The 115343-nt window shown below is 67.2% G+C and carries 107 protein-coding genes and 4 tRNA genes (2 of these 111 cut by a window edge); 84 read left to right on the top strand and 27 right to left on the bottom strand.

The features are described from left to right. The 7 genes from G3T36_RS10690 to G3T36_RS10660 all read left to right on the top strand — a co-directional run. On the top strand, positions 1-599 hold the 3' end of the coding sequence (locus G3T36_RS10690) for an FAD-binding oxidoreductase (protein ID WP_163289766.1). The gene continues 814 nt to the left of window position 1, outside the view; 599 of the gene's 1413 nt are visible here — the last part of the coding sequence; its start codon lies off the left edge, out of view; it ends in the stop codon at positions 597-599. A gap of 149 nt (positions 600-748) precedes the next feature. Next, a tRNA-Gly gene (locus G3T36_RS10685) sits at positions 749-820 on the top strand. A gap of 70 nt (positions 821-890) precedes the next feature. After that, positions 891-964 (top strand) — tRNA-Cys (locus G3T36_RS10680). Between the two features lie 26 nt (positions 965-990). Continuing rightward, positions 991-1065: transfer RNA gene (locus G3T36_RS10675), tRNA-Val, on the top strand. Positions 1066-1208: 143 nt separating this feature from the next. Then, positions 1209-1430 carry a hypothetical protein gene (locus G3T36_RS10670; protein ID WP_163289765.1) on the top strand — a complete coding sequence of 74 codons (222 nt, stop codon included), beginning with the start codon at positions 1209-1211 and terminating at the stop codon, positions 1428-1430. A 178-nt stretch (positions 1431-1608) separates the two neighbouring features. After that, complete coding sequence (locus tag G3T36_RS10665) at positions 1609-1995, top strand: DUF2510 domain-containing protein (protein ID WP_163289764.1); 387 nt, start codon at positions 1609-1611, stop codon at positions 1993-1995. A gap of 172 nt (positions 1996-2167) precedes the next feature. Further along, entirely contained in the window at positions 2168-2686 is a 519-nt protein-coding gene (locus tag G3T36_RS10660) for a hypothetical protein (RefSeq protein WP_163289763.1), read from the top strand. 223 nt (positions 2687-2909) lie between these two features. Here the strand turns inward: G3T36_RS10660 and G3T36_RS10655 are convergent, their stop codons facing one another. From G3T36_RS10655 to G3T36_RS10620, 8 genes are all read right to left on the bottom strand, one after another. Further along, positions 2910-3551, bottom strand: a complete 642-nt coding sequence (locus G3T36_RS10655) for a hypothetical protein (RefSeq protein WP_163289762.1) — start codon at positions 3549-3551, stop codon at positions 2910-2912. A gap of 279 nt (positions 3552-3830) precedes the next feature. Next, positions 3831-5294 (bottom strand): phage major capsid protein, encoded by a 1464-nt coding sequence (locus tag G3T36_RS10650; RefSeq protein ID WP_163289761.1) that lies wholly within the window; start codon positions 5292-5294, stop codon positions 3831-3833. A 537-nt stretch (positions 5295-5831) separates the two neighbouring features. Further along, positions 5832-6080, bottom strand: coding sequence for a hypothetical protein (locus G3T36_RS10645; RefSeq protein ID WP_163289760.1), 249 nt, complete (start codon positions 6078-6080; stop codon positions 5832-5834). A 189-nt stretch (positions 6081-6269) separates the two neighbouring features. Next, positions 6270-6809, bottom strand: coding sequence for a hypothetical protein (locus G3T36_RS10640; protein ID WP_163289759.1), 540 nt, complete (start codon positions 6807-6809; stop codon positions 6270-6272). A 1-nt stretch (position 6810) separates the two neighbouring features. Next, positions 6811-7023 (bottom strand): excisionase family DNA-binding protein, encoded by a 213-nt coding sequence (locus G3T36_RS10635; protein WP_205245050.1) that lies wholly within the window; start codon positions 7021-7023, stop codon positions 6811-6813. Positions 7024-7271: 248 nt separating this feature from the next. Next, positions 7272-7424 (bottom strand): helix-turn-helix domain-containing protein, encoded by a 153-nt coding sequence (locus G3T36_RS10630; RefSeq protein WP_163289758.1) that lies wholly within the window; start codon positions 7422-7424, stop codon positions 7272-7274. Positions 7425-7540: 116 nt separating this feature from the next. After that, positions 7541-7831 (bottom strand): hypothetical protein, encoded by a 291-nt coding sequence (locus tag G3T36_RS10625; RefSeq protein WP_163289757.1) that lies wholly within the window; start codon positions 7829-7831, stop codon positions 7541-7543. A gap of 92 nt (positions 7832-7923) precedes the next feature. Continuing rightward, entirely contained in the window at positions 7924-9081 is a 1158-nt protein-coding gene (locus tag G3T36_RS10620) for a tyrosine-type recombinase/integrase (protein ID WP_163289756.1), read from the bottom strand. Between the two features lie 298 nt (positions 9082-9379). Here G3T36_RS10620 and G3T36_RS10615 point away from each other — a divergent pair, with 298 nt between their 5' ends. From G3T36_RS10615 to G3T36_RS10555, 13 genes are all read left to right on the top strand, one after another. Continuing rightward, entirely contained in the window at positions 9380-9913 is a 534-nt protein-coding gene (locus G3T36_RS10615) for a hypothetical protein (RefSeq protein ID WP_163289755.1), read from the top strand. 93 nt (positions 9914-10006) lie between these two features. Next, positions 10007-11989, top strand: coding sequence for a threonine--tRNA ligase (gene thrS / locus G3T36_RS10610; RefSeq protein WP_163289754.1), 1983 nt, complete (start codon positions 10007-10009; stop codon positions 11987-11989). Next, the gene (locus G3T36_RS10605) at positions 11977-12528 is read left to right on the top strand and encodes an HIT family protein (RefSeq protein ID WP_163289753.1); all 552 of its coding nucleotides are present in this window, start codon (positions 11977-11979) and stop codon (positions 12526-12528) included. The genes thrS and G3T36_RS10605 overlap by 13 nt, the downstream gene beginning before the upstream one ends. An 85-nt stretch (positions 12529-12613) precedes the next feature. Further along, a complete protein-coding gene (gene pdxS / locus G3T36_RS10600) occupies positions 12614-13516 on the top strand; it encodes a pyridoxal 5'-phosphate synthase lyase subunit PdxS (protein WP_163289752.1) in 903 nt (300 codons plus the stop codon). After that, entirely contained in the window at positions 13506-14147 is a 642-nt protein-coding gene (gene pdxT / locus G3T36_RS10595) for a pyridoxal 5'-phosphate synthase glutaminase subunit PdxT (protein ID WP_338031548.1), read from the top strand. Before pdxS ends, pdxT begins: the two co-directional genes overlap by 11 nt. Before the next feature lie 12 nt (positions 14148-14159). Then, positions 14160-14918: a YebC/PmpR family DNA-binding transcriptional regulator gene (locus G3T36_RS10590; RefSeq protein WP_163289751.1), complete on the top strand. Its 759-nt coding sequence runs from the start codon at positions 14160-14162 to the stop codon at positions 14916-14918. Positions 14919-14928: 10 nt separating this feature from the next. Next, positions 14929-15525, top strand: coding sequence for a crossover junction endodeoxyribonuclease RuvC (gene ruvC / locus G3T36_RS10585; RefSeq protein ID WP_163289750.1), 597 nt, complete (start codon positions 14929-14931; stop codon positions 15523-15525). After that, the gene (ruvA, locus tag G3T36_RS10580) at positions 15522-16142 is read left to right on the top strand and encodes a Holliday junction branch migration protein RuvA (RefSeq protein ID WP_163289749.1); all 621 of its coding nucleotides are present in this window, start codon (positions 15522-15524) and stop codon (positions 16140-16142) included. The genes ruvC and ruvA overlap by 4 nt, the downstream gene beginning before the upstream one ends. 2 nt (positions 16143-16144) lie before the next feature. Next, positions 16145-17173 (top strand): Holliday junction branch migration DNA helicase RuvB, encoded by a 1029-nt coding sequence (gene ruvB / locus G3T36_RS10575; RefSeq protein WP_163289748.1) that lies wholly within the window; start codon positions 16145-16147, stop codon positions 17171-17173. Between the two features lie 99 nt (positions 17174-17272). Beyond that, entirely contained in the window at positions 17273-17647 is a 375-nt protein-coding gene (locus G3T36_RS10570; protein WP_240148434.1) for a preprotein translocase subunit YajC, read from the top strand. A gap of 65 nt (positions 17648-17712) precedes the next feature. Then, the gene (gene secD / locus G3T36_RS10565) at positions 17713-19449 is read left to right on the top strand and encodes a protein translocase subunit SecD (RefSeq protein ID WP_163289746.1); all 1737 of its coding nucleotides are present in this window, start codon (positions 17713-17715) and stop codon (positions 19447-19449) included. Beyond that, a complete protein-coding gene (secF, locus tag G3T36_RS10560; protein WP_163289745.1) occupies positions 19449-20471 on the top strand; it encodes a protein translocase subunit SecF in 1023 nt (340 codons plus the stop codon). Before secD ends, secF begins: the two co-directional genes overlap by 1 nt. Before the next feature lie 138 nt (positions 20472-20609). Continuing rightward, the gene (locus G3T36_RS10555) at positions 20610-22862 is read left to right on the top strand and encodes a RelA/SpoT family protein (protein ID WP_163289744.1); all 2253 of its coding nucleotides are present in this window, start codon (positions 20610-20612) and stop codon (positions 22860-22862) included. Here G3T36_RS10555 and G3T36_RS10550 read toward each other — a convergent pair. From G3T36_RS10550 to G3T36_RS10540, 3 genes are all read right to left on the bottom strand, one after another. After that, positions 22849-23460: a hypothetical protein gene (locus G3T36_RS10550; protein WP_163289743.1), complete on the bottom strand. Its 612-nt coding sequence runs from the start codon at positions 23458-23460 to the stop codon at positions 22849-22851. The genes G3T36_RS10555 and G3T36_RS10550 overlap by 14 nt on opposite strands. An 89-nt stretch (positions 23461-23549) precedes the next feature. Then, a complete protein-coding gene (locus G3T36_RS10545; protein WP_163289742.1) occupies positions 23550-24779 on the bottom strand; it encodes a DUF349 domain-containing protein in 1230 nt (409 codons plus the stop codon). Positions 24780-24868: 89 nt separating this feature from the next. Further along, positions 24869-25633, bottom strand: coding sequence for a peptidylprolyl isomerase (locus tag G3T36_RS10540; protein ID WP_163289741.1), 765 nt, complete (start codon positions 25631-25633; stop codon positions 24869-24871). A gap of 163 nt (positions 25634-25796) precedes the next feature. Here G3T36_RS10540 and G3T36_RS10535 point away from each other — a divergent pair, with 163 nt between their 5' ends. The 31 genes from G3T36_RS10535 (at position 25797) to rpe (ending at position 57861) form a co-directional block, all read left to right on the top strand. After that, a complete protein-coding gene (locus G3T36_RS10535; RefSeq protein WP_163289740.1) occupies positions 25797-27137 on the top strand; it encodes a replication-associated recombination protein A in 1341 nt (446 codons plus the stop codon). Between the two features lie 178 nt (positions 27138-27315). Beyond that, positions 27316-27945: a 30S ribosomal protein S4 gene (gene rpsD / locus G3T36_RS10530; protein ID WP_163289739.1), complete on the top strand. Its 630-nt coding sequence runs from the start codon at positions 27316-27318 to the stop codon at positions 27943-27945. 116 nt (positions 27946-28061) lie between these two features. Continuing rightward, positions 28062-28481: a DUF948 domain-containing protein gene (locus tag G3T36_RS10525; protein WP_338031581.1), complete on the top strand. Its 420-nt coding sequence runs from the start codon at positions 28062-28064 to the stop codon at positions 28479-28481. 57 nt (positions 28482-28538) lie between these two features. Further along, positions 28539-28736: a hypothetical protein gene (locus tag G3T36_RS10520; protein WP_163289738.1), complete on the top strand. Its 198-nt coding sequence runs from the start codon at positions 28539-28541 to the stop codon at positions 28734-28736. A gap of 45 nt (positions 28737-28781) precedes the next feature. Next, positions 28782-31439: an alanine--tRNA ligase gene (gene alaS, locus G3T36_RS10515; RefSeq protein WP_163289737.1), complete on the top strand. Its 2658-nt coding sequence runs from the start codon at positions 28782-28784 to the stop codon at positions 31437-31439. Positions 31440-31449: 10 nt separating this feature from the next. Further along, a complete protein-coding gene (gene ruvX, locus G3T36_RS10510) occupies positions 31450-31917 on the top strand; it encodes a Holliday junction resolvase RuvX (protein WP_163289736.1) in 468 nt (155 codons plus the stop codon). Positions 31918-31957: 40 nt separating this feature from the next. Beyond that, positions 31958-33283 carry an endolytic transglycosylase MltG gene (gene mltG / locus G3T36_RS10505; RefSeq protein WP_163289735.1) on the top strand — a complete coding sequence of 442 codons (1326 nt, stop codon included), beginning with the start codon at positions 31958-31960 and terminating at the stop codon, positions 33281-33283. After that, positions 33276-34514, top strand: coding sequence for a shikimate dehydrogenase family protein (locus G3T36_RS10500; RefSeq protein ID WP_163289734.1), 1239 nt, complete (start codon positions 33276-33278; stop codon positions 34512-34514). The genes mltG and G3T36_RS10500 overlap by 8 nt, the downstream gene beginning before the upstream one ends. Before the next feature lie 59 nt (positions 34515-34573). After that, complete coding sequence (gene aroC / locus G3T36_RS10495; protein ID WP_163289733.1) at positions 34574-35785, top strand: chorismate synthase; 1212 nt, start codon at positions 34574-34576, stop codon at positions 35783-35785. Continuing rightward, complete coding sequence (locus G3T36_RS10490) at positions 35782-36270, top strand: shikimate kinase (protein ID WP_163289732.1); 489 nt, start codon at positions 35782-35784, stop codon at positions 36268-36270. Before aroC ends, G3T36_RS10490 begins: the two co-directional genes overlap by 4 nt. Then, on the top strand, positions 36267-37355 hold the full coding sequence (aroB, locus tag G3T36_RS10485; RefSeq protein WP_163289731.1) for a 3-dehydroquinate synthase: 1089 nt from the start codon (positions 36267-36269) through the stop codon (positions 37353-37355). Before G3T36_RS10490 ends, aroB begins: the two co-directional genes overlap by 4 nt. A gap of 2 nt (positions 37356-37357) precedes the next feature. Further along, entirely contained in the window at positions 37358-37756 is a 399-nt protein-coding gene (locus tag G3T36_RS10480; protein WP_163289730.1) for a hypothetical protein, read from the top strand. A gap of 6 nt (positions 37757-37762) precedes the next feature. Further along, positions 37763-38200, top strand: coding sequence for a type II 3-dehydroquinate dehydratase (locus G3T36_RS10475; protein ID WP_163289729.1), 438 nt, complete (start codon positions 37763-37765; stop codon positions 38198-38200). Between the two features lie 129 nt (positions 38201-38329). After that, positions 38330-38893, top strand: coding sequence for an elongation factor P (gene efp / locus G3T36_RS10470; protein ID WP_163289728.1), 564 nt, complete (start codon positions 38330-38332; stop codon positions 38891-38893). A 13-nt stretch (positions 38894-38906) separates the two neighbouring features. Further along, positions 38907-39326, top strand: a complete 420-nt coding sequence (gene nusB, locus G3T36_RS10465) for a transcription antitermination factor NusB (RefSeq protein ID WP_163289727.1) — start codon at positions 38907-38909, stop codon at positions 39324-39326. Between the two features lie 29 nt (positions 39327-39355). After that, the gene (locus G3T36_RS10460; RefSeq protein WP_163289726.1) at positions 39356-40066 is read left to right on the top strand and encodes a DsbA family protein; all 711 of its coding nucleotides are present in this window, start codon (positions 39356-39358) and stop codon (positions 40064-40066) included. A gap of 79 nt (positions 40067-40145) precedes the next feature. Next, positions 40146-40721 carry a bifunctional pyr operon transcriptional regulator/uracil phosphoribosyltransferase PyrR gene (gene pyrR, locus G3T36_RS10455; protein ID WP_163289725.1) on the top strand — a complete coding sequence of 192 codons (576 nt, stop codon included), beginning with the start codon at positions 40146-40148 and terminating at the stop codon, positions 40719-40721. After that, entirely contained in the window at positions 40718-41671 is a 954-nt protein-coding gene (locus G3T36_RS10450) for an aspartate carbamoyltransferase catalytic subunit (protein WP_163289724.1), read from the top strand. The genes pyrR and G3T36_RS10450 overlap by 4 nt, the downstream gene beginning before the upstream one ends. Continuing rightward, the gene (locus G3T36_RS10445) at positions 41672-43027 is read left to right on the top strand and encodes a dihydroorotase (protein WP_163289723.1); all 1356 of its coding nucleotides are present in this window, start codon (positions 41672-41674) and stop codon (positions 43025-43027) included. Continuing rightward, positions 43020-43580, top strand: a complete 561-nt coding sequence (locus G3T36_RS10440; RefSeq protein WP_193571064.1) for a PH-like domain-containing protein — start codon at positions 43020-43022, stop codon at positions 43578-43580. Before G3T36_RS10445 ends, G3T36_RS10440 begins: the two co-directional genes overlap by 8 nt. A gap of 1 nt (position 43581) precedes the next feature. Continuing rightward, positions 43582-44724: a glutamine-hydrolyzing carbamoyl-phosphate synthase small subunit gene (gene carA, locus G3T36_RS10435; RefSeq protein WP_163289722.1), complete on the top strand. Its 1143-nt coding sequence runs from the start codon at positions 43582-43584 to the stop codon at positions 44722-44724. Next, on the top strand, positions 44724-48011 hold the full coding sequence (gene carB, locus G3T36_RS10430) for a carbamoyl-phosphate synthase large subunit (RefSeq protein ID WP_163289721.1): 3288 nt from the start codon (positions 44724-44726) through the stop codon (positions 48009-48011). Before carA ends, carB begins: the two co-directional genes overlap by 1 nt. Next, positions 48008-48892, top strand: coding sequence for an orotidine-5'-phosphate decarboxylase (pyrF, locus tag G3T36_RS10425; protein WP_338031544.1), 885 nt, complete (start codon positions 48008-48010; stop codon positions 48890-48892). The genes carB and pyrF overlap by 4 nt, the downstream gene beginning before the upstream one ends. Further along, a complete protein-coding gene (gene gmk, locus G3T36_RS10420; protein WP_163289720.1) occupies positions 48885-49811 on the top strand; it encodes a guanylate kinase in 927 nt (308 codons plus the stop codon). Before pyrF ends, gmk begins: the two co-directional genes overlap by 8 nt. A gap of 104 nt (positions 49812-49915) precedes the next feature. Further along, positions 49916-50173 (top strand): DNA-directed RNA polymerase subunit omega, encoded by a 258-nt coding sequence (gene rpoZ, locus G3T36_RS10415; RefSeq protein ID WP_163289719.1) that lies wholly within the window; start codon positions 49916-49918, stop codon positions 50171-50173. Between the two features lie 79 nt (positions 50174-50252). Further along, positions 50253-51557 carry a bifunctional phosphopantothenoylcysteine decarboxylase/phosphopantothenate synthase gene (locus G3T36_RS10410; RefSeq protein ID WP_163290292.1) on the top strand — a complete coding sequence of 435 codons (1305 nt, stop codon included), beginning with the start codon at positions 50253-50255 and terminating at the stop codon, positions 51555-51557. A gap of 39 nt (positions 51558-51596) precedes the next feature. Then, on the top strand, positions 51597-52790 hold the full coding sequence (gene metK, locus G3T36_RS10405) for a methionine adenosyltransferase (RefSeq protein ID WP_163289718.1): 1194 nt from the start codon (positions 51597-51599) through the stop codon (positions 52788-52790). A 2-nt stretch (positions 52791-52792) separates the two neighbouring features. Next, complete coding sequence (locus G3T36_RS10400; protein WP_163289717.1) at positions 52793-54772, top strand: primosomal protein N' family DNA-binding protein; 1980 nt, start codon at positions 52793-52795, stop codon at positions 54770-54772. Between the two features lie 96 nt (positions 54773-54868). Next, on the top strand, positions 54869-55786 hold the full coding sequence (gene fmt, locus G3T36_RS10395; RefSeq protein ID WP_163289716.1) for a methionyl-tRNA formyltransferase: 918 nt from the start codon (positions 54869-54871) through the stop codon (positions 55784-55786). Continuing rightward, positions 55783-57165, top strand: coding sequence for an RsmB/NOP family class I SAM-dependent RNA methyltransferase (locus tag G3T36_RS10390; protein ID WP_338031543.1), 1383 nt, complete (start codon positions 55783-55785; stop codon positions 57163-57165). The genes fmt and G3T36_RS10390 overlap by 4 nt, the downstream gene beginning before the upstream one ends. Before the next feature lie 36 nt (positions 57166-57201). Further along, a complete protein-coding gene (gene rpe / locus G3T36_RS10385; protein WP_163289715.1) occupies positions 57202-57861 on the top strand; it encodes a ribulose-phosphate 3-epimerase in 660 nt (219 codons plus the stop codon). Here rpe and G3T36_RS10380 read toward each other — a convergent pair. After that, complete coding sequence (locus G3T36_RS10380; RefSeq protein WP_205245048.1) at positions 57826-59082, bottom strand: MFS transporter; 1257 nt, start codon at positions 59080-59082, stop codon at positions 57826-57828. The genes rpe and G3T36_RS10380 overlap by 36 nt on opposite strands. Positions 59083-59243: 161 nt before the next feature. On the opposite strand from G3T36_RS10380, the gene G3T36_RS10375 reads away from it, so the two are divergent. The 15 genes from G3T36_RS10375 (at position 59244) to G3T36_RS10305 (ending at position 77004) form a co-directional block, all read left to right on the top strand. Continuing rightward, a complete protein-coding gene (locus tag G3T36_RS10375) occupies positions 59244-59507 on the top strand; it encodes a phosphoribosyl-ATP diphosphatase (RefSeq protein WP_163289713.1) in 264 nt (87 codons plus the stop codon). Between the two features lie 43 nt (positions 59508-59550). Further along, positions 59551-60390, top strand: a complete 840-nt coding sequence (gene hisG, locus G3T36_RS10370; protein WP_163289712.1) for an ATP phosphoribosyltransferase — start codon at positions 59551-59553, stop codon at positions 60388-60390. 1 nt (position 60391) lies between these two features. Beyond that, positions 60392-61156: an imidazole glycerol phosphate synthase subunit HisF gene (gene hisF, locus G3T36_RS10365; RefSeq protein ID WP_163289711.1), complete on the top strand. Its 765-nt coding sequence runs from the start codon at positions 60392-60394 to the stop codon at positions 61154-61156. After that, positions 61153-61527: a phosphoribosyl-AMP cyclohydrolase gene (hisI, locus tag G3T36_RS10360; RefSeq protein WP_163289710.1), complete on the top strand. Its 375-nt coding sequence runs from the start codon at positions 61153-61155 to the stop codon at positions 61525-61527. Before hisF ends, hisI begins: the two co-directional genes overlap by 4 nt. A 25-nt stretch (positions 61528-61552) precedes the next feature. Next, the gene (locus G3T36_RS10355; protein ID WP_163289709.1) at positions 61553-63100 is read left to right on the top strand and encodes an anthranilate synthase component I; all 1548 of its coding nucleotides are present in this window, start codon (positions 61553-61555) and stop codon (positions 63098-63100) included. A 4-nt stretch (positions 63101-63104) separates the two neighbouring features. Continuing rightward, positions 63105-63845: a Trp biosynthesis-associated membrane protein gene (locus tag G3T36_RS10350; protein WP_240148433.1), complete on the top strand. Its 741-nt coding sequence runs from the start codon at positions 63105-63107 to the stop codon at positions 63843-63845. A gap of 123 nt (positions 63846-63968) precedes the next feature. After that, positions 63969-64199, top strand: a complete 231-nt coding sequence (locus G3T36_RS10345; RefSeq protein ID WP_163289708.1) for a DUF6704 family protein — start codon at positions 63969-63971, stop codon at positions 64197-64199. 3 nt (positions 64200-64202) lie between these two features. Further along, positions 64203-64973: an indole-3-glycerol phosphate synthase TrpC gene (gene trpC, locus G3T36_RS10340; protein ID WP_163289707.1), complete on the top strand. Its 771-nt coding sequence runs from the start codon at positions 64203-64205 to the stop codon at positions 64971-64973. After that, positions 64973-66184 carry a tryptophan synthase subunit beta gene (gene trpB / locus G3T36_RS10335; RefSeq protein ID WP_163289706.1) on the top strand — a complete coding sequence of 404 codons (1212 nt, stop codon included), beginning with the start codon at positions 64973-64975 and terminating at the stop codon, positions 66182-66184. The genes trpC and trpB overlap by 1 nt, the downstream gene beginning before the upstream one ends. Next, positions 66181-66984 carry a tryptophan synthase subunit alpha gene (gene trpA / locus G3T36_RS10330; protein WP_163289705.1) on the top strand — a complete coding sequence of 268 codons (804 nt, stop codon included), beginning with the start codon at positions 66181-66183 and terminating at the stop codon, positions 66982-66984. Before trpB ends, trpA begins: the two co-directional genes overlap by 4 nt. Positions 66985-67079: 95 nt before the next feature. Next, on the top strand, positions 67080-68063 hold the full coding sequence (gene lgt / locus G3T36_RS10325) for a prolipoprotein diacylglyceryl transferase (protein WP_163290289.1): 984 nt from the start codon (positions 67080-67082) through the stop codon (positions 68061-68063). Positions 68064-68194: 131 nt separating this feature from the next. Then, complete coding sequence (gltB, locus tag G3T36_RS10320) at positions 68195-72790, top strand: glutamate synthase large subunit (protein WP_163290288.1); 4596 nt, start codon at positions 68195-68197, stop codon at positions 72788-72790. Next, the gene (locus G3T36_RS10315) at positions 72783-74240 is read left to right on the top strand and encodes a glutamate synthase small subunit (RefSeq protein ID WP_163289704.1); all 1458 of its coding nucleotides are present in this window, start codon (positions 72783-72785) and stop codon (positions 74238-74240) included. The genes gltB and G3T36_RS10315 overlap by 8 nt, the downstream gene beginning before the upstream one ends. Before the next feature lie 100 nt (positions 74241-74340). Then, a complete protein-coding gene (pyk, locus tag G3T36_RS10310) occupies positions 74341-75756 on the top strand; it encodes a pyruvate kinase (protein WP_163289703.1) in 1416 nt (471 codons plus the stop codon). Between the two features lie 69 nt (positions 75757-75825). Continuing rightward, a complete protein-coding gene (locus G3T36_RS10305) occupies positions 75826-77004 on the top strand; it encodes a low temperature requirement protein A (RefSeq protein WP_163289702.1) in 1179 nt (392 codons plus the stop codon). 23 nt (positions 77005-77027) lie between these two features. On the opposite strand, the gene G3T36_RS10300 is transcribed toward G3T36_RS10305, so the two are convergent. The 3 genes from G3T36_RS10300 to G3T36_RS10290 form a co-directional block, all read right to left on the bottom strand. Continuing rightward, a complete protein-coding gene (locus tag G3T36_RS10300; RefSeq protein ID WP_163289701.1) occupies positions 77028-77654 on the bottom strand; it encodes a LysE family translocator in 627 nt (208 codons plus the stop codon). Positions 77655-77707: 53 nt separating this feature from the next. Further along, positions 77708-78592 carry an EamA family transporter gene (locus tag G3T36_RS10295; protein ID WP_163289700.1) on the bottom strand — a complete coding sequence of 295 codons (885 nt, stop codon included), beginning with the start codon at positions 78590-78592 and terminating at the stop codon, positions 77708-77710. 63 nt (positions 78593-78655) lie between these two features. After that, complete coding sequence (locus G3T36_RS10290; protein ID WP_163289699.1) at positions 78656-79243, bottom strand: GNAT family N-acetyltransferase; 588 nt, start codon at positions 79241-79243, stop codon at positions 78656-78658. 152 nt (positions 79244-79395) lie between these two features. Here G3T36_RS10290 and G3T36_RS10285 point away from each other — a divergent pair, with 152 nt between their 5' ends. Beyond that, positions 79396-81861, top strand: a complete 2466-nt coding sequence (locus G3T36_RS10285; RefSeq protein ID WP_163289698.1) for a phosphoketolase — start codon at positions 79396-79398, stop codon at positions 81859-81861. Between the two features lie 146 nt (positions 81862-82007). Here the strand turns inward: G3T36_RS10285 and G3T36_RS10280 are convergent, their stop codons facing one another. The 3 genes from G3T36_RS10280 to G3T36_RS10270 form a co-directional block, all read right to left on the bottom strand. After that, positions 82008-82784, bottom strand: a complete 777-nt coding sequence (locus G3T36_RS10280) for an SGNH/GDSL hydrolase family protein (protein WP_163289697.1) — start codon at positions 82782-82784, stop codon at positions 82008-82010. A gap of 37 nt (positions 82785-82821) precedes the next feature. Beyond that, entirely contained in the window at positions 82822-83784 is a 963-nt protein-coding gene (locus tag G3T36_RS10275) for a hypothetical protein (protein WP_240148432.1), read from the bottom strand. A 120-nt stretch (positions 83785-83904) separates the two neighbouring features. Beyond that, on the bottom strand, positions 83905-84918 hold the full coding sequence (locus G3T36_RS10270; RefSeq protein ID WP_338031542.1) for an LLM class flavin-dependent oxidoreductase: 1014 nt from the start codon (positions 84916-84918) through the stop codon (positions 83905-83907). 154 nt (positions 84919-85072) lie between these two features. Between G3T36_RS10270 and G3T36_RS10265 the strand changes: the two genes are divergently transcribed. From G3T36_RS10265 to G3T36_RS10255, 3 genes are read left to right on the top strand one after another with little or no spacing between them, the layout of a single operon-like run. Then, positions 85073-86125, top strand: coding sequence for a LolA family protein (locus tag G3T36_RS10265; RefSeq protein WP_193571063.1), 1053 nt, complete (start codon positions 85073-85075; stop codon positions 86123-86125). Between the two features lie 13 nt (positions 86126-86138). Beyond that, positions 86139-87128, top strand: coding sequence for an ATP-binding cassette domain-containing protein (locus tag G3T36_RS19825; protein WP_163289696.1), 990 nt, complete (start codon positions 86139-86141; stop codon positions 87126-87128). Further along, positions 87118-87987 (top strand): ABC transporter permease, encoded by an 870-nt coding sequence (locus tag G3T36_RS10255; protein ID WP_240148431.1) that lies wholly within the window; start codon positions 87118-87120, stop codon positions 87985-87987. The genes G3T36_RS19825 and G3T36_RS10255 overlap by 11 nt, the downstream gene beginning before the upstream one ends. A gap of 12 nt (positions 87988-87999) precedes the next feature. On the opposite strand, the gene G3T36_RS10250 is transcribed toward G3T36_RS10255, so the two are convergent. Further along, positions 88000-88800 (bottom strand): alpha/beta hydrolase, encoded by an 801-nt coding sequence (locus G3T36_RS10250; protein ID WP_163289694.1) that lies wholly within the window; start codon positions 88798-88800, stop codon positions 88000-88002. Positions 88801-88954: 154 nt separating this feature from the next. On the opposite strand from G3T36_RS10250, the gene G3T36_RS10245 reads away from it, so the two are divergent. The 3 genes from G3T36_RS10245 to G3T36_RS10235 all read left to right on the top strand — a co-directional run bounded on the left by G3T36_RS10245 (position 88955) and on the right by G3T36_RS10235 (position 90996). Further along, a complete protein-coding gene (locus G3T36_RS10245) occupies positions 88955-89776 on the top strand; it encodes an MBL fold metallo-hydrolase (protein ID WP_163289693.1) in 822 nt (273 codons plus the stop codon). A gap of 139 nt (positions 89777-89915) precedes the next feature. Beyond that, entirely contained in the window at positions 89916-90137 is a 222-nt protein-coding gene (locus G3T36_RS10240; protein ID WP_163289692.1) for a hypothetical protein, read from the top strand. Positions 90138-90162: 25 nt separating this feature from the next. Further along, positions 90163-90996, top strand: coding sequence for an alpha/beta fold hydrolase (locus G3T36_RS10235; RefSeq protein WP_163289691.1), 834 nt, complete (start codon positions 90163-90165; stop codon positions 90994-90996). A 19-nt stretch (positions 90997-91015) separates the two neighbouring features. On the opposite strand, the gene G3T36_RS10230 is transcribed toward G3T36_RS10235, so the two are convergent. Next, positions 91016-91504 carry a 2'-5' RNA ligase family protein gene (locus G3T36_RS10230; protein ID WP_163289690.1) on the bottom strand — a complete coding sequence of 163 codons (489 nt, stop codon included), beginning with the start codon at positions 91502-91504 and terminating at the stop codon, positions 91016-91018. A gap of 108 nt (positions 91505-91612) precedes the next feature. Here G3T36_RS10230 and G3T36_RS10225 point away from each other — a divergent pair, with 108 nt between their 5' ends. Further along, positions 91613-92995: a hypothetical protein gene (locus G3T36_RS10225; RefSeq protein ID WP_163289689.1), complete on the top strand. Its 1383-nt coding sequence runs from the start codon at positions 91613-91615 to the stop codon at positions 92993-92995. A gap of 14 nt (positions 92996-93009) precedes the next feature. Here G3T36_RS10225 and G3T36_RS10220 read toward each other — a convergent pair whose 3' ends face one another. Continuing rightward, a complete protein-coding gene (locus G3T36_RS10220; protein ID WP_163289688.1) occupies positions 93010-93768 on the bottom strand; it encodes a hypothetical protein in 759 nt (252 codons plus the stop codon). A gap of 136 nt (positions 93769-93904) precedes the next feature. Further along, positions 93905-95974, bottom strand: coding sequence for an NPCBM/NEW2 domain-containing protein (locus tag G3T36_RS10215; RefSeq protein WP_338031541.1), 2070 nt, complete (start codon positions 95972-95974; stop codon positions 93905-93907). A gap of 219 nt (positions 95975-96193) precedes the next feature. On the opposite strand from G3T36_RS10215, the gene G3T36_RS10210 reads away from it, so the two are divergent. Together G3T36_RS10210 and G3T36_RS10205 are read left to right on the top strand one after the other, a co-directional pair. Continuing rightward, complete coding sequence (locus G3T36_RS10210; protein ID WP_163289686.1) at positions 96194-98320, top strand: alpha-galactosidase; 2127 nt, start codon at positions 96194-96196, stop codon at positions 98318-98320. Next, positions 98317-99159 carry an aldose epimerase family protein gene (locus G3T36_RS10205; protein ID WP_163289685.1) on the top strand — a complete coding sequence of 281 codons (843 nt, stop codon included), beginning with the start codon at positions 98317-98319 and terminating at the stop codon, positions 99157-99159. The genes G3T36_RS10210 and G3T36_RS10205 overlap by 4 nt, the downstream gene beginning before the upstream one ends. On the opposite strand, the gene G3T36_RS10200 is transcribed toward G3T36_RS10205, so the two are convergent. The 3 genes from G3T36_RS10200 to G3T36_RS10190 are packed head-to-tail and all read right to left on the bottom strand — an operon-like array spanning position 99152 to position 102263. Continuing rightward, the gene (locus G3T36_RS10200; protein WP_163289684.1) at positions 99152-100060 is read right to left on the bottom strand and encodes a carbohydrate ABC transporter permease; all 909 of its coding nucleotides are present in this window, start codon (positions 100058-100060) and stop codon (positions 99152-99154) included. The two genes, G3T36_RS10205 and G3T36_RS10200, sit on opposite strands and share 8 nt — an antisense overlap. After that, the gene (locus tag G3T36_RS10195; RefSeq protein WP_338031540.1) at positions 100057-100965 is read right to left on the bottom strand and encodes a carbohydrate ABC transporter permease; all 909 of its coding nucleotides are present in this window, start codon (positions 100963-100965) and stop codon (positions 100057-100059) included. The genes G3T36_RS10200 and G3T36_RS10195 overlap by 4 nt, the downstream gene beginning before the upstream one ends. After that, positions 100962-102263 (bottom strand): ABC transporter substrate-binding protein, encoded by a 1302-nt coding sequence (locus G3T36_RS10190; RefSeq protein ID WP_163289683.1) that lies wholly within the window; start codon positions 102261-102263, stop codon positions 100962-100964. Before G3T36_RS10190 ends, G3T36_RS10195 begins: the two co-directional genes overlap by 4 nt. Positions 102264-102391: 128 nt before the next feature. On the opposite strand from G3T36_RS10190, the gene G3T36_RS10185 reads away from it, so the two are divergent. The 4 genes from G3T36_RS10185 to G3T36_RS10175 all read left to right on the top strand — a co-directional run bounded on the left by G3T36_RS10185 (position 102392) and on the right by G3T36_RS10175 (position 108759). Beyond that, positions 102392-103258 carry an AraC family transcriptional regulator gene (locus G3T36_RS10185; protein WP_163289682.1) on the top strand — a complete coding sequence of 289 codons (867 nt, stop codon included), beginning with the start codon at positions 102392-102394 and terminating at the stop codon, positions 103256-103258. Between the two features lie 78 nt (positions 103259-103336). After that, entirely contained in the window at positions 103337-106681 is a 3345-nt protein-coding gene (locus G3T36_RS10180) for a DUF5107 domain-containing protein (protein ID WP_163289681.1), read from the top strand. A 547-nt stretch (positions 106682-107228) separates the two neighbouring features. Then, a complete protein-coding gene (locus tag G3T36_RS19520) occupies positions 107229-107405 on the top strand; it encodes a hypothetical protein (protein ID WP_193571062.1) in 177 nt (58 codons plus the stop codon). Between the two features lie 814 nt (positions 107406-108219). Beyond that, on the top strand, positions 108220-108759 hold the full coding sequence (locus G3T36_RS10175; protein WP_163289680.1) for a hypothetical protein: 540 nt from the start codon (positions 108220-108222) through the stop codon (positions 108757-108759). Positions 108760-109480: 721 nt separating this feature from the next. Here G3T36_RS10175 and G3T36_RS10170 read toward each other — a convergent pair. Beyond that, positions 109481-109563: transfer RNA gene (locus G3T36_RS10170), tRNA-Leu, on the bottom strand. A 39-nt stretch (positions 109564-109602) separates the two neighbouring features. Here G3T36_RS10170 and G3T36_RS10165 point away from each other — a divergent pair. Next, a complete protein-coding gene (locus G3T36_RS10165) occupies positions 109603-110208 on the top strand; it encodes a response regulator (protein WP_163289679.1) in 606 nt (201 codons plus the stop codon). Positions 110209-110225: 17 nt separating this feature from the next. On the opposite strand, the gene G3T36_RS10160 is transcribed toward G3T36_RS10165, so the two are convergent. Further along, the gene (locus tag G3T36_RS10160; RefSeq protein ID WP_163289678.1) at positions 110226-110633 is read right to left on the bottom strand and encodes a hotdog fold thioesterase; all 408 of its coding nucleotides are present in this window, start codon (positions 110631-110633) and stop codon (positions 110226-110228) included. Between the two features lie 54 nt (positions 110634-110687). Between G3T36_RS10160 and polA the strand changes: the two genes are divergently transcribed. The 3 genes in view from polA to G3T36_RS10145 are tightly spaced (at most 47 nt apart) and all read left to right on the top strand, a layout consistent with a single transcriptional unit that may run on beyond the window. Next, positions 110688-113354, top strand: coding sequence for a DNA polymerase I (gene polA / locus G3T36_RS10155; RefSeq protein WP_163289677.1), 2667 nt, complete (start codon positions 110688-110690; stop codon positions 113352-113354). A gap of 47 nt (positions 113355-113401) precedes the next feature. Further along, positions 113402-115075: a DUF885 domain-containing protein gene (locus G3T36_RS10150; protein ID WP_163289676.1), complete on the top strand. Its 1674-nt coding sequence runs from the start codon at positions 113402-113404 to the stop codon at positions 115073-115075. Between the two features lies 1 nt (position 115076). Further along, on the top strand, positions 115077-115343 hold the start of the coding sequence (locus tag G3T36_RS10145) for a DUF4166 domain-containing protein (RefSeq protein WP_163289675.1). 387 nt of this gene lie beyond the right edge of the window; only the first 267 of its 654 coding nucleotides appear in the window; its start codon is at positions 115077-115079; its stop codon lies beyond the right edge, outside the window.

Genomic DNA, 115343 nt, shown 5'->3' with positions numbered 1-115343 from the left:
CGTCCTGCGCGATCGTCTGGTGTTACACCGGATCGCCAGAACGCGCCGATGAGGTGCTCGAGCCGATCAGGACCTACGGATCGCCACTGCTCGTCGGGCTGCAGTCCATGCCATACAACGCGTTGCAGGGCGCATTCGACGCGATCTACCCGCCCGGTTTGCAGTGGTATTGGCGTGCCGACTTCTTCACCGAGATCACGGATGCCGCCATCGACGTACACGTGAAGTACGGCTCAATGCTGCCGACGGCGCATTCCACGATGCACTTGTACCCCATCGACGGCGCCGCGAGCCGGGTCGCCGAGGACGCCACTGCTTTCGCCTACCGCGACGGTGGCTGGGCCGGCGTGATCGTCGGCGTCGATCCCGACCCGGCCAACGCGGATGTCATCTCGAAGTGGACCCGCGACTACTGGGAAGAACTGCACCCGACCTCGGCAGGCGGCGGCTACGTCAATTTCTTGATGGACGAGGGCGCGGACCGGGTCAGAGCGTCGTACCGCGGCAACTTCCAGCGGCTGGCAAGAATCAAGGCCGAATACGACCCTGACAACACCTTCCACATCAACCAGAACATTCCTCCGGCCGTCGCGGACTAGAACGGTCATCGGCAGCCGACGGGCTAGGCCCTCGAGGTACAACCCTCGAGGGCCTTCGACACGCGCGGATAACGAAACACAACCGTGTCAGTTTGAATATCGAATGACCTATCGGCTACAGTTTCAAAGCACGCAGAAATGCGGGCAATGCGGATGTGGCGCAGTGGTAGCGCATCACCTTGCCAAGGTGAGGGTCGCGAGTTCGAATCTCGTCATCCGCTCGAGTACAGCTTGATCGCAAGATCGACTGCTCATGGTGGACAGCCCGATGTATTAAGGTTTGGCCGACACGGTGGATTGGCCGAGAGGCGAGGCAGCGGCCTGCAAAGCCGTATACACGGGTTCGAATCCCGTATCCACCTCCAACCTGAAGCACACCAGCAACAGGCTTGGGCGATTGGCGCAGCGGTAGCGCGCTTCCCTGACACGGAAGAGGTCACTGGTTCGATCCCAGTATCGCCCACCAGAAAACCCCCGGATTTCCGGGGGTTTTTCCGTTGTCGGGGACCGTCGTGCACTATACGTGCACCATCGTTTTCGGGCATCGCTAGAGTCATGGCTAATGCGACTCGCCGTCGGCGCGCGCGAAGGCCGGAAGGGGCCGAGCACATGGGTATGGAATTCAGCGGGCTTGATGACATCGGCGATTTCCTGAATGGCGAAGGTGAGCGGCTCGTAGCCGAGAACTTAGCCCAGGTGGCTCGGCAGAATGGCCAGAGCAACGTCGACAACATCGCGCTCGAGCTCGAGGGCAACGACGGCACATTCGACGAGGCGCGAATTCGAGCACTTGCCAACGAAATTCTCGCCGAGCCGGCGGAGGATCACTGATGGAAGTTTGCGCGAAGTGCGGGAGCAAGCCTGTGTACAGAACCGTGAGCGTTGGAGACTACGACGATCCGACCGCGACGCAGCGGGTAGCGGATCACTGCTCCAATCCGATTTGCGAGTATTACGACCCCTCGAACGTCGACTACGACACGTTCGTGACCCGATAGCCGGCACGGCCATGAGCGACACTCACTACACCCAGCCCGGCTGGTATGACGACGGCTCTGGGCAGCAGCGTTGGTGGGACGGCACCCAGTGGACAACCACCGTCGCCAGCCCGCCGCCGCCGCTCGTGAAGCGCCGCAAGTCAACCTACGGCCCGTTGTCGATCGTGCTGCCGATCGCCTTCTGGTTCGTCTCATTCGTCGCCGACACCGCAACAAGCATGAACGGCGTCCTCTTCGTCGTCGGGTCCGCGTTCGGGGTCGTCGTCGGGCTCACCCTCGGAATCATAGGAGCCACCCGCAAAGGCGAACCGCACGCATCGAGCATCGTCGGGATCATCCTCAGCTGCGCCTACGTTCTCTTCCTGATCCCGTACCTGGTCGGCGCCGCCTCAGGTTAGGGCAGCCTAACCCCGCCTTGTGGAAAAAACGTCAGGGACAGATCGGCATGACTGGCGGGTCTATAGCAGGTCGCCGAGTTCGGTCGTGACCCCCCCGCCCCCGGTCAAGTTGCCTGGGGGGTCTACCATGGCGCCCACGCGTTACTCCATAGCTTGAGAGGATCTGCTGCGAATGGTTGCTATCACACTGGAGGCGAGAGACGCCCTCCACCGTCGTCTGAAGGCCGCCGACGAGGGCTGGGCGCACTTCGGTCGGTTCCCGGGGTCAGAATCGTACAGGTTCGGGTACTTCGATCTTCTCGGGCGAATCCTCCTACTCGCCGGCGATGAGCCGATCGAGTACTTGTCGGCAAAATGCAGCACCCCGAGGCACGACCCGCAGACAGGCGAGGTCATCGCACTGACCGAATCATCTGTGATCAGCGCGAAGGCCGAGCTTCGTGGAGATACCCAGGCGACTGTCAAGGCACACACCTACAGCCGGTCGGAAATCGCGAAAGTCGAGATTCTCGAATCGGGGATCTACAGTTCAGACATCATCGCGACTGTCCCGCATTCGATCCTTGTGACGACAGAGGCGAACGGGGATATGACTCTCCCCTTGAGCGACGTCCGCGCTAACGACGCCGACCAAATCTGGGACGTACTCGATTCGCTCCTTGCCGACGTTCGTAGAGCGTGTTCGAGATGATGCATCTCGAGCTAGCGTCAGCCGCAAAAAGTCCCAGACCCGTACACACTGAATTTGTATGACTGGCGGGTCCGTAGCAGGTCGCCGTGGTGGCTTCGAAGGGGTGCCCCCGGGTTAGTCGTCTTCGATCACGCGAGCGATCGCGGCTGGAGTCAGGAACGGTCCGAGATTGAGTTCGGGTCCGGCGCCCTCGATCTCGGCGTCTGTGTCTTTGGCCACGGGGTCAGCCGTTGTTTAGGCCGTACACGCGGATGACGCCAGAGATGTGGCCTGCAGCTGGGGTGAGATAGAAACCATCGAAACCGAGCGCGCTGCTTTGGCTGAGCTGCCGGACCGCGGTCGCCGCTGCCGAGGTCGGCGGGTTGTTCATGGCCGCGGCGGTCGCGGAGCCGTAAATCGGTGCGGGGACAACACTGCCGCGGGTGCTATCGAAGCAGTGCAAGTCGAGAGTGATCTTGTGGATGGTCTGCGACGCCGCTGCGATCGGCCAGGAGCCGCTTGCGAGGACCTGATTATCGACCGGCGTCGACGTACCCACCCCCGCCATGACCTGGGAATCGTAACCGGACGCCAACTGGACGTTGCCGAACGACATCTGCATGTTGATGCCCGCGTTGGTGTCCGTGGTTAAATCGAGCTTGACGAGGTAATTCTCGTATACGGGCGAGAACACCCCGATTACTCCGACCAATGACGACAACCCCGAGACGGTCACCTTCCCGAGCGGAGTCGAACTGATCGTGCCGCCGCCCGTTTGGAGCCCGGTCGGTGCGATCATTACCAGGCCGAAGGCGTTGGCTGGACCGATGAGATTGTCGTTGAGAACGTAGCTTTGGATCTTGTCGCCAGGGTTGACGAGTGTCATGGTGTCAGGTCCGATCTAGTGTTTATGCCCAGTTAGCGCTACGCCAACCCGACCGAAAAAAATGATAGAGACTGGCGGGTCCATAGCAGTGTGTGTGTTTCGGTTCGAAGGGGGCCCCCGGTAGCACGGGCCCTGACCACTGCTGAGGATCAGGGCCCGGTGCTACCTCAGGCGGCGCAGGTCGGGTCATCGGGGGAAGGTACCCCTCACCGGTCTTCGTTCCCTTGTCGGCCGTGAATGAGGCGGCCGGGGGTGACGTTGACGCCAGGTCGGGGTGATCTACTGGACCGTCAGCACTCGGAACGCCGTGGGGTCGAGTGCGTCGGCTCCAACCCTCCAATAAGCGAACCATCCACCTTGCCCTGCGGGGCGTCCGGTTACCTGGTCCTGGAGCAGGGGCTCGAAGATCACGGTCATGCCGAGGCGGTCGACGATCTGGTACTTGTCGAAGTCGCCGGCCACGAGGATCTTGCTGCCCGTGGTTGTGGTGCTCACCATGCCGGACGCTTCGGCTAGGCGCAGACCGAGCACCTGTGCGGGTGCACCTTCGCCCAGATTTGTCCAGTAGGAGCTGCCACCAGCTGTGTCAAATTGGCGCGTTTTGTTGATAATTGCCACGTTGCCGACCACCGCGGGCGTCTTCCCGAGTCGTGCACGGGCCGGGAGAGCCTGCTGCAGCGCGTAGACATCGGCGATCGCGTACGTCGCAACAGAAGCCGTGGTCACGGCCGTGGTCGCTGCGGTGACGATGCCCTTCGGCACACCACCCGAGCCGGCGCCGGTGGAGAAGGCACCGTTCTCGAGGTTGTTCTTCGCGTCGCCGAGAATCTCGGGGAGTTGCGTGCTGATGTCCGTGTCGCCGATGGCCTCGTAGGAGCCGAACACCCACGCCGCGGCCTTCTGCGGGGTGATGGTTATCTGCGAGAACGTCGGTGTCGCGTCGGCAGCTACACCGGCTTCAGCGAGCCACTGTGCGGTGACACCCGCCGAACCGACGCCATTCCAGGAGTTCGTTGCCGTCGTCGCAATCCGGCTGATCGACCGGAACGGGTTCGCCGCGCCCGCGTTGTTGAGGATGATCGTCGGGTCGAGGGTGAACGGCACCAGGAAGCCACCGTTCGCACCCGTCAGGGACAGGGCGGCACGGACGGATTCGGTGCGCTGGAAGGCCAGCTGTTCCTCTGCGGTCCACATCAGGTGCCCTTGTACCGGGTTGCGGATTACCTTCTCGAAAGCCGTTCGATACGCCGGGTCGGTGCCGGCCAGAACGAGCTCAGCCGCGCCGCGCTCGTGGGGCTGGTCGACGAGGCTGGCCATCAGTTCACGGCCAGCGTGCGGAACGTCCCTGATGGCTTCGATCGCGTCCTGCGCGCGGGTACGGAGGCCGTCCGGAGTCTCGGTGCGGGTGATGTTGTCACCGAGGTCGCGCCAGGGGTTCGAGTTGCGTGTGCGTGTGGCGTGTGCGTCCATGCTGAATGATCCGTCCTGTACGTTTGCCGGGTTCTGGTATGCCTCTTTCAGCCGCTCGAGCTTCTGCGCGCGGGCGCGCTTTGTTTCGTCTTCGTCGTCGCGGGCATTGTGCGCCTCGACGAGCATGCGGATCTCTTCGGCCTTCCGGAATGCGCCTCGCTTGTAGCGCTCGTACGCTTCGGCCTGGCCTGCCGACATAAGTGCCGGGTCTGTGCCGAAGCGCGCTTCGATGCTTTCGACGTGGTCCTGTAGCTCGTCGAATGAGGCGGTCATTTCGTCTATCTGTGCCTGGGTTGTCATGGCGTTTCAACTCTCTGACGGGCAGGCCGCGAATCCGGCACCGACTGATGTCGTCGGAACGTGCGGCGTGCGTTGGGGAGGTTTCGACTGTTCCCGTGGGTGGCTCGACGGCGGCCCAAACGGTCTTTGCACGGTGCTCAGCTTGGCGGTTCCCGGATGGCCCCCAGGGCGGTCCGGAACCACGGAGCCAGGAGCGGCCGTGATGTCACTCATCATGATACGCGACAGGGCCGACATCGCCGCGTTGGCGCGCCGCTGACCGTCGTCGCTGCTCGCATCTTTTGCTGCACACGGCGGTCCATCTGTGGCCGGTGCGCTGCTTTGGGATGAATTCGACGCCGCAGGCCGGGCATGTCACGGGCGCGACGACTCGCTTTGGTGGGTGCACCCACGGTCGGTGTGGTTGCGGTGCTTGGCGCCGGCATGCGAGGCAGCGTGCTTCACCCGTTGGCAGGCTCCCGCGCGAGGCGGACTTTCGCTCGCCGCACATGTTGCAGATGTACCACCCCATCATGCGCCGCCTTCGGGTGTCTCGCCGGTGTTCAGCCACGCCCACGTCGTGACCCCGATTACCGCGCCGCCCCACAGCAGTTCGACGACGTCGGGGTCGTCTTCCGCCGGACGTAACCGCATGCCCTCGTCGAGGACGGACAGCACCTCGCACTCTGCACGCCGTTCAGGCGTCAGCGCGTCGAGGCAACCCTTCGCGAACTCCTGAACACGGCGGTCGACATCATCAAGCTCGATCTCGTTGGTCACTGGGTATCTCCTTCGGTGCTGTCGGGTGCGGCCAGGGCGGCGGCACGCTGTAGGGCTCGCTCGTGGCGGGCTGCTCGTGCTCGGTCTTGCTCTTCCTCGACGAGCTCACGGTTCGCCTGGTCGCAATCACGGCATCTGACGAGAAATGCCTCACCGGTGTGGCGCTCGCAACGTGCTCCGAGGTCTAGTTCAGACAGCAATTCGTTCCCCCTTCGAGTTATCCACAGGCCAGAAGTGAGGTGGGGCTGGGTGCCGGGATTCTCCTGAGGGTTGTTCCTTGTGTTCCTCAGTGGTTCCTCGGGGGTACGGATTCCGACCCCGCGGCGGTACGGATTCCGATCCGCTGAGGGGTACGTTTTCCGTACTTTCGAGGGGTACGGATTCCGTACCAAACGTGAGGACGTACTCGGCGCGTGTGCCCTCGCGGCCGCGGCGTGCGTTCCTGATCGCTCCCGCCTGCACCAGGCCCTGTGTCGCGATCTTGACGCGCTGGAATGCGGCAGCCCGTTCGGCCTCGATCGCTGGCGCGTTCGGGTCGCCTTGCGGGGGAGCGTCTGGCACCATCCGGCCCAGAGCGAGCGCACTCGATTCCCGTGCGGCGAAGTACCTGGGCGGGTTGTCGCTGTCGAGCGCCGTGAGCGACATCCACAGCAGCAGCAGCTTCTCGTTGGGCTTGAGCGTGACGCGGGATGCGAACGCGAAGGCTTTGCCCACCAGTTGGGCGCCCACCCTAAACATCCGAGGCGTCGGGGGCGACGTACTGCAGCGGCCGGCCGACATGCTCGAGGCTGGCGATGCTGACGCGGATGAGGCGGGGGCCGATACGTTCGGCCGAGAGCTTGCCGTCAGATATGAGGCGGCGGACTGTCTTGGTGCTTACCGCGAGGTGCTCGGCGGCAGCCTGGATGGTGCACCAGTCGGGCGATGGCAATTGAGTAGACACGACGATTCGACTCCTAAACAGGAATTTGAATCGAAGTGGTACTCACCCATCTGCGTGCAGTCAGTCATGTGGCAACTGCACCGGTATCGGCTGGCAGCTTTGCCTTCTAGCCCGGCGTTCGAACGCAGCTTCGCTGCGCAAGGCCATTAGACCAGAAGCGGAGAGGAATACCCATTAATGCCCGCGCGTGTCGTGAAAAAGTCCCCCGACCTGGGAGTGGAGGCCGGGGGACTTCTAGGCGTTGATCATCAGGCAGCCTCGAAGAACTCTCTTACGTCGATGTCGAGAGCCTCTGCGAGGCGTCCCAGCTGCGCAACGTTCACGGGTCGGCGCCCGAACTTGATGTCGCGGGCGATGTCCACAGACACGCGAAGGATCTCGGCGAGCTCTTTGGTGCCCATGTATTCGCCTGCGAGGTGGTATCGAATCTTGCCCGCTACGACTTCCGTGATCGTCCGCCGTGGTCTGGTCGGGCTCGCTCGAAGCAGTAGCGGGCGAGGTGCCATTGCGGTGTGCATCAGATTCGGCTGTTCAGTCGTTCGCAATCGGCGGCAGCGGCCTGCACGTCAGCTGCGAGTTGCACGGCCTCGATCGCGGAGAGTTGATCGTTGGCTTCGACACCGACCGACCACGTCGGCATGTCGTCAAATCTTGAGACCGTCACCCGCCAGTTCCCGTTTCCCATTTCGGGACGGTAGTGCATCGGCGCGTCGAGATCATCGCCGAAGTCAGTCTGCTTGTGCCCGATACCGTATGACTCGCACATCGGCTCGGTGCACTCTACGAGGACTACAATTCTGGTGTTCATGGGGTTTTCCTTTCAGGGTTTCCCGTGGATGGCCCTGGCGCCGCTCACACCGGCACTGGGGCCCTTTTCACGTAGCAGGGGGGCTGCTACCTTCACGCGAGATCGCTCATACGATTCGCGAGTTCTATGTCGCGGCCGGCGCTGTGCTGGTAGCGCATGGCCGCGGCGGCTGTCGAGTGTCCAAGTCGGTCCTGGATCTCTTTGAGGGTCGCGCCAGTCTGGGCGAACCGTGTCGCGCCGTAGTGGCGGAGGGCGTGAAAGGGCATGTCCGTCCGTTTCGCGGCTGCGCGGGCTGGGTACCAGTGCTTGACGAAACTGGACTCTGCAAGGTGGCTGTGCCCGTCGCGTGCGGGGAACAGGAGCGAGTCGGGGAAGTCTCCGACGTTGTCCCTGAGGTGCCCGAGGACATCGGGGTGGATGTGCCGGGGTAGAGCGATCGCGCGAACGCCCGCGGCGCTCTTTGTAGGGCCTACAGTGAAGCCGACACCAGTCGTGTGCGTGACTGCCCGGGACACGTCGACGATGATGGTCTCGACCTCGGGCCCGTTCTTGATGATCTTGATGTCCTTGCGCCGTAGCTCGGTGAGTTCACCGAATCTCGTTCCTGCCCACGCGGCGAGGAGGACGGCCGCCCGGTAGCGGGGTGTGATGCTGTCGAGGATCTTCTGGAGCTCGGCCGCGGTAGGCGGTTCGACCTTCTTGCCTGTGGTGGCGTTCTGCGCGCCGCGGATCATGCACGGGTTCGTCACTATGCGCCCATCCTGGACGGCGGTAGCGAGTACCGACTTGAGGAGCCCGTATGCGCGTGCGGTCTGCGTCTTGGTGCCGCTCTCCAACTGGGCCGCGTACCAGCTGCGGACCATGTCGGGGGTGATCATCGCGACACGTTCCGCCGCGAGTGGCGCCAGGGGCCCGCTGAGGAGCCGTTGATACTCAACGCGAGTTCGGGGCCGCAGGCCTTCGCCGTGGCGGTTCACGCGGGTGCGGAGCCAGTCCTGAGCGAAGTCGCCGAGGGTGTCTGCCCGAGCCTTGGTCCGGCCGGCCGTTCGGGCCGCATCGGCGGGGGACCAGTTGCCGCTGTCGAGTGCGACGCGCTGCAGTGCGAGCCAGCCGCGTGCGTCCGTTGCGTTGTCGAACGTGCTCGACGCGGGATATCGGACCCCGTCGAGCCCTACGTAGCTCGCCTGGTAGCGACCGGAGGGCAGCTTGCGCAGCTTGCCGAACGCCTCACGGCGCTTCCTGGATGCCATTTCAGACCTCGTTTCGTGCACCAACGTGCACTATCTCGTGTCATTTCGTGTCCACTCGCGTACAACAGTGACCTTAACAGAGCGATGACGAGTTCCGCTAGATTACGCGCCGAAATGGCCCAAATCGTAGTCGTGGAGCGGATCTCTGACAGTTGCGCTGATACTGGTTCGATCCCAGTATCGCCCACCAACTAAAACCCCGGCTCGCCGGGGTTTTTTTCTGCCTTGGCCGCTCGACCGCGGCGTCCGTCACGGAATACGATCTGCCTAACGTCGGCGAGGTTCCGTGAGGAGTCGAATGAAGGGCACCGGTGAACGCGAGCGGTCATCGCGGCGTGCGTTCGTCGGTGGCGCACTCGCCGTCGTTCTGCTGACCTCAGGCGTGGCCGTCACCGCCGCGCTCGCATCCGGCGTTGCGGCGCCGACCGTCGAGCCGAAGGAGACGTCATCGCCGGGCAATGTCGTGTCGACCGGAGCGCCTGCCTGGGCGACCTCGTTGCCCGCCCCCGAGGTGGTGCCGAACATCTCCGCCGAAGAGGCGGCTTCGCTCACGAGCAAGCCCTGGAGCCTCATCTCCCTGGACGGCGACAAGCTCAGGGTCGTCTATGCAGTGGGGGACAGCTGCGCGACCGCGAAGGGGTTCGCTGTCGCCTATACGACCACGTCGGTGACCCTGTCGGCGCTGAGCCAGATCGACGCGACGCACGGTGGCTGCTTTGCGGTGCTCACGGTCGCTGCGGCCACCGTCATGCTGCCGGAACCGCTGAAGGGTCGTGCGCTCGTTCATGGCGCCGTCGATCCGCGGTCGGCGGACCCCGAGATCGGCAACTGACGGGCGTCCTGACGGATGCGGAGTGGTTCGGACGCCCGATCGGCCGCTACTACAGTTGAAGAAACCAATCGACGACTCTAGGAGTGGAACAAGGTGGCTGACGGCTTCGAGCTCTTCACCGATCGTTCCGTTGTCGCCATGCGCGTCAACGGCCAGCTGAAGGACCTCGCCACGCAGGTCACGACCACCGACACCGTCGAGCCCGTCACGATCGACTCGCCCGACGGTCTCAACATCCTGCGGCACTCGGCCGCGCATGTCCTCGCGCAGGCCGTCCAGTCGATCAACCCGGAGGCGAAGCTCGGCATCGGGCCGCCCATCACCGACGGGTTCTATTACGACTTCGACGTCGCCGAGCCGTTCACTCCGGATGACCTCAAAGTGCTCGACAAGGAGATGTCGCGGATCATCCGCGCCGGTCAGCGCTTCGTGCGACGCGTCGTGACCGACGAGGAGGCCAGGGCCGAGCTGGCCGGCGAGCCGTACAAGCTCGAGTTGATCGGTCTCAAGGGCGCAGCGCTCCCTGGTGACACCGCCCATTTCGACGCCGAGGAGAGCGTGGAGGTCGGCGGCGGCGAGCTGACCATCTACGACAACGTGGACCCGCGCACCGGCGAGACCGTCTGGAAAGACCTCTGCCGCGGACCGCATCTGCCGAACACGCGCATGATCGGCAACGGCTACGCGCTCACCCGGGTCGCTGCGGCCTACTGGCGCGGCTCCGAGAAGAACCAGCAGCTGCAGCGCGTCTACGGAACGGCGTGGCCGACCAAGGACGAACTCCGCGCGTACCAGACCCGCATGGAGGAGGCCGCCAAGCGCGACCACCGCAAGCTCGGCGCCGAACTCGACCTGTTCAGCTTTCCCGAGGAGATCGGTTCCGGCCTCGCGGTCTTCCACCCCAAGGGTGGGATCATCCGCAATGAGATCGAGAACTACATGCGCGAGCGGCTGATCGCGAACGACTACGAGCTGGTCAACACCCCGCACATCACCAAGGCGCACCTGTACGAGATCAGCCAGCACCTCAACTGGTATCGCGAGGGGATGTTCCCACCGATGCACCTCGACCAGGAGGTCGACGCCGAGGGCAACGTGACACGCCAGGGCCAGGACTACTACCTGAAGCCCATGAACTGCCCGATGCACAACCTCATCTACCGGGCGCGCGGGCGCAGCTATCGCGAGCTCCCGCTCCGGCTTGCAGAGTTCGGCACGGTGTATCGCTACGAGAAGTCCGGCACCCTCTCGGGCCTGACCCGCGTGCGCGGCCTCACCCAGGACGACGCCCACATCTACGTCGCAGACGAGCAGATCAAGGACGAGGTGGCGCGCCAGCTCGAGTTCGTGCTCGAGACCCTGCGCGGGTACGGTCTCACCGACTTCTACCTCGAGCTGTCGACGAAGGACCCCGACAAGTACGTCGGCTCCGACGAGAGCTGGGAGCAGGCGACCGAGACTCTGCGCGAAGTCGCCATCGAGTCCGGTCTCGAACTGGTCGACGACCCGGGCGGAGCCGCCTTCTACGGCCCGAAGATCAGTGTCCAGGCCCGCGACGCGATCGGCCGCACCTGGCAGCTGTCGACCGTCCAGCTCGACTTCAACCAGCCGGAGCTGTTCGAGCTCGAATACAACGCCGCCGACGGAACGCGCAAGCAGCCGGCCATGATCCACCGCGCGCTCCTCGGATCCATCGAGCGCTTCTTCGCCATCCTGCTCGAGCACTACGCGGGCGCCTTCCCGGTGTGGCTGTCGCCTGTCCAGGTGGTCGGAATCCCGGTCGCGGATGCGTACGGTCCGTTTCTCGACGACGTGATCGCCCGGCTCCGTGCGCGCGGCGTGCGCGCCGAGGTCGATCACTCCGACGACCGGATGCAGAAGAAGATCCGTACGCACACGAAGGCCAAGGTGCCCTACCAGCTCATCGTCGGCGAGGAGGATGCTGCTGCGGGAACGGTCAGCTTCCGGTTCCGCGATGGCAGCCAGCGCAACGGCGTGACGGTCGACGATGCCATCGAGCGGATCGTCGCATCCATCGCGTCACGCGAACAGGTCACCACGGCATGGCTCGAGTGACGATCGACGACCCGAGTCACCTGGTCGGCGTACCCGACGAGTTCCAGCGGCTCTGGACTCCGCACCGCATGGTGTACATCCAGAACAACCAGCAGCCGGACAAGGACGAGTGCCCGTTCTGCCGCGCTCCGAAGCTGAGCGACGAGGATGCGCTCATCGTCGCGCGCGGAACGCATGCGTACGTGATCCTCAACCTGTTCCCCTATAACAGCGGACACGTGCTGGTCTGCCCGTATCGTCATTTCGCGATGTACGACGAGGCGACACCCGAGGAGGTCGCCGAGATCGGCAGCCTCACGCAGACCGCGATGCGCGTCATCACGGAGGTCTCACACAACGACGGCTTCAACATCGGGATCAACCAGGGTGCGATCGCAGGCGCAGGCATCGCGGGCCACCTGCACCAGCACATCGTTCCGCGCTGGGCGCAGGACGCCAACTTCTTCCCGATCATCGCGAAGACGAAAGCGCTGCCTCAGCTCCTGGGCGAGGTCCGTGCGACGATCGCGGCGGCATGGCCGTCACAACCCGACGAGTAGAATCGTCACAGCGTAGTTCCCGCCGCAGCGGCGCTGGAACGTATTGGGCGTGCCGCGCGAGGCAGCGGCACCAGGAGAGGACACAGTGAGCGACACATCCACCGCCGAACAGTTCGGTTCGAGCCGCGTCAAGCGGGGGCTCGCCGAGATGCTGAAGGGCGGCGTCATCATGGACGTCGTGACGCCCGAGCAGGCGCGCATCGCAGAGGATGCCGGCGCTGTCGCGGTCATGGCGCTCGAGCGGGTTCCCGCCGACATCCGTTCACAGGGCGGCGTAGCGCGCATGAGCGACCCCGACCTGATCGAGGCGATCATCGCCGAGGTGTCCATCCCGGTGATGGCGAAGGCCCGCATCGGCCACTTCGTCGAGGCGCAGGTCCTGCAGGCACTCGACGTCGACTACATCGACGAGTCCGAGGTGCTGAGCCCCGCCGACTACGTGAACCACATCGACAAGTGGGGCTTCACGGTTCCCTTCGTCTGCGGTGCGACGAACCTCGGCGAGGCGCTTCGCCGTATCAACGAGGGCGCGGCGATGATCCGTTCCAAGGGCGAGGCCGGCACCGGTGATGTGTCGGAGGCGACCAAGCACATCCGCAAGATCAAGTCGGAGATCGCGGCCCTGTCGTCGATGAGCAAAGACGAACTGTACGTGGCGGCCAAGGAGCTCCAGGCGCCCTACGACCTCGTGGTCGAGGTCGCTGAGACCGGCAATCTCCCTGTCGTGCTGTTCACCGCCGGTGGCGTCGCGACGCCCGCCGATGCGGCGATGATGATGCAGCTCGGCGCCGACGGTGTCTTCGTCGGGTCCGGCATCTTCAAGTCGGGCAACCCGGCTCAGCGTGCGGCAGCCGTGGTCAAGGCGACGACGTTCTACGACGACCCGTCGGTGATCGCCGAGGTCTCGCGTGGACTGGGCGAAGCGATGGTCGGAATCAACGTCTCCGACCTGGCTGCACCGCACCGCCTCGCCGAGCGTGGCTGGTAGCCCAGCCGCGCCAGGGGCGCCGCGTGTGGGAGTGCTCGCGCTCCAGGGCGATTTCCGGGAGCACATCGCCGTTTTGCGGGGACTGGGGGCGGATGCCGTTCCCGTGCGTCGCGCATCCGAACTCGACGACGTCGCCGGGCTCGTGATCCCGGGAGGCGAGTCGAGCGTGATGGACAAGCTGTCGCGCACCTTCGGGCTCGCGCAGCCACTGAAGGATGCGATCGCGGCCGGCCTGCCGGTCTATGGGACGTGCGCAGGCCTGATCATGCTGGCGGACACCATCCTCGACGCCATCCGAGGCCAGGAGAGCCTCGGCGGGCTCGATGTTGTGGTCCGACGGAACGCGTTCGGCTCGCAGCTCGAGTCCTTCGAGACCGACCTCGACATCCCGGCGGTGGGCGACGAGCCCATGCACGCAGTGTTCATCCGCGCGCCGATCGTGGAGAGCGTCGGCCCGTGTGCGACACCGCTGGCGGCCCTGGCGGACGGGCGCGTGGTCGCTGTCGAACAGGGCAACCTCATCGGAACCTCGTTCCATCCGGAGATGACGGGGGACACCCGGTTCCACGAGTACTTCCTGAAGCGAGTCCGGGAACGCGCGGCCTACAATGGTCAGGATCTTCAGAAGTAGTTAGGGAGCAACGTGTCCGGGCATTCCAAATGGGCGACCACCAAGCACAAGAAAGCCGTGATCGACCAGCGTCGCGCGAAGTCGTTCGCGAAGCTGATCAAGAACATCGAGGTCGCGGCCAAGATCGGCGGGGCCGACCTTTCGGGTAACCCGACCCTCGTCGATGCGGTGCAGAAAGCCAAGAAGACCTCGGTCCCGAACGACAACATCGATCGCGCGATCAAGCGCGGTGCGGGTCTCACCGGCGAGAGCATCGACTACACGACGATCATGTACGAGGGTTACGGACCCAACGGTGTCGCGCTGCTGATCGAGTGCCTGACCGACAACAAGAACCGGGCTGCTGCGGATGTGCGGACCGCGATGACCCGCAACGGCGGAACCATGGCCGACCCGGGCAGCGTCGCCTACAACTTCCACCGCAAGGGCGTCATCGTCGTTCCACAGAGCGACGGGGTCTCCGAAGACGACGTGCTGCTGGCCGTCCTCGACGCAGGCGCCGAAGAGGTCACCCCGCGTGAGGAATCGTTCGAGGTCCTGACCGACCCGTCCTCGCTGGTCGCGACCCGCACCGCTCTTCAGGACGCGGGCATCGACTACGACTCGGCCGACGTCGAATTCGTCGCGTCGATCCAGGTCGAGGGCGACGCCGAGACCGCCAGGAAGGTCTTCCGGCTCATCGACGCGCTCGAAGACTCCGACGACGTGCAGAACGTGTACACGAACCTCGATCTCTCGGCCGAGGTCCAGGCCGAACTCGAGGCAGAGTAGAACCCGGCCGATGCCGCTCCGCGTGCTCGGGATCGACCCCGGGCTGACCCGCTGCGGTGTCGGGATCGTCGACGTCGAGCCGAATCGCACCGCCAGGCTGGTCGAGGTGCTTGTGATTCGCACGCCGCCGGGCATGCCGCTCGAGGAACGCCTGCTGGCGGTCGGCGACGGCATCGCAGAACTGCTCGACCGGCACCAGCCGCAGGCGGTCGCCATCGAGCGCGTGTTCGCACAGCACAACCTGAAGACGGTGATGGGTACGGCACAGGTGAGCGGGGTGGCTTTGCACGCCGCTGCCAAACGCGGACTCCCCGTCGCCCTGCACACACCGAGCGAGGTCAAGGCGGCGATCACCGGTTACGGTTCAGCCGACAAGAAGCAGGTGCAGGCGATGGTGGCGCGCATCCTCGGGCTCTCCGAGGTGCCGAAACCCGCGGATGCGGCGGATGCGCTCGCGATCGCGATCTGCCACGCGTGGCGGGGGAGCGGCTCCCATGCTCCGGCAGCGGGGGCCGGCGAGTCTCCGCTCACCCCTGCCCAGGCCGCGTGGCACGCCGCGGAGCGTTCCAGCCGGGCGTCGGCGGCGCCCCGTAGGCTGGCGAAGTGATTTCATCCCTCCGTGGCACGGTCCTCGCAATCAGCGGTGGATCGATCGTGATCGAGGTCGGCGGTGTCGGCTTCTCCGTCCAGGTCACCCCTGACCACGCCCTGTCGTTGCGACTGGGAGACGAGGCGATGGTCCTGACCTCGCTCATCGTCCGCGAAGACGCGCTTTCCCTGTTCGGGTTTGCCGACGCAGAGCAACTGCAGGTCTTCGATCTGCTCACCGGCGTTTCGGGTGTCGGTCCGAAGTCGGCCATCGGCGTCCTTTCGGTGCTCTCGCCCGAGCAGATCGCCGAGGCCGTGACTGCCGAAGACGACGCGCCGTTCCGCAAGGTTTCCGGTATCGGGCCGAAGACCGCGAAACTGATCGTGGTGTCGCTCTCGGGAAAGCTGGCGGTCACCCGGCGAGCCCCCCGCACGACGGCGGCGGCGCCCCCGTCGTCGCTGAGTGAGAGCGTCCTCATCGCCCTCGTCGGCCTCGGCTGGCCCGAGAAGGTGGCAGCGGATGCGATCGCCGAGGCCGTCGCAGAGACCGACGAGTCCGCGCGCGACGATGTCCAGTCCCTGCTGCGGCTCACGCTCTCGAGGCTGGGCCCGGGTCAGACCGCAGCACGGAGATGAGCATGGCAGACCAGAACGATCTGACCGCACCGGAGCTCGAATCCGAGTCCGAGCTCGCCTTCGAAGGCGCACTGCGCCCCCGTTCACTCGCCGAGTTCGTCGGCCAGGCCAAAGTGCGCGGTCAGCTGCAGCTTCTGCTGACGGCGGCGAAGATGCAGGACCGCACGGCCGACCACATCCTGCTGGCCGGCCCGCCCGGTCTGGGCAAAACGACGCTCGCTATGATCGTCGCCTACGAAAGCGGCCGGCCGCTGCGCATGTCGAGCGGGCCGGCGATCCAGCACGCGGGTGACCTCGCCGCTCTGCTGTCCTCCCTCACGCCCGGCGAAGTGCTGTTCATCGACGAGATCCATCGCATGGCTCGCTCGGCCGAAGAGATGCTGTACCTCGCGATGGAAGACTTCCGCATCGACATCATGGTCGGCAAAGGGGCGGGTGCGACGTCGATTCCCCTCGACCTCGCACCATTCACGCTCGTCGGTGCCACCACGCGCTCCGGCCTGCTCCCCAACCCGCTCCGGGACCGGTTCGGTTTCACGGCGCACCTCGAGTTCTACGATGAGGCCGAGCTCAGCCAGGTCCTCACGCGGGCCGCGATCCTGCTCGATTTCGAGGTCGACCGCGAGGCACTCGCCGAGATCGCCGGCCGGTGTCGCGGCACACCGCGCATCGCGAACCGCCTGCTGCGCCGGGTGCGCGACTTCGCACTGGTGCACGGGGGCGAGGCCGATGTCGCAGCCGTCCGTGCGGCGCTCGACCTATACGACGTCGACCCGCTCGGGCTCGACCGGCTCGACCGCGCGGTGCTCCAGGCGATCCTCGAACGCTTCGACGGCGGCCCCGTCGGCCTCAACACGCTGGCCGTATCGGTCGGCGAGGAGGCGGAGACGATCGAGTCCGTCGTCGAGCCGTTCCTCGTCCGCATCGGACTGCTCTCACGCACGCCACGAGGTCGGGTGGCCACTCCGGCGGCATGGAGACACTTCGGCGCAGCGCACTCCCAGCAACCTTCCCTCATGGATGACCTATAATTCAAGCTGGCCCATCGGCCACTCACAAATAAGCAGGGCGTCACTGCGTGCCGCCCTCTGGAAGGCCCCAAACTTTTCATGGATCCGTTAACTATTGTCATGCTGGTCGTCCTGGCCGGCCTGGTGTTCTTCATGTTCCGCAACAGCCGCAAGCGTCAGAAAGACGCGGCTGCGCTTCGCGAGAAGATCGTCCCCGGCGCCGAGGTCATGCTGAACTTCGGTGTCTACGGCAAGCTGCTCTCGATCGACGAAGAAGAGAACCAGGCGCTTGTCGAGACGACGCCGGGCACCATTCTGAAGGTGCACCGCCAGGTGATCGCCCGGGTCGTCGAGCCCAAGGAGATCGAGCCTGAGGTCGAGACGTCGACCGAGCCCGAGCTTAACGAAGACCACGCCATTCCCCTCACCGAGCCCGAGTTCGGCGAGCGGATCGACGACGTGGCCAAGAAGCCCGGCGCGAAAAGCGACGACTGACCCCATTCCCTGTGTGCCCACGTCTGTTGAGGCGTGGGCACGCTCGTAGAAAGCTGAGTTCGTAGGTGGCAAAGTCGACCCCGGTCAAAAAAGCCTGGCGTTCGTTGAGTTGGCTCGGTGCGATCATCGTCGTGCTGCTCGGCACCCTTATCGCGGGTGTCGTGTTCAGCAATGCGACCCTGGTCCCGAAGCTCGCTCTCGACCTCGAGGGCGGGACGCAGATCATTCTCGCTCCCGTGCTCTCGAACGGGCAGCAGGTCCAGCAGCAGCAGCTCGACCAGGCCGTCTCGATCATCCGGCAGCGCATCGACGCGTCCGGCATCTCCGAGTCGGAGATCAGCACTGAGGGTGCGAACAACATCGTCGTCTCTCTGCCCGGAACACCGGACGAGGCGACGCTCGCCCGTATCAAGGCGAGCGCCAAGCTCGACTTCCGCCCGGTGCTCGTCGCCGGAGCGCCCACCAACACGGTTGTCGGAGCCGACGGCAAGTCGACGCCGGCGCCGTCACCCGCTCCGAACCTGCAGTCCACTCCGTCGACCAAGCCGACCAACGGCAGCGACAAGGCATGGGTGACGCCGGCACTCCAGGCGCAGTACGACGCCTTCAGCTGCTCGTCCGACGCGGCCAAGGTCACGAACACCGCGCCGGCCGACAAGCCGCTCATCACCTGTGACGACAAGGGAACGACCAAGTACATCCTCGGCCCCGTCGAGGTCCGCGGCCAGGACATCTCGGACGCTTCGAGCGGCCTGGTCCAGAGCCAGAGCGGCGTCAGCACCGGCGCTTGGGGCGTCAACATCGTCTTCAACAGCGCCGGCACCAAGGCCTTCGCCGACGTCACCACCCGCCTGAACGGCCTCACGGGTGCCCAGAACCAGTTCGCGATCGTCCTCGACGGCAAGGTCATCTCGGCTCCCGCGACGCAGGCGGCGATCACCGACGGCCGCCCGCAGATCACCGGCAACTTCGACCAGACGACGGCCAAAGCACTTGCCGACCAGCTCAAGTTCGGTGCACTGCCGTTCAGCTTCAACGTGCAGAGCCAGGACACGATCTCGGCCACCCTGGGTTCGTCGCAGCTTCTGAGCGGACTGATCGCCGGCCTCATCGGTCTGCTGCTGGTCGTGATCTACACGCTGTTCCAGTACCGGCTGCTCGGGCTCGTCACCATCACGTCCCTCGGTGTCGCCGCACTCCTGACCTACCTCACGATCTCGCTGCTGTCCTGGCACTACGGCTACCGGCTGTCTCTCGCCGGCGTCGCCGGCCTGATCGTGGCGATCGGTTTCACAGCGGACTCCTTCATCGTCTACTTCGAACGAATCCGTGACGAACTCCGTGACGGGCGCGGTCTCGAATCCGCCGTCGAGGCCGGCTGGAAGCGCGCCCAGCGCACGATCTACGCATCGAAGGCGACCAACCTCCTCGCCGCCGTCGTGCTCTATGTGCTCGCCGCAGCGAACGTGCGCGGCTTCGCCTTCACCCTCGGACTCACAACGATCATCGACGTTCTCGTGGTCGTGCTGTTCACGCATCCCACCCTGCAGCTGCTGGCGAAGACCAGGTTCTTCAACAGCGGAAGCTCGTGGAGCGGACTCGACCCCGACGCCCTCGGCGCGGTCTACCGGGGTGCGGCGCAGTTCCGCGCTCCCTCGGCCGCGGTCAGCGCCGGCAAGGCGGCCTCGAGCAGCAAAGAGGCCGCGCGCCGCCAGACGATCGCGGAGCGCAAGGCCGCCGAGCTCGTCTCGGCGAACTCCGGGAGCAGCACGGATCGATCGAACGACGGGAAGGACTCCTGATGGCCGCCAGTCGCCTCACACGGTTCGGAAACGACCTCTACACCGGCGCCCGCTCGTACGACTTCGTCGGCAAGCGCAAGATCTGGTACACGATTGCGATCGTGATGGTCATCGCGTCCATCATCATCCCGATCGTCAAGGGCGGATTCAACTTCGGCATCGAGTTCCGGGGCGGATCGCAGTTCCAGATCACGAACGTTCAGACCACGTCGCAGACACCTGCGCAGGATGCGGTCGCGAGCATCGTGCCCAACGCCGTCGTCCACGTCACCAGCGTCAACAACAACGCTGTGCGCGTCCAGACCGACCAGCTCACGGCCGACCAGAGCCGTCAGGTGGCGGATGCGCTGGCCAAGGCCTACAACGTGCCGACCACCGAAGTCGCGTCCTCGTTCATCGGCCCGACCTGGGGCGCCGACGTGACGCGACAATCGATCCAGGGTCTCGTCGTCTTCCTGCTCCTCGCATTCATCGCGATGGCGCTGTACTTCCGTACCTGGAAGATGTCGGCGTCGGCGATCATCTCGCTCTTCCACGACCTCATCATCACCGCGGGCATCTACGCCCTCGTCGGTTTCGAGATCACTCCGGCGACGATGATCGGCTTCCTCACGATTCTCGGATACTCGCTGTACGACACGGTCGTCGTGTTCGACAAGGTGCGTGAGAACACCAAGGAGGAATTGGAGCTCACGCGGCGAACCTTCCCCGAGGCGGTGAACCTCGCCGTCAACCAGACGCTCGTGCGCTCGATCAACACGGCGGTCGTCGCTGTCCTGCCTGTCGCCTCGATCCTCTTCATCGGTGCTTTCGCCCTCGGTGCGGACACGCTCCGGGACATCTCGCTCGCCCTTCTCATCGGAATCATCGTCGGCACCTATTCGACGATCTTCCTCGCGGCCCCGATGTACTCGCAGTTCCGCGAGGGCGAGACGGCGATCAAGAAGCACGATGCGAAGGTCCGCGCGACGCGGCCGAAGGCAGCCGCAGCGCCCGCGTCCGTCCCCGTCGCCGCGAAATAGCGTGGAATAAGGAGCTCGTGTGCCCGGTTCTCCTCTCGGTGGGTACGAGGTGAGAACCGCGCGCGCGGCCTTGGACGGTCTGCACACGGCAGAACATAGAGGCGTCACCCGCGATAATAGAAGACGGGAGGCACGCTGATGGTCGACACGACAACGCCACAGACTGCTTCCCTGCGCCGTCTTGTGCCGCGGATCTTCTCCCGGGCGCAACCCGCCGGCGCCGTCGATACCCTGATTCGCACTGTGCGGATGCACCACCCGAAGGCCGACCTGTCGCTGGTCGAGCGTGCCTACGCAGTCGCCGAGAAGGCCCACGCCGGACAGAAGCGGCGCAGTGGCGAGCCGTACATCACGCATCCCGTCGCAGTAGCCCAGATCCTCGCCGACCTCGGCATCGGGTCGAAGACCATCGCAGCCGCACTGCTGCACGACACGGTCGAAGACACCGAGTACACCCTGGACGAGTTGCGCGATGCGTTCGGCGACGAGATCGCGATGCTGGTCGACGGGGTCACCAAGCTCGACAAGGTCAAGTACGGCGACAGTGCGCAGGCCGAGACCGTTCGCAAGATGATCGTCGCGATGTCGAAGGACATCCGCGTTCTGATCATCAAACTGGCGGACCGCCTGCACAACGCTCGCACCTGGGGCTTCGTCCCGGCCGAATCCGCCACCCGCAAGGCCACCGAGACGCTCGAGATCTACGCTCCGCTGGCCCATCGGCTGGGCATCCAGGCGATCAAATGGGAGCTCGAGGACCTCTCGTTCGCCGTGTTGTACCCGAAGCTCTACGCCGAGATCGAAAGCCTGGTGCGACAGCGCTCGCCTGAACGCGAGCGTCTCGTGCAGCACGTCATCGACGCGATCAACGACGACCTCAAGTCGGCGCGAATCCGCGGCAAGGTCGTCGGCCGGCCCAAGCAGTTCTACTCGATCTATCAGAAGATGGTGGTCCGGGGTCGCGAGTTCGACGAGATCTACGACCTGGTCGGCATCCGGGTGCTGGTGAACTCGGTGCGCGACTGCTACGCCGTACTGGGCCAGATCCACGCGCGCTGGACACCGATGCCGGGACGTTTCAAGGACTACATCGCCACGCCGAAGTTCAACCTGTACCAGTCGCTGCACACGACGGTCATCGGGCCCGAGGGCCGCGCGGTCGAGATCCAGATCCGTACTGAAGAGATGCACCAGCGCGCCGAATTCGGTGTCGCAGCGCATTGGAAGTACAAGGAGCAGGTCAACGGCAAGAGCTCCGGCCCCTCCGGCAAGGTCGACACCGACCTCGCGTGGCTCGCTCACCTCTCCGACTGGCAGGCCGAGACGGCCGATCCCAGCGAATTCCTCGACTCGCTGCGGTTCGAGATCGGTGCCAAAGAGGTCTACGTCTTCACACCCAAGGGCAGGGTCATCGGGCTGCCGACCGGTGCGACTCCGGTCGACTTCGCGTACGCGGTCCACACAGAAGTCGGTCACCGCACCATGGGTGCGAAGGTCAACGGCCGTCTGGTGCCGTTGGAGAGCACGCTCACGACCGGCGACGTCGTCGAGGTCTTCACCTCGAAGAACCCCGATTCCGGTCCGAGCCAGGACTGGCTGAACTTCGTCAAGAGCCCTCGCGCGCGCAACAAGATCCGACAGTGGTTCACCAAGGAGCGTCGCGACGAGGCGATAGAGCAGGGCAAAGACGCGATCGCGCGCGCCATGCGCAAGCAGAACCTGCCGCTGCAGAAGCTGATGACCCAGGACTCCCTGGCGGAAGTAGCCGCGCAGCTGCGGTACGAAGACGTCTCGGCGTTGTACGCGGCCGTCGGCGAAGGTCACGTCTCGACGCAATCCGTCATCGAGAAGGTCGTCGCTTCGCTCCAGACCGAGGCCGAAGGCGACGCGGGCGAGATCGAGCTTCCGGTCAAGGGACGGTCGCGTCAGCTCCGGAACAGCGATTCGGGTGTACTGGTGCGAGGTGCGCCGGACATCCTTGTCAAGCTGGCCAAATGCTGCACCCCCGTCCCCGGCGACCCCATCGTGGGCTTCATCACGCGCGGCGCGGGAGTCTCCGTGCACCAGGCGAGCTGCCACAACGTGCAGTCGCTACTGCAGGAGCCGGAACGCATGATCGACGTCGAATGGGCGCCGAGCTCGAAGAGCGTCTTCCTGGTGCAGATCCAGGTCGAGGCGCTCGACCGCTCCGGGCTGCTGTCGGACGTCACGCGTGTGTTGTCCGAGAACCATGTCAACATCCTCTCGGCGACCGTCACGACGTCGAGCGACCGTCTGGCCCTCAGCCGGTTCGTCTTCGAGATGGGCGACACCACCCACCTCGACCGTGTGCTGAACGCGGTGCGCCGTATCGACGCGGTCTACGACGTCTATCGGGTCAGTGCAGGCTGAGACCAGCAAGCTGAGACCCGAGCGGGTTGAGACCCGAGAGGCTGAGACCCGAGCGATCGATCGACGCCAGACGGGCGAGCGCACGCCGGACACCCGGGTACCGCGGCTGTGTGCGGATGCACCGGGCGCACTCGCTCACCCCCGATCCGCCGAGCTGCAGGACGGCGAGCACATCGAGCGCGTCAGCAGCGGCGAACGGCTCGCGCGTTCTCAACAGGTCGATCGCCGTTCGGAGGTGGGACGTGATCTTCAGTGCGCCGAGTTGCAGAACATCGTCGCGTTCGAGCCGGCATTCGCGGTACTCGAATCGGAGGGAGTGGTGCGGTGTCGTGCGGTTGGCCATGTCCATGCACAACTGATGCCGGAACGGCGCCTCTGCTCGCGCTCCATACACCCAGAGCGCTGAGGATCGCTCGACGATCATACGATCGGGCACCAGTGGTGCGAGCGCCGCAGCCCTGAGCTCGACGCTGTCCGGTTCGCCAAGCACCGCGAACGCCTCGTCGACTGCGAACAGCTGTCCGTCGATTCGGGCCGCGCGGAGCTCTGCTGGCGGCAGGTCGACCTGGTCGAGGAGGCGGGGAAGCAGTCGCGTCATACGACCATCCTGGGGCGCCGATTCGTCCGCATGGTCGAGCGCACGCGGATGTGTGGATGAGCGACCCCTGTGCAGAGCCGCTATCATCGCTACTTCAGCGCGTCGAGCCAGACCTTGCGAGCATCCAGAGCCTCCTGCGCGGCCGCGACCTTCGCTTTGTCGCCGCTGGCCTTCGCTTCTTCGAGCTCAGCCTCGAGCTTGGCGATGGCAGCCGTCAGCTGGCTCGCCAGGCCTTCGGACCGCGCCTTCTTCTCCGGGTTGTTGCGCTGCCAGTGGTCGTCGTCCAGCTTTCGCACGGCAGCCTCGACCTTGCGGAGGCGCTCTTCGACGACCTTGACCTGGTCGCGCGGGACCTTTCCGATCTCGTCCCACCGGCGCTGAATGGAACTCAACGTCGCGCGGGCGGACTCGCGATCGGTCGCGGTCAGGAGGGGCTCGGCTTCGGTCAGGAGCGCGAGCTTGGCTTCGAGGTTCGCCGAGAACTCCTCGTTCTCGCGGGCGTCGATCTCGGACTTCGCCGAGTAGATCGCGTCGCCGGCAGCCTTGAACCGGGCCCAGAGCGCGTCGTCGTTCCGCTTGCCCGCACGGCCGGCCAGTTTCCACTGCTCGAGAAGCTCGCGATAGGCGGGCACTCCGTCGGCGCCGCGGGGGATGAGGGCCTCGGCCTGCTCGATCAGCTGGGTCTTACGGGTGCGGACGTCGCGGTGCTGATTGTCGAGCTCGGCGAAGAACGCCTTGCGGTTGTGCTCGATCGTCGCGCGTGCGGCGCGGAACCGCTTCCACAGCTCGTTGGCCTCGTTCTTGGGCAGGCGCGGCCCGTCGTGCTGATGGGCCTGCCAGCGCGCGAAGAGGGTGTCGAGGGATGCCGTCGTCTGCTTCCACTGCGTCTTCGCCGGATCTTCCGCAGCGAGCGCCTCGGCTTCGACCACGATCTCGGTGCGTTCGGCGATGGCGGCGTCGACCGCAGCGCGCGCCTCTGCCGTCTGCTGTTCGGTCAGTTCCTCGACCGTTCCGCCGAGCTTGGCCAGGCGCTCCTGGAGCGAGGCCAGATCGCCGACGGCATTTGCCGACGCGACGTGCTCGCTCAGGGTGGCGACGGCCTTGGCGATATCGGCCGCCGGTGCGCCGCGGCGTGCACGCTGCTCGAGCAACGTCACCTGACCCGCCAGGTCCGTGTACTTGCGTTCGAAGTAGGCGAGCGCCTCTTCTGGAGTGCCGTCGGGGTATTGACCGACCGCCCTCTCGCCTTCGCCTTCGCGAACGAAGACGGTGCCGGTCTCATCGACGCGACCCCACGGTTGCTGATCAGTTGTAGCCAAGAGCCTCACCTTGCTGACGACGACGGCCACGACGACCGCCTCACACTGCGTTTTAGCCTATTGCACGCGCACGGGGCGTGCAGAGGTGCTTATTGAACCGTTATCCCCGTGATCGTCGTCGTGACGTTCGGCTTGCCGTCGGTCGTGCCGCCCTGGACACCCTTGGCTGCGACCTCGCTGATCAGCTTGTCGAGACCGCTCGTGACCTTTCCGATGACGGTGTAGCCGCCCGCCGTGTCGGAGGGGATGGTGGAGGTCTTGTAGACGATGAAGAACTGGCTGCCCTGGCTGTTCGCGTTGTTGCTCGAGCGCGCCATCGCGAGCGTGCCGGCGGGATACACGTTGTTCGTGGGAGCGTTCTCGATCGGTCCGTAGCTGTAGCCCGGGCCGCCCGAGCCGTCGCCCTTGGGGTCGCCGCACTGCAGGACGTAGATTCCCGAGGTCGTCAGGCGGTGGCAGCTGAGACCGTTGTAGAAGCCCTTCTGGCTCAGGGCGATCGTCGATGACACCGCCTGCGGCGCCTTGGCTCCGTCGAGGCTGATGCCGAGCGGGATGTCGTTGATCGTCATCGTGCCGGTCCACTGGCGATTGGCGGCGAGCGTCTTCGGCGGCAGTGTGTAGGCGGCAGCGGAGGGCGACGGGCTCGCGACGGGCTTGCCCGGCCCGGTGTTGAAGTACAGGAGCTGCGTGAGCACCGCGAGGACGACGACGACCAGGACTCCGATTCCGGCGAGCCAGTTGTCGCGAACGCGCCGCCGGGCCTTGGCCTCGTGCACGGTCTGGCGTGCCTGGTAGGCCCTCAGCCGCTCGCGCGCCTGGCGCGCTTCGCGATCGTTCTGCTTGTTCGGTGCCACGTGAATTCCTCCGAGGGGGCGCGCCGTCGTGCGGGGGGAGTCTGCGGCCCGGAGCGCCACCGCGCAGGACCTCAGATGAACTTTATGCGACCGAGCTATGGCGGCCAAATGCTCCTGTGGATCGTCGCGCGGCGGTGTCGGCGGAAGCAACTAGCCTTGACCCATGGTCGATGTGCAACCGGGGCTCCGCAGCGGAGCAACACCCCTCGCCGTGCGCATGCGACCGAAGAGCCTCGACGAGGTGGCGGGCCAGCGGCACCTGCTCACCCCGGGCTCACCACTCGTGAGCCTGGCGTCGGACACGACTGGTGAGCGCGGCTCGGTCTCGGTCATCCTGTGGGGCCCTCCGGGAACGGGCAAGACCACGCTCGCCCAGGCCATCGCCCACTCGTCCGGCCGAAGGTTCGTCGAGCTATCGGCCGTCTCCGCCGGTGTCCGAGATGTTCGGCAGGTCATGGAAGAAGCGCTCTCGACCCGTGACCTGTACGGGATCTCGACGGTGCTGTTCCTCGATGAGATCCACCGGTTCACGAAGGCCCAGCAGGACGCCCTGCTCCCCGGCGTCGAGAACGGATGGGTGATCCTCGTTGCAGCGACGACGGAGAACCCGTCGTTCTCCGTGATCTCGCCACTGCTGTCGCGCTCCCTGCTCCTCACCCTCGAGACGCTGAGCGACGACGACCTGGGAGTCGTCGTCGATCGCGCACTCGTCGACGAGCGCGGTCTCCGTGACCGCTTCGTGCTCGAGGCGGATGCACGGTCGGCGATCATCCGTCTCGCCTCCGGTGACGCACGGCGCGCGCTCACCGCCCTCGAGGCGGCATCCGTCTCCGCTGACTCGTCGACGCCGGCGACGTCGGCGGACAGACCAGTCATCACTGCCGAGCTGGTCGCACAGGCCGTCGACCGGGCCCTGCTGCGTTACGACCGGAACGGCGACGAGCACTACGACGTGATCAGCGCCTTCATCAAGTCCGTGCGGGGCTCCGACGTCGACGCGTCGCTCCACTACCTCGCGCGCATGATCGAGGCGGGGGAGGACCCGCGCTTCATCGCCCGGAGGATCATCGTGCTCGCCTCCGAGGACATCGGCATGGCCGACCCGCAGTCCCTGGTGATCGCTGTCGCAGCGGCGGACGCGGTGCAGCTGATCGGCATGCCCGAGGGGCGCATCCCGCTGGCCCAGGCCGTCGTCCACCTGGCCACCGCTCCCAAGTCGAACGCTGCGTACATGGCCCTCGACAAGGCGATCGCCGACGTGCGGGCCGGCACGATGGGTCGCGTGCCGAAACACCTGCGCGACGCCCACTATCCCGGTGCGAAACGGCTCGGCCACGGCAAGGGCTACAAGTACCCGCACGACGACGAGCTCGGCGTGCTGCAGCAGCAGTACCTGCCCAACGAACTCAAGAATGCGATCTACTACGAGCCGACCGAGCACGGCAACGAGCGGGACGTGTCGGCGCGGCTCGCCAAGCTCCGTCGCATCGTGCGCGGGCACTGACGACGATCTGCTAGAATCGATCAGCCTAGAAGCGGGTGTCGCGTGCGGCTGCGTCGACAAACGTTCTCGAAGGGAAAGGCCCTGTAGCCGGGCTTCCCTGGCACCATCCCTCTAATACTGCAGGACGATCCTGTGTGCCTGCATTTCACACTGTTAGAGAGACAACCGAAAGGACCTCGTGTCTACCAAGTCACGTACCCGTAGCAAGACCCGCCTGTCGCGGTCACTGGGCATCGCCCTGACCCCGAAGGCAGCCAAGTACCTCGAGAAGCGTCCGTACGCCCCCGGCGAGCACGGTCGCACCAAGCGCAAGGCCGACTCCGACTACGCCGTCCGTCTGCGCGAGAAGCAGCGTCTGCGTGCCCAGTACGGCATCCGCGAGAAGCAGCTTCGCATCGCGTTCGAAGAGGCCCGTCGCACCCAGGGCCTGACCGGTGAGAACCTGGTCGAGCTCCTCGAGATGCGTCTCGACGCTCTCGTGCTCCGTGCCGGCTTCGCCCGCACCACGGCCCAGGCCCGCCAGATGGTAGTGCACCGTCACATCCTCGTCGACGGCAAGCTCGTCGACCGTCCGTCGTTCCGCGTCAAGCCGGGTCAGCTGATCCACGTCAAGGCGCGCAGCGAGGGCACCGAGCCGTTCCAGGTGGCAGCGGCCGGCGGTCACGTCGACGTCCTCCCCAAGACCCCGGCCTACCTCGAGGTCGAGCTCGACAAGCTTCACGCGCGCCTTGTGCGTCGCCCGAAGCGTGCCGAGGTTCCGGTCACGTGTGAGGTCCAGCTCGTCGTCGAGTACTACGCAGCGCGATAACTTGCGTCTACGCTAGGAAGCGGGTCACCTCACGGGTGGCCCGCTTCATGCGTTTTTCGGGCAGGATAGATACGGGCGGCCGATAATATGCCGTTGGCGGAATGGATGGTGGACTCGTGACGGGTGGCGACATCGCAGGGCTCATCGCGGCGGTGGTGTTCGCCGTCCTGGTGGGGTTCCTCGCCCTGCCCCTCGTGAAGCTCGGCCGGGTTCTCGACGAGACGCGGTCCGCCATCAAGGATGCGAGCGACGGGCTCACGCCCATCCTGGAGGAGACGGCGACCACCATCCAGGAGACCAACAAGCAGCTTGCGCGGGTCGACGTGATAACCAAGAACGTCGCGGACGTCACGGGAAACGTCTCCGCACTGGTCGCCCTGTTCGCCGCCACGGTGGGTGGCCCGCTCATCAAACTGGCCGGCTTCAGCGCCGCGGTTCGCGCGGCGTTCCGGGCGACGGCGGGCGCCGGCAGGGCCACCTCCGACGATTCCACAGGGCGCTCCGGCTCCCGGCGGAAGCGCGGTAGCACGCACTAAACTGACCCGAGGCGTTTCGTTCGTGAACGGCGCCCCATCAACCAGGGAGTACGCACCATGAAGAGTTTTCTGTGGCTCGTCGTCGGCATCGCGATCGGTTTCGCTGTCGCGCACAAGGTCAACGAAACCCCTCAGGGCAAGCAGTTCTTCAGCGGCCTCGACAAGAAGGCCCGCGATTTCGGTTCGGCTGTGTCAGACGGCTACCGCAAGCGTGAGGCCGAACTGCGCTCAGCGATCGAAGACGCCGAGGCCTGATCCGCCTCTGCCGCCTTCGTCCGTCCCCTCTACCTACCGGAACCCATGCAGACTGCCGAAATCCACAGGCGCTGGCTCGATTTCTTCGCTGCCCGTGCCCACACCGTCGTCCCTTCCGCTTCGCTGGTCAGCGACGATCCGTCGTTGCTTTTCACCGTCGCCGGAATGGTGCCGTTCGTCCCCTACCTGACCGGTCTCGTGCCCGCGCCTTTCCCGCGCGCCACGAGCGTGCAGAAGTGCATCAGGACGAACGACATCGAAGAGGTCGGCAAGACGCCCCGCCACGGCACGTTCTTCCAGATGTGCGGAAACTTCTCGTTCGGCGACTATTTCAAGGAGCAGGCGATCACCTACGCCTGGGAGCTCCTGACGACGAGCGAGGCCGACGGCGGTCTCGGGTTCGAGCCGAAGGACCTGTGGGTCACGGTCTATGAGGACGACGACGAGGCGCGCGAGATCTGGCGTCGCGTCGCAGGGCTTCCGGATGACCGCATCCAGGGCCTCGGGAAGGACACCAACTACTGGTCGACCGGCCAGCCCGGACCGGCGGGACCCTGCTCGGAGATCTTCTTCGACCGTGGACCCGCCTACGGGATCGACGGCGGACCGGCGACCGACGACGACCGCTACGTGGAGATCTGGAACCTGGTCTTCATGCAGTATCTTCGCGGCGAGGGCACGGGCAAGGCCGATTTCGAGATCCTCGGCGATCTTCCCCGCAAGAACATCGACACCGGCATGGGCCTCGAGCGTGTGGCGTTCCTCAAGCAGGGCGTCGAGAACATGTATGAGATCGACCAGGTGCGTCCGGTGCTCGACCGCGCGGCCGCGCTCGCGGGCAAAACGTACGGCGCGATCCATGAGGACGACGTGCGGCTACGCGTCATCGCCGACCACGTGCGCAGTGCGCTGATGCTCATGTCCGACGGCGTCACGCCGTCGAACGAAGGTCGCGGGTACATCCTGCGTCGCCTCCTTCGCCGCACCGTGCGCTCCATGCGTCTGCTGGGCGTCGAGACGGCGACCTTCCCCGAACTGTTCACAGCATCGCGCGATGCGATGATGGCGGCGTATCCCGAAGTCGCGTCCGACTTCACGCGCATCTCCCGGCTGGCGTACGCCGAAGAGGAGGCGTTCCTGCGCACGCTGACGAGCGGCACGGGCATCCTCGACACCGCCGTGGCGAACACACAGCGCGCCGGCAAGTCGGAGCTGGCCGGTGACACGGCGTTCCTGCTGCACGACACCTACGGCTTCCCGATCGACCTGACGCTCGAGATGGCCGAGGAGGCGGGGCTCAGCGTCGATCGCAAGGCGTTCGACTCCTTGATGGCGAGCCAGCGGGCTCGCGCGAAGGCGGATGCGAAGGCCAAGAAGACCGCACTGGCCGACCTCTCGGTGTACAGCACGTTCCGCTCGCTCGGCGAGACGGTGTTCACGGGGTACACGGAACTCGAAACCGAGTCCAGCGTGCTCGGCCTGATCGTGGACGGCGAATCCGTGCGGACGGCGCGTGCCGGCCAGGTCGCCGAAGTGATTCTGGGAGCCACCGCGCTCTACGCGGAGTCCGGTGGTCAGGACGCCGACGCCGGCCTCATCGTCGGACCGGGCTACGAGCTCGAGGTCCTCGACGTGCAGAAGCCCGTCAAGGGGCTGATCAGCCACACCGTGCAGGTGCGCAGTGGCGAAGTCGGAGTCGGTTCGCCCGCGACGAGCGTCGTCGACCGCGAGTATCGTCGCGGAGCACGTCAGGCGCATTCGGGCACCCACATCATCCACGCGGCGCTCCGCCAGGTGCTCGGCCCCAACGCCCACCAGTCCGGTTCGTACAACAAGGCGGGCTACCTGCGACTCGACTTCTCCTGGAACCAGGGTCTGTCGGCGGAGACACGCTCGGAGATCGAGGAGATCTCGAACAACGCCATCCGCGACAATCTCGAGGTCGTCACCCGGGAGATGCCTCTCGCACAGGCGAAATCGCTCGGAGCGATGGCGCTCTTCGGTGAGAAGTACGGCGAGACGGTGCGTGTCGTCGACATCGGCGGCCCGTGGTCGCGCGAGCTCTGCGCGGGAACGCACGTGACGTCCAGCGCTGAGATCGGGATGATCAACCTCGTCAGCGAGTCTTCGGTCGGTTCGACGAATCGCCGTGTCGAGTCCCTGGTCGGCATCGAGGCTTTCCGCGATCTGGCGGCGGAGCGAGCGATCGTCTCCCAGCTGTCGGGGAGCCTCAAGACCCCACGCGAACAGCTGCCCGAGAAGATCGCCGACCTGGTTGCGAGCCTGAAGACGGCCGAGAAGCGGATCGCCGCATTCGAGGCGCGCGCTGTGCTCGACAAGGTTCCCGGGCTGCTGGACTCGGCCGCTCACCACGGTGGTGTCCGCCTCGTCGCCCAGGAGACCGGCACGCTGAACTCTGCCGACGATCTGCGGCTGCTCGTCACCACCGTGCGTGAACGGCTGGGCTCCGACCCCGCAGTGGTTGCACTGGCGGCCGAAGTCGGCGCGAAGCCCGTGGTGATCGTCGCCACCAATCAGGCTGCACGTGACAGCGGCGCCAAGGCCGGCGCTCTCGCTCGCATCGCGGCGGGTGTTCTCGGCGGCGGCGGGGGCGGCAAGGACGACCTCGCACAGGGCGGCGGCGCCTCGGTCGAGGCGATCCCCGCGGCGTTGGCAGCCGTGACCCAGGCGATCGCCGGATAGGGGCCAAGCGGTGCGTTCAGGCGTGCGAGTCGGCATCGACGTCGGCAAAGTGCGGATCGGCGTGAGCCGCTCCGACCTGCACGGGATGCTCGCGACACCCGTCGAGACCGTCGCACGCTCCGAAGATGGTGCAGATCGTCTGAGGATCGCCGGAATTGTTACTGAAGTCGGAGCTTTCGAAGTTATCGTGGGACTTCCGCTTGCGCTTTCGGGTGCTCATACGGCATCCACCGATGACGCAGTCGATTTCGCCCGGACGCTTGCGGCCGACCTGGATGCCGATGTGAGGCTGGTGGACGAGAGATTGTCGACCGTCTCAGCGCATTCGGCGCTCCGGGCGTCAGGCAAGAACTCGAAAACCGCACGACCGGTGGTGGATCAGGTCGCCGCCACGATAATTTTGCAGCACGCCCTCGATGCGGAGCGTGCCGCAGGACGCCCTCCCGGCACTCTCGTCGTACCGAACATTGGAAGCTAGCTTGTCGCACACCCCTCCTTCGCCCGGGCACAGGGGCCCGGTGGCGCCGGACGACGGCCCGCGCGACGAGTTCGATCCGTTCGACGAGCTGTTCCGGACCCCCGCTGAGTCTCCGGCCGACGCTCCGGTCGTGCAGCCGGAGGGCCGGCCGCTGACGAGACGCGAGGCTCGCGCGGCCGAAGGGCGGGGCGTGCCGGTTACGGGCCCGGAGACCGTTACCTCCGCGGCACCCGATGAAACGCAGCACCACGAGTCGCCGCTGGCCTGGCGTCAGCAGCATTATGTCTCGCACCAGAAGCCGCGCAGGAAGAAGCGCAGCCTGAAGCCGCTCTGGGTCACGCTCGTGATCCTGCTGATCCTCGGCGGGATGGGCGCGGCGGCCTATGCGATCTTCCAGCCCCAGATCGCCAAGATCGTCGCGAGCTTCGAACCGAACGACTACAAGGGATCCGGTAAGGGCGAGGTGCTGGTCACCATCAAGACCGGTGACAACGGCTCCGACATCGCCACGACTCTTCAGAAGGCGGGGGTCACGAAGACGTTCGACGCGTTCTACGGTCTGCTGCTGAAGCAGCATCCGGAGCCCGTGTTCCAGCCCGGCGCCTACCGGCTGGCGAAACAGATGAGCGCACAAGCGGCACTCACCATGCTGGAGGACCCGAAGACGCGCGTCGACCAGACTGCCGTGATTCCGGAGGGCACCGCGGAGAAGGACATCCTGCCGCTGCTGGCTGACGCGACGAAACTCCCGCTGGCCGACCTTCAGAAAGCTGCGGCCGACGTCAGATCGTACGGTGTCCCTGCCCAGGCGAAGACGCTGGAGGGTTTCCTCTTCCCGGCGACCTACAAGTTCATCCCCGGCACGAGCGCGCACGCTGTGATCAAAACGCTCGTCGACCGGAGTTTCACCGCCCTCGACCAGGCCGGGGTGGCGCCGGCGGATCGCTGGAAGACCGTCGTGCTCGCATCCATCGTGCAGCGAGAAGCCGGGCTGGCCCCCGAGTATCCGAAGGTGTCGCGGGTGTTCCTCAACCGTCTTGCGCAGGGCTGGAACCTCCAGTCGGATGCCACGGTCGCCTATGGAACGGGGCACACCGACACGGTTACGACAACCGACAAGGAACGGGCTGACGCCTCCGACCCGTACAACACCTACGCTCACCCCGGGCTGCCGGTGGGACCGATCTCCAACCCCGGGGATCTCGCGATCAACGCGGCGGTTCACCCGGCCACCGGCCCGTGGATGTACTTCGTCACCTGGAACCTGAAGACCGGTGAGACGATCTTCTCGACAACGCAGGCACAACACGACGCCGCTGTCCAGAAGTGGCAGCAATGGATGAGGGACAACCCCGGGTATGGATAGCAAGCGCGCGAAGCCGGCCGATACGACCCCCGCCACGGAGGCAGAGGCCGACCCCTCGGAGACCGTCGAAGCACTCGTCGAGGCCGATGTCGAGACGGAGCTGGACGAGTTCGAGGAGGTCGAGGTGCTCGACGACGCTGTCGACAGTGCTCAGTCCGCCGCCGACGAGTCCGCGCCCGACGACGGCGCAGAGCCGGCAGAACTCGAAGAGCTCGACGAAGCCGCAGAGCTCGAAGAAGCCGTAGAGCTCGAAGAGGCCGAAGCTGCGGCTCCTCGCAGGCTTGCCGTGCTCGGCTCGCCGATAGCGCACTCCAAGTCGCCTGCACTTCACGCTGCCGCCTATGCCGCCCTTGGCCTGGACTGGTCGTACGAAGCCGTCGAGGTCGCCGAAGATGCGCTTCCGGCGTTCATCGACGCGTGCGCGCGTGATGCCGAGTGGCGTGGTCTGTCGCTGACGATGCCCCTCAAGCAGGCCGTCATCCCTCTGCTCAACGACACCGACCGCGTGGCCTCGGTGACGGGCGCCGCGAACACGGTGCTGTTCGACGATTCCGAGGCCGCGGTGGCCGAGCTCGCCCCGCATGACGCGGAGACGGAGTCCGACGGGGAGCACGATGGCGCTTCCGTCGTCATTCGCGGCTTCAACACCGACGTCGCGGGCATCGTCCGGGCTCTGGCAGCGGCCGGACTGACGAGTGCCCGCTATGTGCTCATCCTCGGCGGGGGAGCCACGGCCGCTTCGGCGATGGTCGCCGCGGCCGAATTGGGGGCCGAGAAAGTCGTCGTCGCTGCACGGTCGCTCGAACGGAGCGTCTGGCTCGAGCCGCTTGCGCACTCGCTCGGCCTGATGATCGCGATCCGTTCTCTCGGCCAGGCCGATCGCACACTCGACGTACCGGACCTCGTGGTGAGTACGCTGCCCGCAGGAGCGGGGGCGGATGTGCTCTTCACCGACTCGACGCGCCGTCGCGCGACCCTGCTCGACGTCTCCTACGACCCGTGGCCGAGCACCTTCGCACGTGCCTGGGCCGGGGTGGGCGGCACCGTCGTATCGGGGCTCGCGATGCTCACCCATCAGGCCCTGCTGCAAGTCCGGATCTTCGTCAGCGGCGATCCTCTTCAGCCCCTCGACGACGAGGACGCCGTCCTCGCGGCGATGCTCGCTGCAGTGGGGATCGATGCCACCGGCCGTCTCATCGATGAGGAGGCCGACGAGCCCGTCGACGAGTAAGGGCCTCCACCGCGTCACATCGGAATTCCGCGTGCATCCGCTATGCCAGAATCGATAGCATGCTTCGTTGGCTGACCGCCGGAGAGTCTCACGGCCCGGAACTCATCGCAATCCTCGAGGGCCTGCCGGCCGGCGTGCCGGTCGCGCTTGACGGCATCCGTGCCGACCTCGCGCGCCGCAAGCTCGGCTACGGTCGCGGAGCTCGAATGAAATTCGAACAGGATGAGCTCACTCTCTCGGGCGGCGTGCGTCACGGTTTCAGCCTCGGCAGCCCGATCGCCGTTCGGATCGGCAACACCGAGTGGCCCAAGTGGGTCGAGGTGATGAGCCCGGAGCCCGTCGACCCCGAGCAGCTATCCGGAGGCCGCGGCGCGCCGCTCACGCGCCCGCGCCCCGGTCACGCCGATCTCGTCGGCATGCAGAAGTACGGCTTCGACGAGGCGCGTCCCGTGCTGGAGCGCGCCAGCGCCCGCGAGACCGCCGCCCGTGTCGCTCTGGGAGCCGTGGCCCGCTCGTTCCTCGAACAGCTCGGCATCACGCTTGTCAGCCACACGCTCGCGATCGGTCCCGTCCGCGTGCCGGAGGACAGCCCGCTGCCGCTGCCGTCCGATGTCGCCGCCCTCGATGCTGACCCGCTCCGCTGCTTCGATCCGCAGACCTCCGAGCGCATGGTCGCCGAAGTGGACGCCGCCCACAAGGACGGGGACACTCTGGGCGGCGTCGTCGAGGTGCTGGCGTACGGCCTGCCGCCCGGACTCGGATCCCACGTGCACTGGGATCGGCGCCTCGACTCGCAGCTCGCAGCCGCCCTCATGGGCATCCAGGCCATCAAAGGTGTCGAGGTCGGCGACGGCTTCCTCACCACCACCCGCCGGGGCTCGCAGGCGCACGACGAACTCGTCCAGGCCGACGGGGGGATCGCGCGCACAAGCGACAAGGCCGGCGGAACCGAGGGAGGCATGAGCACGGGGACCGTGCTTCGCGTCCGCGCCGGCATGAAGCCGATCGCGACGATTCCGCACGCGCTCCGCACCATCGACGTGGCAACCAGCGAGGCCGCACCCGCCCACCACCAGCGCTCGGACGTGTGCGCCGTTCCCGCTGCCGGTGTCGTCGCGGAGGCGATGGTCGCGCTGGTGCTCGCCAACTCCGTCCTCGAGAAGTTCGGGGGAGACTCCGTCACAGAGACCGCCCGCAACCTCACCGGATACCTCGACGCCATTCCGGCGAATCTCGCCACTGCGCGCCTGGTGGCGCCGTACTCCACGTGACCGTCGTCCTCATCGGTCCGCCCGCGGCCGGCAAGACGCGGATCGGCAAGCGTCTCGCCACCCGGCTGGGTCGCCCGTTCATCGACACGGACCACGAGATCGTCGCCGAGCACGGGCCGATCGCGCAGATCTTCGCCGATCACGGCGAGCCGTATTTCCGACGACTCGAACGCGAGGCCGTCGTTCGCGCGCTGGACCAGCACGCCGTCGTGTCTCTCGGCGGAGGCGCGGTGCTCGACCCGCAGACGCAGGCCGACCTTGCGGCAGCGTCCGTCATCCTGCTGACGGTGGACGCGGACGCCGTCGCGGCTCGCATCGGCACAACGAAACGCCCCCTCGTGACCGACCTGGCCTCCTGGCAGGCGCTCGTGGACAGCCGCGCAGAACTCTACGCATCCCTCGCCGACTACAGCACCGACACATCGACGCGGCCGCTGGACGCCATCGTCGAAGAGATCGCCCTATGGGTGGAAGGAAACCGATGACCGAGTCCCACGACAGCGCCACCGAGATCATCGTGCCGGGGGAGCACCAGTACACCGTGTCCGTCGGGCGCGGCCTTCTCGCCTCGCTCGGTACGCATCTCGGCGCGGGGGTGAAGAAGGTCCTGATCGTGCATCCGCCGACGCTCGGAGCGGCTGCCGCCGAGCTGAGGGAATCCCTGCTGGGACAGTATGAGGTGCTGCTCGCCGAGATCCCCGACGCCGAAGCCGGTAAACGTGTCGAGGTCGCAGCGTTCTGCTGGCAGGTACTGGGGCAAGCCGACTTCACGCGAACGGATGCCGTCATCGGGTTCGGCGGAGGCGCGGTCACCGACCTGGCGGGGTTCGTTGCGGCCACCTGGCTCCGAGGCGTCCGGCTCGTGCAGGTCCCGACCACCCTGCTCGGGATGGTCGACGCGTCGGTCGGCGGGAAGACCGGCATCAACACCGCCGAGGGCAAGAACCTCGTCGGAGCGTTCTATGCGCCGGCGGCGGTCGTCGCCGACCTCGACACCCTCGACTCGCTGCCGCGCAACGAGATCCTCGCTGGGTTCGCCGAGGTCGTGAAGTGCGGTTTCATCGCCGAACCGGAGATCCTCGACATCATCGAGGCGGATGCGGATCGCGCGACGGATCCGCGCACGCCCGAGTTCCGCAGGCTGGTCGAGCTGTCGATCGGCATCAAGGCCCGCGTGGTGGGCGAGGACTTCACCGAGGCCGGGCTGCGCGAGATCCTGAACTACGGTCACACCCTGGGCCACGCCATCGAGCACGCCGAGCGCTACCAGTGGAGGCACGGTGCGGCTGTCGCGGTGGGCATGATGTTCGCTGCGGAACTGGCCCGGCTGAGCGGCAGGCTCTCCGACGAAGTGGCCGACCGGCACAAGCGCATCCTCGAATCGCTGAGCCTCCCGGTGACCTACCCGCTCGGCCGCTGGCAGACGCTGCTCGCGACCATGCAGCGCGACAAGAAGGCACGCGGCGGGATGCTCCGGTTCATCGTGCTCGACGACATCGCCCGGCCGACGGTGCTCGCCGGCCCCGACGCCAGCCTCCTCTTCGCCGCTTACCAGGAGATCGGATCCTGACGATGACGGAACGAACCGTTGCGCAGAAGCTGCAGATCAAGCCGGGGGATATCGTCGCGCTCGTCGCGGGCACGGACGGCGACGCTGTCCGGCTCGGAGAACTGCCCGATGGCGCCCGTCTCACACGGGAGGGCACGGCGGAGGCATCCGTCGCGATCGTCTTCGTGGGCACCCGGGCCGAACTCCTCGAGCGTTTCGCATCCGAACTGCCCGGGCTCATGAATGCCCGCGCGGTCTGGTTCTGCTACCCCAAGGGGAACCGGGCTGACCTGAACCGCGACACGATCATGCGGGAATCCGGGGCTTTCGGCTGGCGCCCCAACAGCAACGTCGCGCTCGACGACACGTGGTCAGCGGTGCGCGTCCGCCCGCTCGAGCCGGGCGAAGCGCCGGTAGGCTGAGGCGCCATGAGCACAGTGCTGGTCCTGAACGGCCCGAACCTCGGGCGCCTCGGAACGCGTGAACCCGCCGTCTACGGGTCGGCGACACTGGACGACCTGCGCGCGCAGCTCGTTGCGGATGCGCCCGAGCTGACCGTCGACCTGCGACAGACCGACGACGAAGGGGTGATGCTGGGCTGGCTGCACGCGGCGGTCGACGAGCGCACCCCGGTCATCCTCAACGCGGGCGCCTGGACCCACTACTCGTACGCGCTCCAGGATGCGGTCTCCATGGTCACGAAGGCCGGGATCCCCGTCGTCGAGGTGCACATCTCGAACCCGCACGCCCGGGAGGAGTTCCGTCACACGAGCGTACTGACTCCCGTCGTCACGGGTGTGATCGCCGGGTTCGGGTTCGAGTCCTACCGCCTCGCGCTCGCGTACATTCGCCGAAACGCGCTCTGACAACTAGAATCTCTTGTGGTCGCCGGGCATCCGGCACCCATCGGGACCGAAGTGTCCTCTCGTCGGCTGCAGGCGCGCGTGTCGCCGTCGGTCCACTCACGCTTCCTCAATCGAACGGAATACTCTCGCATGGCTTCAACCGCTGACATCCGGAACGGCGTCGTCCTCAACATGGACGGCCAGCTGTGGACGGTGATCGAGTTCCAGCATGTCAAGCCCGGCAAGGGCGGCGCATTCGTGCGAACCAAGCTGAAGAACGTCACCAGCGGCAAGACCGTCGACCGCACCTTCAACGCGGGCGCCAAGATCGAGACGGCCAACGTGGATCGTCGCGACTTCCAGTACCTGTACCAGGACGGCGACGGCTACGTCTTCATGGACACCTCCGACTACAACCAGCTCACCGTGTCCGGTGTCGTCGTCGGCGACGCCTCGAACTTCATGCTCGAGAACCAGTCGGTGACCGTTGCGTTGCACGAAGGCGAGCCGCTCTACGTCGAGCTCCCCGCATCCGTGACCCTCGAGATCACTTACACCGAGCCGGGCCTGCAGGGCGACCGCTCGACCGGCGGAACGAAGCCGGCAACGGTCGAGACCGGCTACCAGATCCAGGTGCCGCTGTTCCTCGAGACCGGAACCAAGGTCAAGGTCGACACGCGTACCGGGGACTACCTCGGCCGCGTGAACGACTGACCGCCGTCTCGCGATGAGTGCACGGACGAAAGCGCGCAAACGGGCGCTCGATGTGCTGTACGGCGCCGACCTGCGCCAGATACCGCTGAACCAGGCGCTGGCGACGGAAGCGGAACGGGCTGCCAGCGAACCCCAGCGTGAGGCATCGTGGCTCTATGCGCGCGAGATCCTCGACGGCGTGATCGACAACGGCGATGAGATCGACGAACTGATCGAGACCTACTCGCAGGGGTGGACGCTCGCGCGCATGCCGGTGGTCGACCGCGCCATCCTGCGGATCGGCATCTGGGAGGTCGTCTTCAACGACGAGGTTCCCGACGGCGTCGCCATCTCCGAAGCCGTCGAGGCCGCAACGGTTCTCTCGACCGAGGACTCGGCCGGCTTCATCAACGGGCTCCTCGCGAAGATCGCCCAGACCAAATCCGCGGGCTGACCGCGATCCGACCAGGAAAAGGCAGCCTCATGGCTCGACGCCGCAACACGCTCATCCGCGCCCTGACGACGGCCGGCGCCCTCGTCCTGGCGGCTGCGATCAGCATTGGAGTGGGCGCCTGCTCCAGCGCAGCAACCATTCCCACGCCGACCGTCTCGGTGCCGACCGGCACGAGCGGGGCCGTGCACTTCGATGACGGTTTCATCCAGGTCGGTTCGGGTGCGAAGACCGTTGATGTCTATTTCGATCCGATGTGCCCGTACTGCCAGGAGTTCGATCTGACGAACGGGGCCACCCTCGCCGGCGCCGTGGCCGACGGCACCGCGACCGTGCGTCTTCATCCGCTCATGTTCCTCGACCCGTCGTCGAGCGGTACGCAGTACTCGAGCCGCGCATCCGCTGCCCTCACCTGCGTCGCGGAGTCGACGCCGGATGCCACGCTCGACTACCTCACCGCGCTGTACAAGAACCAGCCCAAGGAGGGCAGCGACGGACTGCCCGACAAGAAGCTGGTGTCGATGGCGACGGCGCTCGGTGTGCCGGACATCTCGTCGTGTCTGGCGACGGGAGCGAACCAGGCCTGGGCGCAGTCGATCACGCAGCATGCCCTGGCCGGACCGATCAAGAACGCCGACATCACGCAGATCAAGGGCACGCCGACGGTTCTCGTCAACGGCATCTCCTACGGCGGGAGCATCACCGACGAGAAGGCGTTTGCGAAGTTCCTCGACTCGCACTGAACCCGCTCGAAGACAGGCTATGCTCGTCGAGGTAGACATCCTTTAAGAGCCGTCCTGTGAGGCGGGAAAGGGGGTCGGCATGACGGTGCGCACAGTGCTCCAGCAGGCTGACATCACCCGGGCGTTGACTCGGATCTCTCACGAGATCCTGGAGTCCAACCGGGGCGTGAGCGATCTGGTCATCCTCGGCATCCCGACACGTGGTGTCGCCCTCGCCCGCCGGATCGCGGAGACCATCGAGCGGATCGAGCCGGGCACAGGCGAATCGATCGTCGGGTCGCTCGACGTCACGATGTACCGCGACGACCTGTCGCGCAACCCGACGCGGGCGCCGTCTCCGACGTCGCTGCCCGGTCCGATCGACGGCAAGACGGTCGTCCTCGTCGACGATGTCCTGTTCTCCGGCCGCACGATCCGGGCCGCCCTCGATGCGCTGAGCGACCTCGGGAGACCACGCGTCGTGCGCCTTGCAGTGCTGGTCGACCGCGGGCACCGGGAGCTCCCCATCCGCGCCGACTTCGTCGGGAAGAACCTGCCGAGCGCCGCATCCGAACGCATCAACGTCCGTCTGACCGAAGTCGACGGAGACGAGTACGTGACCATCGATTCGCCCGACGGGATCGTTTCGGACACCACACGGGAGGCGCGCTCATGAGGCACCTGCTCTCGACCAAGGGTCTCGATCGCGACGACGCGATCCGGCTGCTCGATGTCGCCGAGGACATGGCCGACGTACAGGGACGGGAGGTCAAGAAGCTGCCGACGCTGCGGGGCAAGACCGTCGTCAACCTCTTCTTCGAGGATTCGACGCGCACCCGCATCTCGTTCGAGGCCGCGGCCAAGCGCCTCTCTGCCGACGTCATCAATTTCAGTGCGAAAGGGTCGAGCGTGTCGAAGGGCGAAAGCCTGAAGGACACCGCTCAGACCCTCGCCGCCATGGGCGCGGATGCGGTCGTCGTGCGTCACCCCGCCTCCGGCGCACCGCACACCCTGGCCTCCAGCGGCTGGATCGACGCCGGCATCATCAACGCAGGCGACGGCACGCACGAGCATCCCACGCAGGCCCTGCTGGATGCGTTCACGATCCGTCGGCGCCTCCACGGGGCCGGCTCGCGCGGCCGCGACCTCGACGGCGTGACGGTGACCATCGTCGGCGACATCCTGCACTCGAGGGTCGCCCGCTCCAACGTGTGGCTGCTCGACACCCTCGGAGCCCGGATCAGGCTGGTCGCTCCTCCGACGCTCCTTCCGGTGGATGTGAGCGGCTGGCCGGCCGAGGTCGGCTTCGACCTGGACGAAGCGATCGACGCGGGCAGCCCCGATGTCGTGATGATGCTGCGCATCCAGGCCGAGCGGATGAACGCGGCATTCTTCCCGAACAGCCGCGAATACGCGCGGCGCTGGGGGCTCGACGACGAACGGCTCGCCCGCCTGCGCCCCGATAGCATTGTGATGCACCCCGGCCCGATGAACAGGGGCCTCGAGATCTCGGCTGCTGCGGCCGACTCACCGCAGTCGACCGTGAGGGAACAGGTCGCGAACGGGGTGTCTGTGAGGATGGCCGCGCTGTACCTCCTGCTGTCCGGAGATCGGGAGGACTCGTAAATGGGAACTGACAACGCACGCGCTCGGCACCTGGTCCGTGGTGCGACGCTGGCCGACGGCACGACGACCGATCTGCTCGTGGAGAACGGCCGGATCGCCGACACCGGAACCGGGCTCTCCTCCGCAGGCGCGACCGTCGTCGATGCGGACGGTCTGCTTGCACTTCCCGGGCTGGTCGACCTGCACACACACCTGCGCGAACCCGGCTTCGAGCAGAGCGAGACCGTTCTGACGGGCACGCGCGCCGCCGCGGCCGGGGGTTTCACTGCCGTGTTCGCCATGGCGAACACCTCGCCGGTTGCTGACACTGCGGGCGTTGTGGAGCAGGTCCTGTCCCTTGGCGACCGCGCAGGCTATGCGACCGTGCGGCCCATCGGCGCGGTGACGGTCGGGCTCGAGGGCGAGCGTCTGGCCGAGCTCGGAGCCATGGCGGATTCGCGGGCGAGGGTCCGGGTCTTCTCCGATGACGGCAAGTGCGTCTCCGATCCGCTGCTCATGCGGCGAGCCCTCGAATACGTGAAGGCGTTCGACGGCGTCATCGCGCAGCACGCCCAGGAGCCACGCCTGACCGCCGGCGCCCAGATGAACGAGGGCGCCCTTTCGGGCGAACTCGGCCTCACCGGCTGGCCCGCTGTCGCCGAGGAGTCGATCATCGCCCGAGACGTCCTGCTCGCTGAGCATGTCGGCTCGCGCCTGCACGTCTGCCATGTGTCGACGGCGGGATCGGTCGACGTGGTCCGGTGGGCCAAGGCGCGCGGGATCGACGTCACCGCAGAGGTGACGCCGCACCACCTGCTGCTCACCGAAGAGCTCGCGGCCGGCTACGACGCACGGTACAAGGTCAACCCGCCACTCCGACGCCGCGAGGACGTCGAAGCGCTTCGCGCCGGGCTCGCCGATGGAACGATCGACATCGTCGCAACCGACCACGCACCGCATCCGGTCGAAGCGAAGGACTGCGAGTGGGATGCCGCAGCGTTCGGGATGGTCGGGCTCGAGTCCGCGCTTTCCGTCGTCCACGCCGCGGTGGTCAGGAGCGGCCAGCTCGACTGGAACGACGTCGCGCGCGTCCTGTCGAGCGCACCAGCGGCGATCGGGCGACTGACCGGTCACGGCACCATTGCCGCCGGCGCCCCGGCCGAATTCCTTCTGTACGACCCACAGGGGAGCCGGACCTTCTCGACACGCGATCTCGTGGGCAAGGGCGTCAACTCGCCCTACCTGTCGATGGACCTGCCCGGTCACGTCGTTGCGACCTTCCACCACGGCTACCCGACGGTTCTCGACGGAGCCGTGCTGCCGCCGGACGAGGTGGCCGCCCAAGCGGCTTTCTGGATGGAGTCCAACAATGGATAAGCTCGTTCCCACGCTCGTGGCGATCGCGGTGGCAGCCCTCATCCTCGTCGTACTCCTCGTGGCCTGGCGCCGGCGCGCCCGGCGCGATGCCGGTCTCGGAGCGAGTTACGAACTGCCGGCGGATGCGGCATCCCCGACTTTCGAGGCGGAGACCCTGTACGTCGCGACGACGGTTCACGACAAGCCCCTCGAGCGTCTCGTGCTGCCGGATCTCGGCTTCCGCGGTCGCGCGACGGTCTCGGTCGCCGCCGATGGCCTTTCGCTCGCCATCACCGGGGCGAACCTCGTCTTCATCCGCGCATCCGCCCTCCTCGGCGTCGGTGTCGCGACCTGGGCGATCGATCGCGTGGTCGAGACCGACGGTCTGGTCCGGATCGCCTGGACAACAAACGGCGGCACGGTCGTCGACAGCTACCTCCGGGTCATCGACCCGGCCGAACGGGCGTCGATCATCGGCGCCGTGACAGACATCCTGCCGGAAGCGGCGCGCGGGCGGTCGCCCGGTGCGATCGGCGACCCCGGCACGGAACAGACCAACGAAAGGGAGGTGTGAGGTGGCAGGGTTCGAACCCGCAGTCCTCGTCCTCGAGGACGGCAAACGCTACGTCGGGCGCGCCTACGGCGCGACGGGCCGCACGCTCGGCGAGGCGGTCTTCGCGACAGGCATGACCGGATACCAGGAGACGCTCACCGACCCGTCCTACGCCGGGCAGATCGTCCTGATGACGGCGCCGCATATCGGCAACACCGGCACGAACGACGAAGACATGGAGTCGCGTCGCATCTGGGTGGCCGGCTACGTCGTGCGCGAACCGTCGCGCATCGTCTCGAACTTCCGCGCGACCCGCAGCCTGGACGACGACCTCGTCGCCGGGGGTGTCGTCGGAATCAGCGGCATCGACACCCGCGCCGTCACCCGTCACATCCGGTCGGCGGGAGCCATGCGTTCCGGCATCTTCTCCGGGCCCGATTTCGAGCTCAGCGACAGCGAACAGCTCGACCTCGTGCGCAGCGGCGCCGAGATGTCCGGCCGCAACCTCTCCGCGGAGGTCTCCACCCCCGAGCCGTTCACCGTGCCCGCGGTCGGCGACCGCATCGGGTCCGTGGCGGTCCTCGACCTCGGTGTCAAGGCATCCACCCTCGCCTACCTGGCAGCCCGCGGCTTCGACGTCCATGTGCTCCCTCAGATGGTCTCGGCGACCGACGTGCTCGAGCTGGAGCCGTCGGCCCTGTTCTTCTCGAACGGGCCCGGCGACCCGAGTGCATCCGATCGCCATGTCGCCCTGCTGCAGGAGGTGCTCCGCGCCGGCGTGCCCTACTTCGGCATCTGCTTCGGCAACCAGCTGCTCGGGCGAGCTCTCGGCTTCGGCACGTACAAGCTGCCCTTCGGCCACCGCGGGATCAACCAGCCCGTTCTCGACAAGTCCACGGGCCGCGTCGAGATCACCTCGCAGAACCACGGTTTCGCGGTCGACGCACCCATCGAGGGCATCATCGAGTCGCCGGCCGGCTTCGGCCGGGTCGAGGTCAGTCACTTCAGCCTCAACGACAACGTCGTCGAGGGCCTGAACTGCCTTGACCTCAACGCGTTCAGCGTGCAGTACCACCCCGAGGCGGCCGCCGGGCCCCACGACGCCAACTACCTGTTCGACAGGTTCAGGGACATGGTCCTGAGTACCCAGGGAGACGCTGAGTAATGCCACGCAGGGAAGACATCAAGAGCGTCCTGGTCATCGGCTCCGGGCCGATCGTCATCGGGCAGGCGTGCGAGTTCGACTACTCGGGCACCCAGGCGTGCCGCGTGCTGCGCGAGGAGGGCGTGCGCGTCATCCTCGTCAACTCCAACCCGGCGACGATCATGACCGACCCCGACTTCGCCGACGCGACCTACGTAGAGCCGATCACCTGGCAGGTCATCGAGACGATCATCGCCACGGAGCGACCGGATGCGATCCTGCCCACCCTGGGCGGCCAGACGGCGCTCAACGCGGCCATCCAGCTCCACGAGCACGGCATCCTCGAGAAGTACGGCGTCGAGCTCATCGGGGCGAAGTTCGAGGCGATCCAGAAAGGTGAGGACCGCCAGATCTTCAAGGATCTCGTCATCGCGGCGGGAGCGGATGTCGCGCGCTCGCACATCGCGCATTCGGTCGAAGAGGCGGTCGGCTTCGCAGAAGACCTCGGCTACCCGCTCGTCGTCCGTCCCTCGTTCACGATGGGCGGCCTGGGCTCCGGATTCGCCCACACCGAAAAGGAGCTGCGCCGGATCGTCGGCGACGGCCTGCACCAGAGCCCCACGAGCGAGGTGCTGCTGGAGGAGTCGATCCTCGGCTGGAAAGAGTACGAACTCGAACTGATGCGCGACACCGCCGACAACACGGTGGTCGTCTGCTCGATCGAGAACGTCGACCCGGTCGGGGTGCACACCGGCGACTCGATCACGGTGGCCCCGGCGCTCACCCTGACCGATCGCGAGTACCAGAACCTGCGCGACATCGGGATCGACATCATCCGCGCCGTCGGGGTCGACACCGGCGGGTGCAACATCCAGTTCGCGGTCGACCCGGCGGACGGGCGCGTGATCGTGATCGAGATGAACCCGCGGGTCTCCCGGTCGTCCGCGCTCGCATCGAAGGCGACCGGGTTCCCGATCGCGAAGATCGCCGCCAAGCTCGCCATCGGCTACCGTCTCGACGAGATCCCCAACGACATCACGAGGGTGACCCCGGCCAGCTTCGAGCCGACGCTCGACTACGTCGTCGTGAAGGTTCCGCGCTTCGCCTTCGAGAAGTTCCCCGCCGCCGATCCGACCCTCACGACGACCATGAAGTCCGTCGGCGAGGCGATGGCGATCGGCCGCAACTACGCGAGCGCGCTCCAGAAGGCGCTCCGTTCTCTCGAGAAGCGCGGCTCGTCCTTCCACTGGGGCACCGAAGACCGCACCTTGGAACAGCTGCTCGAGTCGATCGCCACCCCGACCGACGGCCGCATCGTCGATGTGCAGCAGGCCCTCCGCCTGGGTGCGACGATCGGGCAGGTCTTCGAGGCGACGAAGATCGATCCCTGGTTCATCGACCAGATCGTGCTGATCAACGACATCGCCGAGCAGGTACGCACCGCTGAGACCCTCGACACGGACACGCTCCGCTACGCGAAGGACCACGGATTCTCGGATGCGCAGATCGGCCAGCTCCGCGGGTTCGGCGAGGCGGACGTGCGGGAGATCCGCCACATCCTCGACGTCCGGCCCGTCTACAAGACGGTCGACACCTGCGCAGGCGAGTTCCCGGCGCTCACGCCGTACCACTACTCGAGCTACGACCTCGAGACGGAAGTCGAGCCGAGCGACAGGCGCAAGGTGGTCATCCTGGGATCCGGCCCCAACCGCATCGGCCAGGGCGTCGAGTTCGACTACTCGTGCGTCCACGCATCCTTCGCGCTGCACGATGCCGGTTTCGAGACGATCATGATCAACTGCAACCCGGAGACGGTCTCGACCGACTACGACACGAGCGACCGCCTCTACTTCGAGCCGCTCACCCTGGAGGACGTGCTGGAGGTCATCCATGCGGAGAGCCGGACCGGCGAACTCGTGGGAGTCGTCGTGCAGCTCGGCGGGCAGACGGCGCTGGGGCTGGCCAAGGGGCTGCAGGCCGCCGGGGTGCCCATCCTCGGGACCACCCCGGAGGCGATCGACCTCGCGGAGGAACGCGGCCTGTTCGCGGAGATCCTCGAGAACGCGGGCCTCCTCGCGCCCCGCAACGGGACGGCGCACGACTTCGCGGGCGCAGTCACCGTGGCCGAACAGATCGGCTACCCGGTGCTCGTCCGCCCGAGCTACGTGCTCGGCGGTCGCGGAATGGAGATCGTATACGACAGCCCGTCGCTCGCGGACTACTTCGAGCGGGTCGCCAACCAGGGCATCGTCGGCCCCGCCCATCCGTTGCTGGTCGACCGCTTCCTCGACGATGCGATCGAGATCGACGTCGACGCCCTCTACGACGGTGAACGCCTCTACATCGGAGGCGTCATGGAGCACATCGAGGAGGCCGGCATCCACTCGGGCGACTCGAGCTGCACACTTCCGCCTGTCACGCTCGGCCGCCAGGAGATCGATCGGGTGCGCGATGCGACCCTCAAGATCGCCGAGGGCATCGGTGTGCGTGGGCTGCTGAACGTGCAGTTCGCGATCGGCGCCGGTGTGCTCTACGTCCTCGAGGCGAATCCACGCGCGTCGCGCACAGTGCCGTTCGTGTCGAAAGCGCTCGGAATCCCGCTCGCGAAGGCCGCGTCGCGCATCATGGTGGGGGAGATGGTCGCCGACCTGATCGAGGAGGGTCTTCTCCCGGTGCAGGACGGGTCGGTCATCCCGATGGACTCGCCGGTCGCCGTCAAGGAGGCCGTGCTCCCGTTCAAGCGGTTCCGCACGCGCGAAGGCCAGATCGTCGACTCCGTGCTCGGCCCGGAGATGCGTTCCACCGGTGAGGTCATGGGCATCGACAAGGACTTCCCCCGGGCGTTCGCCAAGAGCCAGTCCGCCGCCTACGGCGGGATGCCCCTCGGCGGCACGGCGTTCGTCTCCGTCTCCGACCGCGACAAGCGCTCCATCGTGCTGCCGGTGCTGCGCCTGCAGCAGCTGGGCTTCGAGATCCTGGCGACTGAAGGCACGGCCGAAGTGCTCAACCGGAACGGGATCCGCGCGCGTGTCGTTCGCAAGTTCAGCGACGCCCCCGACGGCGAGGCCCCGTCGATCGTCGACCTGATCAACCGCAATGAAGTGGATGTGGTGATCAACACCCCGAGCGGCCGCTCCGCCCGCGCAGACGGCTACGAGATCCGCGCCGCCGCCGTCGCCGGCGACAAGCCGCTGTTCACGACGATCGCAGAACTCAGCGCTGCCGTCGCCTCGGTCGACGCCATCCGCGAAGGGTTCGAGGTCCGCTCGCTTCAGCAGTACGCACTCGATCGGGCGGCGCGGCTGTGACCGCTTCGACGACGGCGTTCGGGGACCGGCTGGCGTCGGTCTTCGCCGAGTTCGGCCGGCTGTGCGTCGGCATCGATCCGCACCCTCACCTGCTCCGCGAGTGGGGTCTCGAGGAATCGGGCGGCGGTGCACGGGACTTCGGCCTGCGGGTCGTGGACGCCGCGGCGGGCCGGGCCGGCATCGTGAAACCCCAGGTCGCCTTCTTCGAGCGTTTCGGCGCGGCGGGTTACGCTGCGCTCGAAGATGTGCTCGCTTCGGCGCGCGCTGCCGGCCTCCTCGTGATCGCCGACGCGAAACGCGGCGACATCGGCACGACCGTCGAAGCGTACGCCCAGGCCTGGCTCACGCCGGGCTCGCCCCTGGAGGCGGACGCGATGACGATCGCGGCTTTCCAGGGAGTCGGCTCGATCGCTGAGCCGATGGCGCTGGCCGAGGCGTCGGGCAAAGGACTGTTCGTTCTCGCCGCCACCTCGAACCCGGAGGCGGAACTGATCCAGCGCGCCGTCCTGCCTGTGGAGAACGGCAGCGCGCGAACGGTCTCCCGTGCCATCATCGAAGATGTGAAGGCGTTCAACGAAGCCCAGTCCGCGCATCCCTTCGGGTCGATCGGTGTCGTCATCGGAGCGACCCTCGATCTCTCGCGATTCGGCATCGACACCGGCTCACCGGCCGGCTTCAACCCACCGCCGGTCCTCGCGCCCGGTTTCGGCCACCAAGGGGCCGCACTGTCTGCGGCCCGCTCGATCTTCGGCTCGTACGCGCCGGCCACGATCGTGAGCGAGTCCCGCGCAATCCTGGCTGCGGGCCCCGAACGCATCGCGGAGGTCGTCGGGGTACGTGCCGAGCAGGTTCGGGCCGAACTGGGGGCCGAGATTGGCTGAGCTCGGCAACCGCCCGACCCCGCCCGACGTCGACCGGGTCGCCGCATCGCGCGCGGCGATCGCGGCACGCCGTGCCCGGGCCGCAGTCAAGGCCACCATCGCGAGCGGAGACGTATCGTCGCTGACCGTTCTCGACCGATCGTCCGAGGAGCCCGAGGGCATCGAGGGCCGACTTCGGGTGACGGAGTTCCTGCTCAGCGTGCCCGCCATCGGCACGACCAAGATGCACGAGGCGCTCGAGAGACTCGCGATCTCCCCGGCGAAACGGCTCGGCGGCCTGGGCAAGCACCAGCGGGTGCGCCTGCGTGAATACCTCGTCGATCGCGAGGCTGCGAACCACGGACGGCGTCCCAACCGGCTCGTCGTGCTCGCCGGACCGACGGCCGTCGGCAAGGGCAGTGTCGCGGGTTACATCCGTGAGAACTATCCCGATGTGCTGCTCTCCGTTTCGGCGACGACGCGGTCACCCCGTCCGGGTGAAGTCGACGGCGTGAACTACTTCTTCGTCGACGACGCCGAGTTCGACCGCATGATCGGGGCGGGGGAGCTGCTCGAGTGGGCGACCGTCCACAATGCCTCGCGCTACGGCACTCCTCGCCGTCCCATCGAACAAGCGCTGGAGGCGGGGCGCAGCGTCCTCCTCGAGATCGACCTCCAGGGCGCGCGCAGCGTCCGGGCGGCGATGCCCGAGGCCCGGTTGATCTTCCTCCTTCCGCCGACCTGGGAGGAGCTGGTGCGCAGACTCATCGGGCGAGGCACCGAAGACTCGGCCGAACAGCAGCGCAGACTGGAGACCGCTAAGGTCGAACTCGCCGCCCAGGACGAGTTCGACTACCGGGTCGTGAACAGCGACGTGGCCGATGCCGCTCGCGAGGTCGTAGACTTGATGAAGATCCGCACGGCGCCGTCGCGCTCGTAGCCGTCGCCGCGCCCCACCGAGACTTCACTGTGTTCGCCTCGCAGCGTGCGTCTCGCAGCGCTCGTCGACCGACGACCAGACCTCTATCAAGGAGCAGTACACGTATGGGAACCAACCTCAAAGGCATCATCGACCCGCCGATCGACGACGTCCTCGCCAAAGTCGAATCGAAGTACGCGCTGGTGATCTTCGCCTCCAAGCGCGCTCGCCAGATCAACGACTATTACGCCGACCTCCACGAGGGCAGCCTGTTCGACAACGTCGGTCCGCTCGTCGACTCGACGATCGACGACAAGCCGCTCTCGGTCGCGCTCCACGAGATCAACGAGGACAAGCTCGTCATCAAGCCGATCGTCGAGTAGCGGTGTCGAGGGTCGCCAGAAGGCGGCCCTCATCCGGTTCCGTTGATCTTCCTGAGGGGTGGCCGCTGTGAGCACGCGACTGACGATCGTCGTCGGAATTACGGGCGGCATCGCCGCGTACAAGGCCGTCGGAGTCATCCGCGCCCTGGTGCTCCAAGGGCACTCGGTGCATGTCGTCGCCACCGAGGCGGCGCTCCGCTTCGTCGGGCGGCCGACTCTCGAGGCGATCAGCCGGAACCCGGTCGCCACCGACCTCTACGAAGGCGTCGCCGAGGTCCGGCACGTCGCCATCGGCCAGTCGGCCGATCTCATCGTCATCGCTCCGGCGACGGCCAACACGATCGCCAAGCTCGCGGTAGGCCTCGCCGACGACCTGCTCGGCAATACCGTCCTGGCCAGCACGGCCCCGCTGGTGATAGCGCCGGCGATGCACACCGAGATGTGGCAGAACCCCGCAACCGTCGCGAACATCGCGACGCTCCGGAGTCGCGGTGTGACCATCGTGGGTCCGGCCGTCGGTCAGCTCACGGGTAAGGATTCCGGGCCGGGCCGGATGGAGGAGCCCGACACGATCGTGCGGGCTGCACTTGCTGCGATCGAAGGCGGCGCGACGCGGGACGCAGCCGCCCCGGCCGTCGCCGCGGCAACCGCCCCCGGTCAGCCGGCGACCGTGGTATCGCTCAGCGAACGACGGAGGGCAGGAGAATTCGTCCGGCCGGCGCGCGGCGGGGATGACCTGGCCGGCCGTCGGATCGTCATCACGGCTGGCGGAACACGCGAACCGCTCGACCCGGTGCGCTTCCTCGGCAATCGGTCCAGCGGCCGACAGGGCATCGCCCTCGCGGTCGCGGCGAAAGCCCGCGGCGCCGACGTCACGCTGATAGCGGCCCACCTCGAGGTCGCACCGCCCGAGGGCGTTCGTCTCATCGAGGTGGGAACGGCGAACGAACTGCAGGATGCGGTGACCGAGGCCGCGCGCTCGGCCGACATCGTCGTGATGGCCGCGGCCGTCGCCGACTATCGACCGGCTGTCGTGCGCTCCGACAAGATCAAGAAGACCGATGCCGGTGACCGGCTGACACTCGAACTGGTCGCGAACCCCGATGTCCTCAAGGGACTCGCCGCAGCGAAGCGCGACGGCCAGACGATCGTGGGATTCGCCGCCGAGACCGAACAGGATCCGTCCGCCCTCGTCGAGCTCGGCCGCAGCAAGCTCGAGGCCAAAGGATCCGATTTCCTGATCCTCAACCAGGTCGGATGGTCGCACGGTTTCGCCACAGAAAGCAACGAGATCGTCGTGCTGAAAAGGGGCGGCGATATAGTGATGGAGGCCTCCGGAACGAAGCTGTCGGTGGCCGATCGTATTCTCGACGTCATCGCCTAACGCAAACCAGATGTGGACGGGCCCGAACATGGGACAACCTTGACTGAACTGCGCCTGTTCACCTCCGAATCCGTCACCGAGGGCCACCCCGACAAGATCTGCGACCAGATCTCCGACAGCATTCTCGACGCCCTCATCGCCGAAGACCCGGCGAGCCGCGTCGCCGTCGAGACGCTGGTGACCACCGGTCTCGTGCACGTCGCGGGAGAGGTCACGACCAGTGGCTATGTCGACATCCCGACACTCGTGCGCGACCGCATCGTCGATATCGGCTACAACTCGTCCGATGTCAGCTTCGACGGTCGTTCGTGCGGCGTCTCCGTGTCGATCGGAGCGCAGTCTCCCGACATCGCCCAGGGCGTCGACAATGCGCTCGAAACCCGCGCCGAGCAGAGCGGCGACGATCTCGACCGGCAGGGTGCGGGCGATCAGGGCATCATGTTCGGCTATGCCACGACCGAGACACCGCAGTACATGCCGTTGCCGATCTGGCTGGCCCACCGCCTCGCCGAACGTCTCGCCGAAGTGCGCAAGGACGGTACGCTCGACTACCTCCGCCCCGACGGAAAGACCCAGGTGACCGTCGGCTACGAAGGCTTCGTCCCGAAGACCGTCCAGACCGTCGTCCTGTCGACCCAGCACTCACCCTCGATCGACTCCGAGACGCTCCAGGCCGAGGTCATCGAGGAGGTCATCAACCCGGTGCTTCACGGAGCCGGTCTCGACGCATCCCATGTGCGGAACCTGATCAACCCGACCGGCCGATTCGAGATCGGCGGCCCCAAGGGCGATGCCGGGCTCACCGGCCGCAAGATCATCGTCGACACGTACGGCGGCGCAAGCCGGCACGGCGGGGGAGCCTTCAGCGGCAAAGACCCGTCGAAGGTCGACCGCTCGGCGGCGTATGCGATGCGGTGGGTGGCCAAGAACGCGGTGGCTGCGGGCTTCGCCGACCGACTCGAGCTGCAGGTGGCATATGCGATCGGCAAGGCGGCACCGGTGGGCCTCTACGTCGAGACGTTCGGCACCGGCGTGATCCCCGACGAGCAGATCATCCGGGCGATCCGCGAGGTGTTCGACCTGCGCCCGGCGGCGATCATCCGTTCGCTCGACCTCTTGCGGCCGATCTACGCCCAGACGGCGACCTACGGGCACTTCGGCCGCGAACTTCCCGACTTCACGTGGGAACGTCTCGACAAGGTCGAAGACCTCCGGTCTGCCGCAGGATTGTAGGCGTGGCGGCGACAGGCAGGGTCGCCCGCGTGCTGATCGACTCGGCCCTGCCCCAACTGGATCATCTGTTCGACTACCGCATTCCTGAAGAGCTTCTGGGGGACGCGATACCCGGCGTACGCGTCAAAGTGCCGTTGCGTTCCGCCGGCCGTATCGCCGACGGCTACCTCATCGACTTCCCGGACGCGGAGTACGAGGGTGCCCTCAGCGACGTGGACGCCGTCGTCTCACCCGTTCCCGTGCTCTCGCCGGAGGTGTGGGCGCTCGCCCGCAGGGTCGCCGACCGCAGCGCCGGCACAGCGAACGACGTCGTGCGCCTGGCCGTACCCGGCCGGCAGGTGCGGGTGGAGAAGGCGTGGCTCGCCGCACGCGCTGCCGAGGCCGCCGGCGGCGCACCCGACCCGGCCCCCTTCGCCGCCTCGCCCGTGCGCGGCTACGAACCGGGGCGTGTCGAGAGCGCCGTCGCGGGAGAGCAGCGGATCGCGCTGCAGGCGCGACCGCACCTCTCCGAACTGCCCGACGGCACGTGGGTCGGCGAATGGGCGGTCACCCTCGCCTCGGCTGCGGCCGGCTGCTGGGCATCCGGCCGCTCGGCGATCGTCGTGGTCCCCGACTATCGCGACCAGGACCAGCTCGCCGCCGCCCTGGCCGCGATCGCACCGCGCGAGGCCGTGGTGCGGGCAGATGCGCGCCAGTCCAACGCCGAACGCTACCGCGCGTTCCTCGACGCTCTCGCCTCACCCCGCATCGTCATCGGCAACCGTTCCGCCGTCTACGCCCCCGCGACGGAGCTCGGCCTCATCGCTGTGTGGGACGACGGCGACCCGCTGCACGCCGAGCCGCTGAGCCCGTACGTCCACGCCCGTGATGCGGCGCTCGTCCGCCAGGAGCTTCAGGGGGGCGCGCTCATCTTCGCCGGCCACAGCCGGAGCGCTGAGGTGCAGCGTCTCGTCGAGGTGGGCTGGCTCCTCGACGTCGCGCCCGAGCGGGCGATCAGTCCGAAGGTGTTGCCGACAGCGAACCAGGCGGCGAACGATGCCGCCGCGCGCTCAGCACGCATTCCCTCGACCGCGTGGCAGACGGCGAAGGCTTCGCTCGAGTCGGGTCCCGTGCTCGTCCAGGTGGCTCGGCCCGGCTATGCGCCGGTGCTCGCCTGCGCCAACTGCGGCCAGGCCGCACGCTGCAACCGGTGCGAAGGTCCGCTCGGCCAGACGCGCTCCGGGGCGACGCCGTCGTGCGGATGGTGCGGTGCCCTCGCCACAGACTGGCACTGCGACAACTGCGAGCACACGCGCTTCCGCATGGTGACCGTCGGCGCCGGACGCACCGCGGAGGAACTCGGCCGGGCGTTTCCCGGTGTCCGCGTCGTCGTCGCCGACGGGGAGCATCCGCTCCAGACCATCGGCGCGTCGCCGGCTCTCGTCGTAGCGACCCGCGGCGCCGAGCCGATCGCGGCAGGCGGCTACCGCGCGATCCTCCTGCTCGACGGCGAACGGATGCTCGCACGCGAGACCCTGCGCGTCGCCGAGGACTGCATGCGCTGGTGGTCCAACGCGGCGGCCCTCGCCGCGCCGGGAGCGCCCACTGTGCTCGTCGGCGTGGGGGGAAGACTCGCACGCGATCTCGCCACCTGGCGCCAGGTCGATTTCGCGCATCAGGAACTGGCCGACCGGCGCGCGCTCCGCTTTCCGCCCGCGGTGAGACTCGCATCCCTCACCGGATCGGCCGAGGTCGTCGACGAAGCGGTCGCGGAGGTCGACCCGGCCATCCTCATCGATGTCCTGGGGCCGGTTCCGCTGGCCGACGGCGCCGCGCGGACGATTCTGCGGTTCGATTACGCGCACGGCCCGGAAGTGGCTTCAGCCGTGCGGGCCGCCATCGTCCGGAACGCGACCCGCCGCCGCCGGGCGCCGGCCGGCAAGGGCGGCTTCCGTCCTGCTCCCAGCCTGAAAGTCCGTTTCGACGATCCGGAACTCGCCTGACCTCCCTCGACATCGAAGATGCGAGAGACTGGGAGCTGGAAACGCACCCGACCGGAGAACCGTGATGACAACCGCACACCGCCTGGACGACCTCGGATGAGGCTGGTCTTCGCCGGCACCCCCGCGGTCGCCGTTCCCGCCCTCGACGAACTCGCGAAAGGTCCTCACGAGATCGTCGCCGTCATCACGCGAGACGATGCCGCGCTGGGGCGCAGGCGCGTCCTGACGCCGTCACCGGTCGCGAGCGCCGCGATGGACCGGCACCTGGCGACCATCAAGGCGAACCGGCTCGACGCATCCGTCACCGAGCGCATCGCCGACCTGCGACCGGATCTCGGGGTCATCGTCGCCTACGGCGGGCTGGTGCGCGAGCCACTGCTCTCCGTTCCGCGCTACGGCTGGATCAACCTGCACTTCTCGCTGCTTCCGCGCTGGCGGGGAGCGGCTCCGGTGCAACGCGCCCTGATCGCCGGCGACCGGGTGACCGGGGCGTCGGTGTTCCAGCTCGTCCCTGAACTCGACGCGGGCGATGTGTTCGCCGAGGCGACGCGTGCCATCGGGCCGGAGGAGACGGCCGGCCAGGTTCTGGATGCGCTGGCCGGCATCGGCGCGCACCTCCTGGCGAGGACGGTGGACGCGATCGGAGACGGCACTGCGCTCGCATCGCCGCAGACCGGTGAGCCGACCCTCGCGCCCAAGCTCACCATCGATGACGCACACATCGACCTCGCGGGAGACGGCGCACGCGCCATGGATCGCATCCGTGGCGTCACCCCGGAGCCCGGCGCGTTCGTGATGCTCGCGGGCCAGCGGTTCAAGATCCTCGAAGCACGGCCTGCCCTGCACGAGTCGGCCCTGCAGGCGGGCCGGGCCGCGCTCAGAGACAAGCGCGTCCTCGTCGGAACGGCCACCCACCCCCTCGAACTCGTCACCGTGCAGCCGGCAGGCAAGCGACCGATGCCCGCCCCCGACTGGTGGCGGGGACTCGCCGACGCCGAGGTGGTGTTCTCGTGAGCGAACGCGGCCCCCGCATCCAGCCCGCCCGACGGGTCGCCTATGACGTCATCGCGGCCGTCCGGGAGTCGGATGCGTACGCCAACCTGCTCCTTCCCACCCGTATCGCGCGAGCGTCCCTCACTCCGGCCGATGCCGGGCTCGCGACCGAGCTGACCTACGGAACCCTGCGGATGCAGGGCTACTACGACCGTGTCATCGCCCGAGCGGCCGGAAGAGCAGTCGATCGCATCGATCCGCCCATTCTGGACGTGCTGCGCCTGGGCACGCACCAGCTGCTCTCGATGCGGGTGGCAAGCCATGCGGCCGTCGACGAATCCGTGTCCCTCGCGAGAGCTGTGGGTTCGCGTTCGGCGACGGGCTTCACGAACGGGGTCCTTCGGGAGATCAGCCGCCACACTCCCGACGAGTGGCGCGAGCGGATCCTCTCCGACGCGTCGAGTGCCGACGACGAGCTCGCCGCTGTGTACTCGCATCCGGTCTGGGTGGTCCGGGCCTTACGGCGTGCCCTCGAGGCGGAAGATCGCGGTGCCGAGCTCGAGGACCTGCTCGCGGCCGACAACACCGCGCCGCGCGTCAACCTGATCGCCCTTCCCGGGATCGCCGAGACGCCGCCCGAGGCAGGAGCGGACCGCTTCTCACCCTTCGGCTTCACGCTCGGCGGCGGCGATCCCCAGGGGATCGTCGAGCGGAACGACGGCCGCATCCGGGTGCAGGACGAAGGCTCGCAGCTCGCTGCACTCGCACTGAGCCGTGCGCGTGCGGTCGTCGCGGGCGAGGAATGGCTCGACCTGTGCGCGGGCCCCGGCGGCAAGGCCGCTCTACTCGCCGCTGAAGCCCGGCTCGGAGGTGCGAGCGTGATCGCGAACGAACTCGTGCCCGCCCGTGCCGACCTCGTGCGACGCGCACTGGCCGGCCTGCCCGAGCCCGTCGAGGTCTGGGAACGGGACGGCACGACCATCGGCGAGACGGATCCTGGGCGGTTCGACCGCATCCTGCTCGACGCGCCGTGCACCGGCCTCGGCGCCCTCCGCCGGCGCCCGGAGGCACGCTGGCGCAAGACGCCACGGGACGTCGCCGAGCTGACCGGGCTGCAGGCCGCACTCCTCGACAGCGCGTTCGCCGCCCTCAAGCCCGGCGGCGTGCTCGCCTATGTGACCTGCTCGCCCCACATCGCGGAGACGAGGCTGTCGGTGGCGGATGCGGTGGCCCGCTGGGGCGACGCCGCCGAACCGCTCGACACGGCGTCCGTACTCCAGCAGGTGTCCCTCGAGCGGATGGATCTCGCCGGCGACCCGGCTCAGGTGCAGCTCTGGCCGCACCGTCACGGGACGGATGCCATGTTCATCGCCCTGCTGACGAAACGGCCGGCGTCCTGAACGACGCCTGCGCACCCTTTCACTAGGCTGAAAGGCATGCCCGCCCGGATCAACCCCAGCATCCTCGCCGCCGATTTCGTCAACATGGAGCGCGACCTGGGAAAGATCGCCAGCGCCGACCTGGTCCACGTGGACGTGATGGACAACCATTTCGTGCCCAACCTGACGTTCGGTCCGCAGATGGTGGGACGCATCCAGGACGTCTCGGCCATCCCGCTGGACGTGCACCTGATGATCACCGACCCGGAGCGCTGGGCGCCCGGGTACGCGGAGCTGGGCGCCTATTCGGTGACGTTCCATGCCGAGGCGGCCACGGACCCCGTCGGACTCGCTCGTCGCCTCCGCTCGATGGGCGCCAGAGCCGGCATCGCACTCAAGCCGGGCACACCGGCCGACGACTACCTGGACCTCCTCGAGGAGTTCGACCAGGTACTCGTCATGACGGTGGAACCCGGTTTCGGCGGCCAGAGCTTCATGCCCGAGACGATGCCCAAGTTGCGGCAGCTGCGCTCTGCGGCGACGGCTCGCGGTCTCGATCTCTGGCTCCAGGTCGACGGCGGCATCACCGAAGAGACCATCGTCACCGCCGCCCGGGCGGGGGCCGACACGTTCGTCGCTGGATCCAGCGTCTTCCGTGCCGACGACCCGGCCAGGCAGATCTCACTCCTGCGCGAGACGGCCGACCTCCACTTCTGACACGGGCGCCGCACTGTCCTCCACCGGCCGGCGAGCGGGAATCGCACTGAGGGCGAGAACCGCGATCAGCGCTGCGAGCGAGAAGGCGTAGAAGCCCCAGGGATAGGCGATTCCGAGCCCGACCAGGCCTCCGGCGACCAGCGGGCCGACGATCGCTCCCGCCCGGCCGATGCCGGCCGAGAACCCCAGGGCGGTGCCGCGCACCGACGCGGGATAGGCGCCGGTGACGTACGCGTAGATCAGCACCTGTGCCGAGAAGACGAACACACCGGTGATGAACACGGCGAGGTAGAGGATCACGATCTGGTCCATCCGGATGCTCAGGACGGCGAGGAACACGGCCGCCAGCAGGAACCAGGTGATCGCGACGCGGCGGATTCCGAAGCGGTCTCCGACCACTCCGGCGAGGATCAGCCCTGCGACGGCACCGAGGTTGAGGACCATGAGGAATGCCAGCGAGCTGCCCAGGTCGTAGCCCGCAGCGCGCATGAGTTCCGGGAGCCAGGTGTTCAGCCCGTAGACGAGGAGGAGACCCATGAACGATGCGCTCCAGATCGCGATGTTCAGCACGAGGAACCGGCGGTGGAGCAGCTCACGTGGGGCGCCGGACGGGGCACGGCGGGCAGGGTCCGGCCGGCCGGCCAGGTAGGCCGTGGATTCGGGGAGCGCGACCCAGAGCAGCGGCAGCACGACCAGTCCCGCGACCCCGCCGACGATGAACATCATCCGCCAGTCGGGGATGATGACGAGCGCGAGGAGCGCGGTCAGCACGGCGCCGACATGGTAGCCGGTCATGGTGAGCGTGACGGCCCGTCCGCTCCGCCCCGCCGGCGCGTGCTCGCCCACGTAGGCGATCGCCGTCGGGAGGCAGGCACCGAGACCGAGCCCAGCGACGAAGCGCAGGATTCCGAAGACCAGGATGCTCGGGGCCGTGGCGATCGCCAGCGTGCAGATGGAGAAGACGAGTACGCACGCGAGGAGTGGCCGCCGCCTCCCATAGGAGTCGGTCAGCGGCCCGACCAGGAAGGCGCCCAGACCCACGCCGATCAGTCCGACCGTGGCGACGATCGTGACGGCGGCCGGGTCGAACCCGAGCTCGCCGGTGCTGAGGAGGGTCGGGATGACCGTACCCAGGACGACCAGGTCGAACCCGTCGAGTGCAACCACCGCCCAGCAGAGGATCGTCGGCCAGGGGCCGGTGGAGTGGACGTCGTTCTTCATGGAGCCTCCTTGCTCGGCAGCATGCGCCACCCGGTTTTCGGATGTTCGATATACATGCATATATGCTTTATAACAACACTTGGTTTTATATCACGGACGGCCGAGGCCGCGCTTGTGCCGACCGGACGATCGCACGCCGCGGGAACCGATAGCCTGTACTGGTGAAAACCTTCGACGACCTCTTCGCCGAGCTCAGCGACAAGGCCACCACCAGGCCCGAGGGGTCCGGTACGGTGCGAGAGCTCGACGCCGGCGTGCACACGATCGGCAAGAAGATCGTCGAGGAGGCCGCCGAGGTCTGGATGGCCGCTGAGTACGAGACCGACGACCGCGCGGCCGAAGAGATCTCGCAGCTGCTCTATCACCTCCAGGTGCTCATGCTGGCGAAGGGGCTGACCACGGCAGACGTGTACCGACATCTGTGACCTGAGCTCACGTCGTCGAACACACCAACCTGAAGGCTTGCCAATGCTCAAGATCGCCGTACCCAACAAAGGCTCCCTCGCCGAGACCGCAGCCCAGATGCTGCACGAGGCCGGCTATGTCGGCCGTCGCGACCCGAAGGAGCTGATCGTCGCCGACCCCCGCAACGGGGTCGAGTTCTTCTACCTGCGTCCGCGTGACATCGCGACCTACGTCGGCTCCGGCGCGCTCGACGTCGGCATCACCGGCCGCGACCTGCTCCTCGACTCCGGATCGGCCGCGGCCGAGATCGCCGCGCTCGACTTCGCAGCCTCGACCTTCCGGTTCGCTGGTCCCACCGGGGTGTTCACCGAGCTGGAGGACCTCGCCGACAAGCGTGTCGCCACCAGCTACCCCGGACTCGTCGGCGACTTCCTCGCCGCCAGCGGCGTCACGGCCGACCTGATCCGCCTCGACGGCGCGGTCGAGTCCGCCGTGCGGCTCGGGGTGGCGGATGCGGTGGCGGACGTCGTCGAGACCGGCTCCACCCTCCGCAAGCAGGGCCTCGAGATTTTCGGACCTGTCATCCTCGAATCGGAGGCGGTCCTGATCTCGTCCCCGACGAACGCGACGGGTATCGACACCCTGCTGCGGCGCCTCCAGGGCGTGATGGTGGCCCGCCAGTATGTGCTCATCGACTACGACCTCCCGGCACGCCTGCTCGAGAAGGCCGTCGCCCTCACTCCGGGCATCGAGTCGCCGACCGTCTCTCCGCTGCGCGACCCCGAGTGGATCGCGGTGCGCGCGATGGTGAAGCGCGACGGCACGAACCACATCATGGACGACCTGTACGAACTCGGCGCGCGGGCGATCCTGGTCACTCCGATCCACGCCGCGCGGATCTGACATGTCGCTATCGGTGAGGGTGATCCCGTGCCTCGACGTCGCCGCCGGCCGTGTGGTCAAGGGCGTCAACTTCCAGAACCTGCGTGATGCGGGCGACCCGGTCGCCCTCGCCCGGCGGTACTACGAACAAGGCGCCGACGAACTCACCTTCCTCGACGTGACGGCGACGGTGGACGACCGTTCGACGACTTACGACGTCGTGCGCGCGACCGCCGAACAGGTGTTCATCCCGCTGACGGTCGGTGGGGGAGTGCGCAGCACGGAGGACGTCGCGCGCCTCCTCGGAAGCGGCGCCGACAAGGTGGGGGTCAACAGTGCCGCCATCGCGCGGCCCGACCTCGTCGCCGAGATCGCGGACCGGTTCGGGGCGCAGGTGCTGGTGCTGTCGCTGGACGTCAAGCGGTCGCCGGCCACGCCATCCGGATTCGTCGTGACGACTCACGGCGGCCGCACGGAGACCGCACTCGACGCGCTCGAGTGGGCAGGCAGGGCGATCGAACTGGGCGCGGGCGAACTCCTCGTCAACTCGATCGACGCGGACGGCACCAAAGCCGGCTTCGACCTGGAGCTCATCCAGCTCATGCGCGCCATCAGCTCGGTGCCCGTCATCGCCTCGGGCGGTGCCGGCGCAGTCACCGATTTCGCTCCAGCCATCGCTGCGGGCGCCGATGCCGTGCTCGCAGCGAGTGTGTTCCACTCCGGCGAACTGACGGTCGGAGATGTGAAGCGCGAACTCGCGCTGGCGGGAATGGAGGTGCGCTCGTGACGGGCACAGCAGTGGATCGCGCGATCATCGACAGGGTTTCGTTCAACCGCGACGGCCTGGTACCGGCGATCATCCAGCAGTGGGACACCGGCGAGGTGCTCATGATGGGATGGATGGACGAGGAGGCGTTCCGGCGAACCATGACCGAGGGACGCGTGACGTTCTGGTCGCGGTCGCGAGGGGAGTACTGGCGCAAGGGCGACACGTCCGGAAACGTCCAGTACGTCAAGGGCGCTGCCCTCGACTGCGATGGAGATACGCTGTTGGTGAAGGTGGAGCAGATCGGCGTCGCCTGCCACACCGGCACTCGCACATGCTTCGACGGCGACCAGCTCGCGCCGGTCGTCGGCAGCGCACCGACCGATTCCTGACACCTTTCGCAACAGGAGACCCCGCATGACCTCCGCAACCGGATCGCTTGCCGCGACAGGCTCGACGACGGCCGCCGACTTCGCGTCCCTGCTGTCCGACCACCGCGTCGTGCCGGTCGTGCGCGAACTCTTCGCTGACGGCGAGACCCCGGTCGGCATCTACCGCAAGCTCGCGGCGGGGAGGCCGGGCACGTTCCTTCTCGAGTCGGCGGAACAGGGTGGCATCTGGTCGCGCTTCTCCTTCGTCGGCGCGTCCTCGTTCGGCGTCCTCACGCAGGACGGCGACGATGTCAGCTGGCTCGACTACGGCGTCTCGCGCGAGCGTGCGCTCGGAACCAGCGAGACGGTCGCACCCCTCGTCGCGTTGGCCCACCTCTACGAGCGGTGGCAGACGCCGCGGATCGAAGGGCTCCCGCCCCTCACCGGCGGCCTGGTCGGTTTCATCGGGTGGGAGGCGATCCGCCAGCTCGAGCGCCTTCCCGACCAGCCCGCGGCCGACTTCAGCGTTCCGGGCCAGGCCCTCTGCTTCGCGGCGGATGTGGTCGCCATCGACCACCGGTACGGTACGGTCAAACTCATCGCCAACGTCCTGAACGACGGGGTCGACGCCGCCGACACGATGTGGGCGGAGGCACAGGAACGACTGGATTCGATGCAGGCGCGGCTGGCGCAGCCGGCCGAGGCGTGGCTCGCCGAAGTCGATCTCTCGACTCCCGCGAACCCGGTGTCGCGCACCGAGCGCGACGACTTCCTCGCTGCAGTCGTCACCGCCAAACGGCACATCCACGACGGCGACGTGTTCCAGGTCGTGATCTCGCAGCGCTTCGAACTCGACTGCGCCGCGCATCCGCTCGACGTCTACCGGGTGCTCCGCAGCCTGAACCCCAGCCCGTACATGTACCTGCTGAGCCTCGAACGACCGGATGGGGGAGAGTACTCGATCGTCGGGAGCTCGCCGGAAGCCCTCTTCAAGGTGCAGAACGGGCGTGCCTTCACGCATCCGATCGCCGGGTCGAAGCCGCGCGGCGCCACACCGGAAGAGGACCTCGAGTTCGAGACGACGCTTCTGAGCGACGACAAGGAGCGTGCAGAGCACCTCATGCTGGTCGACCTCGCACGCAACGACCTGCTCAAGGTGTGCGAAGCGGGGTCGGTCGAGGTCACCGAGTTCATGCGCATCGAGCGGTTCAGCCACATCATGCACATCGTGTCGTCGGTCGAAGGCGACATGCTGCCCGGCACGACGGCCATCGACGTCTTCAGGGCGACCTTCCCGGCCGGAACGCTTTCGGGTGCGCCCAAACCGCGTGCCCTCGAGATCATCGACGAGCTCGAGCCGGCACAGCGCGGGGTCTATGGAGGGGTGATCGGCTATTTCGGCTTCGCCGGCGACGCCGACCTGGCCATCGCGATCCGGACCGCGACGATCATGGACGGCATCGCCCGGGTGCAGGCGGGCGGCGGTCTCGTCGCCGACTCCGATCCGGTGAGCGAGTTCCAGGAATCGCAGAACAAAGCGGCGGCGCCCCTGCGCGCCGTGGCCGTCGCCAATGCGATGCGACGGGTGACGTGACCCCATGACGGACGGAACGATGGCAGACGACGCGAAGACCGGTGCGGGTCCGGCGGCGAGCCGTCGAGCGAAATACACGACGATGCTCGCGATCGTCATCGGCGCCGGTCTCGCGCTGCTGGCGTCGACGCAGCCGTGGATCACGGTCCAGCTCGCCGCCGCCGCGAACCATGCCGGCGATGTCGTCGTCCAGGGCTCTGCTGCCGCGCCGGCGCTCACCGCGCTGTCACTGGCGGGCCTCGCCCTGGCCGCGGCGCTCGCGATCGCCGGGCCGATCGTGCGCATCGTGCTCGCCGTCCTCGGCGTGCTGATCGCCGTGTCCATCACCCTGTCGGCGGGAATCGCGCTCGGCGACCCGGTGCAGGCCGCGGCCGCCGCGATCACGGGAGCGTCAGGCGTGTCCGGCGGAACCTCCGTGGCGCGACTCGCGAAGAGCGTCGACGTCTCGCTCTGGCCGTGGATCGCGATCCTCGGCGGCGTCGTCATCGCTGCAGCCAGCATCGCCGTGATCCTCACGTCGCGCCGCTGGCCCGGCCCTTCGCGCCGCTACCAGGCGGTCCGCTTCGAGGACACCGCGGACGCGGCCGGCTCGACGGGACCGGCGGACGACGGCGTGCCGGATGTTCTCCGCGCGCCCGACCCGGCCGCGCCGTCCGACCAGACCGGCCAGGGCGTGCCCATCGACAGGGACACGGCGATCGACAGCTGGGACGAACTCAGCCGCGGCGAAGACCCCACGCGCTGAGTTCGCTCTGAGCTGCCCGCCGTCCCTGCGCGCCGTGCCGCCGCCGCTTCGCTAGACTTGTCCGGAACCAACCAGAACCAACGTGCGCCCGCGATGGCGGCGCACCCGACACGCGGGAGTTTCATGAGCACGGAGTCAGTGGATCCAGGACACGGTCATTCGCCGGCGGCCTGGACGGCCGTCATCATCATGCTCATCGCGTTCACGATCGGCACTGTGGCGTTCGTGCTCGACCTTCCGCTCGTCGTCTGGGGAGCCGCGGGCCTCCTCGTGGTGGGGCTCATCGTGGGTTGGCTCATGGCCCGCGCCGGCTACGGCGTGAACGGCGACAAGTACACGCCGAAAGAACACTGAGGCGTGCTCTCCGACCTCGTCGCCGGAGCGCTTGCCGATGCTGAACGTCGACGGGCCGCTCGCCCGCTTGAACTCGTCGAGGCTGCGGCTTCCGACCGTTCTCCCGCGCTCGACGCCCTGACCGCGCTCCAGCCGGCCGAACGCGTCAAGATCATCGCCGAAGTGAAGCGGGCGAGCCCGTCCCGTGGCACGCTGGCGGAGATCTCCGACCCCGCATCGCTCGCCGTCTCGTACGAGACGGGCGGGGCGAGTGCGATCAGCGTGCTCACCGAGGAGCGGCGCTTCAACGGCTCTCTCGCCGACCTCGAGGCGGTGCGCGCGAGTGTCAGCCTGCCGGTCCTCCGCAAGGACTTCATCGCCGAGCCCTACCAGGTGTTCGAGGCGCGCGCCGCAGGCGCCGACATCGTGCTCCTCATCGTCGCGGCCCTCGACCAGTCGACCCTGCAGTCGCTCTTCGACCTGTCCACGTCGCTCGGCATGACGACGCTGGTCGAGACGCACTCCGCCGACGAGGTGAGCCGCGCCCTCGACATCGGCGCGAGCCTGGTCGGCGTCAACGCACGCAATCTCTCGACCTTCGAGCTGGATCGCGACCTGTTCGGCGCGCTTGCCGACCAGATCCCGTCCGGTGTCATCCGGGTCGCCGAGTCCGCCGTCAAGACGGCGGCCGACGTGGCCCACTATCGTGCGAGCGGCGCCGACGTCGTGCTCGTGGGCGAGGCACTCGTCACGAGCGACCCCGTCGCAACGCTCGAAGAATTCCTGGTGGTCTGATGTCCCTTCGTTCCGAGACCGGTCCGTACTTCGGCGACTTCGGCGGCCGATTCGTGCCCGAATCCCTCATCGCCGCGCTCGACGAGCTCTCCGTGGCCTGGGAGGAGGCGAAGGCCGATCCGGCGTTCGCCGCCGAACTCGACGCTCTCAACCGCACATACACCGGCCGGCCGTCGATCATCACCGAGGTGCCCCGCTTCGGCGCCCACGCCGGCGGCGCGCGGATCATCCTCAAACGCGAAGACCTGAATCACACGGGCTCCCACAAGATCAACAATGTGCTCGGCCAGGCCATCCTGACCAAGCGCATCGGCAAGACACGCGTGATCGCGGAGACCGGGGCCGGCCAGCACGGTGTCGCGACCGCCACGGCCGCTGCGCTCTTCGGCATGGAATGCGTGATCTACATGGGCGAGGTGGACACCGAGCGCCAGGCGCTCAACGTGGCCAGGATGCGGCTGCTGGGCGCCGAGGTCGTGTCGGTCAAGACCGGTTCCCGCACCCTGAAAGACGCGATCAACGAGGCGATGCGCGACTGGGTGACGAACGTCGAGAACACCAACTACATCTTCGGCACGGTCGCCGGCCCCCATCCGTTCCCCGCCATGGTGCGCGACCTCCAGAAGATCATCGGAGAAGAGGCACGGGAGCAGGTGTTGCAGCTCGCCGGCCGGCTCCCGGATGCGGTGGCCGCGTGCGTCGGCGGCGGCTCCAACGCCATCGGCATCTTCCACGCCTTCCTCGACGACGCCGACGTCGCCCTTTACGGTTTCGAAGCCGGGGGAGAGGGAGCTGAGACTCCGCGGCACGCTGCGACGATCACGAAGGGTCGCCCTGGCGTGCTCCACGGCGCCCGCAGCATGCTGCTTCAGGATGAAGACGGCCAGACAACCGAATCCCACTCGATCTCGGCCGGCCTCGACTACCCGGGCGTCGGGCCGGAGCACGCCTGGCTTGCGAGCATCGGGCGTGCCCAGTACCGCCCCGTTACCGATGCCGCGGCGATGGATGCGCTCCGGCTGCTCAGCCGGACCGAGGGCATCATCCCGGCCATCGAATCGTCGCATGCCCTGGCCGGCGCGCTGGAACTCGGCCGCGAGCTCGGGCCGGAGGCGATCATCCTCGTGAACCTGAGCGGGCGCGGTGACAAAGACATGGAGACCGCCGGAAAGTGGTTCGGCCTGATCGACGAGGATGCGGTGCAGTCGTGAGCCCGGTCACCACCAGCAGGGTCGAGACCACGATCGCCCGACGCAACGCCGAATCGAAGGGCGCGCTCGTCGGTTATCTCCCCGCCGGCTTCCCGAGCCTCGCCGCCAGCATCGATGCAGCGGTCGCGCTGGCCGAGAACGGCGTCGACATCATCGAACTCGGCCTTCCCTACTCCGATCCGGTCATGGACGGCCCGGTCATCCAGCAGGCGACGCAGACGGCGCTCCAGGGCGGATTCCGCCTGCGGGACGGCTTCACCGCCGTCCGTGAGATCACCGCGCGCGTCGATGTGCCCGTGCTGCTGATGACCTACTGGAACCCCGTGCTCCAGTACGGGGTGGATCGCTTCGCCGACGACCTGGTCGCTGCCGGTGGAGCCGGTCTCATCACCCCCGACCTCATTCCTGATGAGGGGGCGGCCTGGATCGACGCATCCGACCGGAGTGGTCTGGACCGCGTGTTCCTCGCCGCACCCTCATCGACGGATGCGCGCCTGAGGCAGGCCGTCGCCTCCAGCCGCGGCTTCGTGTACGCCGTCTCCACGATGGGGATCACGGGTGCTCGCGACGACGTCGACACGGCGGCGCGCACCCTCGTGAAGCGGCTTCGCGAGGCTGGCGCGACGAGCACCTGCGTCGGGCTCGGGATCTCGAGCGCCGCACAGGTGTCCGAGGTGCTCGACTACGCCGACGGCGCCATCGTCGGATCGGCCCTCGTGAGGGCGCTTGCCGAGGGCGGCGTGGAGCACGTCGCCGCGGTCGCCGCAGCGCTGGCCGACGGAACACGCAAAGCAAAATAGACTAAGTTGACCGTGGCGCGAGTGCGCCGGAGCGCCGTCCTTCTGCGACGGCGAGGTGAAAAACACGAAAGGTGAGTCATCGGGTGTTTGCCGTGTTGAACAGCTTGCATGCGAGCATTCCGAGCCCGCCCCCGGAGTGGGCCTCGTTCACGCTCGGTCCGTTCACGATCCGCACCTACGCGCTCTGCATCCTCGCCGGCATCGTCCTGGCCACCATCTGGACGTCGCGTCGCCTCACGAAGCGCGGCGCCGAACCGGGCGTCGTGCTCGACGTCATCCTCTGGGCCGTTCCGCTGGGCATCATCTTCGCCCGCGCGTACCACGTGTTCACGCATCCGGCCGATTACTTCTACCCGGGCGCCGACCTCTGGAAGACGCTGTTCATCTGGGAGGGCGGGAACGCCATCTTCGGTGCGCTGATCGGTGGCGCCGTCGGCGCCTACATCGGCTGCCGCATCTCCGGCCTGCGGTTCTGGTCGTTCGCGGATGCGCTCGCTCCCGCCATGCTCCTCGCCCAGGCCGCCGGCCGCCTGGGCAACTACTTCAACCACGAGCTGTTCGGTCTTCCGACGAACCTCCCGTGGGGCCTCGAGATCGAGTCGAGCAACCCGGCGTTCCCCGCCGGCCTCCCCGACGGCACGCTCTTCCAGCCGCTGTTCCTCTACGAGATCATCTGGAACGTCATCGGCATCTTCCTCCTGCTCTGGATCGAGCGGCGATTCCGGCTGCGGTGGGGCAAGCTGTTCGCCGTCTACCTCATCTGGTACGGTCTCGGCCGCTCCTACCTGGAGTCGATCCGCATCGACCCGAGCGAGTACTCGTTCCTGGGCATCCCGTTCAACGTGTGGGCCGCCTTCGCCGCGGTGGTCCTGGGTGTCGTCATCTTCATCGTGCAGACCCGCCGCCACCCCGGGCTCGAGCCGAGCGTGTACCGTCCGGGTCGCGAATGGCACAAGCCGGATGCTGAGGTAGACTCTGACGACACCGATTCGGACGACGAGGATCAAGGCGACGAAGCCGTTGACACCGAGCAACCGGGCGCAGCCAAGGCCACAAGCACAATTGGCACCGCGTCGTAATCCGGTGTTCAAGGCCCAGGCGACCCCGAAAGCATCACACTGACCGCACGACGCCCAACGGGCGGCGGTTCCCATGTTCCCGGGCCGACGGCGTCCCACCTCAGTAACTCTTCACGTGAGGACGGTCGATGATGGCGCTCAAGCCTCCCTTCTCCCGCTCAGGCACGCAGTCCGGATTCAGCGCGGTGCCCGCGCGGCAGGGCCTCTACGACCCCGCGTTCGAGAAGGACGCGTGCGGGCTCGCCATGGTGGCGACCCTTCGCGGCACCGCCGGACACGACATCATCGATGCCGCACTCAACGCGCTGCGCAACCTGGAGCATCGCGGAGCGGTGGGCTCGGACGCCGGCACCGGTGACGGTGCGGGCATCATCACGCAGATTCCGGATGCGTTCCTCCGCGCGGTGTCAGGGCTCGACCTCCCCGCTGTCGGCCGTTACGCGGTCGGCAACGCGTTCCTGCCTTGCGAGCCGGACGAACGCGCTGCGGTGAAGGCTGCGATCGAGGCAATCGCTGTCGAAGAGGATCTCATCGTCATCGGCTGGCGCGACGTCCCCGTGCGGCCGGACGAGATCGGGTCCCTGGCGCGCGACGCCATGCCCGCCATCGAGCAGCTCTTCGTCGCGAGCACGCGGGAAGGCGAGTCGGGAGCGTCGGTCGGCGGGATCCTGCTCGACCGCCAGACGTTCCGAGCTCGCAAGCGCGTCGAACGCGAGCTCGACGTGTACTTCTCGTCGCTGTCGAGTCGCACCCTGGTCTACAAAGGGATGGTCACGACGCTGCAGCTCGAGCCGTTCTATCCCGACCTCTCGGACCAGCGTTTCGCCTCCAGGCTGGCGCTCGTGCATTCCCGGTACTCGACGAACACGTTCCCGTCGTGGCCACTGGCTCAGCCCTTCCGCATGATCGCCCACAACGGTGAGATCAACACCGTGCAGGGCAACCGCAACTGGATGCGCGCGCGCCAGTCCCAGCTCGAGAGCGACCTGCTCGGCGACCTCGCCCCCGTGTTGCCGATCGTCACTCCGGGCGCGAGCGACTCCGCTTCGTTCGACGAAGTGGTCGAGCTGCTGACCCTGTCCGGCCGTTCGCTCCCGCACGCCGTGATGATGATGGTGCCGGAGGCGTGGGAGAACCAGACGGAGATCGACCCGGTCCGCCGTGATTTCTACGAGTACCACTCGATGCTCATGGAGCCGTGGGACGGGCCCGCGGCCATCGTGTTCACCGACGGGTCGCTCGTCGGCGCGACGCTCGACCGCAACGGCCTGCGTCCCGGCCGGTATGTGATCACCGGCGACGGCCTGGTCGTCCTGGCCAGCGAGATCGGCGTGCTCGACATCGACCCGAGCCGGGTCGTGCGGAAGGGCCGCCTGCGCCCGGGGAAGATGTTCCTCGTCGACACCGTCGCGGGACGCCTCATCGAAGACGACGAGATCAAAGCGGAGCTCGCAGCGAGCGAGCCGTGGGGCGAGTGGCTCGAGCAGGGCCGGATCAACCTCAAGGATCTCCCGGAGCGCGAGCACATCGTGCACACGCCAGCCTCCGTCACCCGGCGTCAGCGCACCTTCGGCTACACCGAGGAAGAAGTGCGCGTCCTTCTCACCCCGATGGCGAAGACCGGCGCCGAGCCGCTCGGCGCCATGGGCTCGGACACGCCGGTCGCGGTGCTGTCCGAGCGGCCACGGCTGCTGTTCGACTACTTCACCCAGCAGTTCGCCCAGGTCACGAACCCGCCGCTCGACTCCATCCGCGAAGAGGTCGTGACGTCGCTGAAGCTCGGCCTGGGCCCTGAGCGCAACCTGCTCACTGCCGGCCCTGAGCACGCCCGTCAGGTCGTGCTCGACTTCCCGGTCATCGACAACGACGAGCTCGCGAAGATCCAGCACATCGATCCGCGCGCAGGCAGCCGGCTGACGACGACCCTCAAGGGCCTCTACCGAGCGGATGCGGGACCGGATGCGATGCAGGAACGGATCGCCGAGCTCTGCGACGAAGTCGACGAGGCGATCGAGGCCGGGGCGCAGTTCATCGTCCTCAGCGACCGCGACTCCAACCGCGACCTCGCACCGATCCCGTCGCTGCTGATGCTCGCAGGCGTGCACCACCACCTCATCCGCACCGAGAACCGGATGAAGGTCGGCATCATCGTCGAAGCGGGCGACGTGCGCGAAGTGCACCACGTCGCACTCCTGATCGGGTACGGCGCGTCCGCGATCAACCCGTACCTGGCGATGGAGACCTGCGAAGAGCTGGTGCGCAGCGGCATGATCACCGGTGTGACGCCGGAGAAGGCTGTCAGGAACGTGATCAAGGCGCTCGGCAAGGGCGTGCTCAAGATCATGTCGAAGATGGGCATCTCGACGGTGTCCTCCTACGCCGCCGCCCAGGCTTTCGAGGCGGTCGGCCTCAGCCAGGCGTTCGTCGACCAGTACTTCACCGGAACCACCAGCAAGCTGGGCGGCGTCGGAATCGAGGTCATCGCGGCCGAGAACCTGGCCAGGCACGCGAGCGCATACCCGCTCGACGGCGCCACGATCGCCCACGAGCGGCTCGCGACCGGGGGAGAGTACCAGTGGCGCCGCGACGGATCGCCGCACCTCTTCAACCCCGAGACGGTGTTCCGCCTGCAGCACTCGACACGCACCCGGCGGTACGACATCTTCCGCGAGTACACGCAGCTGGTCGACGACCAGGCGGCCGGCCTCATGACCCTGCGCGGGATGTTCAAGCTGCAGACCGGCGTGCGCCCGCCCGTGCCGCTCGACGAGGTCGAGCCGATCGAGTCGATCGTCAAACGGTTCTCGACCGGCGCGATGAGCTACGGTTCGATCTCGAAGGAAGCCCACGAGACGCTGGCCATCGCCATGAACAGCCTCGGCGCCAAGTCGAACACCGGTGAGGGCGGCGAAGACCTCGACCGCCTGCTCGACCCGGAGCGGCGCAGCGCGATCAAGCAGGTCGCATCCGGTCGCTTCGGCGTCACCAGCATGTACCTCACGCACGCGGACGACATCCAGATCAAGCTCGCTCAGGGCGCGAAGCCCGGCGAGGGCGGTCAGCTGCCTCCGACCAAGGTGTACCCGTGGATCGCGCGCACCCGTCACGCGACGGCAGGAGTCGGCCTCATCTCGCCGCCCCCGCACCACGACATCTACTCGATCGAGGATCTCAAGCAACTGATCTTCGACCTCAAACGCGCGAACCCGAACGCGCGCGTCCACGTCAAGCTGGTCAGCGAATCCGGTATCGGCGCCGTCGCCGCAGGTGTCGCGAAGGCGCTGGCGGATGTCGTGCTCGTCTCCGGCCACGACGGCGGCACGGGCGCAAGCCCGGTCAACTCCCTCAAGCACGCGGGCACGCCATGGGAACTGGGTCTCGCCGAGACACAGCAGACCCTGATGCTGAACGGGATGCGCGACCGCGTCGTCGTGCAGGTCGACGGCCAGCTGAAGACCGGTCGTGACGTCATCGTCGGCGCCCTGCTCGGCGCGGAGGAGTTCGGCTTCGCCACCGCTCCGCTCGTCGTCTCCGGCTGCGTGATGATGCGGGTGTGCCACCTGGACACGTGCCCGGTTGGTGTCGCGACACAGAACCCGGAACTGCGCGCACGGTTCAACGGCAAGCCGGAGTTCGTCGTGAACTTCTTCGAGTTCATCGCACAGGAGGTGCGCGAGTACCTCAGTGAGCTCGGATTCCGCACCATCGAGGAGGCCATCGGCCATCACGAGCTCCTCGACGTGAACGGTGCCATCGACCACTGGAAGGCGTCCGGGCTCGACCTGTCGCCCATCCTGGTCGGCCCGGAGTTCCCGGAGACCGCCCCGCGCAAGAACGCGCGACCGCAGGACCACGAACTCGACAAGCACTTCGACAACGCCCTCATCGCGCAGAGCGCCGCCGTGCTCGAGAAGGGCGGCCACATCGAGCTCTCGCTTCCCATCCGGAACACCGAGCGTGCCGTCGGCACGATGCTCGGTCACGAGGTGACAGTCCGCCACGGGGAGAACGGACTGCCGAACGGCGCCATCGACGTCACGCTCACCGGGTCGGCCGGACAGTCCCTCGGCGCCTTCCTGCCGAGCGGAATCACGCTGCGGCTCGAAGGCGACTCCAACGACTACGTCGGCAAGGGTTTGTCCGGCGGCCAGATCGTGCTGCGACCCGACCGCAACAGCGTGTTCCCGGCCGAACGCAACGTCATCGCCGGAAACGTCATCGGCTACGGCGCGACCCAGGGCAGCATGTTCATCCGGGGCATCGTCGGGGAGCGGTTCCTGGTGCGCAACTCGGGCGCCACGGCGGTCGTCGAGGGTGTCGGAGACCACGCGCTCGAATACATGACCGGTGGCCTCGCGGTGATCCTCGGAGGCACCGGCCGCAACCTCGGGGCGGGAATGTCGGGAGGCACGGCGTACGTGTACGAGCTGAAGCGCGAACGGGTCAACCGGGACGCGCTCGATTCGGGCGAACTCGAGCTGCTTCCGCTCGGCAGTGCCGACGTGGAGATCGTCCGCGACCTCCTCGAGCGCCACGTCGCCGAGACCGACTCGACCCTGGCGGCGAAACTGCTCGCCGACTTCGACGAGACCATGGCGAAGTTCGTGAAAGTCCTTCCGCGCGACTACGCCGCGGTACTCGAAATGCGACAGAACGCCGTCGACGAGGGGCTGGACCCCGACGGCGATGTCGTCTGGAACCGAATCCTGGAGGTGACCGGTGGCTGACCCGAAAGGCTTCCTCAAGGTTACGGAGCGCGAGCTCCCCAAGCGTCGCCCGGTCTCCGTGCGCCTGATGGACTGGAAAGAGGTCTATGAGGCCGGTAACCCGGCCGAGTTGCGCCGGCAGGCCGGCCGCTGCATGGACTGCGGTATCCCGTTCTGCCACCAGGGCTGCCCGCTCGGCAACCTCATTCCCGAGTGGAACGACCTGATGTGGCGCGGCGAGGGCCGCCAGGCGATCGAACGCCTGCACGCGACCAACAACTTCCCGGAGTTCACGGGCCGGCTCTGCCCGGCGCCGTGCGAGTCGTCCTGCGTGCTCAGCATCAACCAGCCCGCGGTCACCATCAAGCAGGTCGAGGTCTCGATCATCGACCAGGCCTGGCAGAACGGCTGGGTGCAGCCGCACCCCCCGGAGCGGCTGACGGGCAAGACCGTCGCCGTCGTCGGGTCCGGTCCCGCCGGGCTCGCGGCCGCCCAGCAGCTGACTCGTGCCGGACACACGGTGGCCGTCTACGAGCGCGACGACCGCATCGGCGGTCTTCTCCGGTACGGCATCCCCGACTTCAAGATGGAGAAGAAGCACCTCGAGGCGCGTCTCAACCAGATGATGGCCGAGGGCACGCGGTTCCGCGCCGGCGTGAACATCGGCGTGGACATCACCTGGGACGCACTGCGCACGCGCTACGACGCCGTCGTGGTCGCGACGGGCGCGATGGTCCCACGCGACCTTCCCATCCCCGGGCGTGACCTGAGCGGCGTGCACTTCGCGATGGAGTACCTCGTGCAGCAGAACAAGGTCGGCGCCGGCGACAGCGTCCCCGACCAGATCACCGCGGAAGGCAAGCACGTCGTCGTCCTGGGCGGCGGCGACACCGGCGCGGACTGCATCGGCACGGCTCACCGCCAGGGCGCGGCATCCGTCACCAATCTCGCCATCGGCAAGCAGCCACCGGAGGAGCGGCCGTCGCACCAGCCGTGGCCCATCACGCCGACGCTCTTCGAGGTGCAGACCGCGCACGAAGAAGGCGGCCGTCGCGAATACCTGGCGTCGACCGTCGAATTCCTCGCGAACGACTTCGGCGAGGTGCGGGCGATCCGCGTCGCCGAGACCGAATACCTCGACGGCCGGCGGGTACCCAAGGCCGGCACCGAACGGGAGATCCCGGCCGACCTCGTACTCCTCGCGCTCGGTTTCACCGGCCCCGAGTCGGACGACCTCGGCAGCCAGCTCGAGGTGCCGTTCGACGGACGCGGCAACGTCGAACGTGACGGCGACTACCAGACGAGCCAGCCCGGTGTGTTCGTCGCGGGAGACGCAGGCCGCGGCCAGTCGCTCATCGTCTGGGCGATCGCCGAAGGACGGGCAGCGGCATCCGCTGTCGACCGGTATCTTGAGGGAGAGACGCAGTTGCCTTTCCCGGTGAAGCCGACCGACCGCGGCATCCTCGTCTAATCGAAACGAACATCACGCGCGGCACTGCCGCACGCCCCGAACCCACAACGAATGAATCGAGCGCCGCTCGCGGTGCAGAATCACGGAGCAAAAGGAAGAAATGAGACGGGCAAAAATCGTCGCGACCCTCGGGCCGGCGACATCGAGCTATGAGAACATCCGCGCGATCATCGACGCGGGTGTGGATGTGGCTCGCATGAACCTGAGCCACGGAAGCTACGACGTGCACGAGGCCGTCTACGCCAACGTGCGGCGAGCGACGGAGGACTCCGGGCGCGCCGTCGCGGTGATGGTCGACCTGCAGGGCCCGAAGATCCGGCTCGGCAAATTCGAGGCGGGCCCCTACGAGCTCGCCGAGGGCGACATCTTCCGCATCACCACCGAAGACCTCATCGGCACCAAGGAACTCTCGTCGACGACGTTCAAGGGCCTGCCCCAGGACGTGAAGCCGGGCGACTTCCTGCTGATCGACGACGGCAAGGTCAAGGTGCGGGTGCTCGAGACCGACGGCACCGTCGTCACCACCGAAGTGGTCGTGGCCGGCCCGGTGTCGAACAACAAGGGCATCAACCTGCCGGGCGTCGCGGTCAACGTGCCGGCGCTCTCCGAGAAGGACGAGGCTGACCTCCGCTGGGGCCTCAAGCTCGGCGCCGACCTGATCGCCCTCTCCTTCGTGCGCAACGCCTCCGACATCGAGCGCGTGCACGAGATCATGGCCGAAGAGGGTCGCAAGATACCCGTCATCGCCAAGATCGAGAAGCCCCAGGCCGTTGACAACCTCGAAGAGATCATCGAAGCGTTCGACGCGATCATGGTCGCGCGCGGCGACCTCGGTGTCGAGCTGCCCCTGGAGGCCGTGCCGATCGTGCAGAAGCGCGCGGTCGAACTCGCGCGCCGGATGGCCAAGCCCGTCATCGTCGCCACCCAGATGCTCGAATCGATGATCTCCAGCCCGGTGCCGACGCGCGCCGAGACCTCGGACGTCGCCAACGCCGTGCTCGACGGTGCCGATGCCGTGATGCTGAGCGGTGAGACCAGCGTCGGCGAGTACCCGGTCATCACGGTGCAGACCATGGCCAGGATCGTCGTGTCGACCGAGGAGCACGGTCTCGACCGCATCGCGCCGCTCGGCACCAAGCCGCGTACACAGAGCGGCGCGATCACGCTCGCCGCGGTCGAAGTGGCCGACTTCGTCGAGGCCAAATACCTCTGCGTCTTCACCGAATCCGGGGACTCCGCGCGCCGCATGTCGCGACTGCGCAACGCCATCCCGATCCTCGCCTTCACTCCCGACCCGGCCATCCGCCGCCGCATGGCGCTGTTCTGGGGCGTCGAGTCGTTCGTCGTCGACCGCGTCACCCACACCGACCAGATGGTCGCCCAGGTCGACGAGGTGCTGAAGGCGAACGGCCGCGCAACCGACACGGAGAAGGTCATCATCATCTCGGGTTCCCCTCCCGGAATCCCCGGCACGACCAACGACCTTCGCGTTCACAAGGTCGGTGACGTGCTGTAAGTCGTCTCCCCGAACGGCCCGCGACATTCATCCGTCGCGGGCCGTTCGCGTTCGGCTACGCTGTCGGGCGTGACCGCAGACGAGCCAGGTGCTCCCGTCGGCGCAACATCGGATGTCCCCGGTGCCGCCGAACGGCGCCATGCGAGCTGGCTGGAACTCTTCTTCGATCTCGTGTTCGTCGGCTTCGTCGGTCAGTTGGCCCTGCGTCTCCACGGCAACCCGTCCGTCGGTGACTTCGCCGTGTTCGTGCTCCTGTTCTTCCCGGCATGGTGGCTGTGGATCGACGTCCTGCTTACCGCCAACCTGTTCGGACGCCGCGCCTCGGGTGCGATGTGGGGCGTCCTGCTTCCGATCATGTTCGCGGTCGGGGTGATGGCCGCGGCAGTATCGGCCGACTTCTCCGAGCGTGCCTGGGCGTTCGGAGCGGCCAATGCCCTGGCGCGGCTCATGCTCCTGCCGATCTGGCTCATCGCCGCACGGAAGAAGAAGCTCGCCTGGCAGCGCCCGATCGTCTACAACGGCTTGACCGCGGTCCTGTGGGGAGTTTCGGCGGCAGCGCCGGTGCCGTACATCTATTTCGTCTGGGTCGTCGCGATGGCGATAGAGCTGGTGCTGTCGTACGGCATCGGGCGGCGGGCAGACCGGCTGGGCGGCGGGATCGACATCGAGCACATGGCCGAGCGGATCGGGCTATTCGTCGTGATCGTCTTCGGCGAGTCGATCATCAGCCTCATCGTCGCGGCGTCCGAGCACTGGAACGCCGCTGCCGCCGTCACCGCACTGTTCGGTTTCGCGGTGGTCGCACTGCTCGCCTGGTCGTTCTTCACCTACGGTGCGGAACTCGCGGAACGATCATGGCGCGAACTCAACGCGCGGGGCGATGTCGCTGCCCTCCGCGACACGGCGACCTACCTTCCGTTCTTCCTCGTGATCGGGGTGGTGTCGATGGCGGCCGGACTCGGGACTGCCGTCTCCGATGCTGCGGTCCCACTTCCGATAGGCGCTGCGGTGGCGCTCTGCGGCGGCATCGCGCTCTTCTATGCGACGAACGGGGCCGTGTCCCTCCGGTACGGACAGCGGGCGCGGCGCGTGCTCGTCTGGTCGGTTCCGGGAGTGGTCGGGCCGCTCATCCTGATCGCGATCTCCGGGTTCGTCACGGCTGTGGTGCTGGTCGGCATCCTTGCGGCGTTCCTCGCCGTGCTGATCCTGACGATTCGCTTTCGCCGGCCGCTGGCTGACGACTCCTGAGGGGCCGCCGCCAGTGGCGTCTGCTATTCGGCGCTGCTGACGATCGTGCCGATGCCGAGCACAGCGAGGATCGTGGCTGAGACCCGCTCGAGCACCTTCGTGACGCGCGGCCGGCGAAGCCAGACCACCGCGCGGGCCGCGATCACCGACACGATCGCGAGGTAGGCGAGCGCCACGAGCGCGTCGATCGCGCCGAGCAGCATGGTGTTGCCGATCGACGCGCCGTTCGCCGGGATGAACTGGGGCGCGACCGCGAGGAAGAACAGCCCGACCTTCGGGTTCAGCATCGTCGAGATCATGCCGGCCAGCAGGCTCGAGTGGATGCGCGCCCGCGGCACGGCGGGTTCCGCACCCTCTGTTCCGGCTCGGCGGCTCGCGAGGAAAGCACTGACCCCGAGGTAGAGCAGGTAGAGGCCGCCGATGATCTTGACGACGCGGTACGCTTCGGCGGACTGCTCGAGCAGCGCCGCGAGGCCGAATGCCACCGCCGCCGCCCAGACGAGCGAGCCGATCGCCGACCCCATCGACGCGGCGACACCGGCGCGCACCCGCACGAGGCTGTACCGGAGAACGAGGAACGTGTCCGGACCAGGCGTCAGCGCGAGCAGGACGCAGAGCCCGGTGAAGGCCAGTATCGAGGGGAGCGTCATGCCGCCAGTCTAAATGGGGCGCACCTGCGGGCGACAGGTCGGCGTACGCCCGCTCAGGTCAGCGACTCGGCGGTGGTCTCGAGGTCGGAGCGCGGATGCTCGCGCTGGGTCGCGATCGTCACACCGGCGGCGAGACACACGACGACGATGCCGACGACCTGCACGGGCGTGAACGACTCGCCGAGCACGAGCACGCCGAAGATCGCTGCGATCACCGGGCCGAAACTGGTGATGATCGCGTACAGGCGCGGCGGGATGCGGCGCAGGATGAACGTATCGAGGCTGTACGGAATCGCGGACGACAGCACCCCGGCCGTCACCAGGAGCGCGATGACCCGCAGATCGATCTTCGCGTAGTCGACGACGATCAGTGCGATCGGCAACAGGATGGCCGTCGCCACCACGCTTGCGACGCTCAGCCCCTCGAGCCCCGGCAATCCGACAGCGACTCGACGGGTGAGCAGGATGTAGGCCGCCCAGGCCGCGGCAGCCGTGAGTGCGAACACGACTCCGAGCGGGTCGATGGTCCCTGTCGTACCGGTGAGCAGAACGACGCCGGCGGCCGCGATGATCGCGCACGCGACGTCGAGCAGGCGCCTGGACCCGGCGAGGGCCAGCGCGAACGGACCGAGGAATTCGATGGTCGCGGCGATACCGAGGCCCAGGCGTCCGACAGCCTCGTAGAACGAGAGGTTCATCGTGGCGAGGACGATACCGAGCGCGAGCGCCGGCCACAATCGCTGCCAGGTGAGTTCGCGACGCTTGGGGCGGTAGAACGGGAGGACGGCGATCGCGGTGATCACCTGGCGCACGGCGACGACGACGACCGCGCCGACGATCGGGATGAGCAGGCCGGCCACAGCTGACCCGAAGTTGATGCTGACCTCGGTGGCGACCTGGGTGCCCGCGCCGATAAGGCGGTCGCGTTTCGAAGTCACTCGTCGAGCCTAGAGGGCGCGGTCACTCGTCGCGAACCGTGCCGCGCACGTCGGATGGAGCCGTCAGCCCTCGAGCTCGAGTCGCATGATCGCACGGGTCGCCGAGGGGCGCCGGACGACGGTGAACCCGCCGGACTCGAACAGCGACACGGTGCCGTGGAACCGTTCGGCCGCCGTCAGCGAAGGCCGCGCAGCGGGGTCCACGGGGTAGCCCTCGATCACGGCCGCCCCGCCCGAGCGCGCATATTCGACCGCGCCCCGCAGCAGCTCACGAGCGACACCCTTTCGACGGTGTTCGAGCCGGACGACGAAGCAGGTCACCGCCCAGAGATCGGCGACCGGGTCGCCGTCGAGACGTTTGGTGATCGGGGAGCGCGCGAGACCGGGGTAGGCCGCGTACGGTTCGATCGCCGACCATCCGACGGGTTCGTCACCCTCCCAGGCGATCACGCCGGCCGTCGGCGAGACCGAGGTCTGCTCATGGAGAAGCTCGCGCTTCTCTTCTCGACTGGCGGCGCGATACTCGGCACCGGTGAGCTTGAACCACTGGCACCAGCATCCGCTCGGGTCGCCGCGCTGGCCGAAAACCCGCTCAAGCTCGGGCCACGTCTCTGCCGTGGCAGGCACCACTCGCATCGTCGTCGACGTCATGGGCTCAGGCTAGCGGCGACCGCCGACACGTGAATGTCTACGGAACGAATGTACGGACGGATTGCGCATCCGGGCCACCTTCCTAGGATGGAACCACCCGAGTCATCCCGTCCTGTGCCGCCAGCGGCACCGAGAATGCATGGAAGGACTTCGTGAACGCCGAAACCGACGCATCCGCCGGCCCCTGGGCCCGCCGGGCACGATCCGAACTCTCGCCTGAAACTCTCGACCAGCTGGATGCGTGGTGGCGCACCGCCAACTACCTGTCGGTGGGCCAGATCTACCTTCTGGACAATCCGCTGCTCCGCACACCGCTGACCCGCGATCACATCAAGCCCCGGCTGCTCGGTCACTGGGGGACCACGCCGGGACTCAACTTCGTCTACGCGCACCTGAATCGTGCGATCCGCGAGCGCGGGCTCAACACGATCTACATCGCGGGCCCCGGGCACGGCGGCCCGGGGATGGTCGCCAACGCGTACCTCGACGGCACCTATACCGAGATCTACAACACAATCGACCGCACGGAGGACGGCCTGAGGCGCCTCTTCCGCCAGTTCTCGTTCCCGGGCGGGATCCCGAGCCATGCGGCCCCGGAGACGCCCGGCTCCATCCACGAAGGCGGTGAACTCGGCTATTCGCTCTCGCACGCGTACGGCGCCGCGTTCGACAACCCCGGCCTTCTGGTGGCGGCCGTCGTCGGCGACGGCGAGGCCGAGACCGGTCCGCTCGCTACCGCGTGGCACTCGAACAAGTTCCTCGACCCGGCCCAGGACGGCGTCGTGCTGCCGATCCTCCACCTCAACGGGTACAAGATCGCCAACCCGACCGTGCTCGCGCGGATCCCCGAAGAGGAGCTCTTCGAGCTGATGCGCGGCTACGGGTATACGCCCTACCTCGTTTCCGGCGGCTTCGACGGCGAAGACCCTCGCGCGGTACACGAACGGATGGCCGCCACTCTCGACGACATCCTGGACCGGATCGCGGACATCAAAGCCGCGGCCGCCGATGGCACGCTCGACGGCCGGCCGGCGTGGCCGATGCTCATCCTGCGCACCCCGAAAGGCTGGACGTGCCCGAAGGAGATCGACGGGCACCCGGCCGAGAACAACTGGCGGGCCCACCAGGTTCCGCTGCCGGATGCGCGCGACACCGAGGCGCACACGCACCTGCTCCAGGAATGGCTCGAGTCGTACCGGCCCGACGAGCTGTTCGGCGACGACGGGGCGCCGGTGCCGCTGGCCACCGCGCTCGCGCCCGACGGCGAGCGGCGGATGAGCGCGAACCCCGTCGCGAACGGCGGGCTTCTGCGGAAGGACCTTCGACTTCCCGACTTTCGCGACTACGCCGTCGAGGTGCCCTCGCCGGGCGGGTCCGACAGCGAAGCGACGAAAGTGCTCGGCGAGTGGCTGCGCGACGTGATCCGTGACAACCCGCACAACTTCCGCATCTTCGGACCGGACGAGACGGCATCCAACCGCCTGAGCGCCGTGTTCGAGGCGACGGACAAGCAGTGGAACGCCGAGTTCTGGCCGATCGACTCCGACAACCATCTCGCACGCGCCGGCCGCGTGCTCGAAGTGCTGAGCGAACACCAGTGCCAGGGCTGGCTGGAAGGCTACCTGCTCACCGGTCGCCACGGGATCATCAATTCGTACGAGGCGTTCGTGCACATCGTCGACTCGATGTTCAACCAGCACGCCAAATGGCTGAAGACCTCGCGCCGCATCCCGTGGCGAGTGCCGATCGCCTCACTGAACTACCTGCTCAGCTCACATGTCTGGCGCCAGGACCACAATGGTGCATCCCACCAGGATCCCGGCTTCATCGACCATGTGGTCAACAAGAAGGCCGACGTCGTCAGGGTGTACCTGCCGTTCGACGCGAACACGCTCCTCTCGACCTACGACCACTGCCTACGTTCGGTCGACTACGTGAACGTCGTCGTCGCCGGCAAGCAGCTCGCCCCCAACTGGCTCACGATGGATCAGGCCGTGGAGCACTGCACGCGCGGAATCGGCCTGTTCGACTGGGCCGGCACGGAGGTCGAAGGCGAGGAGCCGGATGTGGTGCTCGCGGCCGCCGGCGACATCCCGACCCTCGAGGTGCTGGCCGCCGCCTCCATCCTGCGTGAACGCGTGCCGTCGCTGCGGGTCCGCGTCGTCAATGTCGTCGACCTGATGCGCCTCCAGTCGGAGGACGTGCATCCGCACGGACTCAGCGACCGCGAGTACGACGCGATATTCACGACCGACAAGCCGGTGATCTTCGCGTACCACGGGTACCCGTGGCTCATCCACCGCCTCACCTACCACCGCGCGGGCCATGACAACCTGCATGTCCGCGGCTACAAGGAGGAGGGCACCACCACGACGCCGTTCGACATGGTCATGCTCAACGACCTCGATCGGTACCACCTGGTCATCGACGTGCTCGACCGGGTCCCCGGGCTCGGGGCACGCGAGGGGGCGTTCCGTCAGGAGATGCAGGATGCCCGGCAGCGGGCTCGCGCCTACACGCGCGAACGCGGCGAGGACATCCCCGAGGTGGCGGAGTGGTCGTGGTCGGGGGAGAAGGGCGCGGTCCGGTCGGACGACACGGGCGGCGACAACGCGTAGAGCGCGGAGAACGCCGTGAGAAGCAAGGGTGCCTGTTGACCCGAACAACAGGCACCCTTACTTGCATAATTCTTCCGGATGCGCGGACGAATTCCGGGGTGTTCCGGCGCGAGTCGGATTCTGGAGCGGTCAGATTTCCTTGGCACTCAGAGCGGCGGCGTGGTCACCGGATCGACCGGCGTCAGCGTGGGGATCTTCGCGGTGCGGCCGTCACCTGAGGAACGACCTGTCAGGCGACGACCGACCCACGGGAGGACGTATTCGCGGTAGTACGCGATCGTATTGCGCGAGCGCGGGCCGCCGGGCGCCGACGCGACCTCCTCGACACCCCACTCGGCCGGCACGGACACGGCCAGCGCGGTCAGCACATTGCTGGCGACGCGTGCGTGACCGAGGGCGTTCAGGTGCAGCTTGTCGGAGGACCAGTAGCGGGCGTCACCGAGGCCCTCGTCGGCCCAGTTGTCGACGAACGTCGTGTTCGCACGCGGGAAGAGCACGCGCACGGCCGCATCGAGCTCGTCGCCCCGCTTGCGCATCACATTGCCGAGCGGAAGGTGCCTGCTCGGGTTCGCGCCGCTCAGCAACAGCATGTGGATGCCCGCCTCGGTCACCCGGTTCGCCGCCGTCTCGAGCATGGTCACCACGTTCTGCATCGACACCTTCGGCCGCATGATGTCGTTGCCGCCGCCGTTGAGGCTGATCATCTGGGGCAGTTGGGCGATTGCGGGGGAGAGCTGCTCGTCCAGCAGGGGCCGCAGCTTGCGACCGCGGATCGCGAGATTCGCGTACAGGACCGGCTCCGGGGACGCGGACGCGAGGCCGATGGCCACGAAATCCGCCCACCCGCGCGTCCGGCCGTCGGGGAGCTCGTCGCCGACGCCCTCGGTGAAGCTGTCGCCGATCGCGATGTAACTGCTGAACATGATCCTTACGCTACCGCCACGCGGGTCGGGCGGATGCTCACCCGATGAGCGCGATCCAGCTGCGCAGGTGCTCCACGGTGACGCCGCTGTAGCCCGCGGTCGAGGCGAAAGCGGTGCGGACCGCATCCGTCTCGGAGACCAGGGCCGCTTCACCGTCGTCGGCGAAGGTGAGCTGCGGGCCGCCTGCGACCTCCGGGGTGTCCGTCTCGACGCCGATCGTGAAGGGCTTTCCGGCGGCACCTGCAGCGTCGGCCGCGGGCTGCGCGAGTGCGACGATGCCGTCGGATCCCGCGGCGTGGTCTGCGAAGGCCACGATCGCGACGCTGTCCAGCTCGGGGAGCAGGGCGTCGAACACCGTGCCGGCTCCCGAGGGGACCGTGGCGAGCCACCAGGGCAGGTCGACGCCGAGAGGTAGCGGACCGGCTGCCGACTTGGCGGTCTGGAGAAGCGTGACGAACGCTGGCGTGATGCTCGCGAAGTCGGGGTGCGCCTGCCCCGCCCACGGCTCGATGTCGAGTTGGACCGCGTCGAAGGGCGCCGCGGCACGGGCATCCGTGATCCACTGGGCGACCAGCGTCGGGTTGGCGAGCCAGGACGCGTCGCCGCCGAGAGCCGAAACGCGCACACCGACGCTGTGGAGTGCATCCACCGACTCGGCGAGCCACGTGCCGATCGCTCCCTGGTTCGCCGCCCATGGCACCGACAGGTAGACCGACGTCAGGCCGTGCTCGTGGGCGAACGCGGCGAGCGCGGCGGGGGCGAGGGCGGCCTGACCGAGTCCGCGATTGTCAGCGGACGGGTCGACGGAGTTGCCCCACGCCCACATGCTGGTGATGGCTGATGCGCTGGGGCTCGCTGATGCGGTCGCGCTCGGCGGCGTCTCGTCAGCGTTTGCAGCTGTCGCGGTCATGAGTAGGGCTCCCGTCCCGGCCAGCCCGGCCATCAGCGCCGCGATAGCGACGCGGCCGAGTCGCCGCAGAGAGATCTTCGTCGGCGCCATTTCTTCCCTCATCACTGGTCCGCGGAGGCCCTAAGGGGCGCGGATGCCGGTGCTGCGTTTCGGGACGTCAGCGAAAACGGTGGAGCTGGGTAAGCGTTCCCATCATGCCCTATGTTCGGGTCAGCCGAGAGACGGCTTGATGTCGCGGTTGATCGAGTCGAGAATCTTCGCGTTGAAGTCGACGCCCAGCTGGTTCGGAACGGTGACCAGCACGGTATCGGCCAGTTGTACCGCCTCGTCCTGGGCGAGCTCGGCCGCGATCTTGTCAGGCTCGCCGACGAAGCTGCGGCCGAAGCGGGCGAGACCGCCGTCGAGGTGGCCGACCTGATCCCGCGACTCCACCTCGCCCCGTGCGCCGAAGTACCGCCGCGTCTCGTCATCGATGATCGGGATGACGCTGCGGCTGACGGAGACGCGCGGTTCGCGTTCGTGGCCGGCCTCGCGCCACGCATCCCGGAACATCCGGATCTGCTCGGCCTGGAGCTGATCGAAGGGAACACCGGTGTCCTCCGTCAGCAGTGTGGAGCTCATGAGGTTCATGCCCTGATTCGCCGTCCAGACCGCTGTCGCGCGCGATCCGGCGCCCCACCAGATGCGTTCGGACAGTCCGGGGGAGCGCGGCTCGATCGCAAGCGGCTGCTCCACGCCCGTCATCTCCGGATTGGACATCGCGGCACCGGCGCCCGCTATCACCGCACGGAAGACCTCGGTGTGACGACGTGCCATGTCGGCGTCGGTCTCGCCGTCCGCGGGGACGAACCCGAACGACTCGTAGCCGCGCATCGCCGTCTCAGGTGAACCGCGACTCACGCCGAGCTGAAGGCGCCCGTCGCTGATCAGGTCGGCGGCAGCCGCATCCTCCGCCATGTACAGCGGGTTCTCGTAACGCATGTCGATGACGGCGGTGCCCAGTTCGATCCTGTTCGTGCGGGCGCCCATGGCTGCCAGAAGGGGGAACGGGGAGGCGAGCTGGCGCGCGAAATGGTGCACGCGCACGAAAGCGCCGTCGAGCCCGAGCTTCTCGGCGGCGACCGCGAGCTCGATGGTCTGCACGAGGGCGTCCCTGGCCGTGCGGGCGACCGAGCCGGGGATGGGCTGCCAATGACCGAAGGAGAGGAATCCGATGCGCTTCACGATGAAGGCAGCGTATCCGCCTTCCGATGTATTCCGCACGGTATCCGACCGTGCGACGCTTGGAGTAGTTCACAACGACTTCGCAGCCAGGAACAAGTGCTCCGGGACCACGCGAGGCGTACCCTCGAATCAGGATCACCCGACTGGAGGACCCATGTCGACTCGTGTGTGGCTGCGCTGGCTTCCGGCCGTCGTCGTGCCTGCGGTGATCGCTGCAGGAGCAGTGATCATCCCGATGCAGGCGGGCGCCGCGGTGAACCTGCCCGCCAAGACGCCGAGCGAAGTCCTCGCCCTGGTCGCCGGCAGCCAGGTCGAGACGTTCTCGGGCACGGTCGAGCAGAGTTCGAACCTCGGACTCCCTGAGCTGCCCACCACGGGGCCCGGCTCGAATTCGAGCCAGGCGTCGATGCTCGACCTCGTGACCGGTTCGCACACGGCACGCGTGTACGCCGACGGCCCGACGAAGGAGCGCATCCAGGTCATGGATTCGCTGGCGGAGCGCGACGCGATCCGGAACGGCACCAACGCGTGGCTGTACACGTCGAAGGACAACACGGCGACCCACATCACCTTGCCGTCGAAGACCGCGAGCGCGCCGGCTTCGCCTGAGCAGGCGCTCACCCCGTCGGAGGTCGCCGACAAGCTCCTCGCCAAGGTCGACCCGGCCACGACGGTCACCCTGGGCGACAACCAGTCCGTCGCCGGGCGCAACGCCTACGAGCTCATCCTCACGCCCAAGACCTCGGGGACACTGGTCGGTTCGGTCGCCATCGCGGTCGACGCCGAGACCGGGCTTCCCCTGCGGGTCGTCGTCGACGCCCGCGGACAGCACGACCCGGCATTCAGCGTCGGATTCTCGTCGATCGATCTGGGCACCCCTGCCGCGAGCCTCTTCACGTTCGCGCCGCCCGCACACGCGACGGTGAAGGAGCAGGCCCTGCCGACCACACCGGGCACGCACACCGAGACGGGAACGCACGCGAAGCCGACCGTCACCGGATCGGGCTGGGACGCGGTGGTCGAGCTGAAGGTCGGGTCCGTACCGGCGTCCGTGACGAGCGACCCGCTCTACGGCGAACTGACCACGCCGGTGTCTGGCGGCCGCGCGTTCTCCACATCGCTCGTGTCCGTGCTGATCACCGACGACGGCCGGGTATTCGCCGGGGCCGTCCCGGTCTCGCGCCTCGAAGCCGTGGCCGCCCAGTGACAGGCGACCGCCGGTGACAGACGACGTTTCGCTCGCCCAGCCGGCGATCGAGACGGTCGGACTGACCAAACGCTTCGGCTCGCACACGGCCGTGGACAACATCGCGCTGGCGGTTCCACGCGGTTCGGTCTTCGGGTTTCTCGGCCCCAACGGGTCCGGTAAGACGACCACGATCCGCATGCTGCTCGGTCTTGCGGGCGCCACGGCGGGGCAGATCCGCGTGCTCGGCGAGGAGATGCCGAGAGGCGTGTCCGACGTGCTTCCACGGGTCGGCGCGCTCGTCGAAGGTCCCGCCTTCTATCCCTTCCTGTCGGGGGCTGCGAACCTGACGCGGCTCGACTCCGCCAACCGGCGGTCGTCCCCACGCACGCGGCGCGATCGTGTTGCGGAGTCCCTGGAGCGTGTCGGACTGTCGCACGTTGCACGGAAGCGGGTCAAGGCCTACTCCCTCGGCATGAAGCAACGGCTCGGGCTGGCGAACGCCCTCCTTGCGCCACGCGAACTACTGGTGCTCGACGAGCCGACCAACGGACTCGACCCCCAGGGCACGCGTGAGGTGCGCAACCTCATCCGTTCACTCGCCGGCGGCGGCACGACCGTGTTCGTCTCCAGCCATCTGCTCGCCGAGATCGACCAGATCTGCACCCACGCGGCGATCATGAGCAATGGCTCGCTCGTCGCCCAGGGCACGCTCGAAGACCTGCGCCGCGCCGGCAGCCCGGGAGTAGAACTGCGAACGCCCGATGCGGTGGCTGCACGACGCGTGCTCGGCTCGCTCGGATTCGAGGTGGATGCGGGCGCTCCGGAAGGCGCATCCAGCGACCCCGCCGCCTCCCGCGACATTGTGGTGGCCGCGCACACCGACCGCGCATTCGCACCGGAAGAGATCGTCGCCGCGCTCGTGGGCGCCGGGGTGCGCATCCGCGGCTTCACCGTCACCAGTGCCAGTCTCGAGGAGCGGTTCGTCGCCCTCACCGGCGAAGGGTTCGACGTTGCCGAGTGAAGCCGCGGTCGCGGCGGCCCCGGAGGCGGCGGAACGCTCCGCGTCGGGTTGGAGCCTGCTCTGGTCCGAGATCTCCGTGCTCTTCCGCCGCTGGCGCACGTGGGCGCTGCTCGCCGCACTTGCGGGCGTCCCGATCCTCATCGCCGTCGCCGTGCGCCTCCGGGAGAACGGCGCGAACTCGGGGCGCGGCCCGCAGTTCCTCAACGAGATCACCCACAACGGCATCTTCGTGACGTTCACGGCGCTCGTCGTCTGCGTTCCGCTGTTCCTCCCGTTGACCATCGGCGTCGTCGCCGGCGACACGATCGCGGGGGAGGCGTCGCACGGCACCCTGCGCTATCTGCTCGTCGGACCGGCCGGCCGCGTCCGTCTCCTCGTCGTCAAATACATCGGCGCCGCTGCGTTCTGCGTGGCTGGAACGCTCGTCGTGATCGTGGCCGGCGTGCTCATCGGAGCCGCGCTGTTCCCGATCGGTCCGGTGCCGCTGCTCTCCGGCGACACGGTGAGCATCGGCGATGCGCTCATCCGCCTGCTGCTGGTCGCCGCCTATGTGACCGTCTCCCTGCTCGGCCTCTCGGCGATCGGCCTCTTCCTCTCGACACTCACCGATGTGCCGGTCGGCGCCATGGCCGCGACCATCGTGCTGTCGATCGCATCCGAGGTGCTCGACTCGCTGCCGCAGGTCGACTGGATCCACCCGTGGCTGTTCAGCCATTACTGGCTGGGATTCGCCGACATGCTACGGCAGCCGCTGTCGTGGGAGTCGTTCGGGCAGAACGCGCTGCTGCAGCTGGGCTACATCCTGGTGTTCGGCGCACTCGCTTTCGGCCGGTTCACGACCAAGGACATCCTGTCGTAGGACGCGGAGCGCTTACTCGTTCGCGTGCTGCTGCCGGAGCCAGACGAGGATCTCGGTCGCTACGTCGCGCCAGCCGTGGTCGATGGTGAGCGAGTGACCGCGTCCGTGGAACTTCGTGAGGTCGGTTACGGCGTTCGAGTCCCGGTACTGTTTCAGGGTCGCCTCCGTCGTCACATCGGGAACGGTGTGGTCCTTCGTGCCCGACACGAGCAGCAGCGGCCCACGGTCCTCGTTACCGGTGTCGACCTTCGCCTGCGAGTGCACGCGGAAGTTCGCGGATGCGGCTTCGAACAGCGGACGGGCCGGTGACGGTATCGCCCACGCGTCGAACAGCTCCTTGGACTCCTCGTCGGTGAGTTCGTTGCCGAAGCCGAACTTGAACTCCTTCTCGGTGAGCGCCACGGAGCGCTTCAGGTTCGCCGGGTTGCCGAGACCGGGAAGCGCGGCCTTCAGCTGGGCTAGCGGCAACGGGAGCACGCCTTTGATCTGGGCCGGGTCGATGGCGACACCGGCGTTGCCGTAGCCCTGCCCGATCAGCTTCTCGGTGATGAGACCGCCGAAGGAGTGGCCGATGATGACGGGAGGGGTGTCGAGCGCCTCGATGATCGCAGCGTAGTGTCCGGTGATGTCGTCGATGCTCTTGTCGGCTACGGCATCCGGATTCGCGCGCGCCTCCTCGACGCTTCCCGGCTCATCCGGCCAGCCGGGGGCGACGGGGTCGTAACCCTCGTTGCGGAAGAAGTCGATCCACGGATTCCAGCTGGTGGCGTGAAGCCACAGACCGTGGATGAAGACGACGGGCTGACCTGCCATGTGCGTTGACCTTTCACCGGGCGCCGCCACGCGGCGCGTTCGACCGAGCGGAGTGAAACAGTGTGAAAGCCGGCGATCGTTGCACCACCGACCCCGCACGCCACAGGCTATGCCCGCAGGCCGACGCGGATCAACGGTCTGTTACCGTGGGCACATGTTCGACTGGCTCTGCGCCGCGTGCGCGGTCGAGTATTCGCCCGGCGAGCAGCCCCCTGCCGAGTGCCCGATCTGCCGGGATGAGCGCCAGTACGTTCCGCTCTCCGGCCAGCGGTGGACCTCGCTCCAGCAGCTGGCCGAGCAGGGCAGCAGGGTCGAGATCACGGAGGGGGAGCCCGACCTCTATGTGCTCAGCACCGTACCCGAGACCGGGATCGGCCAGTTCGCGAAACTCGTGCGCACGAGCGAAGGCAACCTGCTGTGGGACCCGACCGGGTTCGTCGACGAGGCCGCTGCGGAGAGGGTCCGCGAACTCGGTGGCGCGCGCTTCGTCGTGGCCAGCCACCCGCACATGTACGGCGCACAGACCACCTGGGCACGGCTGCTGGATGCGACGGTGCTGGTCGCCGACGCCGACCGCGACTGGGTGCAGCGGGCCGATCCGCGCATCCGCACCTTCAGTGGCGATGTCGAGCTCCTTCCCGGCGTCACGGTCAGGACCATCGGCGGTCATTTCCCTGGAAGTGCGATCGTGCACTGGCAGCAGGGCGCAGAGGGCCGTGGAGTGGTGCTCGCCGGGGACACGTTCTTCCCCGGTCCGTCGGGTCGCTGGGTCACCTTCATGCGCAGCTACCCGAACGCGATTCCGCTCTCGGCCTCGGTCGTCGCACGGGTCGCAGGCGCTGTGACAGCGCATCCGTTCGACCGTGCCTACGGCAATTTCGGCAACCGGATCATGACGGATGCCCGTGGAGCGGTCCAGCGCTCGGCCGACCGCTACATCGCGTGGGTCAGCGGGGCGAACGACCACCTCACCTGAGACACGGGTTTCGGGAACGAGTCGCTACGTAAATTGCGCGTTAACAGGCGAGAAACCTTCGGCGCGCACGGGTGAAAACCCATTGGGGACGCCTATCGTCGCTTCATCGATCGGAGTACGACGACAGGCGGTGAACACGATGTACGCAGACGTATTCGATCTCGTGGATGCGGGCGAGGGACGCTGGGACGTGCAGCAGCACGGCACCCTGTTGGTGGCCGGCCAGGTCTGCCGGACCCACATGGGCTTCGTGCTCTGGGACTGGCTCGACCGGCAGCTCGGCACCTACGACACCATCGAGGAGGCGTTGCGCGCGCTCGTCCGGTTCGGTGACCGGGCGAGCGGCGCGACCTCATACTGACGCCGGCTCCCCGTACGATGTGCGGATGGCCACTTCAGCGGATGTCCGGCTCCCCGACGGGCGGACCATACGCGTCTACGACAGCGGCACGACCGGATCCGGCGAGCTGACGGTCGTCTGGTTCCATGGCTCACCCCAGACGGGCGCACTCCTCACGCCGCTCCTCGATGCGGCGACGGCGCGCGGTATCCGCCTGCTCTCGTACGGGCGGCCGGGGTACCGGGGCTCGACCCGGGTGCCCGGACGTGCGGTGTACTCGGCGGCCGACGATGTCGCCGGGTTCGCCGACGCGCTCGAGCTCTCGCAGTTCGCGGTCATGGGCGCATCCGGGGGAGGACCGCACGCGCTCGCGTGCGCCGCACGTCTTCCCGGCCGCGTGACGGCGGCGGTCACGTTCGCCACTCTCGCTCCGTTCGACGCCGGATTCGACTGGTTCGCCGGCATGGTCTCGGACGGCGCCTTGCGGGCAGCGGTGGACGGCCCGGATGCCCGAACGAGGTTCGAAGAGACGGCTGAGTTCGATCCGGCGAGCTTCAACGCCCGCGACTATGCGACGCTCGCCGGCTCGTGGAAGTCGCTCGGCGCCGATGTCGGCGTCGCGTCGGCGGACGGGCCGGACGGCCTGATCACCGACGATCTCGCCTTCGTCGCGCCGTGGGGGTTCGACGTCGCCGCCATCGCCGCACCGACGCTGCTCGTGCACGGCGGCGACGACCGGGTGGTGCCCGCCGCCCACTCGGATTGGCTCGTCCACCACATCGACGACGCGGAACTCTGGCTCCGCCCGCGCGACGGCCACATCTCGGTCCTGGAGGCCGCACCCGTCGCGTTCGACTGGCTGCGCGCGCACGCCGGCTGATCCGGTCCTGGGGCGGTTCTCAGTCTTCCGCTGGGCCCAGGTCGACGGTCGCGAGCACCTGTCGTCCGCCCGGCGATGAACGCGGTGCCATGTCGACGAGGGCGACCTGGGCGAGGGTCAGCTCGTCGCCTTCTGCGGCGTGGCGCTCACCTTTGACGGTGACATGCGGCCGGTACGGGCCGGGCTGGAAGGACCGCTCGCTCGAGGGAGCTGCGAACGGATGGAGGGCTGTGACGAGCGCATCGTGAAGGCCGGTGAGTCGCACGTCGTCCTCGACCAACGCCACGGGAACATCGTGCCGCCGCCCGAACATCGCTGGGCGTCCGGCGCGCACCTCGAAGCGCGGAAGGCCCGCCGTGGTCTCGGCGATGACGCGCGCGAGGTCGTCGACCGTCGCGTGCGTGCTGAACGGCGGGACGACCGTGATGTGGAGCGGCCACTCCCGCACGGCGAAGCGCGTACCCGCGTGCAGCGGCTCCAGAGGGACGACGACGACGACCCGCAGCATGTGCCGAGTCTAGAAGCTTCGAAGGTCCGAAGGCTGTCGCACCCCATTCCCAGTCCACCCGGCCAGAGTGAAGGTCTGGCCTCTCGAAGAACGGGTACCCACGGGACGATGACAGCACCGGCCATCCACAGCATCCCGGCGGAACGACGACACGCGCGGGTGCTCCCTGCCGTCCTGACCGATAAGGCCTCGCTGATCGTCGCTGTGATCGCGTTCGCCTGCGCGGTCGCGGCATGGCTCCGCATCCCCTCGATCGCGCGCAACACCCTCTGGGCCGAGGACGGCCGCAACTTCCTGCAGGACGCCGTGAACCACGGGCCGTTTGCCTCTCTCGCCATCCCGTACGCCGGCTACCTGCACACGATCCCGCGCATCGTCGCCTCCGTCACGGTGACCTTCGTTCCGGTCGCGCAGTGGGCGGATGCGATGACTGCAGGCTCCTGCCTCGTGGCGGGCATCCTCGCGGCGGTCGTGTACGTCTGCACGCGGGACGTCGTCCCGTGGCTGCCCGGGCGCATCCTGATCGCCGGACTGACCGTGCTCGCTCCGCTCGCTCCACGCGAAGTGCTGGGCAATGCGGCCAACCTCCACTCGCTCGTCCTGTGGACCGTCTTCTGGATGCTGCTCTACACGCCGCGAACGCGAACCGGATCGATCGTCCTCGGCGCCGTCGCTTTCCTCGGGGCAGCAACCGAGATCCAGTGCCTGTTGCTCCTGCCTCTCGCCCTCATCCGATGGCGTGAGCGGCGGCGCTGGCCGATCCTCGGCGGCCTGGCCGCGGGGCTCACGATGCAGCTGTTCGTCACGCTGCTCTGGCCGAGACCGCAGTCCGGGCATCCGCCGGTCGAAACTCTTTCGATCGCGTACGGCTACCTGATCAATGCCGTCATGCCATTGGTGACGCCGCAGAACGCGATCGGGCCCGTCCTCGCGAGCACCGGCCCTGCCGTCGGACTGGTCGTCCTCACGGCGATCGCCGGGGCGCACGCCTACGTGATGATCCGGGGAGGGACGATCCAGCGGATCGCGGCGGCCGGGCTCGTCGCAGCGTCCATCGGTGTCTACTCGGCTTCGGTGCTCAGCAATCCCAACACGTTCTACGACTACGTCCGGTTCGATCGCGCGCAACTCGAGCAGGTGTGGCTCGCCCGGTACGGAGTCGTCCCCTCGATGATGCTCGCCGCGATCGTGGTGCTCGCCGTCGCGCTTGCCGTCTCGCGCCGGACGGTCGGCACCGCGAAGGGACTGCTCGGCGAGCGGCGGCGGCGGATCACCGGCAGCGTCGCCCTGGCTGTCGTCGCCGCCCTTCTACTCATGCAGTTCGTCCCTCAGGACACGCGCCGCTCAGCCGGACCGCAATGGTCGCCGCAGGTGACCGCAGCCGCCCGTGCCTGCGAACGGCTGCCGGACGACTACGTGTTCCACCTGCGCGAGACGATCACCTGGCATGTCTGGCTGTCGTGCCGCACCCTCGACCCACCGGGCGCTTAGCCGCGACCGACGGTTCAGCCGAGAGCTTTCAAGTCAGCCTGCAAGGCGGCTTCGTCGAAGCCTTCGAGGGACTTGCCGGCGGTGAGCATCTCCTTCGACAGGTAGGCGATGCCCTCGTCCATGTAGGTCTGCAGGAAGTCCGGGTCCATGGGATGCAGCTTTCCCCAGGTGACGATGAGGAAGTGCGTGCCGTCGAACCCGACGAGCGGAATGTAGTGTCCGCCCTCGATCTTGGAACCCGGCACAACCGACCACGGCTGCCCCTTGTTGAACTGGTCCATCGCCGATGCGGGGAACTTCACCCCGATACCGACCGCGCCGAACAGGTAGCACGCCAGCTTGACGTCATCCAGGTTGCCCACGCCGAGAGCGAGGTACGCCGCGACCTTGTGCCGCTTGCCGTCGGCATCGATGATGCCCGTCTTTCGGCGGTACGACGCCGCAACCGACATGTCCGTGCCCTGGTCGCTGTTCGGGTCGGACGGGTTGAAGCCGGTGACCTTCGAATAGTCGGAGAGGACCGTCTTGTCGGTGAAGGTGAAGGCGTGCTTGGCCTCGTCCCCCCACAACATCGTCTCGTGGGCGGCACCGGCCCAGACGCAATCGCCGTACTGGTCGTTGCCCAGCATCCCGATCGGCGCGGACGCATAGAGATCCTGGTGTCCGAAGGTCGGAGGCACCGGCGGCAGTTTCGTCGCGTCGAGGAAAGCCGAGAAGCGGAACGTCACGGCGCCTTCGCGTGCGGGTAGTTTGCCCAGCTTGAAATCAGCCATTGTCATGCTCCTTTGGATCGCAGCAGACGGGCACCCCCCGCCCGGTCCCCATCCTGCCACTGCACGGGAGGGCACAGGGAAGAGATTTTGCGAACAGCGGGGTGGCGCGCAGCGAACCGCGCGCCACCCCGCTGAATCACGTGCAGTCGATGGTCGGAGCGGCCCAGTCGGCGCGGTCGTTGTACCCACCGTCGCCGGCGTCACCGACGTGCAGCACCAGCACCTGCGCGCCCGTCACGTCCACCGTGAACGGCACACCCGACCCGCGGGCGACGACGCCGCTGTCCCACTTCGTCGTGCCGTCGGTGGCGACAGAGAACGTCGCCGTTCCACCCTCCGGCCCGACGTTGTTCACGACATCGTCGATGCCGACGACGCCCGTCAGCTTCGTGCAGGCGCCGCCGAGGTAGTACGTGATGTCAGAAGGACTCGCAACGCCGAGTCCTGTCGGATAGACGGTTCCCGCAACCTTGATCGGGTTCCCGCCACCGACACTCTGGTCGACCGCGGGTGTCATCCAGCCGCTCGTCGCAGAGATCCACGGCTGGTGGGAGAGGGCGAAACCAGTGCCACTCGGTGGTGGCGGCGCGATGGTGACCCGAAGTGCCGGTGACGTGACATCGCCGACCGACGCACTCACCTCGTGGGCGCCGACCGTGGCAGAACCGGGGACTGTCACGCTGAAGTCGACCTTCTCGGCGCCCCCAGGACGGACGAGCAGCGGCTGGCTCCCGTTCGGTTTCGCTGACCAGCCGTCCGGCACACTCAGGGTCACCGAGGGGGAAGCGACCGGTGTCGTTCCGTCGTTACGGAGCGTCACCGCGACGGTGAGCGTCGTGCCGCCGGAGGTGAGCAGCGAGCTCGTCGGAGTGACCGCCGAACCGTTCACCGCCGTCACCTGGGGAGCGGAGACCAGCAGACGCGGAGTACCGGGAGCACCGGTGGCCTTCGCGACCGTCAGCAGGGCAGCGCCGTGCGCCGGCACTTCGGCGCGGATGATGTCCCTGGCCTCCGTGACGGTGTGGGTCCACGCATCCTTCACAGTGATCCGGGCGGCGTCCACGCCGACCGCACCCGCGGTGGTCTGGATCTCGGTCGCCGAGTCGCCGCGGTTGAGCAGCGCGACAGCGACCGAACCGTCGGCCATCGGCTTCACCCAGGTCTCGTCGACCCCTGCGGCGCCGACACGAACTGCCTGCTTGCCGAGCGGGTCCTGATCGATCGCGAGCACGTCGCTGTTGGTCAGGCTGGAGAGGGATGCGGCGCTGAGCTTGCGCGGGTCGCTGGCGATGACGAGCGGCGCGGCCGACATCGACCAGAGCGACATCTGGGTCCGGAACTCCTCGTCGGTCATCCCGAGCTCCGGCCCCAGGTAGTCGGGGTCGTTCCAATGCCCGGGTCCTGCGGCTTCCGGATGCCGGGCGTTGGCATCGAAGTTGCGCAGCATGTCGCTGTACTTCATCATCCCCACGAATCCGGCATCCGTGTAGGTGCGCCACGATTCCGCGATCTGCGGGGCGTAGCTCCACGAGTTCGTGGACTGCTGCGACTCGGGATAGTTGCCCCAGTCGGGTGAGGTCACGGGGTTGCACAGGTTGAAGATGATCGGCCGGTGGCTGCTGTTGTTGCGCAGCGCGGTGGCGAATTCGGTGTAGACCGTCTTCGGATCGAGGTTCGCCGTGATCCCGCACAGGAAGTCGACCTTGACGGCGTCGAATCCCCACGCAGCGAAGGTGTCGGCATCGGTCTGGTAGTGACCGTAGCTGCCGAGTCCGCAACTGCCCGGAATGTACGGGCCCGCATCCGTATAGATCCCGGCCTTCAGTCCCTTGGCGTGGATGGCCGCGGCGAGCGCACCCATGCCACCCGGGAATCGGGTGGGATCACCCTGCAGCTTGCCGTCGGTTCCGCGGGGCGTGGCCGACTGCCAGCCACCGTCGAGCCAGACGATGTCGTAGCCCTTCTTCGCCAGCCCGCTCGAGACCAGGAAGTCGGCGACGTTCAGGACCTGGGCGCTGGTGTAGTCGCCGCCGAGACCGTAGTAGGTGTTCCAGCCCTGGTATGGCGTCGGGCTCAGGCTCGGCTGCCCTACCGATGTTCGAGGCGCGACTGCTGCGCTCTTCTCCGCCGGCGGCGCGGCGGCCGCAGACTGCGCGGCCACTCCGACCGTTCCGACCACGAGCACCGCTGCCAGCACGGCGCTCACTCTTGCTCTCAATCGCATTCGCTTCTCCAGACTTCATCGTCATCCACGCGTCGGGCCGCTCTGTCATCACCATGCAAGCGCGGCGTAAGCGCCTTCGGAATGCAGAAGCAGCGCAATAACTGGACGATCCGACGCATCGGCGCATCGTGCAGGTCTCTCGTCGGATCCGCCATTCCGCGGCGCCCCGGCCCCCCCGTAATCTCACAAGGGGTGTGCAACGTGAAGGGAAACGACGTGGTGAATCAGTGGGTGCTCGCGACCGCGGGCTCCGAGTATGTGGTCAGCCTCTCGCCCGACGGCTCCGGGCTCGTCCTGGACCATTGGGGGCCTCCGCTTCACGGCGGCACGGAACCATGGAGCGAACCCGACCGGTTCCTGCAGTACGCCTTCCCACAAGACGCGGCGCCCCTCGAGTACGCGTCTGCGGGTCACCGCCAGACCGCTTTCGGCGAGTTGATCGTCGACCGCGGTGACGGCGCGACCGGGGCCCGGTGGCAGTGCGAGGACACGGCCGACCCGGCGACGATCGAGACATCGGGGAGCAGGACCACCCTGACCGTCGCATTCCGCGACGAGACCGGCACTCTGAGGCTCACACTGCTCACCGAGGTCGACACGGCACACGACGCGGTGCGGCGCAGCGCTTCGATCGAGAACCTCTCCGACGGGACGATCGTCCTCGATCGGGCGTTCAGTGCCGGATGGCCGCTCCCTGTCGGCCGGCGACCGCGCATCCACTATCTGGCGGGCGCGTGGTCGCAGGAGTTCGGGATGCACGCCATCGACCTCGATCTCGGCACCTTCTCCATCGGCAGCAGGCTGGGCGTGACGAGCCTCGCGTTCAATCCCGTCGTCACCGTCGAGTCGGCCGTCCCCGGCCGGGAGCCGGAAGCGTTCGGTGTGGCACTCGAGTGGAGCGGCAACTGGCGGCTCCAGGTCGAGGCGCCGTTCGCGGGCGACCGCGTGCGCGTGTCGTGCGGTGTCGACGACGAGACGAACCGCATCACGCTGTTCCCCGGTGAACGATTCGACAGCCCCGTTTCCTCGGGGGTGTGGAGCGGAGACGGGCCGGATGGCGTCGCCCGCGCCTGGCACGCCTATCAGCGCGACCGGCTCGCCCGGACCCTCGACACCTCTCACCGGCCGGTCGTCTACAACTCGTGGATGGCGACCGAATTCGACGTGCGTATCGACCACCAGCTCGAATTGGCCGCCGTGGCGGAGCGTCTCGGTGTCGAAGTCTTCGTTGTCGACGACGGCTGGTTCCGAGGACGCACCAGCGACCGCGCCGGCCTGGGGGACTGGACACCGGATCCGGTCAAATTCCCACAGGGCCTCGACCCGCTCGCTGAGGCCGTCATCGCAAAGGGGATGCGCTTCGGCCTCTGGGTCGAGCCGGAAGCGGTCAATCCCGACAGCGACCTATTCCGCGCGCATCCGGAGTGGGTGTACCGGGCAGCGGACCGGCCCCTGCTCACCAGCCGCAACCAGTATGTTCTGGACCTTGGCCGAGCCGATGTCGTCGCGTGGGTCGAGGACACCCTCCGCGGCATCCTCGATTCGACGCCGATCAGCTACCTCAAATGGGACATGAACCGCCCGATCAGCGACGGGGGCCGGCCCGGAGATCCGCACGGGCGGGAGTGGAGCATCCAGCACGCCCGCGGGTACTACCGGATCCTCGCGATGCTGCGACGTGAGTATCCGCATGTCACGATCGAGGCGTGCGCGGCAGGGGGTGGCCGCATCGACAACGCCGTGCTGGCCCTCAGCGACGTGGTGTGGCCGAGCGATGAGACCGGTCCACGCGACCGGCTGCTGATCCAGCACGGGTTCCTCTCCGCCTATCCGCAGCACATCATGAGCTCGTGGGTGACGGATGCCCCGGGAACGAGGGATCGTTCAGCGACCAGCTTCGAATACCGTTTCCTGGTCGCTATGGCCGGGTCCTTAGGGATCGGCGCCGACCTGCTGAAGTGGGATGAGACGCGCGTCGCGCGTGCTGCCGAACTGGTCGGACTGTACAGGTCGCTACGTCACCTCCTGCACACGGCGGAGGTGACGCGCCACGGTGAGCCCAGCGATCCGACGTACGCCATCGAGTACTCGCCGGCAGCGCAGGACGCTGACCCGGTGATCGTCCTCGTCTTCGACCATGACCGCGACCGGGTCTTCGATCACGATCGCGTCCGCATCCGGCCGAGAACCCTGGAGCCGGAGCGCCGCTACCAGTTGCGCGGAACAGGGACCACGGTCACCGGCGCCCAGGCTGCATCGACCGGGGTCGTCGTACCATTCGCACTCGCAGTCGACGCCGACATCCTCGTGTTCGATCCGGTCGGATGACCGCCTACACACTCCACGCCGGAGGGATCACTGCGACCATCGCTCCGGATCGGGGCGGCGCCATCACGTCGATCCTCGCGGCCGGCCGGGAGTGGCTGGCGCAGCCATCGGCCGATGCCGTCCCCGTGCCTCCTCCGATCGTCTTCACCGACGGCGCGATGGCCGGATGGGACGAGTGCGCGCCCTCCATCGACGCGTGCATCGTCGACGGCATGGTCGTTCCCGACCACGGCGACGTGTGGGGCCACCCATGGTCGGTGCTGGACGCATCCGAGACACACCTCACGCTCACGGTGACGAGCGAGGCACTCGGCTTCCGGATGACCCGGAGTCTCGCCGTCGTCGGCGCCGGCACGCTCGGGTTCGACTATGTCGTCGAAGCGCTCGACGCGCCGCTGCCGTTTCTGTGGGCCGCGCATCCGCAGTTCTCGAGTCCGCCGGGCTCGCATGTCGAGCTTCCCACCGATGTCACGACCGTGGTCGACGTGCTCGACGCCGGCCTGCCTGCACTGCCCTGGAGCGCATCCCTCGCCGGCATCGACACCGTGGACACCGGCGGCTGCCGAAAGCTCTACGTCGACCCGGCGACGCGGACCTCGTCCGCCCGGCTCGTCCATTCAGACGGCGCAGCCGTGACGTTCGGCTGGTCGGACGCCGCTCCCTACCTCGGCATCTGGTTCGACAATCGCGCTTACAGCCGCGAGCCTGTCATCGCTCTCGAGCCTGCGACGGGCTACTTCGACTCGCTCGCCACGGCTGTCACGCTCGACCGCGTCGCCCGCGTCGAGCCGGGTCGTCCGCTGGAGTGGTCGCTGGCCGCCGCTTTCCGCGCTACTTGACCGAGCCGAGTGCCAGTCCGCCGATGAAGCTGCGCTGGAAGAACAGGAAGACCAGCGTCGACGGAATCGCTGCGATCACGGTCGCCGCAGCGATCACCGACCAGGACGATACGTACTGACCCTGCAAGGAGAGCACCGCGGCCGTCGTCGGCATCTTCGACGTCGTCTGCAGGAGTGTGATCGACCAGAGCAGGTCGTTGAAGATCCAGGTAAACGACAGCGCTCCCAGCGCGGCGAGCGCCGGTCTCGTCAGCGGGAGGATCATCTGGAAGAAGATCCTGACGGTTCCGGCTCCGTCGATGGAGGCCGCGTCCTGCAGCTCTCCCGGGATGGATCGCATGAAGCCGTAGAGCACGAACGTGTAGAAACCGAGGCCGAACGCCGTCTGCACAGCGATGACAGCGGCCAGCGTGTCGTACACGTTCAGCTGCTGGCTGACCCGCGCGATCGGGATCAGGATCATCTGCACGGGCAGCAGGTTTCCGGCGAGCATGATCAGGAGGATCGTGCGGCGGAAGGGGATCCGGTAGCGACTGAGTCCGAAGGCCGCCGCGGCAGACAGGAGCAGTGTGAGGAAGACCGTCGGGATCGTCACGATCATGCTGTTGACGAGCGCCTGGAACAGTCCGCCCTGCGTCCAGGCGTCGCTGTAGGTCTGGAGCGTGAAGCTGTGGGGCAGGCTTCCGATGCCGTTGGCCGCGATGTCGTCGAAGGTGCGGAACGAGGTGACGACGACGATGACGATGGGTGCGAACCAGGCCAGCGCGATCAGCGACGACGAGGCGTGGAACATGCCGGTGCGCCAGGGGTGTCGCCTGCGCCGTACGGTACGGCGTGCGGGCGGGGCGGGAACGATCGGCGGATGCTCGGAGGGCCGGATGTCGGGCGCGAGTGCGGTCATGATTCCTTCTCCTCCGAGAGCGCACGGACCAGGTAGGAGATGATCACGGCGAGCGCGAGCACGAAGATGACGACGGCGATCGCCGAAGCGTAACCGAGGGCCCTGGTCTGGAATGCGGTCGAGAACATGTAAGTGCTGAGCAGTTCGGTCGAATGGAACGGGCCACCACCGGTCATCGCCCAGACGATGTCGAAGGAGCGGAGCGAGTCGATCACGATCACCGACACGACGACCAGGGTGACGTTGCGGAGCTGGGGGAGAACCACGAAGAAGAAGCGCTGGAAGGCACCGGCGCCGTCGACGCGGGCCGCCTCGAGCACCGCCGGGTCGATCGCCTTGAGCCCGGCGATGAACAGCACCATCACATACCCGATCTCCCGCCACAACGCGGCGACGATGACCGCGTAGAGAGCGGTATTCGGGTCGCCGAGCCACACATGCGTCCAGCTGTGAAGGCCCACGGCGTTCAGGAAGGTGTTGAGGATCCCGTTCGGCTGGAAGAAGGTGTCCCAGATGAGGGCCGTGACGACGAGAGAGAAGACGATCGGGAGGAAGAGGGCGGTGCGATAGAGGCCGACTCCCCGGCGCTCGGACTGGAACAGAAGGGCGACGCCGAGACCGCCGAGGAACGAGATGCCGCCGAACAGGACGACCCAGATGGCGGTGTTCTTCAGTGCCGTGAGAAAGATCGGGTCGGTGGCGAGGGCGGTGTAGTTGGTGACACCTGCCGGGGTGGCCGGGGCGAAGCCGTTCCAGTTGAGGAACGAGAACATCACGCCCTGGATCGCGGGCCAGAAGACCGCTAGCGCCTCGATGACGAACGGGATCAGGACGAAGGCGAACACCGCCGGCGGCGGAACGGAGAACCGCCGCCGCCGGCTGGTGCGAGGTGCGACCGAGGTCACTTGCCTGCCCGGATCTTCGCGGCAGAGGCCTGCCAGGTCGCCAGGATCTGGTCGAGGCCCTGGCCCTTCTGCGAGATGAACTGGGTGACTGCGGTGTCGGCGGGAGCCTCGTAGGCGTCACCGGCATCCCGGTTGAAGAACTGGGTCACCTGGGAGGCCTTTTCGAGCATCGCCTTGCCCTGGGCTGCGAGACCGTCGAGCTTCTGCTTCGCGTCGGGGTTGGCGGCCAGCATCGTTCCATCCGCTCCACCGGCCCCGTTGACCAGAAGCGTCTGGGCCTCCGGGCTTGCCGCGTAAGCGAGGAAGTCCTTGGTCAGGTTCGGCCGAGTGGTCTTCGAGCTTGCGAAGAATCCGTCGGTCGGGGCCTCCTCGGCGGTGGGAACGCTCGAGTCGATGATCGGGAACTGGAAGAACCCGAGATCGGAGCGGTCACCCTTGGGCACCGCGGTCTCCATGAATGCACCGGTCAGGTACATCGCTGACTTGCCGTTCGAGAAGTCGGCCACCGACTGGTTGTACGAGGTGCCGAGCACCGACGGGTCGAAGTAGGGGAGCACCTGCTTGAACGCGGCGAACACCTTGCGCACTTCGGGGCTGTCGAACGATGCCTTGCCCGACAGGAGCTTCAGGTGGAAGTCGGCTCCGTTGATCCGCAGGTCGAGGTAGTCGAACCATGCGGTTGCGAGCCAGGCGTTGTCGCTGAGGCCCGCGGTGATCGGGTTCACGCCCGCCGCCTTGATCTTCGCCGCGTCGGCGAGGAACTCGTCCCAGCTCGTCGGGGGAGTGATGCCGAGCTTCGTGAAGACCGACTTCTTGTAGTAGACACCCCACCAGTAGTAGTCGGTCGGAATGAACACCTGTTTGCCGTCGGCGGTCGTGCTGAGGGTTTTCAGCGCTGCCGGGAAGCTGGTCAGGCTCTTCTTCCACACGTCGGACAGGTCGAGCAGCAGACCCTGGTCTGCGAAGTCCCGGGTAGCCTGGCCGGCATACCACGTGTACACGTCGGGCGGGTTCTGGGCGGTGAGGTAGGTCGGCAGCTGTTTGTCGAACGTGGTCGTCGGCATCGAGTTGACGGTGACCTTGCCATTGTTCTGGGATTCGAATCCCTTCACCATGGCCTTGAGGCCGCTCATCTCGGCGGCGGGAAAGCGGGACTGGAAGACGATCGGGCCAGACGCATCCTTACCGGTGCCGCCTGCTGCGGCGGTACCACCGGTCGAGACGCAGCCGGCGAGAGCGACGGTCGCGGCGATGGCCATGGCGGTTCCCGCCAGCCACCGCTTCGGGTGTCGGGTCATCTTTGACTCCTTAGTAGATATTGAAATGTGTCAGGATGCCAAAACGCTAAGCGCCCCACCGGTCGCGCGAGTAGAAGAAACTCGTTGACTAACTGGACAAAACGCTGGCGGGCGTAGACACTCTCCTCATGCTCATTCCCGACGGATTCCCCGGCCAGCGCATGCTGGTGCTCGCTCGTCCCCGCGTACGCGAATTCCTCAACCAGCCGGGAACGTCCCGTCTCGTGGTCACGGATTGCGGATACTTTCCCGATGCTCAGTCCCACGGGCGCAATCGTCAGCTCCCGATCGGGCAGGCGATCGTGATGGTCTGCACAGAAGGACGGGGCTGGTGCGAGACCGAGGCAGGACATTTCGACGTCGAGGCGGGGGAGGTGGTGATCCTTCCGCCCGGCCATCCTCACGCGTATGGGGCTGACGCCGTCGAGCCGTGGACGCTCTGGTGGCTCCACGCCGCAGGTCCCGAGCTCGCCGATTTCCTGTCCGCTGCCGAGATGGGCATCGAGCGGCCGGTGCGCAGGCCGTCGAACCTCTACCAGGTGGTCTCGCTCATGAGTGAAGTGGTGCAGCGCATGGAACGCGACTCGACCACACCGAGCATGCTCGCCGCCGCCGGCGCGGCATGGCACCTGTTCGCCTTGCTCTCCGCCGACATCGCGTCGTCGGACGGTACCGGTGAACTCATCGACCAGGCCGCCGAATACCTGCGTGCACACGTCGACGAGCAGATCAGTGTCGCCGACCTCGCTGCGATGGCCCGACTCAGTACATCCCACTTCGGTGCGCTCTTCAAGAAACGCATCGGCTATCCCGTATTGCAGTATCACACCCAGCTCCGGATGGCGCGGGCACGCGAGATGCTCGACACCACGGATCGCGGAATCTCCGCTATTGCGACCGAGGTCGGCTATCCGGATGCATTCTATTTCGCTCGGCAGTTCAAGAAAGTCCACGGGGTGACGCCCCGGGAGTACCGTTCACAACACAAGGGCTGATCGGTTTCAGCGTTTTGTCCAGATACTCCGCACGATCCTTCTAGCCGCGAGGCCCTGGCGAAACATAGCGTGATCGGCATGCTTGATGCCGAGAAGACCGACACCACCTCGACCGTCCCCTTCGTCTCGCCAGCGCGCACCGGCGACGACGACCAGATGTCCCGTGTCGAGCTTCCGCCGGTCCCGGAGGAGCTCCGAGGCGATCCGGTTGCTGCGTGGGCGGAGCCGCTCGTCATCGATACGTACATGCCGACAGAACCCAGCCAGTTCCCTGAGTTCTTCGACTACCGCGTCTACCAGGGCTCGTCCGGCCGCGTGTACCCCCTGCCGTTCCATGAACGGATCAGCCAGACGAAGGCGCCGCACACCTGGCAGGCGGTGCACCTCGAGAACGAGTGGGTCCGCCTGGTCATTCTGCCCGAACTCGGCGGGCGCATCTACATCGGCTACGACAAGAGTGCTGACTACGACTTCTTCTATCGCAACAACGTGATCAAGCCGGCGCTCGTCGGGCTCGCCGGCCCCTGGCTTTCCGGCGGCGTCGAGTTCAACTGGCCCCAGCACCACCGGCCGGCCACGTTCCTTCCCACCGACTGGTCGATCGAGCACGAGGAGGACGGGTCGGTCACCGTCTGGTGCAGCGACCACGACCCGTTCACGCGGATGAAGGGGATGCACGGAATCCGGCTCTCCCCGCACAGCTCGGTCGTCGAGGCGCGCGTGCGACTGTACAACCGCACCTCGACCACGCAGACCTTCCTCTGGTGGGCCAACGTCGCCGCCGCAGTGAACGACGACTACCAGTCGTTCTTTCCGACCGATGTGCAGTTCGTCGCCGATCACGCCCGCCGTGCGATCACCTCGTTCCCCCGGGTCGACGGCGACTACTACGGCGTCGACTACCCGTCGCGCGTGACGCCGGAGCGCCCGGACGGCGACCGGCTGGACTGGTACCGCAATATCCCGGTCCCCACCTCATACATGGTGCTGTCCACGGAAGACGACTTCTTCGGCGGCTACGACCACGGCCGAAAGGCGGGTTTCATCCATGTCGCCGACCGCGCGATCGCGCCGGGCAAGAAGCAGTGGACCTGGGGGAACGACGAGTTCGGCTGGGCCTGGGACAGGAACCTGACCGACGACGACGGACCGTACGTCGAGCTGATGGCCGGCGTCTTCACCGACAATCAGCCCGACTTCACGTTCATCGCCCCCGGCGAGACGAAGACGTTCAGCCAGTACTGGTACCCGTTCCGCGACATCGGACCGGTGCATCAGGCCAATCGTGAGGCAGCCGTCCGTTTCGATGTCGAGCCCGGCGCAGACGCGACCGTGATCGGGCTGGGGCTCGCGGTGACGCATCCGCTGCATTCCCTCCGGGTCGTCATCTCCGACGACACCGGCACGGTCTACGAAGCGGATGCGGTGGGAACGCCCGACAGTCCGCTGCTCCTTCGCGCCGAACTGCCCGGCCGCTTCGCCCCGCACGACCTCCGGCTGTCTGTGCTCGAAGCGGGCCGCGAGGTCATCGGCTGGCGTCCGCGCCCTGTCACTGCGCAACTGCCGCCCGCCCCCGCCACCGAACCGGCCCGGCCATCCGAGGTCGGAACCAACGACGAGTTGTTCTACACGGGCCAGTACCTCGAACAGTACCGGCACGCGACCCGCCACCCTGACGGTTACTGGAGCGAGGCGCTCGAGCGCGACCCGGGGGATGTGCGCTCGAATCTTGCGCTCGGCGCGCTTCTCGACGACCGCTACCGGCTTGTCGAAGCAGAGCGACACTTCCGGGTCGCTCTCGACCGCCTGCTGCATCGCGTACCGAATCCCGCCGACGGGGAAGCCCACTACCGGCTGGGCGTCAACCTGGTGCGGCAAGGCCGGGACGCCGAAGCGCTCGAGGTGTTGGCGAAAGCGGCGTGGACGTCTGCCTGGCGCGTCCCGGCGGGCTACGCGGCCGCCGCGATCCACGCCCGGCGCGCTGAATGGGTCTTGACCGAGGTTTCGCTGCGCGACGTTCTGCGCCTGGATTCCGAACACCTGCAGGCGACGTGTCTCCTGGCCGTGATTCTCCGTAGGCTCCATCGCCACGCTGAAGCCGATGCACTGCTCGAGGCCCAGGTACGCCGCGACCCTCTCGACCAGTGGAGCCGGCACCTCCTCGGCCTCCCTCTGACGACGGATGCGCCGACACTGCTCGACGTCGCTCTCGAATACGCGGCCGCGGGATGCGCACGCGCTGCGCTCGACGTTCTCGATCTCGCGCTCGAAGCAAGCGGCGACACGGCTCTGGGGCAGGTGCAGGTCGCGCCCCTCGTGCACTACCACCGCGCCGCGATCCTCCTCGGACTGGGCTGCGACACGGAGGCGGATGCTGCCCTCAGTGCCGCTACGACCTCCGATGCACGCCACTGCCATCCCTCACGACTGGAGGACGTCGCCGCACTCGTGACGGCACTCGAACGCAACCCGGGGGATGCCCGCGCGGCAGCCCTTCTCGGCGACTGGCATTACGACAAGGCCAACTACGCCGAGGCGATCGCCTTCTGGCGGCGAGCGGCAGAAGGCGAACTCGGCGACGATGAGGCCGCCATCGTGCACCGCAACCTGGGGATCGCCGAATTCAACATCCTCGGTGACCCCGCGGCAGCCCGTGAGCAGTTCGAGACGGCGATCTTCTACCTTCCCGGTGACGCGAAACTGCTTTACGAATACGACCAGCTCTGCTCCCGCACCGGCGAGAGCGAGGCTTTTCGGCTTTCCCGGCTCCTCGCGCAACCCGGCCTCGTCGCTTCGCGCGACGACCTGAGCGTCGTCTTCGCCGACCTGCTCAGCGCCGGCGGCACGCCGGAGGCTGCGCGTGAGGTGCTCCTCGGAAGGGTGTTCCAGCCGTGGGAAGGCGGCGAAGGCCAGGTCCTGGCTTCCTGGGAGCGTGCGAACTCGGCGATCGCCTCGTCTCGTCTGGCCGCCGGAGACGCCGCCGGTGCCGTGCGCGCCGCCCTCGACGCTCTCACTCCTCCCCGAACTCTCGGCGAGGCGAGGCACGCGCTCGCGAACACGGCCGATCTCCACTGGATGCTCGGGGAAGCATTCGCCGCAGCGGGAGACGAACGGTCGGCGCGTATCGCGTGGACGGAGGCCGCATCGGCCTCGGGTGACTTCACCGGGATGCGCACCCACCCGTTCAGCGTGAAGACGTTCTCGTCGATCCGTGCCCTACGGCGGCTCGGAAGGGACGCAGAGGCGGAACGGCTCGTCGATGCAGTTCGCGACTATGTCGCCGACCTCCGCGAAAAACCCGCGACGATCGACTTCTTCGCCACCTCGCTTCCGGCCCTGCTGACCTTCCACGAGGACCCGGCCACTTCACGTGATCGCCTCGTGCGGGACCTGGAGCACCAGCTTGCGCTCGTGACCAGCTGAGCCGCTCGCGCGGCGATGGAACCTTTCCGCGCTCCCGATCGCGAGCTCTACGGCGTCGAGATCGGCGCCTCCGCCGGCCTGCCGAGTGGAACGGTGCATCCCATCCTGGCTCGGCTCGAGGGGCTCGGCTGGGTACCTCCCGGTGGGAGGACATCGACCCGTCGGTCGAGGGCCGTCCCGCCCGCCGCTACGACAAGATCAGCGCCGATGGCGGCGGCAGCTCGAGACGCTCTCGCCAGGGCCAACCAGTCTCGGCGTGTTCCGAACTCAGGACCGATTCCACAGCCGGGGTAGTCATGAAAGAGAAAGCGCTCGACCGCAAGGGGCCGCCTCCGCTCGCGCCCCCGTCGTTCCTTCCCTCGCTTCTCGTCGGGGTGGCCTCCCACGTCCTTCCCGGCGGTTCGTGTCGGAGTCGGTATCGGCAGGAGTTCAGGGCAGAGCTGTACGGGATGCCCTGGGGGCGTCAGACCACTCACGCACTCCAGATCGCTGCGTCGTCCTGGTCGCTCCGTTCAGCCATTGCAAGCCCCTGCGAAAGGGGAGTGACATGTTGGCCGTCGTCCGGCGCAAGCCGTTGCTGTGCCTGGTGAACGTGCGCCACCACTGGCGGTGGGAGAGCACCGACGACGTTGACCGCTATGAGCGGTGCAGCAGGTGCGGTAAGGATAAGAATGTGTATCGCGTCGCGTTCGACTGGCAGGGCCGCAACAAGTTCGGACTGTGATCGCGCATTGTGCCGGTGGTGGGACTCGAACCCTACTCAACCCCTGTGGTGGCGGGCAACTTCCGCGTAATTCCGGGGAAGTAGACGCTTACGGACGCCTGCAAATAGGCGCGTACGCGTACAAATGTGGGATTTTTGCGGGTCTCTCGATCGTGTGCCACCGGTGGAACTCCGTCCGCGGTAGCATCTGGCCATGTATCGGCGATCGATGTTCGCGGTGTTGCTAACTCTCGTTGCGCCGACTCTTGTAGGGTGTTCGCTCCTACCGGGGGTGCACGAGTCGAAGAATTCGGCTTCCTCGCCGAGCCCAACCACCGTGTCGAGTCCGCTCGCGACGTATCCCGGCCCGGCAGTTCCGTGGCAGGTGGGCATCACCGGAACGCTTCGACTCGTAGACGGATGCGTTGCGATAGGTGATCGTGGGGACGTGATCGCCTTTCCCGCAGGTGAGGCGTCTTGGAACGATGGCGCACTCACATGGAAGCAACACACCTACCGGGTCGGTGACACTGTCTCGTTCGGTGGGGGAGGTGACGGAAGTCCCTCTCAGGTGAAATACCTCCCGCCCGGCTGTGTTGGCCATCGGGCCTTCCTCGTCGGCTCGACCTAGTAGGCCTATGGCTCGGAGAGAGCAAAAGGGGCAGCCCGGGCCATCTTCGGCAAGGCCCTCACGAACGGCGCCTAGGGGTGGGGTCGATTCCTCAGGGGGGGGCTAGCTGCCGGGAAGAGTGTGCCCGGGTTGGCCACGCCGCCATCTTGACTCCCCTCCCCGTGCGTGCCGCTCCTCGCCGCACGGGCCCAGTAATCTAGCGGGATGTCCAACACCTCCGGAAAAGGTCCCGATGCAACGCTTGATGTGCTCGGAACGGAGTGGGTGGCCACTGAAGACGTGATCATTGACGTCGGACGTGGTGGGCGCAGTAAGAAGCGGCGCATCCCGGTTAGCTTCCTCGATTGGACGATCAATGGCGTCGCCCTTCGCTCTCACCCCCCGAAGCCCAGCGTGGCCGGCGAGCGTACTCTATTGGTCCCGGGGAGGGAGGGTCACCCGTATCCAGTCGAGAGCCTGCGCGCCTTGCTCGATGGATATCAGGAGAACGACAAGGCATGGGTCCGCTTTGCAGACGGTCGTACGGCTATCTTGTACTGCTCCCAGTGCGCCGATCTGAACTGTGCAACCATCAGCGCGCGAATCGAATTTGGGTACACGAAGGTCCGGTGGTCGAGCGTTGCATATCAAACGGGACTGAGCGAAGGACCCGATTTCGAGGGGTTCGAGCCCGTCACGTTCACGTTCGCGCGGAATGCCTACGAATCAACGATCCGCGAGCAACTCCGGCGCTGGGGCGGCTAGCAGAATCCATCGCGGCGGCGCTCCGGAAGCCTCCGCAACTTCAGGTAGGCGCGGCGCATTTGGCATACCGCGCGCTACCTACCACCGCAGGCCCTAGCCCTAACGCACGAAACCGCCAAGGATCGCGCCAATTAGGTAAGCGACGCCATCCAGAAAGATGCCCCAGAACTCGCGCGGAGCGTCGCCCCGCTTATGTGCGCGAGCGTGTTTCGACATGGGCAAATCATAGGGGTACGAGTGGGGGGTCGGCTCCGCGATAAGGGCCACCGTGTTATCCACCTGGCAGCAGCAGGGGACGCCGCACTGATTGTCATGCATGAATCTAAGTCTGCTGTTGCGCCCACCGAGTCCGCCGTACACCGTCGCGCCGCCCGGCTCGGGTACCGCCTCATCAAGTCGCGGTCACGCGATCCCGAGCGCTGCGACCACGGAACCTCTGGCCTGGTCGAGTCCGAGACGAGTCTGGTCGCGCTTCCGTCAGTGGCGGGTAGCGCCTACGGGTTTCCCTCGCCGATGTGGTCGAGCTCGGCCACGCGTCCGCCGCCATGACGCTGGACATCTACGCCGACCTGTTCGAAGACGACCTCGACACCGTGGCCGAACGCCTGAGCGAGGGTGCGACCGCAGCAAATGTGGGTTTTTGTGGGGAAACTGAACCTGGCTGGCCGAGGGTATGCCCGCATCCCACGTGGTCACTGGGAAGTCGGTTGCATTCCCGTTGTGCCGGTGGTGGGACTCGAACCCACACGCCCTCTCGGACAAAGCATTTTGAGTGCTCCGCGTCTGCCATTCCGCCACACCGGCGCACAACAACGCCACTCAGAATACCGTAGGCTTTTGCTCGTGACCGACCAAGAAACCGCCCCTGTCGTCCCTCGCCGCGTGGTCGTTGCGGAGGACGAGTCGCTGATCCGCCTCGACATCGTCGAGATCCTCCGAGACAACGGCTTCGAAGTCGTGGGGGAGGCCGGCGACGGCGAGACGGCGGTGGCGCTCGCGACCGAGCTTCGGCCCGACCTGGTCATCATGGATGTGAAGATGCCCCAGCTCGACGGCATCTCGGCCGCTGAACGGCTCTCGAAGGGGCACATCGCGCCGGTCGTCCTCCTCACGGCCTTCAGCCAGAAGGAGCTCGTCGAGCGGGCCACCGAAGCCGGCGCACTCGCCTACGTGGTGAAGCCGTTCACGCCGAACGACCTGCTGCCGGCGATTGAGATCGCGCTCGCGCGGTACGCGCAGATCATCGCGCTCGAGGCCGAAGTGTCCGACATGGTCGAGCGCTTCGAGACCCGCAAGCTCGTCGATCGCGCCAAGGGCCTGCTGAACGAGAAGATGGGGCTCACTGAGCCGGAGGCCTTCCGCTGGATCCAGAAGGCGTCGATGGACCGCCGCCTCACCATGCACGACGTCGCCCAGGCGATCATCGAGCAGCTCGCCGCCAAGAAGTAGCCTTCAGGCCTTCTCGGCTACGAGAGGTCCTTGATCAGGTTCGTGATGCGGATGGTCGAGCAGCGTTGACCCTGATCGTCGGTGACCACGATCTCGTGCGTCGTCAGGGTGCGCCCGAGGTGGATCGGCGTGCACACTCCTGTCACCCATCCGCTGGTCGCCGACCGCGTGTGGGTCGCGTTGATCTCGATGCCGACCGCGAGGCGGTTCTCACCGGCCCAGAGGTTCGCGGACATCGATCCGAGAGACTCGCCGAGCACGACATAAGCGCCCCCGTGGAGAAGGTCGGCCGGCTGGGTGTTGCCTTCGACGGGCATGCGCGCGACCGCGCGATCGAGCGAGAATTCCAGGATCTCGATGCCCATCTTCTCGGCGAGAGCACCGAGCCCGCGCTCCTTCACATATGCGAGCGCATCCAGAGTCATTTCGCCCTTTCCTCGGTCGTCGGCAGTGTCGCAGGTGCCTTGTAGGCTTGCCTGGTGTCAGACTCCGAAAAGCCTACCCTCCTGATCATCGACGGCCATTCGCTGGCATTCCGGGCCTTCTACGCCCTTCCCGTCGACAGCTTCGTCAACCGCGAGGGTCAGCACACGAACGCGATCCATGGCTTCATCGCCATGCTGATCATGCTGCTCACTCGCGAGAACCCGAGCCACATCGCGGTGGCTTTCGACATCTCGCGCTACTCCTTCCGCACGCGTGATTACCCGGAGTACAAGGGCACGCGTGGCGACACTCCTCCGGAGTTCGGCGGGCAGATCCCGCTGCTCGAAGAGGCACTCCACGCGATGAACATCACCACCCTGTCGAAGGAGGACTTCGAGGCCGACGACATCCTCGCCACTCTGGCGAAGCAGGGGGCTGCCGAGGGCTACCGTGTGCTCGTCGTCTCCGGCGACCGCGACACGATCCAGCTGGTCAACGACGACGTCACACTCCTCTATCCGCAGGTCCGCGGAGTGTCCGAGCTCAAGCGGTACGACCGCGAGGCGGTGCTCGAGCGCTACGGTATCGAGCCGTACCAGTACCCTGAGATCGCAGCACTCGTCGGCGAGACCAGCGACAACCTGACGGGGATCGACAAGGTCGGCGAGAAGACGGCCGTCAAGTGGGTGCAGCAGTACGGAACGGTCGACGAGATCGTGGCCCACGCCGACGAGATCAAGGGCGTCGTCGGCGAGAAGCTGCGCGAGCAGAAAGAGAACGCGCTCCGCAACCGCCGCCTCAACAAGCTGATCGACGACGTCGAGCTTCCGGTCGGCCCCGCCGACCTCGAACGGCGCCCCATCAACGAGCAGGCCGTGCGCGACATCTTCGGCCGTCTGCAGTTCAAGACGCTCCTCGAGCGGCTGCTCAAGACGGCTGAGGCCGAAGGCCAGCTCGAGGGCTCGGTCGCCGACGGCGTCAGTTCGGCGGCGACGGCGATTCCGCCCGTCCGGACGATGATCGACGAAGAGCTCGCACTGTGGCTGGCGCGTGCGTCGGCCGACGGCAAGCCGGTCGGCGTACAGGTCGAGCGCGGCCACCTGGGCATCACCGGCTTCGGGCTGGCGACCCAGGACGACTCGGCCTACGTGCCCTGGGCTCCCGGGCGACCGGACTACACCGCCCTCGAGGAGTGGCTCAGCAGCAGCGCGCCGAAATACTTCTTCCATGCGAAACCCCAGTTCAAGGCGCTGAGCCGCGCCGGCCTCGTTGTCGACGGCCTCGCCTTCGACACGCGGCTCGCAGGCTGGCTGCTGCGGCCGGGAGGCGGCCCGCAGACCCTCGCCGAGCAGGTCTACGACGTCCTCGGCGAGTCCTTGCCGCAATCCGATCCCAACCAGCTCGTCCCACTCACCGAACCGGTCAGCGCAGCGACCGAGGCCTGGTACGTGCTCCGCATCGCCGAAGCCCAGTCGATCGCCATCGACGAGGGATCCCGTCGTGTCCTCGACGAGATCGAACTGCCCCTCGTCGCGGTCCTCGCAGAGATGGAGCTCACCGGGGTCACGGTCAACGCCGAGGTGCTCGCCCGCCTGCGCGGCGAACTCACCGACAAGGCCAACGACTACGCCGCCCGCGCCTACGCCGAGATCGGCCACGAGGTGAACCTCGGTTCGCCGAAGCAGCTGCAGCAGGTGCTGTTCGACGAGCTCCAGATGCCCAAGACCCGCTCCACGAAGACGGGATACTCCACCGACGCTGCGTCGCTCGCCGACCTGCAGGAGCAGAACCCGCATCCGTTCCTCGATCTGCTCCTCCAGCACCGCGACGCGTCGAAACTGCGGCAGATCATCGAGACACTCGAACGCGGTGTCGAAGCCGACGGCCGCATCCACACCACCTACGACCAGACGGGCACCACGACCGGCCGCATCTCGTCGAACGACCCGAACCTCCAGAACATCCCCGTCCGCACCGAAGAGGGCCGCGAGATCCGGTCGGCCTTCGAACACGGCGAAGACTTCGAATCCCTGCTCACCGCCGACTATTCGCAGATCGAGATGCGCATCATGGCGCACCTCTCCGAGGACGCGGGGCTGATCGAGGCGTTCAAGTCGGGGGAGGACCTCCACCGGTTCGTGGGCGCGCGCATCTTCGGCGTCACGCCGGCCGAGGTCACTCCCGCCATGCGCACCAAGGTCAAGGCAATGTCGTACGGCCTCGCCTACGGCCTGAGCGCCTTCGGGCTCTCCAAGCAGCTGCGCATCGAGACGTCAGAGGCGCGTCAGCTCATGACCGACTACTTCACCCGGTTCGGTGCGGTGCGCGACTATCTCCGCAACGTCGTCGAGCAGGCGCGCGTCGACGGCTACACCGAGACGATCTTCGGCCGCCGCCGCCCATTCGCCGACCTCACCAGCACCAACCGCGTGCTCCGCGACAACGCCGAGCGCGCCGCCCTGAACGCGCCGATCCAGGGGTCGGCCGCCGACATCCTCAAGATCGCCATGCTGAACATCTCCGCCGACCTCATCGACCAGAGCCTCAACTCGCGCATGCTCCTCCAGGTGCACGACGAACTGATCTTCGAGGTCGCCCCTGGGGAGTGGGATGCGCTCGAAGCGATCGTGCGCAACCGCATGGCGACGGCGGCCGAACTCCGAGTTCCGCTCGACGTCCAGGTCGGGCGAGGCGCGAACTGGGACGACGCGGCCCACTGATCGCGCCGCCATCGCGGACCAAGCCACACGGCTTATAGGGTCGGAGTATGACGAACGCAGAGAAGCGAACTCCCACTCCCATCGACACGATCGCTGAAGAGTGGGTCGACACCCAGCTGGAATTGTTCCCCGAGTACCACGTCTATCTCGGCCGGCCCGGTCGCGAAGGCGAATACGCCGACTACTCGCCTGCGGGCGCGGAGCGGGCGAAGGAGGCCGCCAAGCGCACCCTCGCCGCGATCCGGTCGGCGGAACCGGTCGACGACATCGACCGCGTCACCAAAATGGATCTCGCACGTGAGCTCGAACTCGACATCGAGAAGCACGACGCCGGGTTCGATCAGCGCGATCTCAACGTGATCGCCTCGCCCGCGCAGGGTCTCCGCGAGATCTTCGACCTCGTGCCGACCGACAGCGAACAGGACTGGGTGAACATCTCCAAGCGCCTGCGCAACCTCCCGGCAGCGATGGACGGCTACATCGAGACCCTTCGCTCCGGCGTCGCCAACGGCAATGTGGCCGCCATCCGCCAGGTCCGCGAGGTCGCGGCGCAGGTCGGCAAGCAGACCAGTCCGAACGGGTTCTTCTTCGAATTCACGGAAGGTGCCAAGCCCGCCCGGGGCGAGCTGCCCGCATCCCTCGCCTCCGACCTGGCCGAGGGCGCCCGCGCATCCGCCGAGGCTTACGGCAAGCTGCAGGCGTTCCTCACCGACGAGCTCGCGCAGCACGCCCCCGAGAAAGACGCCGTCGGTCGCGAACACTACGCCCTGGCGTCCCGCTATTTCCTCGGGGCCACCGTCGACCTCGACGAGACCTACGAGTGGGGCATCGAGGAGCTCGCACGGATGGTCGCGGAGCAGGAGTCGATCGCGCGCGAGATCAAGCCGGGAGCGTCCGTCCACGAAGCCATCGCGTTCCTCGACCAGGATCCGAGCAGGAAACTGCAGGGCACGGATGCGCTCCAGAAGTGGATGCAGGAGACCAGCGACCGAGCGGTCGAAGAGCTCGGTCGCTCGCATTTCGACATCCCGACCGAGATCCGCCGGCTCGAGTGCATGATCGCGCCGACCCAGGAAGGCGGCATCTACTACACCCCGCCGACCGACGATTTCGCACGTGCCGGCCGCATGTGGTGGAGCGTCCCCGAAGGTGTCACCGAGTTCGACACCTGGCGCGAACTCACCACCGTCTACCACGAGGGCGTCCCCGGCCATCACTTGCAGATCGCGCAGGCCGTCTACAACAAGGCCCAGCTGAACACGTGGCGCCGCAACGCCGGCACCTCCGGTCACGCCGAGGGCTGGGCGCTCTACGCCGAGCGGCTCATGGAGCAGCTCGGCTACCTCGATGACCCGGCCGACCGGCTCGGGATGCTCGACGGCCAGCGGATGCGCGCCGCCCGCGTCGTCCTCGACATCGGCGTGCACCTCGAGAAGCAGCTGCCCGACGGCTCCGGCCCATGGACCGGCGAATACGCCTTCCAGTTCCTCGGAGACAACGTCAACATGAACGAGGGTTTCGTGCGCTTCGAGGTGAACCGCTACCTCGGATGGCCGGGCCAGGCGCCGTCGTACAAGATCGGCCAGCGCATCTGGGAGCAGCTGCGCGACGAGTACGCCCGCCGTGAAGGGGCCGCGTTCGACATCAAGGCGTTCCACAAGAAGGCGCTCGACATCGGCGGCGTCGGCCTCGACACCCTCAAGTCGGCTCTGCTCGACTGAGGTGGCTGCCGGGTCGCAGGAGGAACGTTCGCCGTACCAGGCGGTGCTCGGCGATGAACTCGCCGAGCTGCATCCGCGGCTGCAAGCGTACTTCAGCGTCATCCCGGCCGGCCATCACGGCTTCGGGCGGGGCGTCTTCGACATGGTCGGGACGCCCCGCCGGTGGCTGTGGCCCGCGCTGGCCGTTCTCAGGCGCGCGGGCGTCGTCTTCCCGGTGTGGCAGCGCGACGTGCCGTTCACGGTCGTCAACCGCCCGGCGGCCGACGGT

Source organism: Leifsonia tongyongensis, from assembly GCF_010686705.1.
Lineage (GTDB): Bacteria > Actinomycetota > Actinomycetes > Actinomycetales > Microbacteriaceae > Diaminobutyricibacter > Diaminobutyricibacter tongyongensis.
The sequence above is the reverse complement of the archived record's forward strand: the minus strand, read 5'-3'. Positions and strand labels throughout refer to the sequence as shown.

Bases quoted from the DNA above. Each gene is read 5' to 3' on its own strand.
- G3T36_RS10235 (WP_163289691.1), top strand. From the start codon at position 90,163: ATGGCCACTTCAGCGGATGTCCGGCTCCCCGACGGGCGGACCATACGC.
- G3T36_RS10380 (WP_205245048.1), bottom strand. From the start codon at position 59,082: ATGAAGAACGACGTCCACTCCACCGGCCCCTGGCCGACGATCCTCTGC.
- G3T36_RS10630 (WP_163289758.1), bottom strand. From the start codon at position 7,424: ATGGGCACCAAAGAGCTCGCCGAGATCCTTCGCGTGTCTGTGGACATC.
- G3T36_RS10615 (WP_163289755.1), top strand. From the start codon at position 9,380: ATGAAGGGCACCGGTGAACGCGAGCGGTCATCGCGGCGTGCGTTCGTC.
- G3T36_RS10225 (WP_163289689.1), top strand. From the start codon at position 91,613: ATGACAGCACCGGCCATCCACAGCATCCCGGCGGAACGACGACACGCG.
- G3T36_RS10185 (WP_163289682.1), top strand. From the start codon at position 102,392: ATGCTCATTCCCGACGGATTCCCCGGCCAGCGCATGCTGGTGCTCGCT.
- G3T36_RS10605 (WP_163289753.1), top strand. From the start codon at position 11,977: ATGGCTCGAGTGACGATCGACGACCCGAGTCACCTGGTCGGCGTACCC.
- G3T36_RS10150 (WP_163289676.1), top strand. From the start codon at position 113,402: ATGACGAACGCAGAGAAGCGAACTCCCACTCCCATCGACACGATCGCT.
- G3T36_RS10160 (WP_163289678.1), bottom strand. From the start codon at position 110,633: ATGACTCTGGATGCGCTCGCATATGTGAAGGAGCGCGGGCTCGGTGCT.
- G3T36_RS10200 (WP_163289684.1), bottom strand. From the start codon at position 100,060: ATGACCGCACTCGCGCCCGACATCCGGCCCTCCGAGCATCCGCCGATC.
- G3T36_RS10655 (WP_163289762.1), bottom strand. From the start codon at position 3,551: ATGACACTCGTCAACCCTGGCGACAAGATCCAAAGCTACGTTCTCAAC.
- ruvB (WP_163289748.1), top strand. From the start codon at position 16,145: ATGGCAGACCAGAACGATCTGACCGCACCGGAGCTCGAATCCGAGTCC.
- G3T36_RS10230 (WP_163289690.1), bottom strand. From the start codon at position 91,504: ATGCTGCGGGTCGTCGTCGTCGTCCCTCTGGAGCCGCTGCACGCGGGT.
- G3T36_RS10550 (WP_163289743.1), bottom strand. From the start codon at position 23,460: ATGACGCGACTGCTTCCCCGCCTCCTCGACCAGGTCGACCTGCCGCCA.
- G3T36_RS10250 (WP_163289694.1), bottom strand. From the start codon at position 88,800: ATGGCAGGTCAGCCCGTCGTCTTCATCCACGGTCTGTGGCTTCACGCC.
- G3T36_RS10445 (WP_163289723.1), top strand. From the start codon at position 41,672: ATGGGAACTGACAACGCACGCGCTCGGCACCTGGTCCGTGGTGCGACG.
- G3T36_RS10355 (WP_163289709.1), top strand. From the start codon at position 61,553: ATGACCTCCGCAACCGGATCGCTTGCCGCGACAGGCTCGACGACGGCC.
- rpoZ (WP_163289719.1), top strand. From the start codon at position 49,916: ATGGGAACCAACCTCAAAGGCATCATCGACCCGCCGATCGACGACGTC.
- G3T36_RS10440 (WP_193571064.1), top strand. From the start codon at position 43,020: ATGGATAAGCTCGTTCCCACGCTCGTGGCGATCGCGGTGGCAGCCCTC.
- G3T36_RS10625 (WP_163289757.1), bottom strand. From the start codon at position 7,831: ATGAACACCAGAATTGTAGTCCTCGTAGAGTGCACCGAGCCGATGTGC.
- hisG (WP_163289712.1), top strand. From the start codon at position 59,551: ATGCTCAAGATCGCCGTACCCAACAAAGGCTCCCTCGCCGAGACCGCA.
- G3T36_RS10205 (WP_163289685.1), top strand. From the start codon at position 98,317: ATGACCGCCTACACACTCCACGCCGGAGGGATCACTGCGACCATCGCT.
- G3T36_RS10290 (WP_163289699.1), bottom strand. From the start codon at position 79,243: ATGACGTCGACGACGATGCGAGTGGTGCCTGCCACGGCAGAGACGTGG.
- G3T36_RS10650 (WP_163289761.1), bottom strand. From the start codon at position 5,294: ATGACCGCCTCATTCGACGAGCTACAGGACCACGTCGAAAGCATCGAA.
- G3T36_RS10520 (WP_163289738.1), top strand. From the start codon at position 28,539: ATGAAGAGTTTTCTGTGGCTCGTCGTCGGCATCGCGATCGGTTTCGCT.
- G3T36_RS10345 (WP_163289708.1), top strand. From the start codon at position 63,969: ATGAGCACGGAGTCAGTGGATCCAGGACACGGTCATTCGCCGGCGGCC.
- G3T36_RS10660 (WP_163289763.1), top strand. From the start codon at position 2,168: ATGGTTGCTATCACACTGGAGGCGAGAGACGCCCTCCACCGTCGTCTG.
- G3T36_RS10350 (WP_240148433.1), top strand. From the start codon at position 63,105: ATGACGGACGGAACGATGGCAGACGACGCGAAGACCGGTGCGGGTCCG.
- hisF (WP_163289711.1), top strand. From the start codon at position 60,392: ATGTCGCTATCGGTGAGGGTGATCCCGTGCCTCGACGTCGCCGCCGGC.
- alaS (WP_163289737.1), top strand. From the start codon at position 28,782: ATGCAGACTGCCGAAATCCACAGGCGCTGGCTCGATTTCTTCGCTGCC.
- G3T36_RS10475 (WP_163289729.1), top strand. From the start codon at position 37,763: ATGAGCACAGTGCTGGTCCTGAACGGCCCGAACCTCGGGCGCCTCGGA.
- G3T36_RS10175 (WP_163289680.1), top strand. From the start codon at position 108,220: ATGTCCAACACCTCCGGAAAAGGTCCCGATGCAACGCTTGATGTGCTC.
- G3T36_RS10500 (WP_163289734.1), top strand. From the start codon at position 33,276: ATGGATAGCAAGCGCGCGAAGCCGGCCGATACGACCCCCGCCACGGAG.
- aroB (WP_163289731.1), top strand. From the start codon at position 36,267: ATGACCGAGTCCCACGACAGCGCCACCGAGATCATCGTGCCGGGGGAG.
- G3T36_RS10280 (WP_163289697.1), bottom strand. From the start codon at position 82,784: ATGTTCAGCAGTTACATCGCGATCGGCGACAGCTTCACCGAGGGCGTC.
- ruvC (WP_163289750.1), top strand. From the start codon at position 14,929: ATGCCGCTCCGCGTGCTCGGGATCGACCCCGGGCTGACCCGCTGCGGT.
- G3T36_RS10220 (WP_163289688.1), bottom strand. From the start codon at position 93,768: ATGGCTGATTTCAAGCTGGGCAAACTACCCGCACGCGAAGGCGCCGTG.
- G3T36_RS10670 (WP_163289765.1), top strand. From the start codon at position 1,209: ATGGGTATGGAATTCAGCGGGCTTGATGACATCGGCGATTTCCTGAAT.
- G3T36_RS10265 (WP_193571063.1), top strand. From the start codon at position 85,073: ATGTCGACTCGTGTGTGGCTGCGCTGGCTTCCGGCCGTCGTCGTGCCT.
- efp (WP_163289728.1), top strand. From the start codon at position 38,330: ATGGCTTCAACCGCTGACATCCGGAACGGCGTCGTCCTCAACATGGAC.
- gltB (WP_163290288.1), top strand. From the start codon at position 68,195: ATGGCGCTCAAGCCTCCCTTCTCCCGCTCAGGCACGCAGTCCGGATTC.
- G3T36_RS10480 (WP_163289730.1), top strand. From the start codon at position 37,358: ATGACGGAACGAACCGTTGCGCAGAAGCTGCAGATCAAGCCGGGGGAT.
- G3T36_RS10620 (WP_163289756.1), bottom strand. From the start codon at position 9,081: ATGGCATCCAGGAAGCGCCGTGAGGCGTTCGGCAAGCTGCGCAAGCTG.
- trpB (WP_163289706.1), top strand. From the start codon at position 64,973: ATGTCCCTTCGTTCCGAGACCGGTCCGTACTTCGGCGACTTCGGCGGC.
- G3T36_RS10535 (WP_163289740.1), top strand. From the start codon at position 25,797: ATGGTCGATGTGCAACCGGGGCTCCGCAGCGGAGCAACACCCCTCGCC.
- G3T36_RS10460 (WP_163289726.1), top strand. From the start codon at position 39,356: ATGGCTCGACGCCGCAACACGCTCATCCGCGCCCTGACGACGGCCGGC.
- G3T36_RS10245 (WP_163289693.1), top strand. From the start codon at position 88,955: ATGTTCGACTGGCTCTGCGCCGCGTGCGCGGTCGAGTATTCGCCCGGC.
- G3T36_RS10665 (WP_163289764.1), top strand. From the start codon at position 1,609: ATGAGCGACACTCACTACACCCAGCCCGGCTGGTATGACGACGGCTCT.
- G3T36_RS10275 (WP_240148432.1), bottom strand. From the start codon at position 83,784: ATGGCGCCGACGAAGATCTCTCTGCGGCGACTCGGCCGCGTCGCTATC.
- secF (WP_163289745.1), top strand. From the start codon at position 19,449: ATGGCCGCCAGTCGCCTCACACGGTTCGGAAACGACCTCTACACCGGC.
- aroC (WP_163289733.1), top strand. From the start codon at position 34,574: ATGCTTCGTTGGCTGACCGCCGGAGAGTCTCACGGCCCGGAACTCATC.
- G3T36_RS10570 (WP_240148434.1), top strand. From the start codon at position 17,273: ATGCTGGTCGTCCTGGCCGGCCTGGTGTTCTTCATGTTCCGCAACAGC.
- G3T36_RS19520 (WP_193571062.1), top strand. From the start codon at position 107,229: ATGTTGGCCGTCGTCCGGCGCAAGCCGTTGCTGTGCCTGGTGAACGTG.
- G3T36_RS10450 (WP_163289724.1), top strand. From the start codon at position 40,718: ATGAGGCACCTGCTCTCGACCAAGGGTCTCGATCGCGACGACGCGATC.
- pyk (WP_163289703.1), top strand. From the start codon at position 74,341: ATGAGACGGGCAAAAATCGTCGCGACCCTCGGGCCGGCGACATCGAGC.
- G3T36_RS10240 (WP_163289692.1), top strand. From the start codon at position 89,916: ATGTACGCAGACGTATTCGATCTCGTGGATGCGGGCGAGGGACGCTGG.
- nusB (WP_163289727.1), top strand. From the start codon at position 38,907: ATGAGTGCACGGACGAAAGCGCGCAAACGGGCGCTCGATGTGCTGTAC.
- carB (WP_163289721.1), top strand. From the start codon at position 44,724: ATGCCACGCAGGGAAGACATCAAGAGCGTCCTGGTCATCGGCTCCGGG.
- pyrR (WP_163289725.1), top strand. From the start codon at position 40,146: ATGACGGTGCGCACAGTGCTCCAGCAGGCTGACATCACCCGGGCGTTG.
- rpe (WP_163289715.1), top strand. From the start codon at position 57,202: ATGCCCGCCCGGATCAACCCCAGCATCCTCGCCGCCGATTTCGTCAAC.
- fmt (WP_163289716.1), top strand. From the start codon at position 54,869: ATGAGGCTGGTCTTCGCCGGCACCCCCGCGGTCGCCGTTCCCGCCCTC.
- G3T36_RS10555 (WP_163289744.1), top strand. From the start codon at position 20,610: ATGGTCGACACGACAACGCCACAGACTGCTTCCCTGCGCCGTCTTGTG.
- G3T36_RS10190 (WP_163289683.1), bottom strand. From the start codon at position 102,263: ATGACCCGACACCCGAAGCGGTGGCTGGCGGGAACCGCCATGGCCATC.
- G3T36_RS10300 (WP_163289701.1), bottom strand. From the start codon at position 77,654: ATGACGCTCCCCTCGATACTGGCCTTCACCGGGCTCTGCGTCCTGCTC.
- G3T36_RS10180 (WP_163289681.1), top strand. From the start codon at position 103,337: ATGCTTGATGCCGAGAAGACCGACACCACCTCGACCGTCCCCTTCGTC.